At 69.8% G+C, this 115,343-nt stretch carries 106 protein-coding genes, 3 pseudogenes, 1 CRISPR repeat array and 1 riboswitch (1 of these 111 running past the window's edge); of the genes and pseudogenes, 52 read left to right on the top strand and 57 right to left on the bottom strand.

Annotated elements, in window-relative coordinates; all coding sequences use genetic code 11:
- Positions 1-999 carry the 5' portion of a hypothetical protein gene (locus EF879_RS00550; RefSeq protein WP_123553619.1) on the bottom strand. It extends 702 nt beyond the left edge of the window, so only the first 999 of its 1,701 coding nucleotides appear in the window; its start codon is at positions 997-999; its stop codon lies beyond the left edge, outside the window.
- A gap of 883 nt (positions 1,000-1,882) precedes the next feature.
- Between EF879_RS00550 and EF879_RS27865 the strand changes: the two genes are divergently transcribed.
- The 3 genes from EF879_RS27865 to EF879_RS00540 all read left to right on the top strand — a co-directional run bounded on the left by EF879_RS27865 (position 1,883) and on the right by EF879_RS00540 (position 3,172).
- Complete coding sequence (locus tag EF879_RS27865) at positions 1,883-2,224, top strand: hypothetical protein (protein WP_233604140.1); 342 nt, start codon at positions 1,883-1,885, stop codon at positions 2,222-2,224.
- The gene (locus tag EF879_RS27860) at positions 2,221-2,610 is read left to right on the top strand and encodes a hypothetical protein (protein ID WP_233604139.1); all 390 of its coding nucleotides are present in this window, start codon (positions 2,221-2,223) and stop codon (positions 2,608-2,610) included. Before EF879_RS27865 ends, EF879_RS27860 begins: the two co-directional genes overlap by 4 nt.
- 232 nt (positions 2,611-2,842) lie before the next feature.
- Positions 2,843-3,172, top strand: coding sequence for a hypothetical protein (locus EF879_RS00540; protein ID WP_123553617.1), 330 nt, complete (start codon positions 2,843-2,845; stop codon positions 3,170-3,172).
- A gap of 60 nt (positions 3,173-3,232) precedes the next feature.
- Here EF879_RS00540 and EF879_RS00535 read toward each other — a convergent pair whose 3' ends face one another.
- Positions 3,233-4,327, bottom strand: a complete 1,095-nt coding sequence (locus EF879_RS00535) for a serine hydrolase domain-containing protein (RefSeq protein WP_123553615.1) — start codon at positions 4,325-4,327, stop codon at positions 3,233-3,235.
- Between the two features lie 1,215 nt (positions 4,328-5,542).
- On the opposite strand from EF879_RS00535, the gene EF879_RS00530 reads away from it, so the two are divergent.
- The 6 genes from EF879_RS00530 to EF879_RS00505 all read left to right on the top strand — a co-directional run bounded on the left by EF879_RS00530 (position 5,543) and on the right by EF879_RS00505 (position 10,873).
- Entirely contained in the window at positions 5,543-6,667 is a 1,125-nt protein-coding gene (locus EF879_RS00530) for a PLP-dependent cysteine synthase family protein (protein WP_305036029.1), read from the top strand.
- Positions 6,664-7,983 carry an MFS transporter gene (locus EF879_RS00525; RefSeq protein ID WP_123553613.1) on the top strand — a complete coding sequence of 440 codons (1,320 nt, stop codon included), beginning with the start codon at positions 6,664-6,666 and terminating at the stop codon, positions 7,981-7,983. Before EF879_RS00530 ends, EF879_RS00525 begins: the two co-directional genes overlap by 4 nt.
- Positions 7,984-8,542: 559 nt before the next feature.
- Entirely contained in the window at positions 8,543-8,959 is a 417-nt protein-coding gene (locus EF879_RS00520; protein ID WP_148086324.1) for a hypothetical protein, read from the top strand.
- Between the two features lie 33 nt (positions 8,960-8,992).
- On the top strand, positions 8,993-10,165 hold the full coding sequence (locus EF879_RS00515) for a sulfite exporter TauE/SafE family protein (protein WP_233604138.1): 1,173 nt from the start codon (positions 8,993-8,995) through the stop codon (positions 10,163-10,165).
- 16 nt (positions 10,166-10,181) lie between these two features.
- Positions 10,182-10,409 carry a heavy-metal-associated domain-containing protein gene (locus EF879_RS00510; protein WP_123553608.1) on the top strand — a complete coding sequence of 76 codons (228 nt, stop codon included), beginning with the start codon at positions 10,182-10,184 and terminating at the stop codon, positions 10,407-10,409.
- 98 nt (positions 10,410-10,507) lie between these two features.
- Positions 10,508-10,873, top strand: coding sequence for a DUF2752 domain-containing protein (locus EF879_RS00505; protein WP_233604137.1), 366 nt, complete (start codon positions 10,508-10,510; stop codon positions 10,871-10,873).
- A gap of 96 nt (positions 10,874-10,969) precedes the next feature.
- Here EF879_RS00505 and EF879_RS00500 read toward each other — a convergent pair whose 3' ends face one another.
- The 4 genes from EF879_RS00500 to EF879_RS00485 form a co-directional block, all read right to left on the bottom strand.
- Positions 10,970-13,240, bottom strand: coding sequence for a cation-translocating P-type ATPase (locus tag EF879_RS00500; protein ID WP_123553607.1), 2,271 nt, complete (start codon positions 13,238-13,240; stop codon positions 10,970-10,972).
- A 28-nt stretch (positions 13,241-13,268) separates the two neighbouring features.
- Complete coding sequence (locus EF879_RS00495) at positions 13,269-14,240, bottom strand: hypothetical protein (RefSeq protein ID WP_123553605.1); 972 nt, start codon at positions 14,238-14,240, stop codon at positions 13,269-13,271.
- Between the two features lie 29 nt (positions 14,241-14,269).
- A complete protein-coding gene (locus EF879_RS00490) occupies positions 14,270-14,473 on the bottom strand; it encodes a heavy-metal-associated domain-containing protein (RefSeq protein WP_123553603.1) in 204 nt (67 codons plus the stop codon).
- A gap of 183 nt (positions 14,474-14,656) precedes the next feature.
- Positions 14,657-16,831 carry a heavy metal translocating P-type ATPase gene (locus EF879_RS00485; protein WP_123553601.1) on the bottom strand — a complete coding sequence of 725 codons (2,175 nt, stop codon included), beginning with the start codon at positions 16,829-16,831 and terminating at the stop codon, positions 14,657-14,659.
- Positions 16,832-17,026: 195 nt separating this feature from the next.
- On the opposite strand from EF879_RS00485, the gene EF879_RS26900 reads away from it, so the two are divergent.
- Together EF879_RS26900 and EF879_RS00480 are read left to right on the top strand one after the other, a co-directional pair.
- Positions 17,027-17,488 (top strand): DUF6153 family protein, encoded by a 462-nt coding sequence (locus tag EF879_RS26900; RefSeq protein ID WP_148086323.1) that lies wholly within the window; start codon positions 17,027-17,029, stop codon positions 17,486-17,488.
- Positions 17,489-17,580: 92 nt separating this feature from the next.
- Positions 17,581-18,222 carry a DUF305 domain-containing protein gene (locus EF879_RS00480; protein ID WP_123553599.1) on the top strand — a complete coding sequence of 214 codons (642 nt, stop codon included), beginning with the start codon at positions 17,581-17,583 and terminating at the stop codon, positions 18,220-18,222.
- 150 nt (positions 18,223-18,372) lie between these two features.
- On the opposite strand, the gene EF879_RS00475 is transcribed toward EF879_RS00480, so the two are convergent.
- Positions 18,373-18,756, bottom strand: a complete 384-nt coding sequence (locus EF879_RS00475) for an oxidoreductase C-terminal domain-containing protein (RefSeq protein ID WP_199736086.1) — start codon at positions 18,754-18,756, stop codon at positions 18,373-18,375.
- Positions 18,757-19,081: 325 nt separating this feature from the next.
- Between EF879_RS00475 and EF879_RS00470 the strand changes: the two genes are divergently transcribed.
- Positions 19,082-19,291, top strand: a complete 210-nt coding sequence (locus tag EF879_RS00470) for a heavy-metal-associated domain-containing protein (protein WP_123555144.1) — start codon at positions 19,082-19,084, stop codon at positions 19,289-19,291.
- A 191-nt stretch (positions 19,292-19,482) separates the two neighbouring features.
- Here EF879_RS00470 and EF879_RS00465 read toward each other — a convergent pair whose 3' ends face one another.
- A complete protein-coding gene (locus EF879_RS00465; RefSeq protein ID WP_233604136.1) occupies positions 19,483-20,481 on the bottom strand; it encodes a peptidase M23 in 999 nt (332 codons plus the stop codon).
- 206 nt (positions 20,482-20,687) lie between these two features.
- Between EF879_RS00465 and EF879_RS28455 the strand changes: the two genes are divergently transcribed.
- A complete protein-coding gene (locus EF879_RS28455) occupies positions 20,688-21,716 on the top strand; it encodes a zf-HC2 domain-containing protein (RefSeq protein WP_123553595.1) in 1,029 nt (342 codons plus the stop codon).
- A 90-nt stretch (positions 21,717-21,806) separates the two neighbouring features.
- Here EF879_RS28455 and EF879_RS00455 read toward each other — a convergent pair whose 3' ends face one another.
- Positions 21,807-22,937, bottom strand: coding sequence for a D-alanyl-D-alanine carboxypeptidase family protein (locus tag EF879_RS00455; protein WP_370375426.1), 1,131 nt, complete (start codon positions 22,935-22,937; stop codon positions 21,807-21,809).
- A 405-nt stretch (positions 22,938-23,342) separates the two neighbouring features.
- Positions 23,343-23,494: riboswitch (cyclic di-AMP (ydaO/yuaA leader) on the top strand.
- 290 nt (positions 23,495-23,784) lie between these two features.
- Here EF879_RS00455 and EF879_RS00450 point away from each other — a divergent pair.
- Positions 23,785-24,576 (top strand): C39 family peptidase, encoded by a 792-nt coding sequence (locus tag EF879_RS00450; RefSeq protein ID WP_123553591.1) that lies wholly within the window; start codon positions 23,785-23,787, stop codon positions 24,574-24,576.
- A 186-nt stretch (positions 24,577-24,762) separates the two neighbouring features.
- Here the strand turns inward: EF879_RS00450 and EF879_RS00445 are convergent, their stop codons facing one another.
- Genes EF879_RS00445 through EF879_RS00410 form a run of 8 tightly spaced genes read right to left on the bottom strand, consistent with a single transcriptional unit; the run spans position 24,763 to position 33,165 of the window.
- Complete coding sequence (locus EF879_RS00445; RefSeq protein ID WP_123553589.1) at positions 24,763-26,184, bottom strand: NADH-quinone oxidoreductase subunit N; 1,422 nt, start codon at positions 26,182-26,184, stop codon at positions 24,763-24,765.
- Complete coding sequence (locus EF879_RS00440) at positions 26,181-27,689, bottom strand: NuoM family protein (RefSeq protein ID WP_123553587.1); 1,509 nt, start codon at positions 27,687-27,689, stop codon at positions 26,181-26,183. The genes EF879_RS00445 and EF879_RS00440 overlap by 4 nt, the downstream gene beginning before the upstream one ends.
- A gap of 3 nt (positions 27,690-27,692) precedes the next feature.
- A complete protein-coding gene (locus EF879_RS00435; protein ID WP_123553585.1) occupies positions 27,693-29,624 on the bottom strand; it encodes a proton-conducting transporter membrane subunit in 1,932 nt (643 codons plus the stop codon).
- The gene (nuoK, locus tag EF879_RS00430; protein WP_123553583.1) at positions 29,621-29,926 is read right to left on the bottom strand and encodes an NADH-quinone oxidoreductase subunit NuoK; all 306 of its coding nucleotides are present in this window, start codon (positions 29,924-29,926) and stop codon (positions 29,621-29,623) included. The genes EF879_RS00435 and nuoK overlap by 4 nt, the downstream gene beginning before the upstream one ends.
- Complete coding sequence (locus tag EF879_RS00425; protein WP_233604134.1) at positions 29,923-30,465, bottom strand: NADH-quinone oxidoreductase subunit J; 543 nt, start codon at positions 30,463-30,465, stop codon at positions 29,923-29,925. Before EF879_RS00425 ends, nuoK begins: the two co-directional genes overlap by 4 nt.
- Before the next feature lie 30 nt (positions 30,466-30,495).
- Positions 30,496-31,428 (bottom strand): NADH-quinone oxidoreductase subunit H, encoded by a 933-nt coding sequence (locus EF879_RS00420; protein ID WP_123553579.1) that lies wholly within the window; start codon positions 31,426-31,428, stop codon positions 30,496-30,498.
- Positions 31,421-32,833 carry a hypothetical protein gene (locus EF879_RS00415; RefSeq protein WP_123553577.1) on the bottom strand — a complete coding sequence of 471 codons (1,413 nt, stop codon included), beginning with the start codon at positions 32,831-32,833 and terminating at the stop codon, positions 31,421-31,423. Before EF879_RS00415 ends, EF879_RS00420 begins: the two co-directional genes overlap by 8 nt.
- Positions 32,824-33,165 carry an NADH-quinone oxidoreductase subunit A gene (locus tag EF879_RS00410; protein ID WP_233604133.1) on the bottom strand — a complete coding sequence of 114 codons (342 nt, stop codon included), beginning with the start codon at positions 33,163-33,165 and terminating at the stop codon, positions 32,824-32,826. Before EF879_RS00410 ends, EF879_RS00415 begins: the two co-directional genes overlap by 10 nt.
- Positions 33,166-33,890: 725 nt before the next feature.
- Between EF879_RS00410 and EF879_RS00405 the strand changes: the two genes are divergently transcribed.
- From EF879_RS00405 to EF879_RS00395, 3 genes are all read left to right on the top strand, one after another.
- Positions 33,891-34,898, top strand: coding sequence for an NlpC/P60 family protein (locus EF879_RS00405; RefSeq protein ID WP_123555141.1), 1,008 nt, complete (start codon positions 33,891-33,893; stop codon positions 34,896-34,898).
- Between the two features lie 324 nt (positions 34,899-35,222).
- Positions 35,223-36,317, top strand: a complete 1,095-nt coding sequence (locus EF879_RS00400) for an IS630 family transposase (protein ID WP_123553575.1) — start codon at positions 35,223-35,225, stop codon at positions 36,315-36,317.
- A 133-nt stretch (positions 36,318-36,450) separates the two neighbouring features.
- Complete coding sequence (locus EF879_RS00395; RefSeq protein ID WP_123555139.1) at positions 36,451-37,851, top strand: ISNCY family transposase; 1,401 nt, start codon at positions 36,451-36,453, stop codon at positions 37,849-37,851.
- Positions 37,852-37,950: 99 nt separating this feature from the next.
- Here EF879_RS00395 and EF879_RS00390 read toward each other — a convergent pair whose 3' ends face one another.
- The 4 genes and pseudogenes from EF879_RS00390 to EF879_RS00375 all read right to left on the bottom strand — a co-directional run bounded on the left by EF879_RS00390 (position 37,951) and on the right by EF879_RS00375 (position 41,163).
- Positions 37,951-38,499: an IS5 family transposase gene (locus EF879_RS00390; protein WP_123553574.1), complete on the bottom strand. Its 549-nt coding sequence runs from the start codon at positions 38,497-38,499 to the stop codon at positions 37,951-37,953.
- A pseudogene (locus EF879_RS00385) lies at positions 38,496-38,744 on the bottom strand (transposase); the annotation flags it as partial. The gene EF879_RS00390 and the pseudogene EF879_RS00385, both read right to left, overlap by 4 nt.
- 73 nt (positions 38,745-38,817) lie before the next feature.
- Positions 38,818-39,705 carry an AAA family ATPase gene (locus EF879_RS00380; RefSeq protein ID WP_233604131.1) on the bottom strand — a complete coding sequence of 296 codons (888 nt, stop codon included), beginning with the start codon at positions 39,703-39,705 and terminating at the stop codon, positions 38,818-38,820.
- A gap of 3 nt (positions 39,706-39,708) precedes the next feature.
- On the bottom strand, positions 39,709-41,163 hold the full coding sequence (locus EF879_RS00375; protein WP_123553570.1) for a Mu transposase C-terminal domain-containing protein: 1,455 nt from the start codon (positions 41,161-41,163) through the stop codon (positions 39,709-39,711).
- Positions 41,164-41,371: 208 nt separating this feature from the next.
- On the opposite strand from EF879_RS00375, the gene EF879_RS00370 reads away from it, so the two are divergent.
- From EF879_RS00370 to EF879_RS00355, 4 genes are all read left to right on the top strand, one after another.
- On the top strand, positions 41,372-42,040 hold the full coding sequence (locus EF879_RS00370; protein ID WP_123553568.1) for a recombinase family protein: 669 nt from the start codon (positions 41,372-41,374) through the stop codon (positions 42,038-42,040).
- A gap of 247 nt (positions 42,041-42,287) precedes the next feature.
- Complete coding sequence (locus EF879_RS00365; protein ID WP_199736084.1) at positions 42,288-42,497, top strand: SHOCT domain-containing protein; 210 nt, start codon at positions 42,288-42,290, stop codon at positions 42,495-42,497.
- Positions 42,494-43,171 carry a hypothetical protein gene (locus EF879_RS00360; RefSeq protein WP_199736083.1) on the top strand — a complete coding sequence of 226 codons (678 nt, stop codon included), beginning with the start codon at positions 42,494-42,496 and terminating at the stop codon, positions 43,169-43,171. The genes EF879_RS00365 and EF879_RS00360 overlap by 4 nt, the downstream gene beginning before the upstream one ends.
- Positions 43,172-43,236: 65 nt before the next feature.
- A complete protein-coding gene (locus EF879_RS00355; protein WP_123553565.1) occupies positions 43,237-43,725 on the top strand; it encodes a DUF2752 domain-containing protein in 489 nt (162 codons plus the stop codon).
- A gap of 189 nt (positions 43,726-43,914) precedes the next feature.
- On the opposite strand, the gene EF879_RS00350 is transcribed toward EF879_RS00355, so the two are convergent.
- The 4 genes from EF879_RS00350 to EF879_RS00335 all read right to left on the bottom strand — a co-directional run bounded on the left by EF879_RS00350 (position 43,915) and on the right by EF879_RS00335 (position 47,882).
- Positions 43,915-44,748, bottom strand: a complete 834-nt coding sequence (locus EF879_RS00350; RefSeq protein ID WP_123555133.1) for an undecaprenyl-diphosphate phosphatase — start codon at positions 44,746-44,748, stop codon at positions 43,915-43,917.
- A gap of 216 nt (positions 44,749-44,964) precedes the next feature.
- Positions 44,965-45,483: a signal peptidase II gene (locus EF879_RS00345; RefSeq protein ID WP_123553563.1), complete on the bottom strand. Its 519-nt coding sequence runs from the start codon at positions 45,481-45,483 to the stop codon at positions 44,965-44,967.
- 55 nt (positions 45,484-45,538) lie between these two features.
- Complete coding sequence (locus tag EF879_RS00340; RefSeq protein ID WP_123553561.1) at positions 45,539-47,503, bottom strand: cation-translocating P-type ATPase; 1,965 nt, start codon at positions 47,501-47,503, stop codon at positions 45,539-45,541.
- Positions 47,496-47,882, bottom strand: coding sequence for a helix-turn-helix transcriptional regulator (locus tag EF879_RS00335; RefSeq protein ID WP_123553559.1), 387 nt, complete (start codon positions 47,880-47,882; stop codon positions 47,496-47,498). Before EF879_RS00335 ends, EF879_RS00340 begins: the two co-directional genes overlap by 8 nt.
- A gap of 94 nt (positions 47,883-47,976) precedes the next feature.
- Here EF879_RS00335 and EF879_RS00330 point away from each other — a divergent pair, with 94 nt between their 5' ends.
- Positions 47,977-48,609 carry a class I SAM-dependent methyltransferase gene (locus EF879_RS00330; RefSeq protein ID WP_199736082.1) on the top strand — a complete coding sequence of 211 codons (633 nt, stop codon included), beginning with the start codon at positions 47,977-47,979 and terminating at the stop codon, positions 48,607-48,609.
- A complete protein-coding gene (locus EF879_RS00325) occupies positions 48,606-49,976 on the top strand; it encodes a phenylacetate--CoA ligase family protein (RefSeq protein ID WP_123553557.1) in 1,371 nt (456 codons plus the stop codon). The genes EF879_RS00330 and EF879_RS00325 overlap by 4 nt, the downstream gene beginning before the upstream one ends.
- A 130-nt stretch (positions 49,977-50,106) precedes the next feature.
- On the opposite strand, the gene EF879_RS28690 is transcribed toward EF879_RS00325, so the two are convergent.
- Together EF879_RS28690 and EF879_RS27110 are read right to left on the bottom strand one after the other, a co-directional pair.
- The gene (locus EF879_RS28690; protein WP_199736081.1) at positions 50,107-51,468 is read right to left on the bottom strand and encodes a M28 family peptidase; all 1,362 of its coding nucleotides are present in this window, start codon (positions 51,466-51,468) and stop codon (positions 50,107-50,109) included.
- 256 nt (positions 51,469-51,724) lie between these two features.
- Positions 51,725-51,871: a hypothetical protein gene (locus tag EF879_RS27110; protein WP_158624079.1), complete on the bottom strand. Its 147-nt coding sequence runs from the start codon at positions 51,869-51,871 to the stop codon at positions 51,725-51,727.
- An 84-nt stretch (positions 51,872-51,955) separates the two neighbouring features.
- On the opposite strand from EF879_RS27110, the gene EF879_RS00310 reads away from it, so the two are divergent.
- The 4 genes from EF879_RS00310 (at position 51,956) to EF879_RS00295 (ending at position 54,508) form a co-directional block, all read left to right on the top strand.
- Entirely contained in the window at positions 51,956-52,333 is a 378-nt protein-coding gene (locus EF879_RS00310; RefSeq protein WP_123553555.1) for a metalloregulator ArsR/SmtB family transcription factor, read from the top strand.
- Positions 52,334-52,449: 116 nt separating this feature from the next.
- The gene (locus EF879_RS00305; protein ID WP_233604130.1) at positions 52,450-52,755 is read left to right on the top strand and encodes a helix-turn-helix transcriptional regulator; all 306 of its coding nucleotides are present in this window, start codon (positions 52,450-52,452) and stop codon (positions 52,753-52,755) included.
- A complete protein-coding gene (gene arsB, locus EF879_RS00300) occupies positions 52,755-53,852 on the top strand; it encodes an ACR3 family arsenite efflux transporter (protein WP_123555124.1) in 1,098 nt (365 codons plus the stop codon). The genes EF879_RS00305 and arsB overlap by 1 nt, the downstream gene beginning before the upstream one ends.
- Positions 53,853-54,091: 239 nt before the next feature.
- Positions 54,092-54,508 (top strand): arsenate reductase ArsC, encoded by a 417-nt coding sequence (locus EF879_RS00295; protein ID WP_123555122.1) that lies wholly within the window; start codon positions 54,092-54,094, stop codon positions 54,506-54,508.
- Positions 54,509-54,715: 207 nt separating this feature from the next.
- On the opposite strand, the gene EF879_RS00290 is transcribed toward EF879_RS00295, so the two are convergent.
- Complete coding sequence (locus tag EF879_RS00290) at positions 54,716-55,072, bottom strand: helix-turn-helix transcriptional regulator (protein ID WP_123553552.1); 357 nt, start codon at positions 55,070-55,072, stop codon at positions 54,716-54,718.
- A gap of 60 nt (positions 55,073-55,132) precedes the next feature.
- On the opposite strand from EF879_RS00290, the gene EF879_RS00285 reads away from it, so the two are divergent.
- The gene (locus EF879_RS00285; protein WP_123553550.1) at positions 55,133-55,552 is read left to right on the top strand and encodes an NAD(P)-binding domain-containing protein; all 420 of its coding nucleotides are present in this window, start codon (positions 55,133-55,135) and stop codon (positions 55,550-55,552) included.
- Here EF879_RS00285 and EF879_RS00280 read toward each other — a convergent pair.
- The 16 genes from EF879_RS00280 to EF879_RS00205 all read right to left on the bottom strand — a co-directional run bounded on the left by EF879_RS00280 (position 55,514) and on the right by EF879_RS00205 (position 72,175).
- Positions 55,514-57,706, bottom strand: coding sequence for an MMPL family transporter (locus tag EF879_RS00280; RefSeq protein ID WP_233604129.1), 2,193 nt, complete (start codon positions 57,704-57,706; stop codon positions 55,514-55,516). The two genes, EF879_RS00285 and EF879_RS00280, sit on opposite strands and share 39 nt — an antisense overlap.
- 137 nt (positions 57,707-57,843) lie before the next feature.
- On the bottom strand, positions 57,844-58,080 hold the full coding sequence (locus EF879_RS00275; RefSeq protein ID WP_255420894.1) for a helix-turn-helix domain-containing protein: 237 nt from the start codon (positions 58,078-58,080) through the stop codon (positions 57,844-57,846).
- A gap of 90 nt (positions 58,081-58,170) precedes the next feature.
- Positions 58,171-59,142 (bottom strand): c-type cytochrome biogenesis protein CcsB, encoded by a 972-nt coding sequence (gene ccsB / locus EF879_RS00270; RefSeq protein WP_123553545.1) that lies wholly within the window; start codon positions 59,140-59,142, stop codon positions 58,171-58,173.
- Between the two features lie 39 nt (positions 59,143-59,181).
- Complete coding sequence (locus tag EF879_RS00265; RefSeq protein WP_199736158.1) at positions 59,182-59,637, bottom strand: DUF2752 domain-containing protein; 456 nt, start codon at positions 59,635-59,637, stop codon at positions 59,182-59,184.
- Positions 59,634-61,286, bottom strand: a complete 1,653-nt coding sequence (lnt, locus tag EF879_RS00260) for an apolipoprotein N-acyltransferase (RefSeq protein WP_123553541.1) — start codon at positions 61,284-61,286, stop codon at positions 59,634-59,636. The genes EF879_RS00265 and lnt overlap by 4 nt, the downstream gene beginning before the upstream one ends.
- Complete coding sequence (locus tag EF879_RS00255; protein ID WP_123555120.1) at positions 61,283-62,074, bottom strand: cytochrome c biogenesis CcdA family protein; 792 nt, start codon at positions 62,072-62,074, stop codon at positions 61,283-61,285. Before EF879_RS00255 ends, lnt begins: the two co-directional genes overlap by 4 nt.
- Complete coding sequence (locus EF879_RS00250; RefSeq protein WP_370375444.1) at positions 62,067-62,678, bottom strand: TlpA family protein disulfide reductase; 612 nt, start codon at positions 62,676-62,678, stop codon at positions 62,067-62,069. Before EF879_RS00250 ends, EF879_RS00255 begins: the two co-directional genes overlap by 8 nt.
- Positions 62,678-63,028, bottom strand: coding sequence for a helix-turn-helix transcriptional regulator (locus EF879_RS00245; RefSeq protein ID WP_123553539.1), 351 nt, complete (start codon positions 63,026-63,028; stop codon positions 62,678-62,680). Before EF879_RS00245 ends, EF879_RS00250 begins: the two co-directional genes overlap by 1 nt.
- Positions 63,025-64,644 (bottom strand): cytochrome c biogenesis protein ResB, encoded by a 1,620-nt coding sequence (locus EF879_RS00240; protein WP_233604127.1) that lies wholly within the window; start codon positions 64,642-64,644, stop codon positions 63,025-63,027. The genes EF879_RS00245 and EF879_RS00240 overlap by 4 nt, the downstream gene beginning before the upstream one ends.
- 220 nt (positions 64,645-64,864) lie before the next feature.
- Entirely contained in the window at positions 64,865-65,464 is a 600-nt protein-coding gene (locus EF879_RS00235) for a cation transporter (RefSeq protein WP_123553535.1), read from the bottom strand.
- The gene (locus EF879_RS00230; protein ID WP_123553533.1) at positions 65,461-67,431 is read right to left on the bottom strand and encodes a cation-translocating P-type ATPase; all 1,971 of its coding nucleotides are present in this window, start codon (positions 67,429-67,431) and stop codon (positions 65,461-65,463) included. The genes EF879_RS00235 and EF879_RS00230 overlap by 4 nt, the downstream gene beginning before the upstream one ends.
- A gap of 98 nt (positions 67,432-67,529) precedes the next feature.
- The gene (locus tag EF879_RS00225) at positions 67,530-68,741 is read right to left on the bottom strand and encodes a sodium:proton exchanger (RefSeq protein ID WP_123553532.1); all 1,212 of its coding nucleotides are present in this window, start codon (positions 68,739-68,741) and stop codon (positions 67,530-67,532) included.
- Between the two features lie 2 nt (positions 68,742-68,743).
- Positions 68,744-69,247 carry a signal peptidase II gene (locus EF879_RS00220; RefSeq protein ID WP_199736080.1) on the bottom strand — a complete coding sequence of 168 codons (504 nt, stop codon included), beginning with the start codon at positions 69,245-69,247 and terminating at the stop codon, positions 68,744-68,746.
- Between the two features lie 20 nt (positions 69,248-69,267).
- Positions 69,268-69,615, bottom strand: coding sequence for a metalloregulator ArsR/SmtB family transcription factor (locus tag EF879_RS00215; RefSeq protein WP_123553528.1), 348 nt, complete (start codon positions 69,613-69,615; stop codon positions 69,268-69,270).
- Between the two features lie 311 nt (positions 69,616-69,926).
- Complete coding sequence (locus EF879_RS00210) at positions 69,927-70,634, bottom strand: helix-turn-helix transcriptional regulator (RefSeq protein WP_123553526.1); 708 nt, start codon at positions 70,632-70,634, stop codon at positions 69,927-69,929.
- On the bottom strand, positions 70,631-72,175 hold the full coding sequence (locus EF879_RS00205; RefSeq protein WP_123553524.1) for a DHA2 family efflux MFS transporter permease subunit: 1,545 nt from the start codon (positions 72,173-72,175) through the stop codon (positions 70,631-70,633). The genes EF879_RS00210 and EF879_RS00205 overlap by 4 nt, the downstream gene beginning before the upstream one ends.
- Before the next feature lie 87 nt (positions 72,176-72,262).
- On the opposite strand from EF879_RS00205, the gene EF879_RS00200 reads away from it, so the two are divergent.
- From EF879_RS00200 to EF879_RS00185, 3 genes are all read left to right on the top strand, one after another.
- Positions 72,263-72,637: a helix-turn-helix transcriptional regulator gene (locus EF879_RS00200; RefSeq protein WP_123553522.1), complete on the top strand. Its 375-nt coding sequence runs from the start codon at positions 72,263-72,265 to the stop codon at positions 72,635-72,637.
- Positions 72,637-73,281, top strand: a complete 645-nt coding sequence (locus EF879_RS00195; RefSeq protein WP_123553520.1) for a cation transporter — start codon at positions 72,637-72,639, stop codon at positions 73,279-73,281. Before EF879_RS00200 ends, EF879_RS00195 begins: the two co-directional genes overlap by 1 nt.
- Positions 73,282-73,637: 356 nt before the next feature.
- Positions 73,638-74,246: a cadmium resistance transporter gene (locus EF879_RS00185; RefSeq protein ID WP_123553518.1), complete on the top strand. Its 609-nt coding sequence runs from the start codon at positions 73,638-73,640 to the stop codon at positions 74,244-74,246.
- Here the strand turns inward: EF879_RS00185 and EF879_RS00180 are convergent.
- From EF879_RS00180 to EF879_RS00170, 3 genes and pseudogenes are all read right to left on the bottom strand, one after another.
- Positions 74,239-74,931 (bottom strand): hypothetical protein, encoded by a 693-nt coding sequence (locus EF879_RS00180; protein WP_148086322.1) that lies wholly within the window; start codon positions 74,929-74,931, stop codon positions 74,239-74,241. The two genes, EF879_RS00185 and EF879_RS00180, sit on opposite strands and share 8 nt — an antisense overlap.
- Before the next feature lie 92 nt (positions 74,932-75,023).
- Positions 75,024-75,263 (bottom strand): annotated as a pseudogene (locus EF879_RS00175) (Tn3 family transposase); the annotation flags it as partial.
- Between the two features lie 242 nt (positions 75,264-75,505).
- On the bottom strand, positions 75,506-75,907 hold the full coding sequence (locus tag EF879_RS00170) for a MerR family transcriptional regulator (protein WP_123553514.1): 402 nt from the start codon (positions 75,905-75,907) through the stop codon (positions 75,506-75,508).
- 63 nt (positions 75,908-75,970) lie between these two features.
- On the opposite strand from EF879_RS00170, the gene EF879_RS00165 reads away from it, so the two are divergent.
- The 5 genes from EF879_RS00165 (at position 75,971) to EF879_RS00145 (ending at position 81,643) form a co-directional block, all read left to right on the top strand.
- Positions 75,971-76,921, top strand: a complete 951-nt coding sequence (locus tag EF879_RS00165) for an alkylmercury lyase family protein (protein WP_148086321.1) — start codon at positions 75,971-75,973, stop codon at positions 76,919-76,921.
- A 1,060-nt stretch (positions 76,922-77,981) separates the two neighbouring features.
- Complete coding sequence (locus EF879_RS00160) at positions 77,982-78,422, top strand: hypothetical protein (RefSeq protein ID WP_123553511.1); 441 nt, start codon at positions 77,982-77,984, stop codon at positions 78,420-78,422.
- Between the two features lie 263 nt (positions 78,423-78,685).
- Positions 78,686-79,660 (top strand): ABC-three component system protein, encoded by a 975-nt coding sequence (locus tag EF879_RS00155; protein WP_233604125.1) that lies wholly within the window; start codon positions 78,686-78,688, stop codon positions 79,658-79,660.
- The gene (locus tag EF879_RS00150; RefSeq protein ID WP_123553509.1) at positions 79,657-79,926 is read left to right on the top strand and encodes an ABC-three component system middle component 6; all 270 of its coding nucleotides are present in this window, start codon (positions 79,657-79,659) and stop codon (positions 79,924-79,926) included. Before EF879_RS00155 ends, EF879_RS00150 begins: the two co-directional genes overlap by 4 nt.
- Entirely contained in the window at positions 79,901-81,643 is a 1,743-nt protein-coding gene (locus tag EF879_RS00145) for an ABC-three component system protein (RefSeq protein ID WP_123553507.1), read from the top strand. Before EF879_RS00150 ends, EF879_RS00145 begins: the two co-directional genes overlap by 26 nt.
- Positions 81,644-81,733: 90 nt before the next feature.
- Here the strand turns inward: EF879_RS00145 and EF879_RS00140 are convergent, their stop codons facing one another.
- Positions 81,734-83,101: a hypothetical protein gene (locus EF879_RS00140; protein ID WP_148086320.1), complete on the bottom strand. Its 1,368-nt coding sequence runs from the start codon at positions 83,099-83,101 to the stop codon at positions 81,734-81,736.
- 64 nt (positions 83,102-83,165) lie between these two features.
- Positions 83,166-84,977, bottom strand: coding sequence for a hypothetical protein (locus tag EF879_RS00135; protein ID WP_123553503.1), 1,812 nt, complete (start codon positions 84,975-84,977; stop codon positions 83,166-83,168).
- Between the two features lie 329 nt (positions 84,978-85,306).
- Between EF879_RS00135 and EF879_RS00130 the strand changes: the two genes are divergently transcribed.
- Positions 85,307-87,904 carry a DEAD/DEAH box helicase gene (locus EF879_RS00130; RefSeq protein ID WP_148086319.1) on the top strand — a complete coding sequence of 866 codons (2,598 nt, stop codon included), beginning with the start codon at positions 85,307-85,309 and terminating at the stop codon, positions 87,902-87,904.
- A gap of 76 nt (positions 87,905-87,980) precedes the next feature.
- Here the strand turns inward: EF879_RS00130 and EF879_RS00125 are convergent, their stop codons facing one another.
- The gene (locus tag EF879_RS00125) at positions 87,981-88,889 is read right to left on the bottom strand and encodes a hypothetical protein (RefSeq protein WP_123553499.1); all 909 of its coding nucleotides are present in this window, start codon (positions 88,887-88,889) and stop codon (positions 87,981-87,983) included.
- A 1,001-nt stretch (positions 88,890-89,890) separates the two neighbouring features.
- Between EF879_RS00125 and EF879_RS27845 the strand changes: the two genes are divergently transcribed.
- On the top strand, positions 89,891-90,889 hold the full coding sequence (locus tag EF879_RS27845; RefSeq protein ID WP_233604124.1) for a helix-turn-helix transcriptional regulator: 999 nt from the start codon (positions 89,891-89,893) through the stop codon (positions 90,887-90,889).
- 178 nt (positions 90,890-91,067) lie between these two features.
- Positions 91,068-91,802, top strand: coding sequence for a creatininase family protein (locus EF879_RS00110; RefSeq protein ID WP_123555113.1), 735 nt, complete (start codon positions 91,068-91,070; stop codon positions 91,800-91,802).
- A 207-nt stretch (positions 91,803-92,009) separates the two neighbouring features.
- On the opposite strand, the pseudogene EF879_RS27840 reads toward EF879_RS00110, so the two are convergent.
- Positions 92,010-92,183, bottom strand: a pseudogene (locus EF879_RS27840) (DUF296 domain-containing protein); the annotation flags it as partial.
- 89 nt (positions 92,184-92,272) lie between these two features.
- Here EF879_RS27840 and EF879_RS26895 point away from each other — a divergent pair.
- Entirely contained in the window at positions 92,273-92,842 is a 570-nt protein-coding gene (locus EF879_RS26895) for a hypothetical protein (protein WP_148086318.1), read from the top strand.
- Here the strand turns inward: EF879_RS26895 and EF879_RS28685 are convergent.
- Positions 92,808-93,146 (bottom strand): transposase, encoded by a 339-nt coding sequence (locus EF879_RS28685; protein WP_370375443.1) that lies wholly within the window; start codon positions 93,144-93,146, stop codon positions 92,808-92,810. The two genes, EF879_RS26895 and EF879_RS28685, sit on opposite strands and share 35 nt — an antisense overlap.
- Before the next feature lie 483 nt (positions 93,147-93,629).
- Here EF879_RS28685 and EF879_RS00090 point away from each other — a divergent pair, with 483 nt between their 5' ends.
- Genes EF879_RS00090 through EF879_RS00080 form a run of 3 tightly spaced genes read left to right on the top strand, consistent with a single transcriptional unit; the run spans position 93,630 to position 96,309 of the window.
- Entirely contained in the window at positions 93,630-94,502 is an 873-nt protein-coding gene (locus EF879_RS00090; RefSeq protein ID WP_123553495.1) for a CPBP family intramembrane glutamic endopeptidase, read from the top strand.
- Entirely contained in the window at positions 94,499-95,653 is a 1,155-nt protein-coding gene (locus EF879_RS00085) for a sensor histidine kinase (protein WP_123553493.1), read from the top strand. Before EF879_RS00090 ends, EF879_RS00085 begins: the two co-directional genes overlap by 4 nt.
- Positions 95,650-96,309: a response regulator transcription factor gene (locus EF879_RS00080; protein ID WP_123553492.1), complete on the top strand. Its 660-nt coding sequence runs from the start codon at positions 95,650-95,652 to the stop codon at positions 96,307-96,309. Before EF879_RS00085 ends, EF879_RS00080 begins: the two co-directional genes overlap by 4 nt.
- Before the next feature lie 86 nt (positions 96,310-96,395).
- Here EF879_RS00080 and EF879_RS00075 read toward each other — a convergent pair whose 3' ends face one another.
- On the bottom strand, positions 96,396-97,241 hold the full coding sequence (locus EF879_RS00075; protein WP_123553490.1) for an MOSC domain-containing protein: 846 nt from the start codon (positions 97,239-97,241) through the stop codon (positions 96,396-96,398).
- Between the two features lie 297 nt (positions 97,242-97,538).
- Between EF879_RS00075 and EF879_RS00070 the strand changes: the two genes are divergently transcribed.
- On the top strand, positions 97,539-100,316 hold the full coding sequence (locus tag EF879_RS00070; RefSeq protein WP_158624077.1) for a BTAD domain-containing putative transcriptional regulator: 2,778 nt from the start codon (positions 97,539-97,541) through the stop codon (positions 100,314-100,316).
- A gap of 50 nt (positions 100,317-100,366) precedes the next feature.
- Here the strand turns inward: EF879_RS00070 and EF879_RS00065 are convergent, their stop codons facing one another.
- Together EF879_RS00065 and EF879_RS00060 are read right to left on the bottom strand one after the other, a co-directional pair.
- Positions 100,367-100,915, bottom strand: coding sequence for a response regulator transcription factor (locus tag EF879_RS00065; protein WP_123553486.1), 549 nt, complete (start codon positions 100,913-100,915; stop codon positions 100,367-100,369).
- A gap of 59 nt (positions 100,916-100,974) precedes the next feature.
- Positions 100,975-101,682 carry a hypothetical protein gene (locus EF879_RS00060; RefSeq protein ID WP_123553484.1) on the bottom strand — a complete coding sequence of 236 codons (708 nt, stop codon included), beginning with the start codon at positions 101,680-101,682 and terminating at the stop codon, positions 100,975-100,977.
- 208 nt (positions 101,683-101,890) lie between these two features.
- Between EF879_RS00060 and EF879_RS00055 the strand changes: the two genes are divergently transcribed.
- From EF879_RS00055 to EF879_RS00020, 8 genes are all read left to right on the top strand, one after another.
- The gene (locus EF879_RS00055; RefSeq protein ID WP_123553482.1) at positions 101,891-102,187 is read left to right on the top strand and encodes a WXG100 family type VII secretion target; all 297 of its coding nucleotides are present in this window, start codon (positions 101,891-101,893) and stop codon (positions 102,185-102,187) included.
- Positions 102,188-102,283: 96 nt separating this feature from the next.
- On the top strand, positions 102,284-106,648 hold the full coding sequence (locus EF879_RS00050) for an FtsK/SpoIIIE domain-containing protein (protein WP_233604123.1): 4,365 nt from the start codon (positions 102,284-102,286) through the stop codon (positions 106,646-106,648).
- A gap of 13 nt (positions 106,649-106,661) precedes the next feature.
- Positions 106,662-106,943: a hypothetical protein gene (locus EF879_RS00045; RefSeq protein ID WP_123553478.1), complete on the top strand. Its 282-nt coding sequence runs from the start codon at positions 106,662-106,664 to the stop codon at positions 106,941-106,943.
- The gene (locus EF879_RS00040; protein ID WP_123553475.1) at positions 106,940-108,124 is read left to right on the top strand and encodes a hypothetical protein; all 1,185 of its coding nucleotides are present in this window, start codon (positions 106,940-106,942) and stop codon (positions 108,122-108,124) included. Before EF879_RS00045 ends, EF879_RS00040 begins: the two co-directional genes overlap by 4 nt.
- Positions 108,124-108,819 (top strand): hypothetical protein, encoded by a 696-nt coding sequence (locus tag EF879_RS00035; protein WP_123553474.1) that lies wholly within the window; start codon positions 108,124-108,126, stop codon positions 108,817-108,819. The genes EF879_RS00040 and EF879_RS00035 overlap by 1 nt, the downstream gene beginning before the upstream one ends.
- The gene (locus EF879_RS00030; protein ID WP_123553472.1) at positions 108,819-109,463 is read left to right on the top strand and encodes a hypothetical protein; all 645 of its coding nucleotides are present in this window, start codon (positions 108,819-108,821) and stop codon (positions 109,461-109,463) included. The genes EF879_RS00035 and EF879_RS00030 overlap by 1 nt, the downstream gene beginning before the upstream one ends.
- Before the next feature lie 67 nt (positions 109,464-109,530).
- On the top strand, positions 109,531-111,144 hold the full coding sequence (locus EF879_RS00025) for an RICIN domain-containing protein (RefSeq protein ID WP_148086316.1): 1,614 nt from the start codon (positions 109,531-109,533) through the stop codon (positions 111,142-111,144).
- 5 nt (positions 111,145-111,149) lie between these two features.
- Positions 111,150-112,586 carry a S8 family serine peptidase gene (locus tag EF879_RS00020; protein WP_148086315.1) on the top strand — a complete coding sequence of 479 codons (1,437 nt, stop codon included), beginning with the start codon at positions 111,150-111,152 and terminating at the stop codon, positions 112,584-112,586.
- Between the two features lie 478 nt (positions 112,587-113,064).
- Positions 113,065-114,745: direct repeats of the CRISPR family, unit length 29 nt; unit sequence CTGCTCCCCGCGCACGCGGGGGTGATCCC.
- Between the two features lie 155 nt (positions 114,746-114,900).
- On the opposite strand, the gene EF879_RS00010 is transcribed toward EF879_RS00020, so the two are convergent.
- The gene (locus tag EF879_RS00010; RefSeq protein WP_123553464.1) at positions 114,901-115,098 is read right to left on the bottom strand and encodes a DUF397 domain-containing protein; all 198 of its coding nucleotides are present in this window, start codon (positions 115,096-115,098) and stop codon (positions 114,901-114,903) included.
- Positions 115,095-115,343, bottom strand: a 249-nt coding sequence (locus EF879_RS27100; RefSeq protein WP_199736079.1) for a hypothetical protein, incomplete at its 5' end; no start/stop codon positions are given. The genes EF879_RS00010 and EF879_RS27100, both read right to left, overlap by 4 nt.

Genomic DNA, 115,343 nt, shown 5'->3' with positions numbered 1-115,343 from the left:
GAGGGGGATGCCGTCGAGGTGCTCCATGACCAGGGCGGCCTGGCCTCGCCGGTAGTGCAGTGTCGCTGCTGGGACTGGGTAGTGGCGGGCGAGGGCTTGCAGGCCGGAGAACTCGCGTTCGACGCTCGCTCGGTCCCGGCCGAGCTTCACGACTCTCGCCGGCCGGCCGTGGCCCTCGCGGACGGCGAATACCGGGCTGGTGCTGGGGCGGAGCTGCTCGACCCGGCCGTCCGGCGAGCGGTAGACCGGCGCGGGCCGGTGGTAGTCGGGCTCGACCAGGTAATTGGCGGTGACGGCGGCGCGGATGTGGGTGAGCACGGCGTCGACGGCGCTGGTCAGCGGCAGCGGGGTGGGCCGTGCGGCCAGCAGCGCTAGGTCGACCCGGCCGGCGGTGAGGATGCTCCAGCGGCCGTGATCGTCCTGCCCCGCGTAGAGCAGGTCCGCCGTGTCTGGCCCGGTGGGCAGCCACATCGGGTACCAGACACGGCGGGAGTCCGGACCGTCGAGCCTGAGGTGCAGGATCGGACCGATCTTGCGCCAGGCGATGCCGTCGCGGGAGACCGCCGCCGCGATGCCGCGCGAGTTGGCGGCGCCGTAGGCCATGACCAGGGTGCCGTCGGTGGCCTCGACAACAGCTGGGCAATTGACGCCGTCGGCGTCCGCGCTTCCCGGTTCTCCGCGATCCACGGCCACCCCGCGACGCTGCCACGTCCGTCCGTCGACGGAGCGGCCGACGTGCACACCTCGCCCTCGCCTGTCGTGACCGGCGTACCACATCCACCAGCCGTCCGGCCGCCGCAGCACCGAAGGCAACAGCGCCCGATCGCTCCCACCTGCCGGGGTAAGACCGGCAACCGCGGTGGGCAGGGACCAGGCGGCGCTGCTGTCTGCGCTGACCGTGTGATAGATCCGCCAGCGCCCGTCAGCGGTGACCGCGCTGAACCACAAGTGCACGTTCTCACCCTCGCCGGCCAGGCTCGCGCCGAGCACCTCATTCACGCCATGCGGCGACGGTACACACACACCGGTATCGACGGCGCTGGCCGTGGAGGTCGTCAAGGTCATGATCCGTAGCTCGGTCCGGCCGTCCCCGCGACCGGCACAACTACCCCCGTGCGGCGCGTCAACGGCGGCACCGGTGACCGCCAGCAGGATGCGACCACGATGGCGGGCCACGCCCGCCGTGACCGGGCTCCGACCCGCGGCGGCAACTGCTCGCCGATGGCGCCCCACGATGTCGAGGTGCGGCCCTGCGGTTCCCTGGACCGCCAGCTGCCGGTCAGCTACCCCGCCTGCGGCCCCCGGCAGCGACTGCGCCCAACGCCGACCGCCGAGCGGCTCGACAACCATCCCAGACACCCTCCGACCGGGCTGTTCGGCCGAGATCCGAAAGCTTCCTCTCCAGTGCAGCCGCTGGACCGGTTGTCGAACAGGTCCGACAACGGATTCCGACACCGGGGTTATGCGCCGATCTCGACAGGAATCTTCAGCGCGATGGGCCTGAAGGACGAGCCCGATCGCCGTGAACCCGCCCAGCGGACTGGCAGAGCTGCCTAAGGTGAAGGGCGACCCCCCTGGCACACGACGCCGTTTGGGGGATCATGCTGCGTCCGCCGATCGAGCCGATGCGCGCCCGGCCGACACCCCACCTGCGGACCTGAACCGGACCGGCATGGCCGTCGAGCCGAAGTGGGACGGGTGGCGCGCGCGGTAGCGTTCGTCGAGGCAGAGGGCGTCTTCCTGTAGTCCCGCGCCGGCCGCCCGCTCCATCGCTACTTCCCAGACGTGTGCCGACACTGGCCCTCACCCTGCCGTCGGGGACAATTGTCGACGGCGAGCTGGTGGCCTGGGAAACCAGCCGGGCGCGTACCTCGTTCGGACGGTGCAACGGCGTGTCACCGCCGGCCGCCGCCGCCTCCTCGACGAGATCCGGCAGCACCCCGCCCACCTGGTCGTCTTCGACCTGCTCCAAGACGCCGGAATGGAGGTGCTCCGTCTATCGCTGGTGCAGCGACGAGCCCGCTTGGCGCGTCTGCTCACCAATGCACCGCCGGAGCCGCCGCTCTGCCCGCAGACCACCGATTGGAACCTTGCGCTGGCCTGGTACGGCTGCGGCGACGACATCGGTATCGAAGGGCTCGTCGTCAAGGCCCTACCCGGCGCCTACCGGCTGGGCCGGGCCGACTGGCTCAAGGTCAGGAAGCGGACCAGTCCGAAGCGGTGATCGGAGGAGTCATCGGCAACCTGACCGACCCGGTCGCGCTCCTGCTCGGCCGGTTCGACGCCACCGGACGGCTGCGCCACGCCGGACGCACCGTCCCCCTGCTCACGGCACAACGCCAGGAACTCGGCGTCCTGTTACCCGTCGCAGCCTGGAACGGCCCATACCAGCGGCATCTGTGGCCTTATCCGCTCCCGGCCGCGTGGACCGGTCAGTTCGACCGGCCCCAGCCCGTCGACTACATCCCGGTCGAGCCTGTGATCGTCGTCGAGGTGAGCGCGGACGTCGCCTGGGAACACGGCCGATGGCGGCACCCACTGCGCCTGCTCCGCACGCGCCTAGACCTCGAACCCGAAGACGTCAACCTTCCGTCGGCCCCCTTCGCCTAACTGTCTCGGAGCCGGAGAATCTGCGCTGGTTGCATCGGTTCGGTGGAGAGGGGCGTGTGTGGCCACGTCAGGCGTCGACAGGAAGACCTTGCTCGCAAGGTCGAGTAGGACGACTGACGACAGGCGCCCACCTCGTGGTCATGTCGGAGTTGGCCGATGTGGTGCGACAGCTCCTGCGGCACATGTGGTTCGAGCGCGGGCGCACGGTCGTGACGGCTGGCCGCCTGGTTGGATGGTCACGTTTGCGGCTGTGGTCGCTGCGGTGCTCGTGGTTGGGGTCGTGGTCCCGCTGGTCCGGGCAGTGCTGTTCTGGACTGGCGACGCCACCACGGCCTTGGCGGGATGGTTGGACGAGCAGGCGTTGATCCGGGTTGTTCTGGAGTCGGTGCGTCACTACATCGAAGGGCACTGCCGGCCTTCCGGTTCCCGCGGCCATGCCGTGGTAAACGTGGTGCGTTGTTGGCGTTGCGTTGTTGCTGTCGTCCTTCTTCCGCTCGGGGCGCACGGCGGGCTGGGCGCGGTACGGGGCGGCGACGGTGGCCGTGGTCGCCGCGTCGAATAGCGGCAGGTGATGCGCGGGCGCCCGGCGGATGGGTTAGCAGTGAGGGTGGGCCGTCGCCACTCAGTCCTCTCCGACCACGGTGAGGTCGTCGCCGAGGGCTGTGGCGATTTCGGCGGCGCGGGAGTGGTCGTCGAGTCGGCGGGTGAGGTAGGCGCAGGCGTGGTGGTGGTTCAGTGACCACCAGGCGGCCGAGCCGCCGATGCCGCCTTTGGCGATCTTGCCGTGGTCGCGTACGAACCCGAGGGTCCAGGTGATCCTCGTACCGAAGACCTCGTCGTGACCGGTGACCTGCGAGCTGAGTAGTTCGGTATGGAGGCGGGGTCCCAGCAGGGCGTGTAGGGGCCCGCCCTCGCTTGTGACGAAGGAGAAGAACCTCGCCATGGCGGTCGCGGTCGTATGTAGGTTGACCGCCGCGAAGACCGACTGTCGCCAGGCGCGGGAGTTTGCCTGTTGGATGTCCAGGGTGCCGGCGGGTATCTGCAGCCATGGCGCGGCGTGGAGTTTTTGCGGCCAGTCCTCTTTCGCGTACTCCAGGTCGGCGACGCGCCGTAGGTCGTGATCGGGTACACCGAACCAGGCGTCGAGGTCAAGCGCCGGCCGCACGACGTTGTTGAACATCTCGCCGAGCGTGGTTCCGGTGCTGGCGCGGAGGATGCCGTCGATGAGGTGGCCGTAGGTCAGAGCGTGTTCGCCCAGCGATGTTCCTGGGACGTACTCCGGTGTCGCGTGGGCCAGGCTGGCTCGTAGTCCGGCGTCGTCGAGCAGGTCGAGGTTAGCGGCCTCGGTGGGGAACCGGGGTTGGCCGGCCTGGTGGGTGAGTACCTGGCGCAGGCTGGTGTGCTCCTTGCCCCGTACGCCGTACTCGCGCCAGTAGGTGGCGATCGGTTCGTCCAGGTCCAGCGCGCCGTCGCGGACTGCCACCAGGGCGGCGAGCGTGGCGAACGTCTTCGACAGCGAGTACGGCTGTACCAGTGTGTCGTCGCGCCAGGGGTGCTGCCGCCCGGTGTCGGCCCATCCCCCGCTGAGCCGGACCACCTCACGGCCTTCACGCCAGACCGACACACCCGCCCCGGTCTCCCGGCCGTCGTCCAGCAGCCGCTGGAAGACCTGACGTACCGCGTCGTATCCGTCCTCGGCGAATCCCTCGACCTTCACCCTGTCCGCCTTTCTACTTCGCGATCCTCGACTGCCGCTGCCCGTGCGTGTCATTGGAGACCGGTGGTACCAGGGCCAGCGGTCGCTGCGCCCCGTTTCCGGGCGGCCGGACCGACGTTCGTCTTCGGAGTGTCGAAGTGCGGTTGACGGCATGGCGGCTACCCGCCCTCTCTGTGTGAGGCGCACCTCGAGCCACTCAGAGGATACCGGGCGGGGGTATCCGTGAGCAATCGAGAGAGGAAGAAGGTCTGGTCTGGAGGTCCTTGTCCAGACCGCAACCAGGTCGAGTTCGCCGGACCGGCTTCGATCGAAGCCCAGCTCTAGGGTGACCTGCTTGGCGAGATCCCGCCCCTCGGCGAGGGGCTGCCGGGAATCCCATCCGGCCTCGACTGTCGAGCGGACCATGGTCTCGGTCACCGTCAGTCGCTCTTCACGGGAAGGGGTCCGACAAGCTGGTCGCGAGGCAGATCTCCCGTGCAATGAGCATCGCCTGCCTGAGTTGAGAAGACCTCAATAAACGAGGCAAAGATAGTCAAGTGTCAGATAAAGTCACAAGACATGCGGAATGTAGGATAATTCCGTGCTGGGCAGGGTGAAGTGTGTGGTCAGGACTTCATCCAGGCGCCTGTCCGCGCTGAGATTCGCGCTGGCGCTCGCCGTCCTGCTCTGCCCGTCGGCGGCAGATGGACTTCACGAACCCGAAGGCCGATCACATACCGCAGTCGCGGCCAGCAGCGCCCCGCCCGGCTCGGCCGCGCTGGTGCCCTCCACCGTTGACGCGCCGAACCATCGTGTGACGTCGCTGTCGCGTTCGCCGTCGGCCCTGCATGCGACGACGCATGACCATACGTGCGAGCGTTCTTCCACGGTTTCGGGCCTGGCCGGTGGCTGGCCGGCGCCGCCTCCGGCAGCCGCCGGCGGCTGCCCCCGGCCCGATGCCACCAGCGTCGCTGCCGCCGCCTCGGTGATGGCGGGCCGCGCCTTGCTTTTGTTGTGCTGCGTCAGTAGGACGTGATCGGACCTCGGGCCGGCTCATGGCGCAGGCCCGTCCCCGACTTTCACATTTGCCGCCCAACGGGCCGGCCGCCGCGTCCAGTTCGGTCGCGAGTGAGGTCCGTTGCGTGGCGGCTCCGCTTGTCTCCGGCCGTCCGTTGAGCGGCGCCGCTGACGCTGCGCGCCCGGGTTGGCCCCACGTTCGAAACGAAATGGAGTCACATGATGACGCATTCGACCCTGTCGCAGGCGACCTTTCTGCCTGCCCCGAATCAGCTTGTTTCCGGCCCGACCTGCCAGTTCCTCGCCCAACTCGTCGGTAACACGCCGGTGGTGTGGACCCCGGATGTCTATCGGCACTCCGAGCGGGGCTTCTGGGCGAAATTGGAGGGCCACAATCCTGGCGGTATCAAGGACCGCGTTGGCCTTCACCTGGTCCGCCGGGCGCGGGAGCGCGGCCAACTCGCGCCCGGAGCGCCGATCATCGAGTCGACCTCCGGGACGCTCGGGCTCGGGCTGGCGCTGGCGGGTGTCGTCTACGGACATCCGGTCATCCTGGTCACCGACCCCGGCATGGAGCCGGTGATGCGTAATCTGCTGACCGCGTACGGCGCCCGGGTCGTAGTGGTCGAGCGGCCTCATCCCAGCGGCGGCTGGCAGCAGGCACGTCGGGACGAGGTGGCCGCGCTCGCCCACCGGCATCCCGAGGCGTTCTGCCCGGACCAATACCACAACCCCGACACCGTCGAGGCGTACACCGGCCTGGCCCTGGAGCTGGCCGGCCAGCTCGGCCGCGTCGACGTGCTGGTCTGCAGCGTCGGCACCGGGGGACACAGCGCGGGCGTGGCCCGGGGCCTTCGTCAGTTCTTTCCCCGCCTGCGTCTGGTCGGTGTGGACACCGTCGGCTCCACCATCTTCGGGCAGCCCGCACGGCCGCGACTGATGAGAGGACTCGGTAGCAGCATCTACCCCCGTAACGTGGACTACGCGGCGTTCAGCGAGGTGCACTGGGTCGCCGCCGCGGAGGCGGTGTGGGTGTGCCGGCAGCTCGCCGCCGCTCGGTTCATCACCGGCGGCTGGAGTGTCGGCGCGGTTGCCTTGGTCTCGTCGTGGTTGGCACGCACGTTGCCCGACGACAGCCGTATCGTGGCGATCTTCCCGGACGGGCCGCAACGCTACGCCGACACCATCTACAGCGACAGCTACTGCCGGCGGCACGATCTGCTCGGCAGGCCACCCGCCCATGATCCCGACGACCTGGCCGATCCCACCGAGCGCGAGGTGGTCCGGTGGAGTCGCTGCGCCACGATCGTCGACCCCACCGGCAGCTCCGGGGAGTGCTCATGAGATCCACCATGCTCCAGCTCAGGTCGTTCGACCGGCCCGTCCGACTGCTGCTGGTGAACCAGCTGACGATCAACATCGGGTTCTACATGCTGATGCCGTACCTGGCCGGCTATCTGGCCGGCGGCCTCGGCATGGCCGCCTGGATGGTCGGCCTCATCCTCGGGATACGCAATCTCAGCCAGCAGGGCATGTTCCTCATCGGCGGCAGCCTGGCCGACCGGATCGGCTACAAGCCGATGATCCTGGCTGGTCTGGCGCTGCGGGTGGTCGGCTTCGGTCTCCTCGCCGTCGTCGAGTCCCTACCCGCGCTGATTCTGGCCTCCGCCTTGACCGGGCTGGCCGGAGCGTTGTTCAACCCGGCCGTACGCGCCTACCTCGCCGAGCAGGCCGGCGACCGGAACGTCGAGGCGTTTGCCCTGTTCAACCTCTTCTACCAGGCGGGGATCCTCGTCGGCCCACTGCTCGGCCTGGTCCTGATCAGGATCGACTTCCGCTGGGTGTGCCTTGTCGCCGCGCTGCTGTTCCTCGTCCTGTTCGCGCTGCAGGCCCGCGCGTTACCCGAACGCGGCGCCGAGGCTGAGCAGTCCGGGCGGACAATGCTCGGCGACTGGCGCCAAGCGCTGAACAACCGTCCTTTCCTGCTGTTCTCCCTTGCCATGATCGGCTCCTACGTCCTGAACTTCCAGGTCTATCTCGGCCTCCCGATCGAGGTACGGAAAGCGACAGGCGGCGAGGCCGGAGTCACGATCCTCTTCGCCGTGTCGGGCCTGTTGACCATCCTCGGGCAGGTGCGGGTCACCGCCTGGGTCAGATCGCGATGGAGACCGCCTCGCGCCATCACCCACGGGCTGGTGTTGCTGGCCGTAGCGTTCGTACCGCTGGCCATCGCCGCGATCACGCCAGCGCCAACACCGGGGCGGGCGGAGGACTCATACCGGTGGTGGACGTACGTGATCGCGTTGGCGCCGGTGCTCACCAGCACGGTTCTGCTGACCCTCGCCACGATGATCGTCTACCCGTTCGAGATGGCCACGATCGTCGCCCTCGCCGACGGGCGGATGGTCGGCACGTACTACGGCCTCTACAACACCCTGTCCGGGCTTGGCATCGCCGTAGGGAACCTCCTGACCGGCGTCGCCCTCGATGCCGGGGACAACGCCGGGCTTCCCGCTCTGCCCTGGACCGTCCTGACCGGCACCGGGCTTGCCTGCGCAGCCGCGGTCTGGCGGCTCGACCGCCGCGGAAACCTCACCACACCGGAGGAACGAACCACTCCGCCGGTCAGTTCGCCGACAAAGGAAGGCGCCCGACCATGAGAACCGGGCAACAGTCACCATCATCCGCCACCCGCCCGGCTACGGAAGCCCGCGCACAAGGCCACCGCGGCGCAACGCCGGTACTCCGGCACGGTTGGGCGGACCGAGAACCGCGCATTCCTGGCCCAGGCAGCCGGCACAGGCGGGCATTGGTCGACCGGAAACTATACCTGCCTGGGTGTGGTGCGACGCCTCGCCCCCGCCACGAGAACGCCGTGGTCGACGCCCTGCTCCTCGGCGACACGGGCGCTGAGTCACAGCAGGATGTGGCCTACGCCCACGGTGAGAGTCGTGAAGAACGGTTATCCGGTTCCCAGAATCGGCCGGGCGCGTCGTCTCGCCCTAGGCGAGGGTCGCCGTATCCTGGCCACCTGATCACCACCGTCCCGGCCCTCGACCATCACTCATTGATGACCATGGTGGCGCTACTTCTGCCGTTTGTCGGGCCAGGAGAGCCCACTACCAGCGAAGACAGCGAGTCCAGCAGCTACGGCTGGAGTGCCAATTCGGCTCATTGACCCTGGGTTGGGCGACGGACGTTGTGTCGTAGGCTGGCGCGGTGGGCTTCGCCACCCAGGGAGCATCTTCCCGTCGCGTGCTGCGCTGGCTATTGGTCGCCGGCGTGCTGCTGGGTGTGATGTTGCTGCATGGGGTGCAGTGCGGGGCAGGACCGCTGGGCGTGACCGGAACCGCCCATCACATGAGCGAGGGCGGTGACGTCGCACCCATGGCGGCCGCCTCGCTGGACGAGGTGTTGGCGGCGCCTGTCCCGCCGGGCGAACATGATCACGGCGGCGCCAGCGTGGTGGCCGGTGCCTGCCTGTTCCTGTTGTCGGCTGTCGCGGGCGTGATGTTGGCCGGGCTGGCGATTCGACGGCTGCCGGGCACCGCGTCGGGGGACCCGCCCCGGGCGGTGCCGGTGGTGCTCGGCATGGTGGCGCCGGCTCTGTTCCGGTTGTGCGTGCTGCGCTTATAGGAGAAGTCTGTCTTCGATGTTCCAGGCTGGCCGGTGACCCGGTTGGCCTGTCGAGCCTTCGTGGCGGCCGGTGCGCCGCCGTTTGTCGACTTCTTCAATTGCGTAGAAAGCCTTGTGGTGATGAATCTTGTTCCTGTTCTGGTGACCGGTTTGTTCGCTGGCGGTGTCTCGTGTGCGGCGGTTCAGGGGGGTCTGCTGGCCGGGCTGGTGATGCGTCAGCGGGAGTCGACCGCTGCTGGCCGCGGTCCAGCCGAAGGTGGCTCCGCGTCGGGCGGCGTGCCGTGGCAGGTGCGGCTGGCCGACGACCTGGCCCCGGTGGGTTCGTTCCTGGCCGGCAAGTTGGTGTCTCACGTGCTACTCGGTGCCCTGCTGGGTGCGCTCGGCGGAGCCGTGCAGTTGTCCGTCGGGGTCCGGACCATGACGCAGATCGGCGCGGGTGTGCTGGTCGTCGTGTTCGGTCTGGCGCAGTTGGGCGTGCCTGGGCTCCGCGGGTTGGTGATCGAGCCGCCGGCGTCGTGGTCGCGGTTCGTGCGAGGTCGGGCCCGCTCGTCGTCGGCGTTCGCGCCAGCGGTGTTGGGTCTGGTGAGTGTGCTCGTGCCGTGTGGGGTGACGTTGTCGGTGGAGGCGCTGGCGTTGGCGTCCGGGTCGGCGTGGGCGGGTGCGGCGACGATGGCGGTGTTCGTGGTCGGCACTTCGCCGCTGTTCGTCGTCCTGGGTTACCTCGCGCGGCGGGCCGCTGGCGCGTGGCGGGGTCGGCTGGCTACGGCGACCGGGTTGGTGGTGGTGGCGTTGGGGCTGTACACGCTCAACGGGGGTTTGGAGCTGTCCGGGTCGCCGCTTGCCGCGTCCCGGATTGCCGAGGCGGCGGGGTTCGGGCCGGCGCCGGTTACCGCCGCCGCGGCTCCGCACGACGCTCCGCCGGTGTCTGTCGACGCGACGGGTGTGCAGTTGGTTGTCGTCACCGCCGTGACGGGGGAGTACCGGCCGGGCAACATCGCGGTCCGGGCCGGGGTGCCGACCCGGTTGGTGGTGCGTGCCCAGGATGCGCAGGGCTGCGTGCGGGCGTTCGTGATCCCGTCGCTGGGCAGGCAGTGGATTCTGCCGGCCGATGGGGACACGGCCATCGACCTGGGTGTGCTCAAACCGGGTCGGCTGGACTACTCCTGCGGCATGGGCATGTACACCGGCCGGCTCACCATTTCCTGACCGGAGAGGTCTTCTGATGTCTGACGTTACAACGTTCACGTTCCGGGTCAGCGGGATGCACTGCGGAAGCTGCGGAATGTTGATCGACGAGAGAGTCGAGGAACTGCCGGGGGTACGCAGGTCGCAGACGTCGGTGCGGGCGGGTCGCACCGTTGTCGATGTCGACCGGGCTGACGCGGATCCCGAGGTGCTGGCGGCGGCGATCACCGCCGCTGGCTATCCCGCCCGGTTGGAGGCACCGTGACTGCACCACTACCCCCGGAGGCGCCGGCTGTATCGATCCGCCGACCGTGGTCCGGTTGGTGGGCGCCGGTTACCGTCTGGGCCACACTCGCTGGCGCGGTGTCGTACGTGCTGGCGTTCGACCCGACAGACCGGGTCGCGGACCCGACCGGGCCGTGTCTGTGGCACGCCGTCTTCGGCATTGACGGGCCGGGCTGTGGCGGTACCCGTATGGTCTGGTACCTGTTGCACGGCGATCTGGTGCAGGCGGGCCGGCATCACCTGGCCGCGCTGCTCGCGGTGCCGTACGCGCTGTACGCGTTGCTCGCGTGGACGGTTTCCGCCTTCGGCGGGCGGATGCGGGTGTGGCGGGTACCGCAGTGGGTGCTCTGGGGCTACGGCATTGGTTTTCTGGTCTACGCGGTCGTGCTGCGTAACCTGCCGTGGGAGCCGTTCACCTGGTTCTACGTGCCGAATCTGGTCTGACGCACCGGGCACTTGGCCGGCGCGCGGCAGCGTTCGGCAAGGGTTCGGCCGCCGGATCCCGTTTCACGGCGGGGTCCGGCGGCCGATCCAGTGCTGTTACGGCTGGCGGATGGGTTTGAAGCCGCGCAGTCGCAGGCTGTTGGACACGACGAAGACCGACGAGAACGCCATCGCGGCGCCGGCGATCATCGGGTTGAGCATGCCGGCGGCGGCCAACGGGAGGGCGGCGATGTTGTAGGCGAAGGCCCAGAACAGGTTGCCCTTGATGGTGGCCAGGGTGCGTCGGGAGAGTCGTATCGCGTCGACGGCGGCCATCAGGTCGCCTCGGACCAGGGTGAGGTCGGAGGCCTCGATTGCCACGTCGGTACCGGTGCCCATGGCCAGGCCGAGGTCGGCCCGCGCGAGAGCGGCGGCGTCGTTGACGCCGTCGCCGACCATCGCCACGACCTTGCCCTCGGCTTGGAGCCGCTTGACGACGTCGACCTTGTCCGCCGGCAACACCTCCGCGATGACCTCGTCGATGCCCACCTCCGCCGCCACGGCGCGGGCCACGGTGGTGTTGTCGCCGGTAAGCAGGACCGGGGTCAGGCCGAGCGCCCGCAACGCGGCGACGGCCTGCCGGCTGGTCGGTTTGACCGTGTCGGCGACCACGAGCACCGCCCGTACCTGCCCGGCCCAGCCGGCGAGGACCGCCGTGCGTCCCTTCGCCTCGGCGTCGGCGAGCGCCTGGCGCAGCTCTTCGGGCAGGTCCAGCCCGTGTTCGCGCATCAGCCGCTCACGCCCGACCACGATCTGCCGGCCGTCGACAGTGCCGATGACGCCGAGCCCTTCGGTGTTGGCGAACCCGGTCACCTGCGGTAGCGGCCCGACCCTGCTGGTGGCGCCGGCCGTGACGGCCTGGGCGATCGGGTGTTCGGAGCCGGCCTCGACCGCGCCAGCGAGCCGGAGTACCTCGTTGGCGTCCTGTCCGTCGGCGGCGATGGCGTCGAGCAGGCTCATCCGGCCGGTGGTGACGGTGCCGGTCTTGTCCAGGACGACGGTGTCGACGGTCCGGGTGGACTCGAGCACTTCGGGGCCCTTGATGAGGATGCCGAGCTGGGCACCGCGGCCGGTGCCGACCAGCAGGGCGGTCGGGGTGGCCAGGCCGAGGGCGCAGGGGCAGGCGATGATCAGGACCGCGACCGCGGCGGTGAAGGCCGCCGTGAGGCCGTTGCCGGTGCCGATCCAGTAGCCCAGGGTGGCGACGGCGAGGGCGATGACGATCGGTACGAAGACGCCGGAGATCCGGTCGGCGAGGCGCTGCACCTGTGCTTTGCCGGTCTGCGCCTGCTCGACCAGCTTCGCCATCTGCGCGAGTTGGGTGTCGGCGCCGACCCGGGTGGCCCGTACGATCAGTCGGCCGCCAGCGTTGACGGTCGCGCCGACCACTGTGTCTCCGGCGGTGACCTCGACCGGTACGGACTCGCCGGTGAGCATGCTGGCGTCGACCGCGGAGACGCCGTCCTCGATCACGCCGTCGGTGGCGATCTTCTCCCCGGGGCGGACGACGAACCGGTCCCCGACCGCGAGTTGGTCGACCGGGATACGGACCTCGGCGCCGTCGCGCAGCACCGCGACGTCCTTGGCGCCCAGGTGCAGCAGGGCGCGCAGCGCCGCGCTGGCTCGGCGCTTGGCGCGGGCCTCGAAGTACCGGCCGGCCAGGATGAAGAGGGTGACCCCGGAAGCGGCCTCCAGGTAGATGTTGCCGACGCCGTCGCTTCGGCCGATGTCGAGGCTGAACGGGTGGGTCATCCCGGGTTCGCCGGCGGTGCCGAAGAACAGGGCCCACAGCGACCAGCCGAACGCGGCGAGGGTGCCCATCGACACCAGGGTGTCCATGGTCGCGGCACCGTGCCGCAGGTTGACCCAGGCGGCCCGGTGGAACGGCAGGCCGCCGTAGACGACGACGGGGGCGGCGAGGGTGAGCGACAGCCACTGCCAGTTGGTGAACTGCCACGCCGGCACCATGGCCAGGGCGATCACCGGCACGGTCAGCACCAGCGACACCCACAGCCGGATACGCAGCGTGAACAGCTCGTCGGGGGGTTCGCCCCGCACGTCCCGATCGTCGCCGGTCGGCTGTGGCGGCTTGGGTAGCTCGGCGGTGTACCCGGTCTTCTCCACCGTCGCGATCAGATCCTGGGCGGTGACCGCAGGGTCGTCGACGGTGACGCTGGCCTTCTCGGTGGCGTAGTTGACCGTCGCGGTCACCCCGTCGAGACGGTTGAGTTTCTTCTCGATCCGGGCGGCGCAGGAGGCGCAGGTCATGCCACCGATCGCCAGCTCGATCTGGTTTGTGGCCATGGGCAGGGGTCGGCCGGATGTCATCTGGTGCGCTCCTCCGTGCGGGTGTCGCTCAGTTGTGGGTGTGACCGGTGCCGTGCCCACCGGACGGGCTGGGCGTTGGCTGCGGCGACGTGGGCGCCGCGGTGGTGGCCACGTCGCCGGCGTGCGCGGTGAACTCGGCGGTGCGGACGGTCCCGGCGTGCTGGAAGTCCAGGAACAACCGGTAGGCGCCGGCCGAGGGCACCCGCGCGTAGAAGGTGATGTCCGGGCCCGCCGCGGTACGCCCATCGCCCGGCGTTCCTTCGGGGTGCACGTGCAGGTAGGCCAGGTCGCCGTCGCGTAGCGCCACCAGGTGCCCGTACGCGGCGAGGTAGGGCTGCAGGTCGGTGACCGGTCGACCGTCCTTGGACACGCTCAGGGTGAGCTTCGAGTCCGTCCCCGGCACCAGGTCACCGGCGAGGGTGACGGTGTAGCCGTCCACCACCGCGGTACGCGCGGGAGCCGGCAACGGACGCGGCTTGTAGGCACCCGGCGCGGGCACGTCGACACCGAGCGTCAGCGGCTCGGCGCGGGCGGCCGGCTGGAAGTCGGCGAAGATCCGGTACTGTCCAGCCGCTCCGATCGCAAGCGGCGTCGTCCAGGTACCGTCGCCGGCCACCTGCGGGTGCAGGTGCTGGAACCCGGACAGGTCGCGGCGTACCACGATCAGATGCAGGTCCTTGTCGTGGGTCGGGGTGTAGTCGGTGACCGGACGACCGTCCGGTCCGGTCACCCGGAAGGTGAACTCGGATGTGGTGCCGGGGTTCAGGCTGGTGGTGACCGGCACGAGCCGATAGCCGTCCTGGGCCACCTGAAGCCCACCCGGAACCTCCTCGGCGCCGTCCGCCGTGCCGGTGCCCTGGCTGTCGCTGCCGTGTCCGGTGTCGTGACCCTCGGGGGCGGGTCGGCTGTCGGGGCCGACCACCCCGCCGACGCCCAAGGCGGCGACGAAGATCGCCGCCAGCCCCGCCGCGTAGCCACCCACCTTGATCGGCGTTTTCATGCTGTGCCGCCCTGTCCTGTCTTCGAATGTCAGCTGATGAGTTCGTAGCCCGCCTCGTCCACGGCGGCGCGGACCGCCGCCTCGTCCAGCGGGGTATCGCTGGTGACCGTGACGGCGCCGCTGGCCAGGTCGACCCGCACCTCCGTCACGCCGGGGAGTTGGCTCACCTCGGTCTGCACTGAGTTGACGCAGTGGTTGCAGGTCATGCCGGACACGGTGTAGGTCGTCTGCATGGGGATCTCCTCTGGTCTCGTCCCGAGGGCGCGGCAATCGCCACCTCCGGGGGGTAGTCGAGAGCGCCGCTCTGACGCTCACAGGCCCACCATACCCCTACCCCCAGGGGGTATCAAGCTGGCCAGGCCCCTCGGCGCGCTGGTGTGGGCCCGGCCGGAGCGGCCCGACCCACACCCTTTCGGTTACCGCTGCTGCTGTTCCGGGGTGAGGCGTACCCGGCGGAGCAGTTGGGCGTTGAGCGCGACCACGATGGTGGAGGCGGACATGAGCACCGCTCCCACGGCCGGACTCAACGTCAGGCCCGCCCAGGCCAGGACCCCGGCCGCGAGGGGGATCGCGATGATGTTGTAGCCGGCTGCCCAGCCGAGGTTCTGCAGCATCTTGCGGTACGACGCCTTCGACAGCCGGATCACGCCGGTGACTCCCCGGGGGTCGGAGGAGGCGAGGACGACACCGGCCGACTCGATCGCCACGTCGGTGCCGGCGCCGATCGCGATACCGACGTCGGCCCGGGCCAGCGCCGGAGCGTCGTTGACCCCGTCACCGACCATCGCCACCGTCAGGCCCCGGGACTGGAGGTCGGCGACCGCCTTGTCCTTGTCCGCCGGCAGCACCTCCGCGAACACCTCGTCCACCCCGGGGCGGAAGCCGAGATCGGAGGCGACCGCGTCGGCAACACCCCGGGCGTCCCCGGTGATCATCACGATCTTGTCCACTCCCTGCTCGCGTAGTTGCGCGATCGCCTGCCGGGCCTCGGGGCGGATCTCGTCCTCCAGTCCCAGCGCCCCGAGCACCTCGGGACGCCCGTCGGCCAGCCGGAGCAGGTGCAGCACCGCCGCGCCGCGGCGTACCCACGCCCGCGTCGTGGCGGCGATCTCGTCCGGGACCTGGGCGTCGAGTTCGCGCAGCAGGGCCGGCCCGCCGACGGCGTACCGGGTGCCGTCGACGGTGGCCTGCACGCCCCGGCCGGTCAGCGACCGGAAGTCCGTCGCGGCGGCGCGCTCGACGCGGGCGGCAGCGGCCACGATCGCCCTGGCGAGGGGGTGTTCGCTGTCGGCCTCCACCGCGCCGGCCAACCGGAGCACCTCGTCGTCGCTGCTACCGGGTGCGGCGGTGACGCCGGTGACGGTGTGCGCGCCCTTGGTCAGGGTGCCGGTCTTGTCGAACAGCACCGCCCGCACGGTGCGCATCCGTTCCAGCGCGAGCCGGTCCTTGACCAGGATGCCGGCCTTCGCCGCCACCGTGGTCGACAGGGAGATCACCAACGGGATGGCCAGACCGAGCGCGTGCGGGCAGGCGATCACGAGCACCGTCACGGTACGGACCACGGACTGGTCGACGTCGCCGAATGCCCACCAGGCCGCGAAGGTCAGCACGGCGGCGACCATCGCGACGTAGAACAGCAGCGCGGCGAACCGGTCGGCGAGCACCTGCGCCCGACCGCCGGCGGCCTGGGCCTGCGCGACCAGGCGTTGGATGCCGGCCAGCGCGGTGTCCTCGCCCACCGCCTCGACCCGGACCCGGATCGCCGAGTCGGTCGCCACCGTGCCGGCGACCACCCGGTCCCCGACCACCCGGCGTACCGGACGGGACTCACCGGTGATCATCGACTCGTCCAGCTCCGCCTCGCCGTCGACGATCCGCCCATCGGCCGGAACCCGGGCGCCGGACCGGACCAGCACCACATCGCCCACGGTCAGGTCCGCGACCGACACGCGTCGTACCTGACCGTCGTCGGTCAGCCGTTCGGCGTCGTCGGGCAGCAGTGCGGCCAGCGCGGCCAGCGCCCCCCGGGCCTGCCCGATGGCCTTCATCTCCTGCCAGTGGCCGAGCAGCATGATGGTGACCAGGGCGGCCAGTTCCCACCAGAAGTCGAGGTCGAAGGCACCGAGGCTGGTCGCCAGCGAGGCGACGTAGGCGACGGTGATCGCCATCGAGATCAGCAGCATCATCCCGGGCGCGCGGTCGCGTAGCTCCCGTACGCCGCCGGCCAGGAACGGCCATCCGCCGTACCAGAACACCACCGACCCGAGCACCGGGCCGAGCCAGGACATGCCGGGAAAGTCCAGGCGGTAGCCGAACCAGTCCATCACCATGTGGCTGGTGACCACGATCGGCACGGTGAGGGCGAGACTCAGCCAGAACTTGCGGCGGAACAGCTCCGGGTCGTGCCCGGCGTGCTTGTCGTGACCCTGGTGAGCACCGCCGTGACCGGCCGCACCCGCGTGGTCCGCATGGTGCTTGTGATCGCCACCCTGGGACTGATCGACGGCTTGGCTGGAAGTTCCAGCGTCGGCTCTGTCGTCCCGGTGCGCCGCCTCGGTACCCGTTCGCGTCGTGTGCGAGTGTTGTCGCATTCTCAGTCACCTCCTCGTGCGAACTATACCCCTCGGGGGTATATCCGCAAGGTGGGCCGGCCATGTGGCGGATCACGCGGCCGTTCGGCGGAAGGCGCTGCCGGCCGCTTCCGTTACCGCCAGCGGGAGTGGCGGGAGGGCCCTGCTGGCCCAAGCCCGCCTCCCCTGATCTCGCAGGCGGCTACGATGAGGTTGATGACAGGTGCCGCCCGCGACCAGCTCCGCCGATCACGTACGGTGATCCGCGTGCTCGCCATCGTTGCGGGCCTTGTCGGGTTGATCTTCATGCATCAACTCGTCGGCACTCCGGCGACGGGCGAACATCACCATTCACGGGCCGCGACGTCGGCCGAGTCGGCGCATCATCTCCTCGGCGAACTTGATGACCCCAGCGCGGTGACCGCCGGACCAGGTACCGACTGCCCGCCAGGTGACGTCGAGTGCCCGAACCTGCCACACGGGCACCCCGGTCAGGTGTGCCAACTCACCCCGCCCGGCTACGGACCCGTCGCGTCGCCACCGGCTCTCGCGCCGATGCCTGTCGCGCCGCCCCCGTTGGTCATCGTGCTCTCGCCGCAGACGGCGGCGCAGGAGGCGGCAGGCGGCAGCGGCTGCGGCCCACCTTCGCTAACCGAACTGTCTATCTGGCGCGTCTAGGCCGACTCCCGGCCCGCCACCCCGGCCACGGGCGGGTGAACGCGGGCATCTTGCCGTGATTCTTTCAGCGACAAACAGGGAGTCGATAACCCATGCGCATCAACCGACCCATCGTTCGCTCTTCCGCACTGGCGGCAGCCGCCATCGCGACCGTCGCACTCGCCGCGGGTTGCGGCGGCAGCTCACACGGCAGCGGCCACACCGCAGACCAGCCCGCCGCCACCGCGACCAGCGCGCCGGCCGCGACCGCAGACCACAACCAGGCGGACATCACCTTCGCCCAGGGCATGATCCCGCACCACCAGCAGGCCGTCGAGATGGCCGAGCTGGCGGAGAGCCGGGCCAGCGACCCGCAGGTCAAGGACCTCGCCGCCAAGATCAAGGCAGCCCAGCAGCCGGAAATCGACCAGATGACGACGTGGCTGCGGGACTGGGGTGCGGCAACGGCGTCCCCGTCCACTGGTGGGCACGACATGCACGGCGGCGCTCCCGGCGGCGGCATGTCGGGAATGATGAGCGACCAGGACATGGCCACCCTGGAAAAGGCCAGCGGTCCCGAGTTCGACCGCACGTTCCTGGAGATGATGATCCGTCACCACCAGGGCGCGGTGCAGATGGCCACCACCGAACTGGAACAGGGCCAGAACCCGGCCGCGAAGAACCTCGCGGAGAAGGTCAAGGCGGACCAGACCGCCGAGATCGGCCAGATGCAGAACCTGCTCAACAGTAAGTAAGTGAGCCGGCCCGGCGTGCCGTCTCGGCATGCCGGGCCGCCGCTCATCCCACTTTCGTTCGTCGGCCCGGCCTCGGCCGGGCCGACGAACGAACCGACCTGTCTCCGTTACAGAGAACCCGACTGTGGGTGGGCCTCGCCCACCTCTGGCTCACTCGCTGCTATTGCCGGGGCGGGCAGCGGAGAGGCATGGATGGCTCGCCTCCGCCGAGCTGCGTGAGATGATCCCACGCCTGAGCAGGATCAGGTCCTTGGGCGAGTTCACCGCCACCGCGCCGACCAGCACACCAGCCCTGGAGAGACCGACGGCGAAACGATCGTCCTCGAGGGCGCCCGTGACGAGCCTCGCCTCGTCGGCTAGATGCGGCAGGCCGGCGACCTGGATCCGCGCTCCGTGCACATGCGTGGCGAACGACGGTACGTCGGTGAAGGGTTCGGCGTTCTCGGGTCCGGCCAGCAGGTTACGCGCGGCCACCGCGCCCTGATCATTGGCATTCGCCCAGTGCTCGACCCGGATAAGGACATCTCCGAACACCCGGTGTGGCCAGCGCGCGATATCCCGATCCGGTCCAACTGCCTCTCCTCCTGCCAGTAATCTCGCCCGGGCACGACAACCCATATACGCCTACCCTGTACCGGTATAGCTTCAGGTGGGCCCATTCGTGCTGCCGTCGCCGCGGTCGCCTGGCCGGTGACCGCGAACTCGGAGATGTGCAGTGACAACGACTCGGGGAGGGGGCGAACTGCGGACGTTGTCGAGGAAGGTACCCCTAGGGGGTGGGGGTTGTTCGTCGGGTTGTTCTGGCATACGTTACCTGCGTCCAATACCCATCGGGGGTATTAGAAGAATGGGGGCGACCGTGGGCACCAGCACGTACAAGGTCACTGGCATGACCTGCAATGGCTGCGCCGACAAGGTCCGGACCCAGCTGAGCAAGCTGGACGGCGTCAGCGTTGTCGATGTGGAACTCGCAACCGGTCAGGTTACCGTGACGGCAGACGGGCGGGTTACCGACACCGCCATCATCGACATCCTGGAGGAAACCGGCTACGAGGCCGTGCGCCTCTGATCAAAGGAATCGGGTGGGGCCTGAGGGCGGCAGGCCGTTGCCTCGCCAGTCAGGCCCGGCACCTACCGCGAGGTGAACCGTTGACGCCGGCGCGACGCGTGCCGCCGTCACGCGCACCGCACGCGGACGAGGGGTGGTTGGCCGCTCGGCCCGACCACCCCTCGTCCGGGTGTCCGTCTCAGATGGTGGCCTTACGGATCGCGGCGTTGGAGGGCCCGGTACTGCTGGGTTCCGTCGCCGTGAGCTGGGTGGTGCGCAGGGTGACCGCGGCGAGCAGTGCTCCCCGCTGCGGCGAAGGCGGCGGAGAAGCCGCCGGTCAGGGCTGACCGGTCGCCGAGTTGCCACTCATGCTGGGCGTACAGGCCCGGATACGCCGAGACCTGTACCGCCTGGGCGGCGACGGTCAGTGGAAGGTCCTGCCAGCCAGGGATCTTCTGCAACGCGGTCAGGAACTGCCGGGTGGCGAACCTGGGGCTCATCAGGTCCCGCACCGGGCCCCAGCCGGTGCTGGGCCGCTGTTGGAAGAGACCGACCGAGTCGTGGTCCCACCCGATGGCCTGGTGCGGGTAATTCTGTGACTCGGGTAGTACCCCGCTGGCGTAGTTGTAGAGGTTGCTCTCTTGCATGGCGGTGGCCACGGCGATGACCAGCGCCCGGTGCGGCACCCGCATCTCCTGGCCCGTTCGGACGATCGTCACCGCGTTGCCCATCTGGGCCTTGTCCAGCCCGGCTACCGGCGTGATCGGCTTCGGCTTTGACTTCGGTTTCGGCTTGGCTTTTCGAGCCGGCGGCGGGGAGGTGTCCGCCGAGGGCGCCTGGGTGGTCGGGCTGGCGGACCGGGAGGACTTCCCGCGAGAGGCGGCGTCTGGCTCGGCCCGCTGGGCGATCTCCTCCCGCAAGTCGGGTGCAGGGGCATCGCCGGGGGTGCTGCCGATGCCGATCTGCGCCCAGCCTATGAGGCCGAGGGCACATACCGCGCCCGCTGCTGCCACCAGCCGTGTCCGGCCGCTCCGGCCCGAGAAAGGGTTACGAAGAAAGCGGGAGTGGGCAGACCGGATCGTGAGCCCGGAGCGGCGGGCCGGAACCGGCGCGGGGTGGCCGCCATTCTGGTCGGCGGATACCACATCGTCCGAACGGTCAGCTGTGTCATCGAGGGCATGGCGGTCGTTGAGGGGGGCGTCGTCACGCATGCGACGAGGCTAGGTAGGAGGTACCGGGGTTACCCACCGTGATTGTGTGGCCTTCCCCACACCTGTTGCTGAGGAAACCGGAGTGGTGGGGAGACCGTGGTCAGCCTGGGCAGGTCGTTCGCGAGCCGGTCATACCTCCTTATCCTGACCACGGCCGGAGTGACGGGTAGCTACCGCCCGCGCCCGTAGAGCCTCGCTCATGATCAATGGGCTCACGTTTTCGGTCGATGCGTTGCCCTCCGTTCGGCGTCTCCCGATCCTCAAAATGGCACGGCTTCATGTTGGTTCCTCGTTCTGCCGAACCAGCACCGTGTGGGGTCGCGGCCATCAGCGGAAGGCGGTGGCGGTGTGGAAGCCGCCAGCCGGTGCCGACACCGACGGAATTCATGACCGACGGCAGACACTCGCTACTTGGCGCGACGGCTGCGTCCCTCACGCGGGTCGATAGCCTCATCGAGGCCGATCCACAACCCCTTCCCGGTTCCGCGGCCAGAGAACGGTCCGCGGGATCGGCACGCTCGTTAGACGGGTACGGGACGGTCAATTCGCCGGCAGGCTGTCCAACGCATCGAGGACGGCGACAGGACGGTAGGTCGTGCTACGTTCCACGTTTGGACTGTGCAAAGTACCGTGAGCTGATATCCGCGTCGCTGGACGGTGAACTCGAACCCGATCGGGACAACGAGGTGGAGTCGCACCTACAGCAGTGTGCGGCTTGCCGACGCTGGTACGACGAGGCCGCGCACCTCACACGGCTGGCACGCGTGACACCTGTGCTGTCGGCACCGGACCTCGCCGAGCGGATCATCGGCCAGATGCCGCAGACACGGCGACGGCATGGCCGGCTGCTGCGGTGGGGCTTGGCCGTGGTCGGCCTCGCCCAGGGTGGATGGGGAGCGCTGGCGCTGCTCGTGCTCGATCCCGACACGAGCGGCGAACGGGTTCACGGCGCGGCGCTCGGCCACTTGGCGCACGAGAGTGCGGCGTTCAACCTCGCTCTCGGCGTGGCGTTCGTCTGGGCCGCGGCCCGACCGCGAAACGCCGCGGGCCTGCTCCCGGTGCTGGCGACCTTCACCGGGCTGATGCTCGCCGCGAGTCTGGTGGACCTGACACAAGGCCGAGTCCACCCGTCGCGGGAGGTCGCCCATCTGCTGATGGTGCTGGGCCTCGTTCTGGTCGCGGGGCGGGCTCGCGTCGAGTCCGGTAAGGCCGACGCCAGCGTCGCGAGCCGTTGACGCGGACCGCGATGAACCTCAACGCGCCGTCACGGTGGCGGTAGCCGGAGGCGGTCGAACCCACCAGCTCGCGATCGTCTCTCCGATGGCCTAGGACCGTTGACCGTCAATTGCGGCACCGACTCTTCGACGTGCGCGGCTCCACCACCACACAGCCGCCACGATCAGGGCCAGCAGCGGTAGGCCAACGCCGAGACCGATCCACAGCGGGGCTTGCGAGGATGAGTGCTCGTCTGCGGGCGTGACCAGGTGGCCGACGGTCGCCTCGGGAGGGAGAGCGAAGCCCCAGTCGAGTAGGGCTATCGCCTCACCCAGGCTCCCCAGCGGCGCGGTCTCCGCGCCGAGCAGGGTCACCGCGAGGCGTCGGCCGTCGCGTTCGGCCACACCAACGTAGGTCTGCCGGGCAAGCTGCGTGAATCCCGTCTTTCCGCCCAGCATGCCGGGATACCGGTCCAACAGCGTGTTGTCGTTGACGATCTGGAAGGCCGGCTTTCCCGGCTGTGCCGGTACCTCCGCCACCCTGGTCGCCATATACCGCCGGAAGTCCTCGCGGGCGAAGGTTGCCCGCGCGATCAGTGCGAGGTCGTACGCGCTGGTGAACTGGCCGGGGCCGTCGAGCCCTGAGGGCGTGGCGGCGTGGGTCTGGTTCGCGTGCAGCCGACCCGCTTCGTCGTTCATCGCCTGGACCCCGCCCGGCCTGCCGGCGGACCCGCCGCCGATGCGTGCCAGGACGTTGGCCGCGTCGTTGCCCGACTTCAGCAGAAGCCCCAACCACAAGCTCTCGATCGAGTACCGACCGCCCTCGACCACCCCCATCACCGAGCTGGCCGGGTCGAGATCCTCCAGGTCCGCCCGGGTCACCTCGACGGTCTGCGCCGGGTCGAGACGGGGCATGAGAGCCGCCGCCAACAGGAGCTTCTGCACGCTGGCCGGCGTCCGATTCTCGTGTGGGCCGCATCCGCCCAGGACGGAACCACGGTTGAGGTCGGCCACGACCCACGAGGTGGCCGTCACTGCCGGCGCCACCGGTGCACCGGGCGGGATGGCCAGACCCGAGGTCGCCAGTGCCTCCCCGCCGATCGACAGCCGGGCCGGGTCGACCGCCGGCGGCGACGGGGTGGCAGGTCGAGGCGCCGTCGGCTCGACAGATGGGCAGGGCACGAACGGCGCGGCCATCGCCGATGTTTCCGGCAGGATCGCCGCACTCGGCACAACGAGCACAGCGCCTAACGCAACAGCAACCAAACGGAAGGCGGTCACCTGAGAAATCGTAGGCGGAAACGGGGGAAGGGTGGTCGCGGTTGGCCAAGTCTCCCTGGGGGGCGGGCGGATTTCAGGCGCGGAACCTGTGGTACTTCGTGGCGGGAGTCTCCGTCCGGAATCGCCGATCCGAAGACGTTACCCCTGTTGGGCGACTCGAATCGACACGCCTCGCAACAATCCGCCGACAGTTCACGCCCGTCACGTTTCTGAACCGCTGTCCGGTTTCCCCAAGTGAGGGCGCGTCATGCAGCGGAAGTGAATGCAATTGGTCACACCGTCGCTGTCGGCGCTTGGCAACCGAGGAGACGGCTCGTAGCGTCGTCGCGTCCGATTCGGTTGTTAGTCATCTAATCCGATGACGCCGAGTCGGGCTCGCCTAATCGCGACCAGCGAGCCGGGGACCCATCGCACCTCGGGGTGAATCCGTGGACCTACAACCATCAGCCACGGTAGGGCAAACCATCTTTCCCGCCCGAACCCGTCAGCTAACCCGGTCGGCGAAACGGGAAGGAGACATACGCATGCGACGGAGCATGACCCGTTCTCGTCGGTCATTTCGCTTCCTGGACAGATAGAGATACGCCACTGGCCCGAAGTCGCCCCGGTGGCGGCACCTGGCCGGACGCGTGTATCAGACCCCGCACGACCTCCTAGAGGGACAGTCCCTGCGTGCGTCTGTCGCCGAACGGCAGATTGCGCGCCTTCGGGAGTCGTCTTGCGGCCGGGCTCAGGGCCCGGTGACGGCGTCCCGTCCTTTTAAGGGGCGACTGCATCGATCTGCCATCAAACGAACTGAGGTACCGTGATGACTGAAGAACGAACTCGTAATCCGTTTCGACCCGGTGCGCTGCGTAGGGTCCACAAGGTGGGTCTGTTGTCTGCCGCGGTGGCGGTAGCTGCGGCAGCCGCGACTGCTGGTGCTCTGCTGAATCAGCCGGCGGCTCCGGGGGTAGCCCGGGCCACCTCGGAATCGCTCGTCACGGGTGCGATCGCGCCCGACCCGGACACCGAGGCGCCGGCCAGCCCCGACGCCAGCGCGGCGACGCCTGAGGAGAGCCCGTCGCAGCCGGCCACGCCGGACGCTCCGGCCGAGAAGGTCCTCGACGCCTCGTTCGAGTACCAGCCCAACTTCTACTACTGCGGGCCCGCCGCGGTGCGTAACGCCCTGAGCGCTCGCGGCATCGACGTGAGTCAGGATGAGCTCGCCAAGGGGCTGCGGACCACGGTCAACGGCACCGACTCGGCCGAGGACACCACCCGGGTGTTGAATGACATGGTCGGCGCCGACGTGTACCGTACGACGATGATCCCCGGCTCGGATGCGACGCCGGCACAGATGGATCGACTCCAGGCCGATGTCGTGCGGGCGATCAGCAACGGCTATGCCGTCGTGGCGAACAGCGTCGGCGGCGCGGCGGACGCCGACGGCGTGTGGCACGACTTCCCGGGCGGCCACTACATCGCCCTGGTCGGCTACAGCGATGACGGGCGCATGGTGAAGGTGTCGGACTCGTCGGGGTTGTTCGGTCCCGCCACCTACTGGATGAGCACGATCAACATGGCCAACTGGATCGGCACCCGCGGCTACTCCGCCTGAGTACACCAGCCTGCCGCCTTGACCGGCCACGGCAGCCGGACATCGCGGTGGGGTCCAGCGGTCCGGGGAGGCCGGTCCACTCAACCGGCCTCCCCGCAAGCGGCGCGACGGAGCGCGGCGTGTCCAGTCACGCGTACCGGTGAAGGTTCCCATTCCTGTCGACACCGGGTACGGGCCACGGTCCGGTCAGCGAAGTGGCCCGGCCGCCAGCGGCAGGGCGAGTCCGCTGATCAGGCCGAGCACGAGCGCTCCGGCACCGGCCGTGTAGGCGGCCAGCGCTGACCAGGGGCCGGCGGGTGTCAGCGGGTCGGCGAGCCGATCGTCCGGGGCGGGCTGGAACGCGGGGACGAGCCAGCGCAGGTAGTAGAACAGTGAGGCGATGGTGTTGGCGACTGCCAGGGCAGCGAGCCAGCCGTAGCCGCCGTCGATCGCGGCGGTGAAGACTTCGAGCTTGCCGACGAACACCGCGGTCGGCGGGGTGCCGACCAGGCCGAGGAGACAGACGACGAGCACGGCTGCCAGCAGCGGGCGGCGGTGGGCGAGGCCCCGGTAATCGTCGATGCGTGAGGCGTGGGGTAGGTGGGCGACGACGGCGAACGCGCCGAGGTTGGTGACGGTGTAGGCGGCCAGGTAGAACAGCAGGCTCTGCTGGGCCAGGCCGCTGCGCGTGGCCACCGCGACGGCGATGAGCAGGTAGCCGACCTGGCTGATGGTGGAGTAGCCGAGTAGCCGTTTGACGGAGGTTTGGTGGAACGCGGCCAGGTTGCCCAGGGTCATGGACGCCGCCGCGAGCACGGCAGCGAGCAGGGGCCAGTTCACCGGGCTGGCCGGCAGTGCCTGGTGAGCCACGCGGTAGGCGGCGATCAGGCCACCGATCTTCGGCAGCGTGGTCAGGTAGGCGGCGACCGGCGGTGGCGTGCCGTCGACGGCATCGGGCACCCAGAACTGCGCCGGAACGCCTCCGATCTTGAACAGCAGCCCGGCGTACACGCCGAGGATGCCGAGCGCGGCCAGCGGAGTAGGGGCGTCGGCGAGGGCAGGACGTAATTCGCTGTAGCCGGTGGTGTGGCCGGCGGCGTAGAGCAGGGTGACGCCGGCCAGCATGAGTACGCTCAGCAGGGCGCCGATCAGGTAGTACTTGAGGGCCGCCTCGGTGGCGAGGTGGTCTTTGGCGAACCCGACCAGGCCGTAGGTGGGGACGCTGGTGAGCATGTAGCCGGCGAAGAGCATGAGCAGGTCGTTGGCGCCGACCAGGGCGAGGACTCCGGTGGCGGAGAGGGCGAGCAGGACGTAGAACTCGCTCTCCCGCTTGTGCGCGTGGACGGTGTCGATCGACAGGCAGATGACGAGCAGCAGGGCCGCGAACACGATCAGGCGGCCGGCGTTGGTGGCCGCGTCGATGGCGAAGGCGTTCTCGAACACCAGCTCGGGTCGGTCGGCGGCGATGCTGACGGTGGTCGCGGCGAGCCCGATCAGGCACGCTCCGGCGAGCAGTGCGCGGACGGCCCATTGCCGGCGGCGGGGCAGCCACGACCCGGCGACCAGTCCGATCACGGCGGCGGCGGCCAGGGCGGCCTCGGGGATGAGCGCGGCGACGTTCTGGTTCACCTGGCGACCAGGTCGACGAGGGTCCGGCTGGCGGGCTCGATCACGTCGAGGAGGAACCTCGGCGCGACGCCGATGGCCAGGGCCAGGGCCAGCAGCGCGACGATCGCCACCAGTTCCGAGGGGTGCAGGTCGGGAAACGCGGCGGCGGCGCCCGGCGCGTCGGGTATCCGCAGCGGGCCGAGGAAGACCCGCTGCAGCGCCCAGACGAGTAGGGCGGCGGTGATCAGGATGCCGAGCAGGGCGATCCCGGTCGCGACCGGTTGGGTGGCGAGGCTGCCGGTGAGTATCTGGAACTCGGCGATGAACCCACTCAGTCCCGGTATGCCGAGGCTGCCGAACGCGGCCACCGCGGTGACGCCGGCGAACAGAGGTGTCTTGGCGGCGAGGCCGGAGAAGGCACTCATGTCGTAGCGGCGGCGGCGGGCGTAGAGCACGCCGGCCAGCAGGAACAGCGCGCCGGTGAGGAGCCCGTGGCTGACCATCTGAGTGACCGCTCCGGTGACCGCGAGCTGGCGCGCCTGCCCGTCGCTGCCGGCCAGGGTTCCGGCCGCGCCGACGGCCAGCACGACGTAGCCCAGGTGATTAACCGACGTGTAGGCGATCATACGTTTGAAGTCGGTCTGCGCCAGCGCCACGAGGCCGCCGTAGATCACCGAGATCACGCCGACGACCACCAACACGATGGCGTAGCGGCGCCAAGCGCCCGGCAGGATCGGCATCGCGATGCGGACGAAACCGTAGGTGCCCATCTTCAGCAGCACCCCGGCGAGGATCGCGGATCCGGCGGCGGGTGCGTCGGTGTGGGCGGGCGGCAGCCAGGTGTGCACCGGTACGGTCGGGGTTTTGATCGCCAACCCGACGCCGATCGCGAGCAGCACCAGCGCGGCATAGCCGTCGCGGCCGGCGACCGGGTTGGCGTCGGTGAGGGCGACGATGTCGAAGGTGTGCGGCTGGGCGGCCAGGGCCAGGCCGATGAACCCGAGCAGCAGGGCGAGGGAGCCGGTGAACGTGTAGAGGAAGAACTTCAACGCCGCAGCCCGGGCCCTGCGACCATGACCCCATCCGGCGATGACGAAGAACATCGCGACGATCGCGAGGTCGAAGAAGAGGAAGAACAGGATCAGGTCGAGTGCGACGAACACTCCGATGCAGACGGTCTGCAGGAACAGGAACACCGCGACGTAGCTCCTGACCCGCCGGGTCTCGCGCAGCGAGTAGACGGCGACCGCGAGGAACAACACGCAGGTCACCGCGACCAGCGGCAGGGACAGTCCGTCCACGCCGACGTGGTAGCCGACCCCTGCCTGCGGAATCCAAGCCACGGCCTGCTCGAACGCCACCCCGCCGCCAGGGTCGAACACCGTCCACACGACGACCACCAGGGCCAGGTCGACCGTGGCGGTGACGATCCAGATCCAGACGAACAACCGGTCCGCCGCGGAGCGGGACAGGAGCAGCACGGCGGCGGCAACCGCTAGCGGGAGGAAGGTGATGGCGGTGAGCATCGGCTACCCGGTCAGCAGCAGAAGCAGGGCCAGCGCGGCCAGCGCCACGACGAGCTGTGTGTAGTACTGGTGCAGCACTCCGGTCTGCGGCCGGCGGGCTGCCCGGCCGAGCCGGCGGGCCTGGGCGGCGACTGCGGTGACGACCCCGTCGACCCCGCCGTCGTCGACCCGGGCTGCGGTACGGGCGAGCCGTAGCCCGCCGCGGGTCGCTTGGCGCACCGCCCCGTCGACCAACCGATCATCGACCCGGGCTGCGGCACGCGCCAGCCGCACGGCGGCGCGGGTCGCCTGGCGCACCGTATTGTCGATGATCCGGTCATCGAACGCGGCCAGCGCTCGCGCCAACGCCAGGGTGGGACGCACGACCAGAAGGTGGGCGGCGCGTTCCAGATCCAGCCAGCGGGTCAGCCAGCCGGTCACCACTGACGGCACCGGGACCCGGGTGCCGGTCCACCGCCATGCCAGGACAGCGGCGACGATCGCCACCGCCGCGGAGGCGGCTAGTTGCCAACCTCGGGGTGCCGGCTCGCCCAGCACGCCGAGGGTCTGCCGCAACATGCGGGCCGGACCGGGCAGGGCCAGCACACCCAGGACCACCGCTGCCGCGGCGAGCACAACGAGAGCGACGCCGGTGGTGACAGAGACATCACGGCTCCCTACCCGGCGGCCGGCCTCGGCACCCACGCCTGAGCGCAGCAGGTACCAGGCGGCTTTGCCGCTGTAGACGGTGGCGAGCACCGCGGCGGCGAACCCCACCACGTACAGGACGGGCTGCCGGGCGAACGCGGCGGCGAGCACCTCGTCCTTGCCGGCCCACAGCGACAGGGGTGGCAGACCAGCCAAGGTCGCGATCCCCACGGTGAACGTGACACCGACCAGCCGATGCACGCGCGCCGCGCCGCGCAGGTCGGCCAGCACGGAACTGCCCAGGACGGTCAGCCACACCCCAGCGGCCAGGAACAGCAGCGCCTTCGTCGCCGCGTGCGCCACCAACTGGGTGACGCCACCGGCGACGCCACCGGCCCCGGCGGCCAGCACCACGAATCCGACCTGTGCGCAGGTCGAGGCGGCAAGCAACTGCTTGAGATCGGTCTGGGCGATCGCGACCAAGCCGAGCAGCAGCGCGGTGGTCGCACCTGCCCACGCCACCGCAGGCCCAGCCCAACCGGTGGCGGCCAGCAGGGGGTGCAGCCGCAGCAGCAGGTACGCCCCGGCGGCGACCATCGTCGCCGCGTGCAGCAACGCCGAGACCGGACTCGGGCCCTCCATCGCCCTGGACAGCCAGAACGACAGCGGCAGTTGCGCAGACTTGCCGAGCGCGGCGACGACGATCCCTGCGGTCAGCACGGTCAGCCACGGCTCGGCCGTATGCGGCAGGACGTCCAGGCGCAGCGAGGCAGCCCCACCGGCGAGCGCGGCTCCGGCCGCGAGGTACAGGCCCAAATCGGCGGACCGGGTGCTCAGGAACGCGGTGTTCGCCGCCCGAACCCGTCGTGGCTGCCGCCACCAGAAGCCGATCAACGCCCAACTGGTGGCGCTCATGACCTCCCACCCCATGAGCAGCAGCGGCAGGGTGGTGGCGGTGACCGTGATCAGCATCGCGGCGGCGAACAGCAGCATGAGCCCGAAGAACCGGGCGGACACCAGGGCGCTGTCCCCGACGCTGAACACCAGCACAGCGGTGGTCACCGCGGCCACGGTCACGACCATGACCGCGGACAGGCCGTCCACCCGCAGACCGGCGTGGATACCGGTGAACAGCGGTGCCGACGCGGCCGGCCGCGAAACCGCGGAGACACCGGCGAGGGCCAGCGTCACCATCCCGGCCGCCACTCCCACGGCCGGGGCGGCCCGATCGGCCCGACGGCCGGCGGCGACCAGCGCCCCTCCTGCGGCCAGCGGCACCACGACCAGCAGCCAGGCCAGGACCGTCATCCCTTCAACTCCCGCGCCTGGTCGGTCATGTCCACCTCACGGGCCCGGAAGATCGCGGTCGTGACGGCGAACCCCATCGCCATCTCCATCGCCATCGCCACCACGACGACCACGACGATCACCTGACCGGCTGCGGCAGTTGGGGCGAGGAAGTGCCAGAACGCCCCGGCGGCGACGATGACCCCGCCGAGCATCAGCTCCAACCCCATCATGATCATCACGATGGACTGCTGCGACAGGACGCCGTACAAGCCGATCGAGAACAACGCGGCGGCCAGCAGCAGAAACCATTGCAGACTCACCGGCGGCCCACCCCACCGGGAACCGGATCATTCGGGATCCGCCGCTCCAGGTCGTCACCGAACCGGTCGTACCGGCCCCGCCCGGTGGACAACACCGTGGCGGCCACCATCGTCGCGAGCAAGGCAAAACCTAGCGTCATCATGGTGAGCATCTGCCCGCCCATCAGCGACTCGCCCAGTTGTAGCGTCGGATCCGGCGGGCGCGTCGCGGCCGGCGCCGGCAGTGGGACGGCCGCGATGCCGGCGGCGAGGGCGGCAAACACGACCCCACTGATCGCCAAGGCGCCGCGCCGGTTGTGCACCATCGACATCGGCATCAGACCGGCCGGGTTCATCATGTACGCGATCATGAAAACGGCCATGATGACCATCTCCATGACCATCATCAGGATGACGACAACACCGAGGTAGTTCAGCCCGAGCAGGATCAACTCGCCGCCGATGAACAGGAACGAGCCCAGCAGCGCGTAGGTCACCCGGGCCATCGAGCTCAACCGGAAGACCAGGATCCCGCTGGCCACCGCGAGCAGCGCCAGCACCCAGAACACGACAACGTCCACAGCCGGCTCCTAGCCGCGGCCGAGTACGACGAGCGCGGGAACCAGCGCCTGCGCCACAGCTACCGGGATCAGGACGACCCACGCCAGCTCGACATAGCGGTCGGCGCGTATCGTCGGCAACCGCCGCCGCAGGTACACCAGTACGGCCAGCACCGCGACCGTCTTGACCAGCGACCACACCCACGCCGGCAGCAACGGGCCGAGACCCCCGCCGAGGAACAGCGGCACGGCCATCGCCGCCCCGGCGGTCAACAGCAGCCACCTGCCGGCCAGCAGCATCAGCCGGTCCACGCCGCCCGTCTCGGCCAGCACCCCACCGGCGATATCCCGGCCCGCCGGGTAATCGAACGGACCAAGAAAGCTGAACGCCAGTACCCCGGCCAGATACACCAGAAACGCCACCGGCATCCACACCACGAACCACAGCTGCCGTTGCGCGGCCACGATGTCCGCGACCCGCAGCGACTGCGCACCAGTCGCGGCGGTGATCAACGCGAGCATGAACGGCAACTGGTAGGCCAAGCCCTGCGCCACGAACCGGTACCCACCGACCAGCGGAAACAACGCGTTCGGCCCCCACCCGACCAGCCACACCGCCGCCCACGTCACCACCTCCATCGCGTTGAACCACACCACCCCCACGTCGAGATCAACCACCACCCGGTCCCCGAGCGGCACCACCGCCACCGCCAAGACCGCCGCTACCGCCACGCCCGCCACGCCCAACCGCAACAGCAGCCGGTCCGGGGCCACCGTGGTGCGTGGCGGGGCGACGAGTAACCGCGCCGCCTCGGCCAGCGGCGTCACCGCCATGCCGACGGCGAACCGGCGACCGGCCGCGCGGCCGGCCAGCAGTGCGTCTCCCGTCACGGCGGCCACCGCCAACCCGGCCAGCGCCGCCGGGGCGAGCAGCACCGACCACAGCGGCGCCGGGTTAACCACCTGCCGACCCGATAGGTTGCGGGATGAGTTCATCCACGTCCGGGTCGAGGCTGGCCACGATGAGCCGGGCCCCGGCGAGTTCGGCACCGGCCAGCAACCCCGGCAGCACGTCGACCAGGGCAGCCGACGGTGGCCGTCGTCCGTCGAGGCGCCCGCGCGGGCCCTCGGCACTGGTCGGGTCAAGCGGCGATCCGTCGTCGAGACCGGCGACATCCTCGATGACGTCGGCCAGCCACTGCCGGTACCGGTCCGTCACGTCACCGCCGGCCCGCCACGCCGGCCCGGTCACCCCCGCGCCGGCGGCCGTATCGGCGTCCAGCCTGCCCAGTCCTCGGGTCAGCCACCGCAGTGTCCACGAACGTCCCACGCGATGGGCGAACCGGCCGACCCGTCGGCGCATCACCTCTTGCGGCGTGCCGGCGATCAGGTCGTCGCGAAGCCACCGCGCCGTGGTGGCCGCGTCAGCCCAGCCCGCCACGGCCAAGAATCGACCCAGGCTGTCCAGTTGGGCAGCGGCACGCCGCCGGACCGCCTCGCCGACGGTGACCGGTTCACCCGACCGGGCCCGCGACCACGGCACCGTCCACCACGACCCGCCCTCCCCGCCGCAGCCGGTCACCGTCTCCACGTCCGCCCGCTGGACGACGTCACCCTGCACGGTCAGCCGCAGCAGCAATCCCGCCGGCCAGTCAGCGAGGATGGGGCCCAACGGCAGCCGCAGCCGGTCCAACCGCAGCCCGTCGCGATCCTCGCCCCGCCGGGCCATCGGCAATCCCGCCGGCATCCCCATACCGCCCATGCCGTGCATGCCGTGACCATCGTGACCACCGCGCTGCGCGGGCGGCCGGGCGTGGCCGTGCGCCGTACCGCCGTGCTGCGCGTGCACGTGGTGGCCGGCGTCCTCCGCTGGCTGATTCTGGTCGCCGCCCTGCTCAGGGTCGTGCGCGCCGCGCTCACCGTGCCCCTGGTGAGGCTCGCCGTGTGGCCGGTCCTGCCCGCCGGTGGCGCCGGACCCACCCGCCGGCTGTACGCCGCGATCCTGAGGGCCGCCGCGCCGCGCATCGGCGCGGGCATGCGCGGCGCTGCGCTGGACATCCAGGTTCGCCAGGTGCCGACGGGCCTCGTCGAGCGCTTCGACCGCCTCACCCGGCCGGCGGGCCCGCACACAGCACGCCGGTGGGACCATGCCCCGCTCCGCCTCGTCCAACAACTCGGCGAAACCTGGCACCTCCTCGCCCGCCACGAGCAACACTCCAGCCTCGGCCGGCACTGCCGCGGTCGGCCAGCCGCGCCGACGCAACTCACCCTCCACGGCCAAGCGGACCGCAGTCGCGCCCGGCATCGGCACGACCAGGACACGAGGGCGTGTCGCGGCCAGCCGCAGCAGCCCGCCGATCAGGCCCACCGCAACCCGCCCTCACGCCACGCATACGCCACCCCGGCGAGTAACACCGCCAGAAACGTGAACATCTCCACCACCGCACTCACGCCCATGATCGAGATGACCCGAGTCCACGGATACATGAAGACCATTTCCATGTCGAAGGCGAGGAACAGCATCGCCACCGGATACCAACGCACATGGAAGCGGCTGACCGCATGCTCGACCGGCGCAATACCGCCGGTGAACGACGTCGCGGTCAGCGCACGGGGAGCCAACGCCACCAACCGCGTCGCACCGTAGGCACCGCCCACCACCAGCATTACCAGCGCCAGCAGCGCGAGCAGCGCCGTCACCACACATCCCCCGATACGCCGCGGCAGCCGAGACCCGACCGCACCCGTTGCGGCGACGAACACGGCCGGCCGCGATGCTTGCCACCGACGACCTGATCGGGGTCGCCGTCTGTGCCGGGTGGCCCGGCAACCGACCAGGCTCCACACACCGCAGGCGACGAGCCCGTGCCGGCGTCCCCGGGTCGAATCCCCCTTTCACACACAACTCGCAGTCAATCACCCAGACCAGACTAAAATGTTGAAAAGGGAGATTGTGTCCGCACGTGAATCCCGCTTGGCAGCGGAGAGCGGTGCGGCCGGACGCTTGCGCCGCTCTCCACCTCGTCGATCGGCTCGGCGGGCCGGGCCGCACCGCGAGGTGAAGGCGCGCGACCGTTACCGAACACCACCCTGGTGGCCTGGATGGTCAGACCCTGCTCGCTGGTCATGATGGGCCCTCGCAAAGCCATGGGCGTGACGGGGGTTGAAGGAATGCAGGGCCACGATCGTGGCCACCTCGAACGGGTAGGCGATCATCCTTACCGGGGTCAGCGGGACCGTACTGCCGAGAATCGGCACAGCGCCACTTTCTGCGCCGTCCAGGGGATCCAAGGCTGGCTTGCCCCACGCAGGGGGATTCCCTATGGTGGGGCATCGACCCTGAGGTCCGTCGGTCTTCGCCGTCCTCTCGTTGCGAAGCGGCCCAGGGGTCGACCACAAAGGAGTCGGTGCCGGTGGTGGCGGATGTGACAGCCCAGCCCTCTTCACCACGCCAAACGCATCCTCACCGTCGCAGTTCGGGTCGCCGGACGCTACGTGGGGTCATCCTCGTGGCGGTCGCGATATGTGTCGGCCTCACGCCTGCGGTCCAGGCACATGCGACTCCCTCGCCCGAGGAGATCGAAGCCCAGCTCGATAAGCAGTGGGAACAGCTTGAGCCCGTTATCGAGCAGTACAACAAGGTACACAACGGGCTCGTCAAGAACCGCAAGAAGGCGGCCGAGCTGGAACGCAAGATCAAGCCGCTTGCCCAGCAGGTCGATGGTGCGCTCGACCGGATCGGTGGGCTAGCTGCCAAGAACTACAAGCTCGGTCCGGTAGCGGAAGCCGCCGCATTGGTCAGCGGCGACGACCGTGCAACGCTGACTGAACGTCTCACCATGCTCAACTATCTGGCGGGACAGGAGCACGAGCAGATCGCGGACGTATTCGCGGTCAAGAGCAAATACGACGAGGAGAAGGCGAAGCTTGACACCCTGATCAGCCAGCAGGCGCGTCAGGACGCCGAACTCGCAGGCAAGAAGAAAAAGATTGACAGTGAGATTAAGCGCCTGGAGAGGCTGAGGGAGACCGCCGGAGGGACGTTCACCATCGACGTGGGAGAATGTCCGCCGGTCACGGTGACCGGCAAGGCCGCCATCGCCGTGCGTACGGCTTGCGAGCAGTTGGGTGACCCGTACGTGTGGGGAGCTGTGGGGCCGAACTCGTTCGACTGCTCCGGACTCACCCAGTACGCCTGGAAAGCCGCGGGGATCCATCTCACCCATTTCACCGGCGACCAGTGGAAGGAGACGAGATCGGTCAGCCGAGCTGAGGCGCGAGCTGGAGACTTGGTCTTCTTCTTCGAAGACCTGCACCACGTCGGAATTTACCTCGGCAACGGCAAGCTGGTGCACGCTTCCCGGGCTGGTCAGCCGGTGAAGGTTGCGAGCATCGAATACATGCCCCTCGCGGGCTTCAGGCGAGTGGCCTGACCGCAGAACGAACGCGTCGCCATGCGGCCGTCCGATAACCAGGTCAAACCCCGACTTCAACCGGCACACCACGAACTTTCCGAACCATCGGCCGGACCTACGTTCCCGACCGAGACGGGGCGATCCGATGCCCCGCATCCTGAGACCCTCAGGACCTGAGATGGCTTCCACTGCGGCCGGCATCCTGTCAACGCCGGCTCAACCCTTCGAGCTACAATAGCGGCTCTATGGCGCTACTTCGGGTTGTAGCCCTGTCGGGGCGGCCTGCCTAGTGTCTCGTGATGCTGTTGTCTTTACGTGATGTGGTTGTGGTTCGCTGTCTTTGTGGAGTTGACATCGGACGAGCGGGTCGAGCTTCGGGCGCTGGTCAACAGTGGTGAGGTGTCGGCGGCGGTCGGGACGCGGGCGCGGATCGTGTTGTGGCACGCCGAAGGCCGGCTGAAGAAGGACATCGCGGCCTTGGCTGGGGTGTCGCGTCCGACGGTGGACCTGTGGCTGGGCCGGTACGCCGCCGACGGCGCCGCTGGCCTGTTCAGCCGGCGGCCCGGCGGGCCGCGGGAACAGGTCCCGGCCCGGATCAGGGCGCGGGTTCTGGCGTTGACCCGGATGAGTCCGCCGACCGATACCGGCCTGTCGCACTGGTCCAGCCGTGAGATGGCCGCCTACATCACCCGGACCGAGCGGGTGCCGGTCTCGCACCACTGGGTGGCCAACCTGTGGCGCGAACACGGTCTCAAACCGCACCGGTCCGGCACGTTCAAGCTGTCCAAGGATCCGGCGTTCGCGGCCAAGGTCACCGATATCGTCGGGCTCTACCTGGACCCGCCCGGCGGCGCGGTCGTTCTCAGCCTTGACGAGAAAACCCAGATCCAGGCGTTGGACCGGACCCAGCCGCTGCTGCCGATCGAGTTCGCCGCCACCGAGAAACGCACCCACGACTACGTCCGGCACGGGACCACGAACCTGTTCGCCGCCCTGAACGTCGCTACCGGCGAGATCATCGGCGAATGCCGCCCGTCCCGCAACGGCGCGGCGTTCCTGGCCTTCCTCAAGAAGGCCGTGGCCCCGCACCGCGGCCATGACGTTCACGTGGTGCTGGACAATCTGTGCACCCACACGACCCCCGACGTGCTGGCCTGGCTGGACAAGAACCCGCACGTGCACTTCCACTTCACCCCGACCGGCTCCAGTTGGATGAACCAGATCGAGACCTGGTTCGGCATCATCACCCAGCAGGCGATCCGCCGCGGCACGTTTTCCTCTGTGCAGGTCCTGATCCGGTCCATCCGCGACTACATCACCACCTGGAACGCCAACCCCCGCCCGTTCCAATGGACCGCCACCGCAGAGGAGATCTTGGCCAAAGTCCAACTTGTACAGACCACCGTCAAGCAACTCGTCGACAACAACGCCAAGTAAACCCATCAGAATCACGGGACACTAGCTACTTCGACCTGAAAAAGTAGATCGATGGGGCTGGTTGCGGCGTCGCTGACCAGCCTCATCGTCGTTGGTCAGTATGAGGAGTTGGTGCGCCGCAAGGGGATCCGTGATGCTTCGTACCCGGAACGTTCAGCCGTCGCTGTGGGAGTCGGTGCTGCCGGAGGTCTGTCTGCGGCTGCCGGCCGAGTTGGAGCGGGTGGACGCCTGGTTGGACGACGAGCGGTTCTTCGCCCCGTTCGTGCCGTTCTTCGACGCGCGGATCGGCCGGCCAAGCCTGCCGGTGGAGACGTACCTGCGGTTGATGTTCCTCAAGCACCGCTATCGGCTGGGATACGAGTCGTTGTGTGCTGAGGTGTCGGACTCGATCTCGTGGCGGCGGTTCTGCCAGATCGACGTCGATGCCCGGTTGCCGCACCCGACCACGCTGATGAAGATCACGACCCGGTGCGGTGAGCAGGCGATCGCCGCGCTCAACGAAGAGATGCTTGCCAAGGCGTGCGAGGCGAGGTTGGTGAAGACGGGAAAAGTGCGGGCCGACACCACCGTGGTGTCGGCCAACGTTGACTACCCCACCGACACCGGGCTGCTGGCCCGCGCGGTGGGCCGGATGTCCCGCCTCGTCGTACGGATCAGGGCCGTCGGCGGCGCGACGCGGACACCGTTTCGCCAGCGCACACGGGCGGCCGGGCGGCGGGTCCGCTCGATCGCGGCGCATCTGCGGCTACGTGGCGCGCAGGCCCAGAAGGAGGCGCAGGCCACGGTGGCCCGGATAACCGGAGAACTGGCCAGCCTGGCCCGACAGACCTGCACCGACGCGCAGGCGGTGCTGCGTAACGCCCGCCGCGCCCTGAACCGGGTAACCGGCCGGGCGAGGGGGCGGCTGCGCCGGGCCGTCAACGAACTCGCTGTCACGATCGAACGCACCAACCAGGTGATCACCCAGACCCGGATCCGTCTGGCCGGCGGCAAGCCCGACTCCGCCACGCGCCTCGTGAGCCTGCATGACCCCGACGCCCGCCCGATCGCCAAGGGACGCCTCAGTAAACCGATCGAGTTCGGCTACAAGGCGCAGATCGTCGACAACGTCGACGGCGTCGTGCTCGACCACACGGTCGAGAAGGGCAACCCGCCCGACGCCCCGCAGTTGGCACCCGCGATCGAACGGATCACCGCCCGGACCGGCCAACCACCACGCGCGGTGGCCGCGGACCGCGGCTACGGCGAAGCCGGCGTCGAAGACGACCTACACGATGCCGGCGTGAGAACCGTTGCCATACCCCGCAAAGGCAGACCCGGCAGCGCCCGCCAAACTCACGAACGACACCCCGGCTTCCGCCGCCTCGTCAAATGGCGAACCGGCTGCGAAGGACGCATTAGCCACCTCAAGCACCGCTTCGACTGGGACCGCACCCGACTCGACGGGCTGACCGGCGCCCGGACCTGGTGCGGATACGGCGTCCTGGCCCACAACCTCACCAAAATCACCGCCCTCGCCGCCGCCAACGCCTGAACTCCGGGCCCGGCAACCGATCCCTGCACCACTCTGGCCTGCACCACACACGATCGACCACGGCCCGAACCCACTTCTTCAGGTCGAAGTAGCTAGCGACTAGGTTCTGTCTCGCGGATCTTGGTTGTCGGGGACGGCGCGTAGCCAGTCGAGGGTTTCGACCAGGTCGAGGGTGGCCTGGAAGTTGGCGGCGAGTTTGTCGTAGCGGGTGGCGAGTCCTCGCCAGTGTTTGCGCCGGCTGAAGCCACGTTCGACCTGGTTGCGGCGCCGGTAGGCGACCGGGTCGAACGTCGGTGGCCGGCCGCCACGTCGTCCCCGCCGCTTCCGGTTGGCGATCTGGTCGTTGGGCTCGGGGATGACCGTGGTGATGCCGTTGTCCCGCAGTGCGGTCCGGTTCGCGCGAGAGGAGTACGCCTTGTCGCCGGTGAGCGAGTCGGGCCGCTTACGCGGGCGGCCCACACCGCCGGGGCGGGGCACCCGGATCTGCTCCAGCAGGGGGATCAACTGGCGGGTGTCGGCTGCCTGACCAGGGGTGATCCGGGTGGCCAGGGAACGGCCACGCCCGTCGGCCAGAGTGTGGATCTTCGTGGTGAGACCACCCCGGGAGCGGCCGATGGCCTGTGCTGCCCGTGACTGCTCGCGGGTCAGCCCCCTTTACGGGCACCGGCGGCGTGCTGGTGGGTCCGCACGATGGTGGCGTCGACCTGGGCGTTCCAGTCGATGCCGTCATCGAGTTCGGCGAGAGCGATGACGTGGGCCTTCAACCGGGCCCACGTCCCGTCCGCCGCCCACCGGCTGAACCGCCCGTGAGCGGTCTTCCATGACCCGTACCGTTCGGGCAGGTCCCGCCACGGCGAGCCGGTGCGTTTCACCCAGCAGATCGCGTTGATGACCTGCCGATGATGTGACCTTCAGGGCTTGATGGCCGGAGATCTTCGCCGGTAGATGGCCGTACCGCTCGCAGGGCTAGGTGCCGATGACCAGGGATTCGCGGGCGGTGTCGACGACTTCTTTGGTCACGGTGTTGAGCTGGTTGATGTCGAGGATGCGCTGGATCTGCGCGACGAGCCGGTAGGTAAGGCGGAAGTTGCCGCTGGTGATGCGGGTGATGGCGGCGAGGGCTTCGGTGGTGGTGAAGTCGTCGGGGTCGGTCAGGCCCAGCTCGGGCCAGTGTTTGTTGAGGACGAACGCTTGCTCGTCGGCGGACATGGTGCGGTAGTGGTGGACGAAGCCGACGCGGGAGTACAGCTGCGGGTAGCGGGCGAGGCGCTTTTCGATGCCTGGCATGCCGATGAGGACCACGCCGACGCGGGTGCGGTCGTAGAAGTCGCGGAGCACTTCCAGGGCGGTGGTCTTGAGCCGGTCGGCTTCGTCGACGATGACCAGCTCGGCGTACTGCGGCTGGTCGTGGCGTACATCGGCGTCGGGTTCGGTGTGGTGCTGCACGGACAGGCTCAGCGCGTTGGTGAGGTCGCGGACGTGTTCGCCGACCACTTTGGGGGTTGTGGTGACGCCGGGGGTGTAGACGACGGTGCGTCGGTCCAGCAGTTCGGGCGGTGGGATCTTGGTGTGCCAGTACCGGTCGTGGTCGAGGTAGTGACCGACGACGTCCCAGGCCGCGTACTGGCGTCCGGATTCGGTTTTGCCGACGCCAGGCGGGCCGTAGCACATGCCGATGTAGGCGTGGCGACGTACCGCGTCGCAGAATTCGACGAACCTTCGGTGTTCCTTGGTGACCACGAACGGCGTGATCTCCGGCCGGCATGCCGGGGGTAGCGGCTCGTCCTCGGTGACGGGGTCATCGAGGGCTGCCTCCTGTCGTCGGCGCCGTTCATCGTCTTCGTCTGTGTCCACGGCCTACTCCTCCCGGTACCGCTTGAGCCGTGGTCCGGCCGGTGGCTCGGGTGCGGGATCGGCCGGTGGAACCGGTGCGGGCGCGGGCTGGTGCACCGCGACGAGCCGATCGACCACCGACGCGCGGTCCTTCAGCTGGTGGGCCAGGTCGCGGCGGCGGGCGTTGCGGGCCGCGGTGAGTTCCTTGAGGCTGACGGTCCGGTCGGCCAGGTCTGGGCAAACGGCCCGGCACAGGTACCGGTCGCGGTGGTAGACGCGGATCTCGGCGAGGTCGCGCGGGTCGTAGCGGATGACGACCGGCTCACCCACGTACGCGGCCAGCGTCGTCGTGTCGAGGTAGCGCAGGCCCTGGAAGTGCACCCCGTCCGGGTGGACCTTCCGAGGCTTGGCAACGGTGAGCAGCAACAGATCAAGCTGTTCGGCCGACTCGGGCATGTGCGGAAGGAACCCGCCGGCCTCCCACCGTGCTTGCGGTGGCTGCCGGGTCTCGGAGTGCACCCGCTGCTGGTACACCTCGATCAGGAAGGTGCCGATCGCCGCGTCCAGCTCGGCCAGCGACAGCCGAGCTTGCCCGGCGCGGTCTTTGGTGCCGCGTGGCGCGTAGCCGGGAAGCGTGGGTAGGCACATCTGCTGGACGGTTTTGATCGCGCGTTCGATCTTCCCGCGGCCGCGTGGCTGACCGGGCAATGAGAAGACCAGCCGGATCTTCAGATCGGCCGCGACCTGCTCCAAGTGCCGAGAGGTGAAGTCCGAACCGTGGTCGGTGTAGAAGACGGCGGGGATGCCGCACACGTGCCAGCCCGGTTCGGTCTTACGCCAGATCGCCTGCCGCAGCGCGAGCGCGGTCTGCAACGCCGAAGGTGCTCCGAGGTTGACCGCGTACCCGCACACCGCACGGGAGTAGTCGTCCTCGATGAGCGTCAGCCACGGCCGGGCCGGCTTCCCGGACGGCGTGACCACCCACAGATCCAGGTGGGTGTGGTCGGCCTGCCACACCTCATTCGGGCCGGTCGCCTCCCGCCGGTACACCAGGTCGAACACCTCCCGGTACCGCTTGACTCCGTCGTGAGCGAGCGTGACCAGCGCTGGGTCGATTCCGCGGACGATCGCGTACACCGTGGCGTACGACGGCACCGGCCAGCCGTGCCGTTGCGCGACGTCGACGACCTGGCGGTGCACATGTGCGACGGATGGCGCCGGCCGGCGCAACGCCAGACCCTCAACCAAAGCGGCAAGGTCGGCCGGCAGCCGCCGCCGACCACGATCAGCCCGGATCGGGCAAGCCAGCCCGACCAAGCCCGCGGCCCGGTACCGGGCGAGCCACCGCCGGGCCGTACGTTCCGGCACCCCCGCGGTCGTTGCGGCGGCGGTCAGCGGTACGCCGTCCTCGACGACCGGCCGCAGCACGCGCCACCGGCGCAGCGCTTCATCGCGCTGCGCCTCGGTCAGGTCAGCCAAACCTTCGGCGGGTGGGCGGAGGGCCACGCCTGGATCAACGACAACCCACGCCGGGCGGCGCACCTCACGGCCGGCCTTCAACAAACGATCGTTTCTTGAAGGCCACCCTGGCGAACCTCGACGGCAACCGGATCGGCTTCAAAAACTCCTTCAACAACCGGTGTGTTCAACAACCACACTGGGGCCGTTTTCTGAGAACATCACGGCCGTGACCGCCACGCTGGAACCGTCCGAACTGCTCGCCCCCTCGCCGGCGGTGGCGACCGATATCCGAATCGGGTACGCCCGCGTCTCCACCGACGGGCAGAACCTCGAACGTCAGATCGACGCTCTGCGCGCTGCGGGCTGTCGGCGGATCTTCGCCGAGAAGCAGTCAGGCCGGGACACCGACCGACCCGAGCTCGCGGCGTGCCTGGAGTTCATGCAGGCCGGTGACACCCTCGTGGTCCCGGCGCTGGACCGGCTCTCCCGGTCGCTTCAGGATCTGATCAACACGGTCGCCGACCTACGCACCCGTGGCGTCGGGTTCACCTCGCTGCACGAGAACCTCGACACCACCACCCCCGGCGGCAGGTTGGTGTTCCACGTGTTCGCCGCCCTGGCCGAGTTCATCCGCGAGCTCATCGTCTCCGGCACCCGTGAGGGTCTGGCCGCTGCCCGCGCCCGCGGCCGCGTCGGCGGACGCCCCACCGTCGTCACACCCGAGGTCATCCGCGCGGCCCGCGACATGCTGCCCAACCCCGAGGCCAGCATCACCGCCATCGCCCGACTGCTCGGTGTCAGCCCCGGCACCCTGTACAACCACATCCCCGACCTGCGCGAGTTGCGCGCCACTGGCCGGGCACGGCACCAGCTGCCCGCCGCTTCGACCACGTAGGTGCTGGGCTGATACGCAGTTGGTCCGAAATTAGGCGTACGGCCTGTTCGGTCGTGTCCGGTGGCGTCCCCTGGTGGCTACATCACCGGCGGCCGGGTCGAGCGTGGCGTGATGATGGATGGGAGAACCCGAGGTCACCCAGGGGCTTTGGATACTTCGCCCAGGGTGGCCACGCCTGAGGGGAGGGTTCGTCATGATGCCCGGATGTGGCTGGGGCATGTGGGGTATGGGTGCCGGTTGGCTACTGATGACCCTGTTTTGGATCGCGCTGATCGCCCTGATCGTGTGGGCGGTGTGGCGGTTGACCGGCGAGCGGGGTGAGCGATGGTTACGCCGGCAACGCGGAGACAGCGCGTTGGATGTCCTCGACCAGCGGTTCGCCCGCGGAGAGATGGATGCTGATGCCTACCGGCAGGCGCGGGCGACCCTGACCCAGGAGGCGCGGGGGCCGAGATGAATCGCGGGTCCGGTGGCCGGCGGGTGCCGCTGATCGTGTTGGTGCTCGCGGTGATCGCGCTCCTCTCGTCGGTTACGTGGGCGTTCGCCGCCGCCGGGACCGGCAGTACGACGGTGCCGCCGGGCCGGGCGGGCGGCTACCACATGCCGATGGGTCCTGGCGGGATGATGCCTGGCGCGTCGGGGGCAAGGCCGGTACGCGACATGAACGGTGCCCGGCGGGCGGCGCAGCGGTTCGCCGACGGCTGGGGGCGGGGGCTGCGTGTGGGTGAGGTGATGCAGTTCAGCAACGGCTTCTACGCGGTGCTGCTCGACCCGTCTGGCGAGGGCGCCACCGAGGTTCTCGTTGACCCGGCCAGCGGCGCGGTGCAGTTGGAGCACGGGCCGGCGATGATGTGGAACACCAGCTACGGGATGATGCCCGACCGCCAGCAGCAGGCCGCACCCGCGGTCAGTGCGGAGCGGGCGCAGGTCGTCGCCGACCGGTGGCTGAAGCAGAACCGCGCAGGTCTAAAGGCCGCGGACCCTGTCGCGTTCCCCGGCTACTACACCTTCCACACCCTGCGCGGCGACCAGGTCGTCGGCATGATGTCGGTCAACGCCTACAACGGTGCGGTGTGGTATCACACCTGGCACGGTACGTTCCTGCGGATGCAGGAGCCCCGCCACAGCTGACCGTATCCCCGCTCGGCCGGGCCTGGCGTACGGGGTGGTGGCTACGAACCTTTGGAGAGTGAGCGATGACCACCGCCCCGGCGCCGCACGTCACGTCTCGGTACACCGGTGCCTGGGGCTGGTGCCGGCGCCTCGCTTCGTTGAGCGTGTGGGCGGTGCTGGCCGGCGCGATCGCGTTCGTGCTGCGGTTCAACCCCACCGACCGCGTCGCGGACCCGACCGGTCCATGCGCGTGGCACGCCGCCTTCGGTATCGACGGGCCGGGCTGTGGTGGCACCCGGATGGTCTGGTACGCCCTGCATGGTGACCTTCTTCAGGCTGCCCAGCACCATTTGCCGGCGCTGGTCGGGGCGCCGGTGGCTTTGTATGGGCTGGTGTGGTGGACGGCTGCGACGGCGTTCGGGCGGCGGTTGCCAGTGCTGCGGCTTCCCTGGTGGGTGTGGGTGGGTTATGGCGTCTTCTTCCTCGTGTACACGACGGTGCTGCGTAACCTGCCCTGGCCGCCATTCAACGCGTTGTATGTTCCTGACCTCACCGGCGTCGGCATGAACTGACGGCGACCACCAAGGGCAGTTCCGGTCGGGAAGCGCATCAGTGATGGTGGTGTGCTTCCGGCCAGGCTTCGCGGCCGGAGTGGGCGGCCAAGCGCGGCGACGGCGAGAGCGACTGCGGGGTCGGCCCACCACCAGCCGAGTGCAGCGTTGAGGCCCAGGCCGGCGAGCACGAGTCCTTGGGATGGGTGGTCAGGTGGCGCTTATCAGGCCGCTGGTGAGGGCAGCGGTGAGTAGTACGCCCGCGCCGATGCGGTACCAGATGAACACGCTGATCTTGTGATGGGTGACGAACTTGAGCAGCCAGGCGATGGAGGCGTAGGCGGTGGCAAACGCGACGGTCGTGGCGATGGTGGTGGCGGTCCACCCCACGCTGTGGCTGATCGCGCTGGCGGCGTCGATGGCTTCGAAGCCGCCGGCGGCGGTCATGGCCGGGATGGCGAGGAAGAACGACAGGCGGGTGGCGGTGACGCGGTCGAGGTCGCGCATGAGCCCGGCGCTGATGGTGGCCCCGGAGCGGGAGACGCCGGGGATGAGCGCGGCGCATTGGGCGATGCCGATCCAGAGCACGTCAGGCAGCCGCATGTCGGCCTCGCCGCGGCGGTGGGTTGCGCGGTGTTCCGCGAACGCCATCACCGCGCTCCATCCGATCAGGGCAGCGGCGACGAACCACAGGCTGCGGGCTGCTTCGACGAGGTGCTTGCCGGCGAGCCCGACCACCCCGATCGGGATGGACCCGGCGATGATGTACCAGCCGAACCGCCACTCCTGTTTGCTACGGGCGGCAGGCGTGCCCAGGCCACGACACCAGCCGGTGACCAGCCGGGCGATATCGGAGTGGAAGTAGACGAACACGGCGGCGATCGCGCCGACCTGGATGATCGCGGTGAACGCGGTGACGCCGGCGTCATCGACACGCAGGCCGAGCAGCTTTTCGGTGATGGTCAGGTGCCCGGTGGAGGAGACGGGCAGGAACTCGGTGAGGCCCTCCACGACCCCGAGGATGACGGCCTGGACGATGTTCACGATGACGTGCTCCAAGACTGATGCGACGTGGTGGCGGGACCGACCTACCGGAACCGTTCCGGATGCCGGGTGTGGGGCGCAGGCGCGGGTGTGGCCGATGCCGGGAACGAAGCGGCCGACACGGGCCAGGTAGTGGGTGTTGTCGGGTGCGCACGGCGACGGCGGGGACGAAGGCCGCGAACAGCAGCAGGGCGGCGGTAGCCATCGAGCCTCACCTCATGTATCGACCCGAGGCCGTTGCTGGCCTTGTTCGGAAACCGCTTCCGCTTGCCGGTGTACGGGCCGTGACGATGCCCGCCAGGTGGTGAGCAGGAGCAGCGCGACGCCGCAGACGATGAAGACGTCGGCGAGGTTGAAGGTGGGCCACCAGCCAGTGTGGAGGTAGTCGGTGACCGCGCCGTAGGTGGCGCGGTCGATGACGTTGCCGGCGGCGCCGCCGAGCACGGCGGCGCCGGCCAGCCGCTGTCCCCGGTTGGCGGTGGGCGCGGCGCGCCACCCGTACGCGGCCATGGCCACGGTGATGATGCCGGTGGCGGCGAGGACGGTGCCGGTGGGTAACGCGTCGCCGAGGCTGAACGCCGCGCCGGTGTTGTACGCCAGCCTCAGTTGCAGGATGTGCAGGTCGACCGGTTCGGTGAGCGCGTGTCGGGCACCGGCTTTGAGGGCGAGGTCGATCACCGCCAGCGCCCACGCGGTAGTGAACAGCGCGAGGCGCCGGGCGCGGGCGGCTTTCACGACACCTCCGGCTGCCGGGTGGCGGGGTTGGTCGCGGTGTGGTGTGGGTGCATGGTCAAACCCCCACAGTGGCGGCGGCCGGTTGACGTGCCGGTGCTTCGGCGGGAAGCGCCGGCAGTGGGCGGGCGCGTCCGGCGCGGACGCCGTTGCCGATGACGACGATCTCGGCGAGTTCGTGCACGAGGACCACCGCGGCGAGCCCCAGCACGCCGAAGGTGGCGAGCGGGATGAGGATGGTGATCAGGCCGAGGGACAGGCCGACGTTTTGCAGCATGATGGCGCGACAGCGGCGGGCGTGCGCGAGGGTTTGCGGTAGGTGGCGCAGGTCTTCGCCCATCAACGCGACGTCGGCGGTCTCGATCGCTACGTCGGTGCCCATGGCGCCCATGGCGATGCCGACGTCGGCGGTGGCCAGGGCTGGGGCGTCGTTGACGCCGTCGCCGACCATCGCGGTCGGCAGCGCTTCGCGGAGTCGGGTGATGATGGTGGACTTGTCTTCGGGGCGGAGGTCGGCGTGGACGTCGGTGATACCGGCCTGAGTAGCCAGCGCGTGGGCGGTGCGTGGGTTGTCACCGGTGAGCATCGCCACCGCATACCCGGCGCCTTGTAGGTGGGCGACGACCTCAGTGGCCTCGGGTCGTAGTTCGTCGCGGACGGCGATGGCGCCCAGCAGGGTGCCGTCGCGCTCGACGAGTACCGCGGTGGCGCCGGCGGCCTGCATGGTGGCGACCCGCTGTTCCAGCGGGCCGGCGTCGATCCAGCCGGGCCTGCCGAGCCGCGCCGGGTAGCTGTCGACGGTGCCGGTCAGCCCGGCGCCGGTGACGGCGTCCACGTCAGCGGCCGGGGTGTGGTCGGGGGCGGCGGCCAGGATCGCCCGCGCGAGAGGGTGTTCGCTGCGCGCCTCCAACGCGGCGGCGACCCGCAGCACCTGCTCCCGGCTGGTGCCGTCAGTGGTCGCGACGTCGACGACGGTGGGCTGGTTGCGGGTCAGGGTGCCGGTCTTGTCCAGCGCGACCGCGCGGATCCGGCCGAGTGCTTCCAGCGCGGCGCCGCCCTTGACCAGGGCGCCGATACGGCTGGCAGCGCCGATAGCGGCGACCACCGTCACCGGCACGGAGATCGCCAGCGCGCACGGCGACGCGGCCACGAGCACCACGAGGGCCCGTTCGATCCAGGTCCGCGGGTCGCCAGCCACGCTACCGATGACGGCGATGGCGGCGGCGAGGATCATGATGCCGGGCACGAGAGGTTTGGCGATGCGGTCCGCGAGCCGCTGCGCGGCGCCTTTGCGGGACTGCTCGGCTTCGACGATCGCGACGATCCGGGCGAGGGAGTTATCCGCGGCGGTCGCCGTCGCTTCCACCTCAAGCGCGCCGGTGCCGTTGATCGACCCCGCATACACCGCATCGCCGGGGCCGGCTTCCACGGGAACCGACTCACCGGTCAGCGCGGACACGTCCAGCGAGGTGCGGCCGGTTCGGATCACCCCGTCGGTGGCCAGCCGCTCCCCGGGCCGCACCAGCAGCAGGTCACCCACCCGCAGCTGCGCCGGGTCGACGGTGACGCTGCTGCCCTCGCGGAGCACGGTCGCCTCCGCAGGCACCAGATTCAGGAGTGCACGCAGGCCGCGGCGGGTGCGGGCCAGGGAGTACTCCTCCAGCCCTTCGCTGATGGAGTACAGGAACGCCAACATCGCCGCCTCGGCGACCTCGCCGAGGATGACGGCGCCGACCGCGGCGATCGTCATCAACGTCCCGACGCCAATCTTGCCCTTGGCGAGGCGACGCACCGTGCCCGGCACGAACGTCCACGCACCGACCAGCAGAGCCACCGCGTTCAGACCGATCTCCACCGGGCGGGGTGCGTCCACCAGCCCAGCGACGAACCCGGCGAGCAGAAACACCCCGGCAACGGCCGCCGCACGGAGTTCGCTGACCTGCCACAACCGCTCCGGCTCCCGCTCCTCGGCGTCGTTCGCGCCTTCGGGCTTGTCGTCGCCGCAGCCACACGCGTCACTCATCGCCTGACCCCTCCTTGTTCCGCGACGCGTCTTTCGCGTCGGTGGTGCCATACGTCGGGCACAGCGCCACCGCCTGCCCGGTCGCCGCCAGCAGCGTCTCGGCCGCGGCGAGCAGGTCCATCAACTCCATACGGGTCAGCGAGTAGAACGACTGCCGCCCCTGCGCCCGGAACTCGACCAGCCCGCAGTCCCGCAGACACGCCAGGTGCGCCGACACCGTCGACTGCGCCAACCCCAGCTCCTTCACGAGATCGACCACCCGGGCCTCGCCATCGGCGAGCCGCCGCACGATCGCCAACCGCACCGGGTCAGCCAGCCCACGGAACAGCGCCACCGCCGGCCCCAACGTCTCCCGATCCACCTCTTGCATCATCGCCATGCCCCGATGATAACGTGACCCATGGATAGATCGTCAAACATGGGTGCCATCGATCAAATCCGATGGTTGCTGGCTGGTGAGAAAGGTATGGCAGATGTTGATGAACCGGGCGGAGACCCTCGCGATCGACAACCCGGCACGTCGGGCGTTGCAACGCTGGTACGAGGCCCCGACGCTGCGGCGGCTCGGCGGACCGCTGCCGGCCGGGGCGCGGGTGGCGGAGATCGGCTGCGGTGCCGGCTACGGCACGAAGCTGATCTGCGACTACTTCGGCGCCGCTCAGGTCGACGCCGTTGATCTTGATCCGGCGATGATCACCAAAGCCGGGCGGCGGTTGGCCCGCTACGGCGACCGGGTCCGGCTCGCGGTCGGAGACGCGACCGACCTGCGGGCCGCGTTCGGCGCCGGCGACGGCAGCTACGACGCGGTGTTCGACTTCGCGATCATCCACCACATCCCCGACTGGCGGGACGCGGTCGCGGAGGTGGCCAGAGTGCTGAAACCTGGCGGGGTCTTCTACTTCGAGGAAGTCACCGCTCACGCCCTCGCGCGGCCCACCTATCGGCGGCTGTTCGAGCACCCCGAACACGACCGGTTCACCGCCGACCAGTTCTGCGACGAGCTGCCCCGCCACGGGCTGACCGTGCTGGGTTCGGTCACCCGCATCAGTGGTGACTACCTGCTCGGCGCCGCCCACCGTCCGATCGGCACCGGGGAGCACGCATGAGCAGCCTGCTTGGTCTGTTGTGGGACGCTCGCCGAGCGAGGCGCGGCGGCCCGGACGCCATCACACGCCGGCAACGGGACCGGCTGGCCGCGATCGTCGACCATGCCCGCACCAACTCGCGGTTCTACCGTCGCCTCTACCGCGACCTGCCCGACCAGGTGACCGATCCGGCCGTGCTGCCGGTGGTCGACAAGAAGACCCTGATGGCCCAGTTCGACGACTGGATCTGCGCCCCCGACCTCACCCTCGCGGACATCCGCCGGTTCGTCGACGACCCCACCCGGGTCGGGCAACACCTGCACGGCCGGTACACCGTCACCACCACCTCCGGGACCACCGGCACCCACGGCATCTTCATCCAGGACCACCACACCATGGCCATCACCGCCGCCATGGCCGCCCGCATGTTCGGCTCCTGGCTCACCACCCGCACCATCGCCAAGATCCTCACCGGAGGCCGGCGCATGGCCCTCATAGCCCCGACCGGAGGGCACTTCGCCACAGCCACCGCCGCCGCCCGACTATCGGCCGGCCGCCGCGGGAAGACCACCCGCGTGTTCTCCGTCCACGACCCGATACCCCAACTCGTCGACGGCCTCAACCAGTTCCGCCCCGCCATCCTCCTCCCCTACGCCACCGTCGGGGCGATGCTCGCCAGCGAAGCCCAAGCCGGCCGGCTCCACATCGACCCGGCGCTGGTGGTGTTGTCCGCCGAAGGGCTCCCACCATCCGAGTGTGACCGGATCGCCGCCGCGTTCGGCGCCACGGTTGGCCATACCTACGCCGCCAACGAAGTCCCGTTCCTGTCCTACAGCTGCCGCTACCACTGGCTGCACGTCAACGCCGACTGGGTCACCGTGGAACCGGTCGACGCCGACCACCAGCCCGTCCCACCCGGCGAACCATCCCACACCGTGCTGGTCACCAACCTCGCCAACCGCATCCAGCCGATCCTGCGCTACAACCTCGGCGACTCGATCCTCATGCGGCCCGACCCCTGCGAATGCGGCAACCCGCTCCCCGCCATCCGGGTCCAAGGCCGCGCCGCCGACCTGCTCACCTTCACCACATCAGCCGGCCAGCCCGTCACCATCGCCCCCCTCGCGCTGGCGACCCTGGTCGAACGCATCCCCGGCGTCGAGCTGTTTCAGATCCAGCAGGCCACCCCCACCACACTGCGCGTCCGCCTGCTACCCGCCACCGGCGCCGACCCCGACAACCTGTGGCACCGCGTGCACGACGACATCACCAACCTGCTCGCCAGCCACAGCCTCGGCCACGTCGACGTCGAACGCGCCAACGAGCCACCGCAACAAACCACCGGTGGGAAGTACCGCCAGATCATCCCGCTCACCCAACCCCGCTGACCTGTACAACGGGTGCGCCACCGCAACGGCCCCGTCCCGGAACTCGCCGCCGGCCCGCACCACCACAGGCACCAAACCAGTCCATAACCCGCCCCACCAGTGCCACCAAGCCCTGAAGGATCAATGCCATTTACCGCTGAAAGTCACAGCCGATGATCGCGCCACTGCCCACCCCGAACGGGCTGTGCCGGCAGTAGTGGTGCCAGCACAGCCCACTCGTGGTTCGTGAGATCACCTCGCGCCATACCAGGCTCAACGAGCGAGACTCATGATCCGCAGGACAGAACCTAGGCAGGACACTGCACCGCAGGGCCGCACCTGGCGGCTCTCGGCCCGGAACTGCGGGGCTGTGGTAGCCGGCCATGCCGGCCCCGATCCCGAGCGCCGTGAACCCGGCGCTGGCGTAGCGGCGGTTGTCCGAGGCGACCGGCCCCGCGACCAGGGGTACACCGGTGTGCCGACCGGCCTGGTCAAGGAGGGCGAGCAGGCCGTGCGCCGGTCCGCCCGCCTCCACGGCGGCGGCCTGGCGAAGGTGACCAGCTCCATCGACGTTGATCACAAGCGGTGCGGCACCGGTCTCGGCCAGCCGGGTGGCATGGTGGGCGGAGCCGAGCGCACCGACCTCCTCGGCGTCGAGCAGAGCCACCGACAGGCCGGCACCATCGGGCAGGGTGGCGGAGAGGATCCGGGCGGCTTCAACGACGACCGCGACGCCGCTGCCGTTGTCGGCCGCGCCCGGCTGCCGCAGGCCGGGGTGGTCGCCGACGCCGTCGAAATGCGCGGTCAGCAGCACATCGGGCTGCCCCGGCCCCGGCTGCCGGAGCCGGCCGTACAGGTTCGTGGCGGTGACGTCGACGCGACGGATCGGGGCGTCGGCGGCGAAACAGGCGGCGCCGACCCATGCCGCCTTGCTGACGGCGTCGTGGATCTCGCTGGACAGGGTCAGGACCGGCACGGGGCCGGGGTTCGGGCCAGCCAGCATCGTGAACTGCCACCCGTGGGCGTCGACGTGACGCGGAAGCAGGAGACCGGCCGCCCCCTCGGCGTGGCCATACGCGTCGAACAGGCTCATCCCGGCCGGCACCAGCAGCCAGCGACCGGCGGGATCGCCCGCGCCCGCGACGCCCAGTGGCCCGCGCCGGGGTGTGGGAAGGTCAGCGGAGGCGAGGTGTGGTGCGACATCACGGCCGAACGACAGGTCCGCAGTCGTGGTCCCGTCGTCCCACCGCGCGGTCGGCGCGGTGTAGATGTCTGGCACCGCCCGTACCGGGAATGCCTCCGTCGCGACGGCGGCGCCGAGGTCGGAAAGCCGTCCGGCGAGCCAGGCCCGGGCGGCGATGTTGCCCGGCGTGCCGACCCGGCGTCCGGTAAAGGCGTCGCCGGCCAGAGTGGCGACCGTCGCGGCCAGCTGGTCGGCCGACAGAGCGCCCAGCGCCGCGTCAAGGTCGGCGACGGTGGCCGGCCGCACGGTCGGGCTGGGTCGGGCGCTCATCCGCAGCACCCCGTTCCAGTCGCGACGGCCTCGGCCTTGGCCTCCGGGCGCAGCAGGAGTTCGCGGCGACGGCCGCCGCCGGGGTGCCACAGCAGGTGCCGCCCGTGGGGTTGGCGGGGTCGGGCAGGGTGATGTTCGTCGACTGGGCGGGGTTGCCGCAGCAGCCGGTGGAACCGGCGACATTCAGTGCGGCGGCCGGGTCTCCAGCGAAACCCCCGGTGCTCTCGTTTCCGGTCATGGTGGGACTCCTCATGTGTCAGCGGGGCAGGATCAGCGGGTAGAGGTCGGTGTGATCACGGTCGTAGCGGCGGCGGACGCGCTGTTCGGCGGTGGTGACCTCGGCGCAGCCGTCGCAGAACCGCACCCCCGCGACGGGGGACCGGCGGCGGAACAGTCGGAGCATCGCTTCCTCTCCACGTCGGGGTTGTCTCGACGTTCTTCGAATCAGAGAGTTGCATGCTGATTCGAGACCTGTCAACCTAGACGCATGTCGAAGCAGTCGCCGGTGCTCAGCCTGACCGACCTCAACGCCGGAACGCCCTGCTGCGCCCCAATGAGCGAGCAGCGGATCCCGGCGCAGACCGCCGCCGTGCTCGCCCCGGCCTTCAAGGCCCTCGGGGACCCGGTGCGTCTCCAGTTGATGTCGATGATCGCCTCAGCACCAGCCGGGGAGATCTGCGTCTGCGATCTCACCCCGGCGTTCGACCTGTCCGGGCCGACGATCTCCCACCACCTCAAGACTCTGCGGGAGACCGGCCTCGTTGACGCCGAACGCCGAGGCACCTGGGTCTACTACCGGGCGCGGCCGGGGATCATGCGGCAACTCGCAAGTCTGCTCCAAATCGGGATGCCGGCGAGCGCGTGACGGGCGAGCCCCGGGCCGCGCTGCCGGCTCGTCGGATCGCGTTCCGGTGGCCCGTACATCTGATGTTCACTCCGGCCAACTGGACGGTTGGCAACTGCGCATGCTTGCATCAGGCCGTGCTGATATCAGACACACCTGATGTGATCAGGTTGTTGGCCGACCCGCTCCGGGCCCAGATCGTCGACCTCCTCGCCCAGGGGCCGGCGTGCACCTGCCACCTGGTCGCCGACACCGGCGCGAAGCAGCCCAACGTCTCCGGGCACCTGCGGCAACTCCGTGACGCCGGTCTGGTCGTCGCCGAACCACGCGGCCGGTTCACCTACTACCGGCTGCTGCCCGACGCCCTGGAAGCCGCCGCCGCCCACCTCGCCGACCTGGCCGCCCAGGCCCGCGCCAACGCCGAAGCCCGCCGGGAGTGCTGATGACCACCACCGCCCCCACCACGGACACGGCACCTGCGGTCGTTGCCCGACTCTCTCGCCTGGACCGGTTCCTGCCGCTGTGGATCGGCCTGGCGATGGTCGCCGGGCTGCTGCTCGGCCGGGCCATCCCCGGCCTGAACACCGCCCTGGAAGCGGTCAAGGTCGGCGGAATCTCGCTGCCTATCGCGGTCGGGCTGCTGGTCATGATGTATCCGGTGCTGGCGAAGGTCCGCTACGACCGGCTCGACACCGTCACCGGCGACCGCCGCCTGCTCATCTCGTCGCTGGTGCTGAACTGGCTGATCGGCCCGGCGGTCATGTTCGCCCTGGCCTGGATCTTCCTGGCCGACCACGCCGAGTACCGCACCGGCCTGATCATCGTCGGCCTGGCCCGCTGCATCGCCATGGTGATCATCTGGAACGACCTCGCCTGCGGCGACCGGGAGGCCGCCGCCGTCCTGGTCGCTCTCAACTCCGTCTTCCAGGTCCTCGCCTTCGGCGTCCTCGGCTGGTTCTACCTGTCAGTCCTACCGGACTGGCTCGGCCTGTCCGGGCAGGCGTTGCAGGTCTCCGGCTGGGACATCGCCGGCAACGTACTGATCTTCCTCGGCATCCCACTGCTCGCCGGCTACCTCACCCGACGCCTCGGCGAGCGCGGAAAGGGCCGCGTCTGGTACGAGGACACGTTCCTGCCGAAGATCGGCCCGGTCGCCCTGTACGGACTTTTGTTCACCATCGTCATCCTCTTCGCCCTGCAAGGTGATGCGATCACCAATCGGCCGTGGGACGTCGCGCTGATCGCGGTGCCGTTGCTGGCCTACTTCGCGATCATGTGGGCCGGCTCCTACGCCCTCGGCCGGACGATCGGGCTCGGCTATGAACGGACGACCACCCTCGCCTTCACCGCGGCCGGGAACAACTTCGAGCTGGCCATCGCCGTGGCGATCGGCACCTTCGGAGTCACCAGCGGCCAGGCCCTCGCCGGCGTCGTCGGACCACTCATCGAGGTACCCGTCCTCGTCGCCCTGGTCTACGTCAGCCTCGCCCTACGCCGACGCCTGTTCCCGACGACAGTCCCCGCCCGGAACTCCCCATGACACCCGGGCGGCGCGGGACGAGCGGGACGGGTACCGGCGGGCCGACGACGCCCGGCGGTTCGACCACCGGGCCGATCGACGGTCACGTCAACAAGCCCTACCAGCCCCGCTTCCGCAACGCCCGGCTCGACCAGCGGCTAGCCGGGAAACCCACACGCCGCGACATCACCCCGGCCGAGCCAACCCTCGACGCGCCTGCGAGCCGCCGGCCGTACCACCTGACCGCGAAGGAACCGATCATGCCCGACAAACCCAGCGTCCTGTTCGTCTGCGTGCACAACGCCGGCCGTTCCCAGATGGCTGCCGGCTGGCTCCGCCATCTCGGCGGCGACAGCGTCGAGGTCCGCTCCGCCGGCTCCGCACCCGCTACCCAGATCAACCCTGCCGCTGTCGAGGTGATGCGCGAGGTCGGCATCGACATCACCGACCAGACCCCGAAACTCCTGGAATGGGAGACGGCCGAGTCCTCCGATGTGATCGTCACCATGGGATGCGGCGACGCCTGCCCCGTCTTCCCCGGCAAGCGCTACGAGGACTGGCAACTCGACGACCCCGCCGGTCAGGGCGTTGACGCGGTGCGCCCGATCCGCGACGAGATCCGCGCTCGCGTGGAGAAGCTGCTGACCGAGCTGTCCGCGGGCCAGGTCGCTGGCTGAGCACTGCCGGCCTGACGCCGGCCATGACTGGGAGCAGGCCCTGACGTGGCGCGGGGCACGAACCCGCCAGTGAAGCCGGCGTCTCGCCGCCGAGGGGATGTCGACCCTCTCGCCACCCGACGGGCCCGGCGCCGGCACGCACCGGCGCCAACGCCCGGATGCTTGCGTACCTACGCAGCCGATACCCCGCACTTGCGCGGCTACGGTTCAGCAGCAGGTGAGCAGGTAGGCCCGGAGGTTGTCCAGCACGTCCAGGACGCTGTCACGATCCGCACGGTAGAGCACGATCTTGCCCTCGCGGCGGGAGGTGAGGATGCCGCCGCGACGCAGCAGCGTCAGCTGCTCCGACGCGGTCGACTGTCCGATGCCGGCTTGTGCGGCGACCTCGTTGACCGACAGTTCGGCGCCCTGGGAGAACAGCATCATGATCCGCTGACGTGACGTACTGGCCAGGGCCTTGAGGAACTCGTGGGTCTTCTCCGACAGCTCCGCCGGCCCCGAGTCCTGGGGGCCACGACGAACGGACGGGGCGGATCCCTCGTCGCCATCGGCTAGTGCACGCATGTCCCTAGCCTAGGACAACCATCATATCGTCGTCTCGCGAAATGACGATATAATGGCTGCATGAGCAATGAATCACTGCCCGTGGTCATCGTCGGAGCGGGCCAGTCGGGGCTGGCAGCCGCCCGCGCGGCACAGCGCGCCGGACTGCGCCCCCTGATCCTCGAAGCAGGTGACCGGATCACCGGCTCCTGGTCCGGCTACTACGACAGCCTGACCCTGTTCTCCCCCGCCCGGTACAGCGGCATGCCGGACATGCCGTTTCCCGGCGACCCTGACCGCTACCCGGGGCGGGACGAGGTGATCGCCTACCTCCAGCGGTACGCCGCCACGCTGGGCGTGGAGATCCGCACGGGCATGCGGGTCGAACGTCTTTCTGCTCTGGCAGCTCGTCAGCGCTTGACGGCACGTGCTTTCGCTGACACTCCGCTTTTGTGGGCGGAGTCAGTGCCTGAGCCCGAGTCTTGTCTGAAGGCGGCGTAGTGGTTCGGGTGCCCACCAGTTGGCTGGTCCGGTGAGGCGCATGAGGGCGGGTAGTAGCAGGGTGCGGATGATGAAGGCGTCGACGAGAACGGCGATGGTGAGGCCGACGCCGAGCATTTTGAGGTAGGTGATGCCGGAGGTGGCCAGGGCGCCGAGGACGATGGCGATGAGGATGGCAGCGGCGGTGATGAGGCGGCCGGTGCGTTGCAGGCCGACGGCGACGGCGTGGCTGTTGTCGCCGCTGGCGTCGTGTTCCTCCTTGATGCGGGAGATGAGGAACATTTCGTAGTCCATGGCGAGGCCGTAGGCGACGCAGAACATCAGGATCGGGGCGGTGATGTCGATCCAGCCGGTGGGGGTGAAGTCGCCGAGCAGGTTGCGGAGGTTGCCGTCCTGGAAGACATAGACGAGGGTGCCGAACGTCGCGGTGAGGCTGAGGGTGGATAGCAGGATGGCTTGGGCGGGGATCAGCAGCGAGCCGGTGAGGGCGAACAGCAGCAACGCGGTGGTGGCCAGGACAATGATTAGGGCCCATGGCAGCCGGTCGACGATCGTGTCGCGGGTGTCGACGAGCGTGGCGGCAGCTCCGGCGATCAGGACGGGTGCGGGCGCTGGTAGCTGCCGGATGTCGTTGACCAGGCCAATGCCGTCGGCGGAGATCGGTTCGATGTCCGTGCTGACTGACAGCCAGGTGGAGCCGTCGTCGGTGCGGAACCGGCCTGACTGCTCGGCGGTGTCGGTGACGTGCTGGCCGTCGATGTGGCTGCCGAGCGCGGTGTCGACGCGGGTGACGTGCGGCAGCCGTGACACCGCGTCGGCGTAGCTCCCGAGATCCTGGACGGTGACGGGTCCGTCCAGGATGACCGTGGTGCCGGTGGTCAGCCCGGCGGCGAACCGGGTACGGAGTTGTTCGGCAGCCACGTGACCGGGTGCGTCGTCGGGCAGGACGCGGTGGTCGTTGATGCCGAACTCAGCGCGGGTGAACGGAGCGGCGAGAGCGCCGAGCGCGGCGACGGTGACCAGGGACACCAGGACGGGCCGGCGCATCACCGCCATGGCGAGCCGATGCCAGCCACCTCCCCTACCGGCCCGGGTGGTGGTGCCGGTGCGGCCGAACAGTCGTCGCAGGTTGAGGGCGTTGATGCGGTGCCCGGTGATGGCGAGCAGGGCGGGTAGGACGAGCAGTGTCGCGGCGGCGGTCAGCAGGGACACCGCGATGCCGGCGTAGGCGAACGAGCGGAGGAAGTAGCCGGGGAAGACCAGCAGCGCTGACAACGCCAGGGCAACCGTGACCGCGGAGTACAGGATCGTCCGGCCGGCGGTGTGCATCGCGGCGGCGATGGCGTCGACGACGGTGTGACCAGTGGCGAGTTCTTCCCGGTAGCGGGTGATGAGGAACAGGCTGTAGTCGATCGCCAGGCCGAGGCCGAGCGCGGTGGTCAGATTGAGAGAGAACACCGACACGTCCGTGATCGCGGTGATCGCTGCCAGGACGGCGAGAGTGGTGGTGATGGCGAAGACCCCGATGAGTAGGGGAAGTCCGGCCGCGACCACGCTGCCGAAGACGAGGACGAGGACGAGGAGCGTCAGCGGCGCGGTGAGCAGTTCGGCGCGGGTGAGGTCGGCGTCGGCTTGCGCGTCGATCTCCCGGTCCAGTTGCGCGGGCCCGGTCGCGCGCACGCGCAGGACCCCGTCGTCGGTGACTTGCTCCATCACCTGGGCGGTCACAAGTTCGGCGGCGTCCTCGTCGCCGTGCATACGAATCAGCAGGAGTCCGACCCGCCCGTCCTTGGACCGCAGTGCTGGTGGGTTGCCCGGCGACCAGTACGAGTCGACCGCCCGCACCCCCGGAGTGCGGTGGACCCGCTGCGTCAGGTCGGTACCGGCGACGACCGCGGCGGGGTCGTCGACCGAGTGCGGCGCTTCGGCGAGGAGCACGAGGTGCGGATCGCCTGCGTCGAACCGGTCGGCGAGCAGGGTAGCGGCCCGCGCTGATGGGGCGTTCGGGTCGGTGAGCCCTCCGGAGCCCATCCGGTCGGCGGCGCCCGCGCCGACCACGGCGGCCAGGACCGCCGCGGCCAACGCCAGAGCGAGCACGAGGCGGCGGTGGCGGGCCGAGAAACGTCCCAGCCTGGCCAGAACACCGTCCGGCACGGGCGCCGTTCTTGTCGCCTGCTCCTCCCTAACATGGCCTGGAGCGTGGCGAGTGTGTGGTGCCGTCGGTGGCTGGTTCGTGGACATGCCGTTGAGCGTCCACCGGGGGCGGCCGACGGGCTTGAACGGATCCGCTGCTACCGCCGCCGTCTGATCGCGGCCAGCGCCTCGCTCGGGGTGATGCCGAACATGGCCCGGAAAATGCGGGACAGGTGAGCGCTGTCGGCGAAACCCGCGTCGTGCGCGGCCTGAGTGAGACTGGCGCCGGCTCGCACCGCCTGGACGGCCTTCAGCAGCCGCCTCCAGCGGCGCCACGCCGGGTAGGAGAAGCCGAGCCGGCCGGCGAACAGGTGCCCGCGCCGACTGGCAGACAGATTCAGTTATCAGGCGGAGCCGACAGACACACCGAGCACGTCGAGCTGCACCGCGAGAAGGGACGTTGCCCCGGCTTTGATGGGCAGGGGTCAGTCGGTGCCGGCGTAGGAGTGCAGGCCGGCGATGACGAGGTTGACGGCGAATAGGTTGAACATCATCGTGGCCCAGCCGAGGACGGCCAGCCACGCGGTGAGGGGGCGTTTGACGCTGGGGGTGGCGCGGGCGTGGAGGTATCCGGCGTAGGCGACCCAGGAGATGAATGCCCAGGTTTCTTTGGGGTCCCAGCCCCAGTAGCGGCCCCAGGCGGCTTCGGCCCAGATGGCGCCCGCGACGACGGCGAAGGTCCAGATGGGAAATGCGATGGCGTGTAGCTGGAACGACTGCCGTTCGAGGGCGTCGGTGGTTGGTAGGTGCCGGCCGAGTGAGGCCACGAATCCCGGTGAGCGGCCGGTAGTGGTGGCCCGGTCGTGTGCGAGTCGGATCAGGTAGGCGCTGGCGGCGACGAATCCGAGGAGGAAGATTCCGGTGGCGATCGCGGCCGTGCTGACGTGGATTTTCAGCCAGTACGAGTTCAACGCGGGGACGAGGGGGCCGGCGGGGGTGTACAGGCGCATGCCGGCGAGTCCGAGCAGGATGACGGTGGCGAGGGTGACGTACAGCCCGACCGGCCGGACGGCGGGGCGGCGGGTGAGCAGGGTGAGCCAGGCGAGGATGCCGACCAGGGTGACCGCGAGGACGAACTCGTACATGTTTCCCCACGGGACCCGGTCGGCCGCTAGTCCGCGGGTGACGAGGCACACCGCTTGGGTGGCGGCGCCGAGCGTGGTGGCGGCGGTGGCGAGCCATCCGGCCCATCGCCCTCGGGTGGGCGGCTGGGTGCTGCTGTCTGGCTCGGGTGGCAGCGACTGGGGTGTGGGTGCGCCCGCCATGGCCGGGATCCGGGCGCGGGTTGGGGTCGCGGTGGCGGTGCGGCGGGCGGCGTGTTCGGCGGCGTAGCCCACCATCGCGGCAAGGTAGGCCAGCAGGGTGGCGATGAGGAACTGGTCGGACAGCGCTGCCATGGGAAATTCCTTCTCGGGGCGAGAGCCTGGGGTTGGTGGTTACTGGATGTCGGTCAGGTGCAGCCCGGTGAACGGCGGCCAGGGCAGATTCCGCGCCACCGCGAACACCAGCCAGGATGCGGCGTAGGTGATCAGCAGCCAGCGGGGTGCCGGCGGGGTGGGTAGGTGTCGCCCGGCGGCCTGGGCGGTCCACCGCGCCCAGGCGTAGATGACGACCGGCACGGCGAGCAGGGCGGGCAGGTGGTGGCGGGCGGCCTGCACGAGGTCGCCGTGCAGCAGGTACCACATCATCCGGGTGCCGCCGCAGGTTGGTCCTTGGGTTCCGGTCAGCGCGGTCCAGAGGCAGGCGCCGCCGGGATCGGGTATCGCATCGGTGGGGTCGTGAGTGAGCACCCATGCGATGGCGGCGGCGAACAGACCGGCCGCGCCGAGTGGAGCGAGCAGAGTGGGTCGGGGTGCGGCGGCTGGGGGACGGCTGGGCGGTACGGCGGTCACGGATCCTCCCGGGCGGCAACGGGGCCGGTCGGTTGCATGGTCGGCCTGGTCGGCCGTCTGTTTGCGCGCCGCAGGTGGCTGGCGGCGATCAACGCTGCGATGACGGCCGCTACGAGCACCCATTCGGGGGCGGCGCCGAGTCGCGTGGCGAGGGTGCGGGTAGCGGCGAGGCGTAGTTCGCGGACGAGAACGGCCTGGGTGTTCATGCTGGTGGCCTGGTGGACGCTGCCGTCGGGGTCGACGAACGCGGAGACCCCTACGGTCGAGGCCATCAACGCGGGACGGCCGTGTTCGACGGCTCGCAGCCGCACCATGGCCAACTGCTGGGTGGCCTCGGCGTAGTTGAAGGTGGCGTTGTTGGTTTGGACGGCCAGGAGCTGGGCGCCGCCGGTGATCGTGTCGCGGACCAGGCTGTCGTAGGCGACCTCGAAGCAGATGACGTCGCCGACGGGGGTTCCGGCGATGGTGAGCACGCCGGGGCGGGTACCGGCGATGAAGTCGGCGCGGACCCGGTCGACCAGGTGGGTGATCCTGCGCACCAGTGTTCGCATCGGTATGTACTCGGCGAACGGCACGGGGTGGCGTTTGACGTAGGTGTCGGCCGGCCCGTCCTGTGGGGTCCACACCAGGCCGGCGTTGCGGACCTTGCCCGGTCCTGGGCCTTGCAGGACGGCGCCGACCAGGATGGGTACGCCGATGGCCCGCGCGGCGGTGTTGATCCGTTCGGCGGCGTCCGGGTTGGTCAGCGGGTCGATGTCGGAGGAGTTTTCCGGCCACACCACCAGGTCGGGGCGTGGCTCGCGCTGCTCGTTCACGGCGTGCGCGAGATTGAGTGTCGCCGTGACGTGGTTGTCGAGCACGGCCCGGCGTTGGGCGTTGAAGTCCAAACCCATGCGGGGCACGTTGCCCTGCACGACGGCTACGACCACGGTTCGGCCGTCGGCGGCGGGCGTGGGCACCAGGGCGCCGAGCCCGATCACCACAACGGCGGCTGCGGTGAGCAGGCTGGCTTGGCTGGCGCGGTGGCGTACCGGGATGTCGATCCGCACGGTGAGCCGCCATATCGCGGTGGCGAGCAGGCCGCCGGCGACGGCGACCGCGAAGGTGACCAGGGGGGCGCCGCCGAACGAGGCCAGTCGCAGCGTCGGAGCGTCGGCTTGGGCGAACGCGAGCCGTCCCCACGGGAAACCACCGAAAGGCGTACGTGAACGCAGTGCTTCCTGCCCGACCCACAGCAGCCCGGTCAGGGGCGGCCACATCCACCACGCGCGGTCGACGAGCGCGCTTGCGTAGGCTGCGGCGGCGCCTTGCAGAGCCAGGTACAGCGCCTGGAGCGCGGCCAGCAGCAGCCATGGCCACCAGCCGACCTGCAGCCCGGTGAAGGACAGCAGCGGGGTGAAGAACACCAGTCCGGTCATCGCGCCTAGCCCGGCGCCTGCCCGGGTGGTGCGGCGGTGCACCGCCACCGCCAGCAGCGCCACCGCGGCGGGGGCAGCCCACCACCAGTTGTAGGGCGGGAACGACATCACCAACGCCAGCCCGGCGAGACCGGCGGCGGCCACGGCCTCGACAGGCGAGAGCCGCCGCCGGAGTACCCACCGGGTCACCGGATCGGGGTTGGCCGGGGGTTGCCGCACCCGCACGTTCATATTCCGACCTGACCGGGGCCGATGGTGGCGCGCAGCCAGATGGTGAACGCCGACCACCACCCGGTCATCAAGGCGACTCCGACCAGGATGAGCAGCAGCCCGCCGGCGCGGGTGATGGCGCGGCTGTGCCGGCGGGCGACGGTGAGGGCGCCGAGTACCCGACGCAGGCCCAGACCGAACAACACGAACGGGGCGCCGAGACCCACGCAGTAGGCGACGGCGAGGACGATCGCCCGGCCGGTGGTGGCGTCAACCGCGGACAGGGCGAGCACCGCGCCCAGTGTGGGGCTCACGCAGGGCACCCATCCGATGCCGAACACCAACCCGAGTATCGGAGCGCCAGCCAGGCCCGGCGCGGGTAGCCGGCGCAGGCGCCGCTCGTACTGGCCCATCGGCACCAGGCCGAGGAAGCTGAGTCCGAGTACGACCGTCAGCGCGCCGGCGACGATTTCCACGGTGCGGGCGTGTACCAGCAGCAGCCTGCCGGCGCCGGCTACCGCGACGGCGGTCAGGATGAACACGACGGTGAACCCGGCGACGAACAGCAGGGTACCGGCGAGCACACGACCCCGGCCTGTTCGACGGGCGGTGAGGACCGGCGCGCTCGCCACCGGGTTGGTGTGGCGGGTCACGTCGTCGCCGGCCATGCCGGTGATGTAGGAGACGTAGCCGGGCACCAGCGGCAGCACGCAGGGGGACAGGAAGCTGACCAACCCGGCCAGGGTGGCTACCCCGACAGCGAGGATCAGCGGCCCGGAGGTCGCCACCTCGGCGAACACGTCACCCACCACTTGTCGGTTCCTCGGCGATCTGGCGTACCAGCGGTTCCAGCTCTCGTTGGGTGACCGCCTTGCGCAGCACCACCGCCACGCGCCCCTGCCGGTCGATGATCAGTGTGGCCGGAATCGTGTTGGGTGACACGTCGGTGAACCCCAACGCGATCTTCCCGGCCGGGTCGAACAGGCTCGGGTACACCTCTCGGCCCTCGACGAACGCGCGGGCCTGGTCCCGCCCGTCGCGGATGTTCACCCCCACGAACCGCACCCCGAGCTTCTCTGTGGCAGCGTGGGTGGCGTTCAGCTCGCCGGCCTCGGCCCGGCACGGCGCGCACCACGATGCCCAGAAGTTCACCACGACGACCTGTCCATCCAGCGTGGTGGTGTCGAGTTGGACCCCGTCGAGCAGCTCACCGGCCAACGTGGGGGCCGGTGCCCGGTCCGCGGCGGCATAGACGACACTCGCGCCCGGCTCTACCCGGCCGGCATCTGCGGCTGACACCACGCCGCTGCCGGACAGGCCGGCGTCGCGGGGCGGCCCGCCGGCGCAGCCGGCTACCGCCACACCCATCGCCGCCAACACTGCCACCCCGCCGAACCACCGGTGTCGGATGATCACAGGTACTGGCTCCCCTGTTCGGCGCACAACGTGACGGGATGCCCGCCGTCGGCGAGCAGTTCCTCCGCGGCGCGCAGCAGGGTGTGCAGGCTGGTCGAGGCCAGCCGGTACCGCACCGAACGGCCCGGACCCGGGCTGCTGGTAACCAGGCCGCAGCTACGCAGACACGCCAGATGCCCGGACACCCCCGACTGGCTGGCCCCGACTGCCCGCACCAGTTCAGTGACGGTGCGCTCCCCGTCGAGCAGGACTGTCAGCAGGGCCAGGCGGGTCGGCTCCGCCAGCCCGTGGAACAGCCGCGCAGCCACCTGCACGTCGGCCCGCGATGCCACCACCGGGATCGTCATGACCGGATGTTATCAGCGAGCGACGATGCTGGTTCGGTGGCCACCTCTTCGACGGTGCTAACAGCTGGCGGTGTGATGTCGGTGGCGTCTCGGGCGGCGGAGGTGATGGTGGTGAATTCGGTACCGAAGGCGGGATGGTCGCTACGCGGCAGGCCGGCGGCGGTGATCTGACACCCGCCCGCGGTGGGGGTGAGCCGGAACCAGAGCCGCCGTCGGCGGACCGTCAGCATCGCGACCAGCCCGGCCATCATGACGATCACGGTGGCCAACACGATCGGCCCGCCTGGGTCGTGGCGGACGGTGATCGCGATCCACCGGCGGGTGCCGACGAACTCGACGGTGCTGCCGTCGTCGAGGGTCCACCGCTCGCCGGGGCGAAGCATCTTCGCCGAGCCAGGCAGCTGCTTGAGCCGGCCATCGTCGAGGGCCCGGCGGGGCACCTCGTACACCGACTGCGGTATGCCGGTCTCCAAACCGAGGTTGCCGCGGTAGGCGGTCAGCAACAGACCCGGCGCGCGTTCGGTGGGATGGGCGGACAGGGCCGGCGGGCCGGAGGCGGGCACCGTCGGTACATAGACTCCGGAGAACGCGGCCTGCGCGTCGGTGGAGCGTTGCCCGGAGCGGGTGTCGGCGTTGGCGTCGGGGTACAGGGCGGCGCCCTCGCTGGTCATCATGCCGTCGATGGGCAGGAACGGGGACACCGAGGTTTGCGCCCGCCCGGCCCGGTCGGTGTAGCGCAGGATCGGCGCGTAACCGTGCCCCAGCAGGTACACGTTCGCCCCGTCCAGCCGCAGCGGTGTGTTCACCTCCAGCAGGTGTCGCCCGTCCTCACCTTGTGGGGTGGACCAGGTGACATCGGCGCGGAAGACGGTGGGCTGCCCATCGTCGAGGAACTCGGCGTCGAAGCGGGCCAGTTCCAGACAGAACCGGGGCAGGTCCGCGGGCTGCAGCCGCGGTCCGAGGCCGTACTCGTCGAACTGCTGCAGGTTCGTGCAGAAGCCGCTGTCCGGGCCGGTGACGAGGATCCGGTTGCCGTACCAGCCCCAGCCGTAGCCGAACGCCACCGCGGCGAGCATCGCCAGCAGCGAGGTGTGGAACAGCAGATTGCCCGTCTCCTTCAGGTAGCCCTTCTCGGCGCAGACCGTCACCTCGCCGCGTTCACCGGTCCGCACCGCAATCCGGTAGCGACGCGACCGCAACAGCGTCCGCAGCCGCTGGGCGGCGTCGTCGGCCGTCGACGCCGAGTCACCGAGTTCGGCGTGGACCGACAATCGGGCGAAGTGCCGAGGCGCCGCCGGTGGACGCCGCCGCAGGGCCGCCACATGCTCCCGCAACCGGGGCAGTACACACCCGACCAGGGAGGTGAACAGCAGCAGGTAGATCGCGGCGAACCAGGGAGACGAGTACACGTCGAAGAAGCCGAACCGGTCCAGCCACCGACTCAGCTGCGGGTTCTCGGCCTGATAGACGTCAACCTGCTCGGTGGCGACGTTGCGCTGCGGCAGCACCGATCCGGGCACGGCCGCGATCGCCAGCAGGAACAACAGCAGCAGCGCCGTGCGCATGCTGGTCAACTGTCGCCACCAACCGCGGGCCGTCGCGGTCAGAAACCTCACACCGCGTCCTGTCACCTGGCCCCTTCCACCGGCGCATTCATCGCTGCTCAGCGACGATAACAGCCGACGACGATGCCAAGTTACGCCGCCCCTGCCGCTCGGCCGGCGGGTTGCAACCTGATGCGAGGTATGGACTCACCCGGCCAGAGCCGCCCGGGCCCAGGCCGAACGTCCACACCGGTTCGTGTGCCGTGGCGAGGACAGGCCCCGGATGACTCGGCTACCGGCCCGATCCGTTGCTGTCGCGCCAGGCGTCGACGCCGGCCTTGCCGGCGACGGCGGCGACGACGAGGGCGGCGGCGGGGTCGGCCCACCACCAGCCGAAGGCGGCGTTGAGGCCGAGCCCAGCGAGTAGGCTGACGGACAGGTAGTTCGACACCCAGGTCTCCTTGGCCTGGGCGAGCACCGCCTCGTTACCGAGTTGCCTGCCAGCGCGGCGCTGCGCCACGGCGACGGGGATCATGACGGCGAGGGCGACCACGTTGAGTCCAATCCCGACCGGGGAGGCGTCTGGCCGTTCCCCACCGATCAGGTCGGAGATGGACCGGTAGGTGACGTAGACGGTCAGGGCGAGGAAGCTGACGGCGATCAGCCGCAGCGCGGGGCGCTGGCGGGCGTGCGGGCCGGCGCGTAGCTGCCAGACGATGACGGCAGCGGCGAAGACCTCGATGACGGAGTCGATGCCGAAGCTGAGCAGGGCGATCGAGCCGGCGGCCAGCCCGGCGGTGACCGCGACCGCTCCCTCGATGACGTCCCAGATGATGATGAGCCAGGCCAGGCGCCGCGCCCGCTGGCGCGGCGCCTGGTCCGGTTCGCTCATCCGACGCCCACGGGGGCGGGTGTCGGGGTATGCGTGGTGGCCGGGGTGGGCAGGGGTTTCAGGGCGCGGGCACGGCCGGCGCGGACCCCGTTGGCGATGATGACCACCTCGGCGACCTCGTGGACGGCGACGACGGCGGCCAGTCCGAGCACGCCGAGCAGAGCCAGCGGCATCAGCCCGATGATGATCGCCAGGGAGAGCCCGACGTTCTGCAGCATGATCGCTCTGGCGCGGCGGGCGTGGCCGAGGGCCTGGGGCAAGTGGCGCAGGTCCTCGCCCATGAGGGCGACGTCGGCGGTCTCGATGGCCACGTCGGTGCCCATGGCGCCCATGGCGATGCCGAGGTCGGCGGTGGCCAGGGCGGGGGCGTCGTTGACCCCGTCGCCGACCATCGCCGTGCGCCGGCGGGCACGCAAGGCGTCGATGATACGGGCTTTGTCCTCGGGGCGCAGGTCGGCGTGCACGTCGGTGATGCCGGCCTGGGCGGCGAGGGCGGTGGCGGTGGCGGGGTTGTCGCCGGTGAGCATGGACAGGTGGTAGCCGTCGCGGCGGAGCCGGTCGACGACCTCGGCGGCTTCCGGACGTAGTTCGTCGCGTACGGCGATCGCGCCGATGACGGTGCCGTCGTCCTCGACCAGCACGGCGGTGGCGCCGGCGTGCTGCATCCGCTGCACGGTGTCGGCCAGGTCGCCCGGGTGCAGCCAGCCGGGTCGGCCGAGCCGGACGCTGCGACCGTCGACGGTGCCGGTGAGTCCGGCGCCGGTGACGGCTTCGACATCGCTGGCCGGTTGGGGGGTGTCGACGGCGGCGAGGATGGCCCGGGCGAGGGGGTGTTCGCTGCGGGCCTCCAGCGCCGCCGCGACGTAGAGAACCTGCTCGCGGGTGGCGCCGGCGGTGGTGGCGACGTCGATGACGACGGGCTGGTTGCGGGTCAGGGTGCCGGTCTTGTCCAACGCGACGCCGCGGATGGTGCCGAGGGCTTCCAGGGCGGCGCCGCCCTTGACCAGTACGCCGAGGCGGCTGGCGGCGCCGACCGCGGCGACCACGGTGACCGGCACGGAGATCGCCAGCGCGCATGGGGAGGCCGCGACCAGCACCACCAGCGCGCGTTCGATCCATGTGCCCGGGTCGCCGAACATGCTGCCGATCGCGGCGATCAGCGCGGCGGCGATCATGATGCCCGGTACGAGGGGTTTGGCGATCCGGTCGGCGATCCGCTGGCTGGCGCCCTTGCGAGCCTGTTCGGCCTCGACGATGCGCACGATCCGGGCCAGCGAGTTGTCCTCGGCGGTGCTGGTGACCTCGACGTCGAGCACACCGGTGCCGTTGATGGATCCGGCGTAGACGGTGCTGCCGGGCTGCGCCTCGACCGGCATCGACTCGCCGGTGATGGCCGAGACGTCCAGGGCGGTGCGACCGGTGCGGATGATCCCGTCGGTGGCGATCCGCTCACCCGGACGCACGATCATGACGTCGCCGACGCGAAGTTGCGCGGGGGCGATGCTGCGTTCGACACCGTCGCGGCGAACGGTCGCCTCTGCCGGCACCAGGGCGAGCAGGGCGCGCAAGCCGCGGCGGGTCCTCGCCAGGGAGTACTCCTCCAGACCTTCGCTGATCGAGTACAGGAAGGCGAGCATGGCGGCCTCGCCGACCTCGCCGAGGACGACGGCGCCGGCGGCAGCGATCGTCATCAGCGTCCCGACGCCGATCTTGCCTCGACGCAGACGGCGCAGGGTGGAGGGCACGAACGTCCACGCCCCGACCGCCAGGGCCACCGCCTGCAGGCCGAGTTCGACGTATCGGGGGGCGTCCAGCCAGCCGGCGATCAGGCCGGCCACCAGCAGCACACCGGCGACGGCGGCGGCACGCAGCTCGCTGACCTCCCAGAGCCGTTCCGGCTCGTGTTCCTCTTCTTCGCCGTCGGCGGGGGTGGGCTTGTCGTCGTCGCAGCCGCAGGCGTCGCTCATCGGGCACCTGCCAGATGCCGCGACACACCGGTGTGTCCAGATGCCGCCGCCTGGCGACGGCGATGAGGGCTGTGCACGATGTCGGTCTCCGTTCCGTGTTAAAGGGCTTTGATCAGGTCGGGCAGGTGCCGGCGCTGCCGGACGAGCAGCACGATGGCCAGAACGGTGTAGGCCACGGCGATCATGTAGCGGATGTTCTCGGCGGGCAGGGCGAACTGCGCGGCGAACAGGCCGAACAGCAGGGCGGCCTCACCGCCGGTCAGACGCAGGTCGGCCAGCACGGCGACGCCGAGCAGCGTCTGCGCGGTGGTCAGTACCAGTTCCTCGGTTTGCCGGGCGTCCAGCGGCAGCCCGGCGAACTCGCCGCCGCCGAGGTAGAAGGCCAGCGGTAGGCAGGCGATCAGGAGGGTCCACTGGTTGAGTTTCGCGGCGAGCAGGGCGCCCATGCCGTCATCGGCCCGCCCGCGCAGCGCGAAGGTGACCGCGACGATCACCTCGGGGGCTTCGGAGGCGATCGGGGCCAGCCACTGCACCAGCAGGAACTCGTCGATTCCCAGGTCGGCGCCGGCGCGTACGAGGGAGTCGCCGAACGGCTCCGCGGCGGCGAGGACGACGATGCCGGCAGCGGCGAACAGCGCCACGACGAGGCCGCGGCGACGGCGGGTGGGTTGCGCGGCGACAGTGGCGGCGACCCCGGTCAGTTCCTCCTCGCTCTCCTCCCCACCGCGGATGCGCCACAAATAGAGGCCGAACAGCCCGCCCAGCACCAGACTGTCGTACCAGGCCAGCCGGCCGGTCAGCGGGATGACCAGGGCATAGACGGTCGCCGCGGCCAGGAAGACGATCTCGGTGCGTCGGTGCGGTGCTAGAGCCACGGCGCTACGGTCACCGCGCAGCCTGCGGCGCCGGACCGCGTAGATCGCGAAGGCGACCAGCAGCGGCCAGGCCACACCGATCAGCAGCCGGTTCGCGCCGGTCATGTTCGCGGTGGCGTAGGCGGCGTAGTGCGGGTTGTGTCCGGCGGTGTAGGCGAAGTAGATGTCGACCGCGTACTCGGGCAGGATCGCCACCAAAGCGAGGATGGCCAGGGCCAGGCTGCCGGAGATGTCGACCCGGGCCGCCTCGGCGGCCCACATCAGCAACGCCACGGCGGCCAGCACCGCCACGCCGAACACCAGCATGGCCGCCACCGGCGCCGACTCGACGCCGGCCAGCCGCGCCGCCACGGCGGGGGCCGCGACCACGCCCGCAATCGCGATACGGGCCGCCGCGCCGCGGCCGGTGACCGTGGTCTCGATCCGCCCAGTCACGGCTACCCCCGCTGCCCCATACCCGCGTCGGTCGCCTCAACCCCACTGGGCGGTGCCGCCACGACGGGCACATTGCGCAGACTCAGCACGACCGCGATCGCGACCCCACACACCAGCGCACTGTCGGCCAAGTTGAACGTCGGCCACCAGGTCAGGTGCAGGAAATCCACCACGTGGCCACGTCCAGGTCCGGGGGAGCGAAACAGCCGGTCGACCAGGTTTCCGGCCGCGCCTCCAGCGATCAATCCCAACCCGATCGCCCAACCCCGGTGAGTGACCCGACGCCCGTACCAGCCGATCCCGGCAACCACCGCCACCGCGAGCACGGTGAACACCGCCGTGAAGTCGGTGCCGATCGAGAAGGCCGCACCCGGATTCCGAGTCAGCCGCAGCGTCATCCCACCAACGAGATCAACCGACCTGCCGGGCAGCCACGCCACCGCCGCCGACTTCGACGCCACATCCACCAGCAGCGCGACGCCGGCCGCCCCGACAAGCCACCCCACCCGCCGACTCGGCGTGCCGGTCACTGACCGGTCTCGCCGTAGACGGGGCACAACGCCACCTGGTCACCGGCAGCCGCCAGCACACCCTCAGCGGCGGCGAGCAGGTCCAACAGCTCCATCCGGCTCAGGAAATAGAACGACTGCCGACCCACCGCCCGGTAGTCGACCAGGCCACAGTCACGCAGGCAGGCCAGATGCGCCGACACCGTCGACTGCGCCCACCCCAACTCCCGCACCAGATCCACCACCCGGGCCTCGCCTGCCGCCAACCGGCGCAGGATCGCCAACCGCGTCGGGTCAGCCAACCCCCGGAACAGCGCCGCCGCCGGCGCCAGCGCCGCCCGGTCCATCTCATGCGTCATCGCCATAACGCGATGATACCGCACCTCCCAATTTGAATCGCTTGATCCCGATCACATCCGGTCAAAGCGATGTAGTCAGGGCTGCTTGGCGCTCACCTGGAGGTTGTGATGACGCGCTCGCCCGACCCGCGTCGATGGGCTGCCCTCGCGGCGCTCGTCTTCGCCGTGATCGTCCCGTACCGACCTGTCCGGCGCCCTGCTGTCCACCGCCGGCCTGGTCGCCCTCGTCTACGGCATCATCGAGGGACCCGGCCGGGGATGGGCCAATCCGCTGGTGCTCGCGGCCCTGGGTCGGTGTGCCTTGAACGGATTCGCTGCTAGGGCCGCCACCCGGCGGCGTGGAGCGCTTCGGTGGGGGTGATGCCGAACATTGCTCGGAAGGTGCGGGACAGGTGGGCGCTGTCGGCGAAGCCGGCGTCGTGGGCGGCCTGGGTGAGGGTGGCGCCGGCACGCACGGCCTGGATGGCGTCCAGCAGGCGGGTCCAGCGACGCCAGGACGGATAGGTGAGGCCGAGTTGGCCGGCGAACAGGTGTCCGAGCCGGCTGGCGGAGATTCCGACTTGGGCGGCGACGTCCGTCAACCCGGCACGCCCCGCGTGCGTGCCGGGTCGCAGGGCGCGGGCCAAGCCGGGGTGCAACGGAGCGGGGTGCGGCGCGGGTGCCGGTCTGGTGGCCGCGATCCAGGTCCGGACCTGTCGCGGGTCGGTCCCGACGTGCGTAACGCGGGCGGCGGCAGCCCGGCCCGCCGGCCCGGCCGGGTCCAGCAGGGCGAGTAGGCCGGTTGTACCGGGTTCGGCGAGGACCTCGTGACGGGTCTGGGTAGGGATGATCGCTGCGCGTACGCGCTGTTCCTCGCCCTGATCGTCACGGAGGATCACCTCGCCGGTGGTGATGATGAGCAGTTGGAGACAGGTGTGCCGGTGCGGCGCGGCGGATCCGATCTCGCCGGTGAACGCGAGCCGTCCGGGAGCGATGTCCACCGTGCCCGACCACCGCGCCGTCGTCGGTGTGACGGTGTGGGTCACCGGCTGCCGTCCGGGGCGAGCTGTTCCGGCCGGGAGACCTCGTCGTTGTTGGTGGTCGCTTGGGCCGGTCGGCCGGGCAGGAGCAGGGCGGTGAGGACGGCGCTGGCCAGGGCGAGGCCGGCGGTGGCGACGAGGACGAGAGTCATGCCGTGCAGGTAGGCGGTCTTCGCGGCGTCGGCCAGGGCCGGGTTCGCGAGTTGGCCGGCAACGGCCAACGCCCCGGCGATCGAATCCTGGGCGGTGTCGGCGGCGGGTGCGGGCAGGCCGGTGGTGTCGAGGCGGTCGGTGTAGCCCTGGGCGAGGAGACTGCCCAGCAGCGCGACGCCGAGCGCCCCGCCGACCTGCCGCAGCGTCATGGTGATCGCGGTGCCGGAGCCGGAACGCTCAGGCGGCAGGGCACCGAGGACGGCGTCCATCGCCGGGGACAGGGCCATGCCGATCCCCAGGCCGACCGCCGCGAGCCAGCCGGCCACGAACCCGTACCCGCTGCCGGCGTTTGTGGTGGCACCGGCGGCGAGGCCGGCGGCGAGGATCAGCAGCCCGAGCGCGACCGGGCCGCGGTAGCCGGTCCGAGCGGCGAAGCGTTCCCCGACCGGTGCGCCGACGACCAGGCCGCCGATCAGCGGCAGCAGCCGCAGACCGGTGCCGAACGCGTCGTAGCCGACCACGAGTTGCAGGTACTGCGGGACGACGAACAGCATGCCGAGCAGCCCGAACGTGACCAGCACCCCGGCGACACTGCCCCACAGGAACTGCGGCCGGGCGAACAACCGCAGATCGATCATCGGCTGCGCGGCACGTAGTTCCCACCAGACGAACCCCGCCAACAGCACGGCCGCGCCGCCGAGCACACCGAGCACGACAGGGTCACTCCACCCTCTACCGGGAGCCTCGATCAACCCGTAGACCAGCATGCCAAGGCCCCCGATTGACAAGGCACTACCGGGCAGGTCCGGACGTGGCGGCTTGGGGTCGCGGGACTCTGGCAGGAGCAGCCCGATGGCGGCCAACGCGATCACGACCATCGGGACGTTGATCAGGAAGATCGAGCCCCACCAGAAGTGTTCGAGCAGGTACCCGCCGATCAGCGGCCCCAGCGGGATCCCCACACCGGTGCCGACGACCACCACCGCGACAGCCTTGGGCCGCTCAGCAGGCGGGAACAGTGCCGGCAGGACCGCGAACGCGACCGGCATGATGATCGCCCCACCCACACCCATCACCGCACGGGCGGCGATCACCAGCCCGGCCGTGTCGGCCCAGGTCGCCGCCGCCGAGGCGACACCGAACAGCAGCAGACCGATCAGCAGCAGCCGCTTACGCCCGTACCGGTCACCCAACGCGCCGCAGGTGAGCATCAACCCGGCCAACACCAGCACGTAGGCGTTCACCATCCACTGCAACCCGTCGGTACCGACGGACAACTCGCCGGCGATTGTCGGTAGCGCCACGTTCATGATCGTGATGTCGAAACCGAGTGTCAGTGCGGCGAGCACGAGCGCGGACAGGGCCCACCAGCGCCGGCCGTCTACCTCCGTCATGGCCATCCTCCATTCCCTCGAATCAACGTCGCCAGTCGCTATCAACGACGATTGGCGATGATAGGAAGGTGACGCTATCATCGCCGCATGGCGATGAGAAGTAGTGCGGTGCCGGCCCGGCCCGGCGAAGAGTTGATGCCGGCGGCGGCCCTGTTCCGAGGACTGGCCGACCCGACCCGGTTGGCGATCGTGCGCCGCCTCGCCAACGGGGAGGCCCGGGTCGTGGACCTCACCGGCGAACTCGGCCTGGCGCAGTCGACCATCTCCGCGCACCTGGCCTGCCTGCGAGACTGTGGCCTGATCATCGGCCGCCCCGAAGGCCGGCAGATGTTCTACGCCCTGGCCCGTCCTGAACTGCTCGACCTGCTCACCGCCGCCGAAGGACTCCTGGCCGCCACCGGGCAGCAGGTCGCTCTCTGCCCCACCTACGGCACCGCAGCCGGCTGCGAGGGCACCTGCTGATGAGCGCCACCGCCCTGCCAGACGTCACCGGCCGTCCCGCCCGCCGCGCCGTCCGCTACGCCCGGTTCACCATCGGCTACAACCTCATCGAAGGCGTCATCGCCGTCGCCTCCGGCCTGGCCGCGTCCGCGATCTCCCTGGTCGGCTTCGGTATCGACTCCGGCATCGAAGTCGCCGCCGCCGCGGTCGTGCTCACCCGACTCACCGCCGAAATCCGCGGCGGTGAGCCCGACGAGGCCAAGGAACGCCGGGCGTTGAAGTTCATCGCCCTGACCTTCTTCGCCCTCGCAACCTATGTCACCGTCGAAGGCATCCGCGACCTGATCATCGGCGAAGCCCCCGACACCAGCGTCGTCGGTATCGTCCTCACCGGCGCTTCCATCATCATCATGCCGTGGCTGGCGCACGCCAAACGCAAAGCTGGCCAGCAGATGGGCTCCCGGCTCGTCATCGCCGACGCCGCGGAAACCAAACTCTGCGCCTGGCTGTCCGTCTCCACCTTCGCCGGCCTGCTCGCCTTCGCCCTGCTCGGCTGGACCTGGCTCGACCCCATCGCCGGCTTCATCATCGCCGGCTTCGCCATCTGGGAAGGCAAAGAAGCCTGGGAAGGCGAACTCGTCGAAGACGATGACGATGACGATTGAGCGCGTCGAGTCAACCTGCCTGCCGGTGGGGCCGTCCGTAGTTTCCGGACCAAGAACAACGGTAAGGATCAGCGGCGTCGACGGCGGTTCGTGTCGTCGTTCTCGGTGGTGATCCGGGCGGCGGTGTCCTCGCCGAGGTGGACGTAGAGGCGAGGGTGGCGAGGTGCCGGCGGCGGGACTTGACCTGGAGTTCTGCGGCGGTGCGGCCGTGGCCGGCGAGGTGGGTTAGTTCGAGGGCGACGGATCAGGATGTGTGCGAGCAGTCTGCGCGTGGAGATGCGCCGGCCGGCGCGGCCGACGGCAGATGCCCGCTGGGGTGATCGGGGTTGGGGGCGAGGACCGTACAGTGCGCAACCGTGGGAGATCTTCTCGGCACGCTCGCGGCTGCGGCCGTGGTGTTCGCCGGCACGAACGTTGACGACCTCATCGTGCTGACCGTGCTGTTCCTGTCCGCGCGGGCCGCCGGCAAGCCACGGCAGTGGCAGGTCTGGGCTGGGCAGTACGCCGGGATCGCCGTGCTGGTGGCCGTCTCCGCGCTGGCCGCGATCGGCCTGACGATCGTGCCGGATGCGTGGGTAGGGCTACTCGGGCTGGTCCCGTTCGCGCTCGGCGTCCGAGGGCTGATCACCGCGATCCGGGCCCGCGGCGACGACGAGCCGCCCGCCCCCGCGGCGGCGGCCGGGCTGCTGTCGGTGGCCGGGGTGACGATCGCCAACGGCGCCGACAACATCTCCGTCTACACGCCGCTGTTCCGTACGATCGGCCCCGCCGACAGCCTCATCACCATCGCCGTGTTCACCGCCGGCGTGGCGGTGTGGTGTCTGGCCGGTTCCTGGCTCGGCTCCCACCGCTCGGTCATCGCCGTCGTGCAGCGCTTCGGGCACTGGATCGTGCCTGCAGTGTTCATGCTGATCGGCGCCGTCATCGTCATCGAGTCCGGAGTCGCGCACCGACTGCTCAGCTGACCTGGCCGACGTCGCGGCCCGCTTCTGGTGTTTGCGCCGGGCGGGCTTCACGCGCTCCGGGAGGCCGTCGAGGGTGAGCGCGCCGGCGCGGCAGCGCACGATTGCGCACCAGCGCCCACCAGGTCACGGGCGCGCCGACGGCGGTCGGCAGGAACCAGAACGCCAGCGGTGGCAGCCGATCCCATACCGGTAGCTGCGGACCGTTGTCGATGTAGAAGCCAGTCAACAGAGCGATGAAGGCGCCACTCATCGCCACGCCGTGCCACAACCGCCACCGCCGCCCGCGCCGCCGCCGCGCCCGCCAACCCACCGCCACGAGTACCGCGGTGAGCGTGGCGACCGCCAGCAGGTGCCAGTTCTCCCGCCAGCGAACAGCCGCCATAACCGCCGCGGTGACCACGATGACGGCGACCGCGACGGCGAACACGACACCCGCCCGTGGGTGCCGACCCCGCCGCTTCGGCGCCAGCGCCGCCACGGTGCCCGCGACCACAGCCACCACACCCGCCGGGATGTGCACGGTCAGAGCGGCCAGGAACACCGGCCCAGCATCAGGTACCTCGATGCCGAACACCGTCAGCGCGACCGCCTGCTCGCTCACGCCCCCCATCCGACGCTCACACCGGTCGAACGTCAATCCCCACGGGCTGCCAACCGCGCCCGAGCGGCACTGGCTCATGATCAACCGCCAACCGCCAACCGCCAACCGCCAACCGGCACGCCGAAGTCCTCCCTGAACCGACCCGGTGGTTCAGTCGGCGGCGGGTCCGGCCGTGGGCGCAGGGGCCGGTAGCCGCCGGCGTCGAGCTGGGCGAGTTCGCCGTCGATGTCGACCGTATGGGTGCCGTAGAAATGCACGGTCTCGTGGTGGGCCGGCCAGATGTGCGCCAACACCTCGTCATCGACCTGGCGGCCGTCCCGGCGTAGCGCCCCGATTGCGAGGCCGTGGTACTCCGTCGACCAGCACACGATCGCGTTCGTCGCCAGGATCAGGCAGCACATCTGCGAACAGCGCTGGCCGTCCCAACCCCATCGCCCTCGCCGGCCTAGCCGCCGCGATTATCGGCGTCCAACTCCAAGTCCGCCGGATCGAAGAGCCCTACCTCCGCCGCACACACGGCGATGGCTACCACCGCTACGCCGCCCGGGTCGGCCGGTTCATACCCGGACTCGGCAAGCTGCCGACCCGCGCGGGGCGCACCTGGTCACGATGACTTCCGCCTAGCTACGGACTCGCGCGCAGGAAGAGCCCAGGTTGATCAGCTCGCAGATGCCGGGAGTACTTCGGCCAGCAATGGACACCGTCGGTCCGGGCGCGGGCGTTGGCAGGTGCCGACGAGCTGCCCGAGGGCGGCGCGCATCGCCGTGAGGTAGGCGATCTTCTGGCTGATCTGGTCGATCTTCGCTTCGGCAAGGTCGCGCACGGCGTCGCAGTCGTCCGGGCCACCCGCCGCCAAGTGCAGCATCCCGTCAATGTCGTCGAGGCTGAAGCCGAGTTGCTGGACATGCCTGATGAACCGGACCACCGCCACCGCCTCGAGCGGGTAATCGCGGTAGCCGCCCGACGTCCTCGCCGGCGTGGGCAGCAATCCTCGACGCTCGTAGAAGCGCAGCGCCTCGACAGTAACTCCGGTGGCTTCTGCCACCTGCCCGATCCGCATACCCCCAGCATCCCCGCCCCGGGCCTTGACCCTGAAGCCAGATACAGGGTTCACACTGGTCTAGTGACAGTCGAGCTTCGTTCCGTACCTGATTGTCCGAACCTCGGCCCGGTCCGGCAGGCGCTGTACGCGGCGCTGGCCGACGTCGGACTACCTCCGGTGGTCACCGAACACGTCGGGGACTACCCCTCCCCGACGGTCCTGATCAACGGCGTGGACGTGATGGGCGGCACTGGCGACGGCCCGGCCGCGTGCCGACTGGACCTCCCCACCAGCGAACAGATCCGCGACGCCCTACGCCGCGCGATCACCGTCGAACCCGTCACCAATACCGCGACCCGGCTCGACCTTGTCGACTGCTGCGCTCCACCGGGCAACGCCATACGGACCGACCGGCCCCGCCACGCTCAGCACCTCCCTCCAGGATTGCGGCAGGTACACCAGGCGATCCTGCGGCACTTTGCCGCCACCGGGACCGCCCCCACCTACGCCGACCTCCGCCCCGTCGCCGACGCGGCCGGCATGAAGACCGCGGAGACACTGCGGGAACTCGCCCGCCACGACCTGATCGCCGCCAATCAGGCTGGACGACTGGTCGCGGCCTACCCGTTCTCCCCGACACCGACCCCCCACCGGGTGTCACTCGGAAACGTCGACACGTACGCGATGTGCGCCATCGACGCGCTGGGCATGCCGTTCATGTTGCGCACCAACGCGGTGATCACCTCCACCGATCCGCACACCGGGCAACCGGTCCACGTCACCATCGCCAACAGTGCCGCCACCTGGCAGCCAACCGAGGCAGTGGTCGTGTACGCGGCCATCAGCGCCGCCGGCCGATCCGTGGACACCTGCTGCTCCACCATCAACTTCTTCACCAACGCCTCCGCCGCCCGCGCGTGGATCAGCGCCCACCCCAGCCTGGCCGCCACCATCCTCAACCAGGACCAGGCCGTCACGCTCGGCCGCGACATCTTCGAACCGCTGCTTCTCGGGGCACAACCACCCGAGTGATACGGACGGCCAAAGATCCGAACCTCCGAGACTCTGACGATGATCGACTCGTTCCGGCAGTAACCGGCTGAAACCGTCGGCCCTCCCGCCACAGGAACCCGCGCAGTTCGAATTTGCGCTCCTGCCAGTCACAGGCGGGCCGGTGGGGTACCGAGTCCCGATGGTGGTGGGTCCAGTCAGGATCTGGCGTGATCGATCTGGCCAGACATGCTGTCAGCCAGCCTGGCGCAGATCCGATCCAGGCTCGGGTAATGCCGGTCGGCGTGGTCGTTGCGGGCACGCCACCACGCCCGGTCGATACTCAGCCCTCGGTCTTGAACGCTCCCGGGCCGGTAGCCAGGCGCTGATCGGCGGTGTGGAGCGAATAGGTGCTCTCCGTGGGTGAGCTTGATCCACACCAGGGCAGAAGCGGTGTTGCGTTTGCGGTCGCCGTAGTCAGCGCGGTCGGCTCCCACCCCACCAGCGGCACCGAGCCCAGGTTCCTCACCGGCGACACCATATCGGACCCGCACCTCCGCCACGCGGCCGTCCACCGCCTAGACCAGCCCGCCTCCAACAGCAATTGGCTCTGTGGGCCGTCGAGATCTGGACCATCCACACACAGGTGGAAGACACTGCACGACGACGACAGCACTCTCGCCGCAGCCGGCAAGGCTGCGCGAGAGATCCTCACCGGTCTATCAGACATGTCAGGCCCATCGCGCGATCGTGAGCATCACACACATCCAGGCCACCCGCCCTGTCGCCGCATGTGGCCAACTAACCCTCGCACCAATGGCCAATGGACCGCTGCAGATCAGGACGCTGCTACCGGTCAACGCACCGGGGCTGGCCAACTAACGGTCGCCGTCACAGCCGTGACCAGGTAGGACACCGCAGAATGCCAGGTTCGCCCCCCGTGCGGCCAGGTGTCTCGTTTGGCGGGTCGCACGGCCGGTCCGTCGTTCATTTCCGGAGGTCGTCTACCTTGCGCGCTGACGTAGGTGCCCGCAGCCCGGCCGAGTTTGTCCAGTCGTGTCATTCGGCGAGGTGAGCCGGATGTACGGGAAGGATTTGACGCATGCTCCGTTCGATGCTCGCCTACGGCCTTGATCTTGGTGGGCCTGGCGACTGGCGCCTCCAGGGCTTCAACCCGGGCGATCAGCTACGTACCGACTGGTACGACGAGCTGGATCCGCTCCACGACTTCCTGACCGCCGCCACCGCGCGGTTCGTCGGTGAGGTCAGGGACCGGCGCGAGCGGGATCTGGCCGAGGAGCGACTGCCGTACATGATTGAGGAGCAGCACCTCACCGTGGACCTGGACAGGTTCACCAGCCCTCGGTACGTGCTCGTGATCAACGACTCCGCCGCAGACCTGACCGACCCCGAGGAACCCGTCCCCGACGCCGCCGTCGACAGCGACTGGGACACCATGCTCCACGCCGCCCTGGCCGAACTCGGCCTCCAAGCACGGGACCGACCCCGCTGGATGGATTACCGAGGCGGAACCATCGAGTAGCACACCCGCCCGCCTGCCGTGGGAGGACGGAGCCGCCATCGTCATTCGGTCCGCCGTGATCCATGAGGTATGCGGTCGACGATGACACCGCGGGGACCAGGATCCGGACGCGAGACGACGACTTCACCGGCCAAGCAGACCACATCGTGCCCGCTGAAGTCGATCATGCTCTCGCCCAACGCAACAGACCGCTTGGAAGCCATGGCCGTTCTGGTCATTTACCCATCCGCACTGACCGGATACGTTCGGTGCTCGCTGTCTGTGTGGAGGTGTTCGTGGAGGTCCTCAGCTTCACGGAACGCATGTTCGTAAAGACCATGTTCCGCGATCGGATGGCGGACCTGACCGGATCAGCGTTCGAGGACTTCTTCATCCGCATCATGACCGCCCGCTACACCGACTTCGTCGAGGTTAGGACCCACGGGAACATCGGCGATCTCTCGTCGGACGGCCTGCGCCTTCACGACGGTAGGTTGTACGCCTGCTACGCACCAGAGACCTTCGACGCGGACAGCGCCCGCGACGTGAAGAAGAAGTTCACCGGTGACCTGACCGGCGCGCTGGCCAAACGAGCGGGCGAGTTCCAGACGTTCGTTTTTGTCTACAACGACCCGCGGCGCGGGCTGCACCCCGAGATCACCCAACTGCTGGCGCAAGCGCGGCGCGGTCATGCCCCGTTGGCGTTCGAGACCCTAGGGCCACGTCAGCTGCTTGGCGAGCTATTTCGGCTGGTGAAGTATCAGATCGAAGAGGTCTTCGGCGCCCCCATCCCGGTAGAGGACGTCGTCTACGGCGTGGGCTTAGAGGACCTCAAGCCCCTTCTGGACCATCTCGTCGAACGCCGGCGACAAACCAGCGGACAGCAGTCGCTGCGGGAAGTATCTGCGCTGAAAATGGACTACAACCAGCTCGACGAGGATGATCGAGAGATGCTCCGCCGCGGGATGCTCCACACCCACCTCGTCGAGGAGTACTACCAGGGCCTCACGGACGTCACCGAGCGAGACGAGGTGGCAGCCGACTTCAACGCCTACTACCGTGAAATCGCGACGGTCTACTCGACAGCCGCCGACGTCATCTACGAGCTTGAAAAGTACGTAGCGGGCAACCGCCACCTCGACCGCGCGAGTGCGAGAGCCCTGTCCGTCGTCTTGGCCTACTTCTTCGAGACCTGCGACATCCTCGCGGAGCCGCCAACGGGTTGGACCCCGCCAGCCCGGGAACCTGCGCTGACATGATCATCCCGACCAAGGGCATCACGCCACAGCGTTCGCTCATCGCCGTGGGCGCTCAGATCCTGGAGATCATGGACGGGCCGCTCACGGTGAGCCAGGCATGGGCGAGACTGCGGCAATGGCGTCGCAAGCATGATCACCACGCCCCGGTACCTTTCTGGTGGTTTGTGCTAGCTCTTGACCTATTGTATGCCCTCGGAGTTGTCGAGCTGGACAACGAACTCCTGGTCAGGAGGAGGGCAGATGCTGCGGCACTTGAGCGCCGATGATCCACGCTTCAAGGCCCTGACATTCCATCCTGGCCTCAACATCCTGGTCGCGGATACCACCGGTGCTTCGGCCGAGACCGACAGCCGGAACAGTGCCGGCAAGTCCAGCATGATCGAACTTCTGCACTTCCTGCTGGGCAGCAGCGCGGACAAGAACTCGTTGCCGGCTCACCCGAAGCTTCGGCAGACAACGTTCGCCTTGAACCTGGACTGGCCCGGCCTGCCCGAAGGGCTCACCGTCGAGCGCACGGGAGCAAGCGCTGGTGCCGTCCGCCTACGGCCTCTGCCTGCAGGAGTTGGCTCAGACCAACTTGACCTCGGCGACGGCCAGGTCACGCTGCCCGAGTGGCAGACACTGATCGAACGGGAGCTTTTCAACCTTCCAGCCGAACACCCGGGCATCACCGGCCGTAGCCTCTTTAGCTTTCTCATGCGAAGAGTCGGTTCGCACGCCTTCAACGAGGCCACCCGCAGCTTCGCCCGCCAGGCGAACGCTGAAGCGGCCACGTCGCTGGCGTACCTACTCGGGCTGGACTGGCGGCTTGCCGATCGCTACCGCGAGCTACAGGCCCGCGAAGCCGTCAGCAAGCAGCTACGTAAAGCCGCCTCCGATCCGGTTCTTGGACGAATCATCGGTCAGACCGCGGAGCTCCGAGGTCAGATCGCCATTGCGGAACACCGTGTCGCGGAGATCCAACGACGGATCGAGAACTTCAGGGTGGTCCCGGAGTACGACAACCTCCGCGCCCAAGCCGACCAGACTGACCAGCGAATCCGCCAGCTCCGTAACGATGACGTCATCGACCGGCGCAACCTCGCCGACCTGGAACGGGCCGTCGACGAAACCGTAGATCCCGACCTCGCCTACCTCGAAAGGGCCTACGCAGAACTCGGCGTGGTGCTCGGCGACCAGGTGCGTCGAAGTTTCGACGATGTACGGGCGTTCCACGGATCCGTTGTCCGCAACCGGCGCCAGTACCTGGACGAAGAGGCTTCGGCGATCAGATCACGTCTCCAGGAACGCGAGGCCGAGCGAGAACAACTCGGTGACCGACTCGCTGCAACCTTGCGCACCCTCAACGAAGGTGGCGCACTCGACGCGCTGACCACCCTTCAACAGATCCTGGCCCAGGAGCAGGCACAACTCGGAGCTCTCCGGCACCGCTTCGACGCCGCACAGGCGCTCGAATCAAACCGTCGTGAGATTAAGCAACAGCGCGTCGGTCTCCAACAGGAGATGGAGACCGACATCGAAGAGCGGCGGCCCATCGTCAACGATGCGGTCGTCCTGTTCGCCCAGTACGCCCAAGCCCTCTATGGCGCCAGCCGCGAGGCATACCTCCGTATCGGTCCAGGTGAGACCAGCCTGAAGATCGAGACGCACATCGCGAGCGACAATAGCGGCGGCATCGGCAACATGGTCATCTTCTGCTTCGACCTGACCGTCGCCGTCCTAGCGCACAGAAGCGGGCGAGCACCGGACTTCTTCGTCCACGACAGTCACCTCTATGACGGCGTCGACGAACGCCAGCTCGCCCGCGCTCTCACTCTCGCAGCCGAGGTGAGTCGTCAGGAGGGGCTCCAGTACATCGTCACGCTGAACTCCGATGAACTTGACAAAGCCGTTCGCCGCGGCTTCGACCCGGCTGGCCATGTCCTCGAACAAAGACTCACCGACAGCTTTGATGAAGGTGGACTTTTCGGCTTCCGGTTCTGAAACAAAATCGTAGCCGCAAGGAGGAGATGGCGGGCGTCGAGCTTGTAGGTGCTATACATGTCATCCCTCCCGGCTGACCGCCCCGCCGGATCAGAAGATCGCCTCCGAAACGCGGTAGGCGCGGTTCGGGCGGTCGAACTCCCGGCGCGGCGTCTTCCTGGCGAAAACGACTTCCCGCGTCTGGGCTCGCTGGGCGGCCACCTCCCGGACAGCTCCGGTTCCCGCCCTGGTGGTGCCCGCGAACCCCCGGCGTACGAGGGCGACGAAGACCTCTCGGGGAAGGTTTCGGGTGTTGCCCCAGGTGACCTCAAATCCGGTGCGGGGGCCGGTGCGCAGGCTTCCGTCGGCGATCGCACGTTGAAGGTAGTCGGCCGGTACGTACATGCCCTTGAGGACGAAGGGGTCGCCGGGGGTGAAGTCCTGGTCACGGACGAACTTGAACCAGAACGGGCTGGGCACCATGCGCCAGTCACGCGAATTGACCGGCTCGTTCAACCCGATGTCCATCCGCTGCAGTTGTTCCTCAAGGTCCGCCTGGCCCGTGTACGCCCACCGCTCCATGTCACTGTTCCGGCCGACAACGCGCTGGGTCATGCGCTTGTATTGCACGAGCGTGAAGATCTGTTCGATTTCGTCGTAGTAAATGAGGTCGACGCCCAGGGCTTTCTCCAGTGGCTTGCGGTTGACGTTGGTGATGGTGAGCGTGAAATTGTCGTCGGTAAAGCGGGCGATGCTAGAGCTTTGCATCTGCAGTTGACCGTGAGGGTCGAAGCGGCGTAGGTCCTCGGCAAGCAGGTCGTCCTCGTTGTCCGCCACGAACAGCGGGTTGTCCATGAGGTACAGCGGATTGACCGTGGCGCCGAACGGCTCCCCGGGGTTGAGCCCGTCGCCCAGGGTGTACAACAGGTCGTCGGGTGCCGACACGCCGGAGATGTCGATCGCCAATGAGACGGCGTCACGCTCCTCACGCAACCGAGCGGCGTGCGGCCCGACCAGCGGCTCGTCGGCCTCACGCAGCGCGGCGATCCACTGCCCGACAGCGGGCGAGAGCCGCTGCAGCGCGGCGACCACCGCGGCACCGCCCTGCGGGGGCAGCCGTGTCGGCGCAAGGGGATATGGCATCCGGCTCATCAGATCGAGGCGTCGCTCCACGTCCTGCGGTAGCGCCGCCTGCAGGCGCTTGACCGGCACCGGCATGGGAAGACGGAACACCGGCGTGACCGAGGTACGGTCCTTACCGGTCGCAACCTGTTGCGAGCGACGGGCAACGCCGACCAACACCACCGCGCCAGGATCACCGGTGTCGTCACCGACGGCGCCGATGCCGAGCATGAGAGAATCGGGCTTTGGCCGGCTGTCCCGGTAGAACACGTCCGTGACCCGGGTCGAGACGCGCCGCTGATCCTCGTCGGTCATGACCTCGTCGAGTGCCCATAAGATCACATCGCGTGCCGGCATGCGGATAGCCTGCCAGCTATCTCTGCCCTACACAGCCTTGCGCGGTCATCAAGGTCTCGGCAGTTCAGGCGTCATCCTCGGGTTCGAGGAAGCCGAAGCCCTCGGCCATGTGCCGCAGCGCGTCGCCGATGAGGTCGTCAAGGGGCCCCGGCGGCTCCGGGGCAGAGGTGACGGCGATCGACATTTGGGGAAGCGAGTCTCGGGTGGGCTCGCCGAGCATGCTCAGGTCGATCAGTTCCTGCAGGTCACGGGCGTGGCCGCCGGCCGGTGTGTTGGCATGCTCGGCATGCAGATGCAGTTCCGTGATGGTCGGTCCGGCGGGAGCCTGGTCCTGCGGGTTCAGGGTCACGGCCAGCGGAAGATCATGGTGTGCCGTGGTCCAAGCCGCCGTGAAGAACTCGCGTAGATCGTCGAGATCCAGGCGGAGGACTGTCTCGCGTGGTGTCCCGCCCGGTCCGGGCAATGCGGTGGCGTCGATCCGCAGGTCAACGAGGGCCACGATGGTCGGCTGCAGACCGTCGGGTAGTTGGAACCGCGCCCACAGCCCCAGGGCAGTGCGTCCGGACTCGCCGCTAATGAGGAGGCGGTAGCTGGCGAAGCGCTGGTCGTTGTAGCCCTCGTCGGCAGGAGTCCGCTCCCAACTCGCAACGTCAACGGCCAGGCCCATGCGCCGGGCCAAAGCCGTCACGAGCTCGGGCAACGGGCCCGCGGCCAACGCCGCACGCAGACGCTTACGGCCTGCCCCGTCGATGGCCCGCTCGCTGTGCTGCCAGAGCAGTCGTGCCGCGCACCGCAGCCGCAGGTCCATGCGGTCGCCAGTAGAGGTCCACTTGTCCCGCTCGCGCGTCTCGAAGCTGAAGCGCAGCCGCGGTTGCCAGTGCCAAGACCTATCAGCCCGGCGCACGAGTTCGCCGGGCTCCCACAGGCCCCCATCCAGCTTGACTACCTCAGAGGTGCTGTCGATGAGCGGGGGCGACGCGGACCGGACCGGGTAGCCAACGTCGGCGAGCTGCCCCGGACTGGTCACCTTCAGCGCGTCCCAGATGACGGCGTGCATGGCAACCGGGTCGTGCCCGTCCCGTGCGCAGATTACGGCCTCAGGCTGGCCGGGCCCGCCGTGGAAGTGCTGCACCCAGCCGGGACCGTGGTCGTAGACCTCGCTGGTGGGTTTCCCGAGAATCTGCTCGCCGCCGGCTGCCCGGTGGGCTGCTTGGAATGCCCGCTCGTTGCTCGGCGATCCTTGACCGACCTGGATGGTGGGTGGTTGAAGGGCGTCGTCGATGCGGCCCAACGTGGTGAAGGTCTTCGCGAGCACGTCTGCCGCCGAGATGAGGTGGGAGAAGCTCTGCCGTACCCCGGGGTGAAGATCTAGGTACGTCGACAGCGTGTTGGCATCCCACAGGGCGAAGTCCTTGAGGCCGAGCCGATCGGCGTAACCGCGCAGCAGCGTGATCACGCGGTCGATGCCACCGGTGGAAGGCACGCCGGACAGCCGTACGTTCGTGGCGAAGATCAGATATTCGGGCCGCCGACCCCCGGTCACCCGTCGGAGGCTGGGGTCGAGCCACGCATCGCACTCACGTGTGACCTGCTGGCAGAGCCAATCGGCGTCCTTGCTGCCGAGCCCGACACGGCGATACTTCGCCTGCAACACTGCGTAGCCGTTCCACGGACCGTCCGCCCCGACGTAGTCGAGTGGTCCCTCGAAGGTTGCCTCCCGCCCTCCATCGGGACCGTCGCCGAACGACTGGATACCGACTCCAAGGACTCGGGCGGCCAGCGCCCGGCACAGGTCCTCGAAGGGACGCTCGCCCAGATGGTTCAACTCGTGCATCCGGACCATCATCGGTCCCAGGCGATCCGTGAGCCGCAGCACCCTGCCGAGTGGATCGGCCTTCTTTGTGGGCGGATCGCTCGCCCGCAACAGGCGGCAGGTGAACCACACCCGCGATGGAGAGCCCGGCGCGGACTCGGGCCTTGGGGGAGTCGCCGTTGAGGTGTCGGCGAGCCGAGTTGGCGCACGAACTCAAGTGGACGGTGGTCGCCCAGCGATCGAGTCAGCGGCGGTGTCACCAGCCTCGGGGTTTGGTCGGCGGGTGGGGGTAACCGGGGTTGCCGGAGGTCGGGGGATGGCTGATACGGTCGGCTCCTCACTTTTCGAGTTCGGGTGAATCCATTTAGTGATCATGTTTGGGGTGGGCCCTCGTGGCGTTCAAGAAGGCACATGACGCCGGCGAGGTACCAGCCTCACCACTGGAGCTGTTCGCGGATCTTCCCCGGATGGGAGATGCGGTCCCGAACCTGTGGGGCCACCAGACTGGCGTGTTGAGCGAGTACGTCGATGCGCACGTGAGCACGCCGGATCTGGCGATTGAGCTGCCCACTGGAACGGGTAAGACCGTGCCCGGTCTACTCCTCGCCGATTGGCGGCGGCGCAAGCTGGTCGAGCAGGTTGTTTACGCGTGCCCAACAGTGCAACTGGCACACCAGGCGGCCCGGGTCGCGCGTCGGGAGGGCATCCCGGCCGTCACGCTCGTCGGCAGCCACGCTTCGTGGCCGCTGGCTGAGGTGACTCGCTACGACGGAGCTGAGGCTATCGCCATCACCAACTACAGCTCCGTGTTCAACGCATCGCCGAAACTCGGACGGCCGGGCAGCTTGTTCTTCGACGATGCGCACGCTGCGGAGCAGTTCGTGGCCGAGGCGTGGAGCGTGGACATCTCCCGGTTCGACGACCCAGAGGTGTATGCCGCCGTGGTCGACGCCATGCGGCCGGCGCTCGACGGCATGTTTTACCAGCGGCTGAACGAAGATAATCCTGACCCGCTTACCCGGCCCGACGTGCGGCTGGTGGTGCCGGTGCGGCGTGGGTTGGTCGCCGAGTTGGACAAGGCGCTGTCTGCGACGAAGGGCAACCTGGGGTGGCGCTTCACCATGGCTCGGGCGGGTCTGGCGTCCTGTCTCGTGTATGTGTCGTGGGGCCGTGTGCTGGTCCGGCCGTTCGTGCCGCCGACGTTCGAGAACGATCCATTCACTGCCGCCCGGCAACGGGTGTACCTGTCGGCCACTCTCGGCCGGGGTGGTGAGTTGGAGCGAGCCTTCGGGCGGGCGTCGATCACTCGACTGGAGTTGCCACCCGAGGCCGGTACCCCTCGTAACGGCCGCCGGTTCTTCATCTTCGCCGGCCTCGCCAGCGACGGCACCGACGACGGCGAAGACCTCACCCGCGCCCTGGTTCAAGAGGCAGGCAAGGCGCTGGTCCTCGCGCCGACCGTGGAGACGGCCGTCGAAACCGCCAACGCACTCAGCCCGGCTGGGTGGCCGGTGATGGACAAGGACGCTGTGGCAACCAGCCTTGAGCCGTTCACCACGGCCAGGCACGCGATGCTCGCCCTAGCCCGCTACGACGGCATGGACCTGCCGGGCGCGACCTGTCGGCTGGTGATCCTCGATGGCAAGCCAGACGCCGCGCACCTTCAGGAGCGGTACCTCGCCGATCAACTCAGGGCACGGATCACCTTGGAGGAGCGGATTCGAACCCGAGTCGTCCAGGGCGCGGGCCGTTGCACCCGGGGGCCGGCCGACCACGCCGTGGTGGTGATCCTCGGCGACACCTTGACCCGATACCTGTCGGAGACCGGTGTACGCAACGCGCTCACTGCCGACCTGCAGGCCGAGGTCGCATTCGGCCGGGACAACTCCCGTGCCCCGGCGGCGGAAGTCGTCGCGAACGTGAAGACCTTCCTCGCGCAGGGCGACGAATGGCGCGACAACGCCGAGCCCGAGATCGCAAAGCTACGGCGAACCGCAAGCACCTCACCGTTGGCCGGTACCGAGTACCTCGGCAAGTCGGTCTCGTACGAAATTGAGGCGTGCCGGCTAGCGTGGCGCGGCTCGTGGTCGGACGCGGCGGGTTACGCCGAGAAGGCCGCCAACGCACTCAGCGGTAGCAATGAAGTGCGGCACTACCGGGCGCTCTGGCTGTATCTCGCGGCCGTGTGGTTCCACGCCGCCGCCGACGAAGGCAACCCGACGGCACGTGCCGCAGCCGAGGCGCTCGTCGTCCGAGCCACCAACGCCTCGCGCGGCACCACGTGGCTGCGTGAAGTCGAGCCGGCGGACAACCAGGTCGTCCAGACCGGCGCCGACGACACACCAGCCGTACAGAAGGTCGCCGACCTGCTGACCAAGGGCGTGAAGCGCGCCAGCCACGAAGCGCTGCTGACCTCGATCAACGACGGTCTGGCCGCGACCGAGGCTGCGAAGTTCGAGCCCGCTCTGTCCAACCTCGGCGTACTGCTCGGCGCAGAAGCCTACAAGCCGCAGGGCAGTGGCCGCTGCGACTCCGCGTGGTGCTGGGGCGAGCGCGTCTGGTTGGCCATCGAGGCCAAGAGCGGCCAGGACCCCACGAAACCCGTCGCGCTCCGCGACGTACGGCAGGCCAACACGCAACTCCGGCAACTCGCTGCGGACCGCGGCGCCGCCGCGCCCCCGGACGGCAGCGCCTCGATCATCGTGTCTCCGCGTGGTGCTGTCGCTCCAGAAGCCGTGGACGGGGCCGAGCACCACGTGCACCTCGCGGAGCCCGCACAGCTACTGGCTATCGCCGCCGATGCCGCCGCTGCCTGGGAGGAGCTGATCAGCCAGGCACCCGGCCAGCGCGCCGATGACCTTCAGCGGCTCATTCGCAACGTACTCGGCAAAAATCGGGTGCTCCCGACCCACGTCGTGTCGCGCCTCACCGCCACCCCACTCAATGGGGCGGTAGTCGCCACTGGATCGAAAGACGACGATCTGGCGTAGTCGTGGTCAGGGCGCTGCATGGACGGAGCGGCAGCGCTGGCGAGGCGCCGCTCCGTCCGTGACCGCTGTACTGCCGTCAGGCGGTTGTCGCGTACGGACGCGCGGGCATGTTGTCGAACCGTTCGAACAGGCTGACAACCTCCTTGGCGGGCAACTTGCCCCGGTAGGCCAACAGCCCGGCGTAGTCGTTGTCCTGGAAGAGGGACTCCAGGATGCCCTCCCAGTCGTAGTCGGCCGCCGACTCGGGCAGCCGCTCCAGTTCGTCGTCGAAGACACCGGTCTCGAGTTCGACGTTGGCGCGGTCGGTCATCAGGTGTAGGGCGATCTCCTCGGCGTTCGTCCGTGGGTGGGGTTCGACTCCGTGGGCGAGGTCGGTGGCCAGTGCGAGGAACGCGGTGCGGAATTGGGCGAGCGTAACCGGGGATAGCTGCTTGACGAACGGCGGAAAGCCCCACATGTCGAGGTCTCCCATAATGCCGCTGAGCTGGTCGCTGAGGAGTTCCGCTGCGACGTACAACAGCCGCGCAGTTCGGGGCGTGATCACTGGTGCGATACAGGTTTCACACTCGCCGCTGTCGCAGGCCGGGCAGTCGAGGCAACCGCCGCCGCAGGTCGTGCAGGTACCACATCCTCCCGCTGGGCAGCCGTTGACGGGGAAGCTAGCGATCCCGGCTGTAGCCCGGCGTTGCAGTTGGACGGCTAGGAGGTACCGACTGGGGCGGATGGCATCCAGCATCGAGGTGACCGACGCGCGGACCGGGCCCGGCTCGGCCTCCAGCGCGGCCAGCAACCGGTCGCGCGTCAGTTCCGGCGGGTGCCCTGCGGTAAGCAGGTTCAGCAGGTCCGCGATGGTATCGGCCCGCTCTGCGGTGGGAAAGGTGGCGAGGGCCTCCACCGTCTCGCCGGCACCGTGGTCGACGACGGCGAACACGCGGTGGGTGCCGGCCGTGTGCTGGGGCAAGAAGGCGTGGTAGGTCATCTTCATATGGAAGTCCTTGGTGACGAGCGGGCACCCGACTGGCGTGTGCCCGGCGACCGGGAGGGAGCAGGTCGGGCTGCACGCCGCGGTGCATCCACGTCGCCGTTGCCCAAAGATTCGAGGCTGCCTGCCAGGGTTCGACCCCAGCCGCGTAGCTGGCTCCTAAATATCAGAGTTGTTTCCCTCAAGGCAAGTCCATGCTCGTTTTGACCACGATGGCACCCACCACGGTCGTCGAAGTGGGTGCCGCTGGAGGAAAGGTGAGGGACGCGGTGCCGGCCGTGTGCATACTCGGCGTCCCAGTAACTGGGACCAACAGAAGGTCGAGGTCCCCGCCACCAGCGCGAGGTCAAGGTCTCCTGTCCCAGGTCAGCCTCGCGATTGGGCGGTAAGGAAGGGGGCCGATGGGCGCTCGTGGGGTGCTCCGGGGGTGCTCGGACGTCGGGGAACTGATTAATACACACCGGGACGCAGCCGGATTGCCGGCCTCATATGACGTGGTACGGCCTATCTATTGCCTTGGATGTCTCGGGATGCAGGCCCCGGACCTGCGCGGACGGGGCGGGACTCGTCGGGACTGAAGGGGTTGCGGTCGGACGGATTTTCTGTAGAGTGCATAGTGGAGGGGACTGGCAATCCACTTCGGACTACGGATCAGAAGGTTAGGGGTTCGAATCCCTTCGGGCGCGCAAGATCGCTAGGCGCCTGACCTGCGGAAACGCGGGTCAGGCGCCTTCGTGTTTCATCCCATGTGGATGGTAGGGTGCTCGGTGGGTGCTCGTGCGACGGACATCCCTCACGTCCTGACTGGTCCGGCGGCGTTTGGTCGGATCCGAAGACGTTTCGCCGTTGCTGCGCGACGCGAGCAGAGATGCCCGAATGTTGGGACTGCGGTCGCTTGCGGTGTGGTAGGTCTCGCGCGGTTGCGCTGGAGTCGTTTACGGTGGCTTCGCTCTGCGTCGATTGGCTATCGGCCCGTTGGTGGGGTTGTGGAAGGTCGGGGCTTCGTGATCGATCCGCAGCAAGTTCAAGTTGTCAAGAGGGCACTTGGTGCGAAGCTCGCGCACTGGCGGAAAATTCGTGACTTGACGCAGGCCGATGTAGCCGAGCGGGTGTATAGCACTCGGAGCACCATCGCGGGAGTTGAGCGGGGCCAGCAGGTTGCTGATCGGATCTTCTGGCAGCGCTGCGAGACGCTTCTGAGCGCAGGTGGGGAGCTGCTTGCCGCGTACGACGACTACCGGAGCCTCAAGCAGCGTCATGATCAAGAGAAAATCGAGGCTAGGCAACGTGCGCGGTGGGGTGAGGCCGAAGGCGATTCGGAGCCCGCCGTGCATGGCGTCCTGGCTGTGGCGGGTCGGGTTCCGCTCCCTGGTGTTCAGATTGGAGGGGCGCCGACAACGTTGGGCGGCGCGGTGGAGACAGCCGAAGTGACCGACGAATCAACGCGCTGCAGTTGGCCAGGGCTGGGGCAGGCTTCGGTAGGTGTTGATCCCGCGTTGGCCTTGCATTGGAGTGAGATGCTGCGGCTTCTTGCCGCCTCCCACAACATTTTCGGTTCCCGGCAAGTCTACGATGCGGTTTGCCGTGAGCTGGCCGTTATCCGCCGCTATCGGCATGAGGCCATGGACGACCTGAAGCCGCGGTTGCTGGCGGTGGAGGCGCGATGGGCGGAATTCGCGTCCTGGGCAGCTGACAATCTGGGGGATGCCACCGCCGCGGCGCACTGGCTTGACCAGGCACTCGGGCTGGCACACAGTGCGGGTGACAAAAGGATGACCGCCTACGTGTTTATGCGCCAAGCGCAGCAGGCCGCTGACCGCCTCGACGGCACCAAGGCTGCGGCACTCGCCAGGACCGCCGAGACCATCGTGGCACTCGCAGACCGTGACCGTGCCTTGTGTCTGATTCGCCAGGCTTGGACGGCTGGCCCGTCGACTACCGACAGGACGAGGCGCTGGCACGAGCCTGGCTTGCCCTGTCCTACGCTGATGCCGGCCAACTGACCGAGGCGGGCGCTGAAGGTAGCCGGGCTTTGTCTTTGGCCGCCGCAACCTCCTCCGCACGCGCGATGCGTACTCTGGGCCAGTTGAAAGCCCGCATCTCGGACAAGACGGCATCTACCGAGGTGGTCGGATTCAGGAATGCCTTTTCCCTCGTTGCGTCGGCGGCCAGACTATGATCATGGATTTGGTCACTACCGCTACGACGACGGAGGAGGCCAGTCGCGCTGCGGACGTCGCGGTGTTGCCGGTGGGTAGTTTCGAGCAACATGGCGATCATCTGCCCCTGCTGACGGACACGATCGTCGCCTGCGCGATCGCGAAGGCCGTTGCCACCACCTACGACTTGATGCTCCTGCCTCCCGTGACGATCAGCTGCTCGCAGGAACATGCTGGCTGGCCGGGGTCCGTGAGTATCCGCTCGTCCACCCTGATCAGCATCATCAGCGACGTGGCGGAGTCGCTGCGCCGGTCTGGTGTCGACCGCCTGGTTGTAGTCAATGGTCACGGCGGGAACTACGTGTTGTCCAACATCGTGCAGGAAGCCAACGTCGACGGGCGGCGGATGGCCCTGTATCCGCGTCGGCAGGACTGGGAGACTGCCCGTCAGCAGGCCGGGCTGGCCAGCAGCAGCCACGACGACATGCACGCCGGGGAGATTGAAACCTCCCTGCTGCTGCACCTGTGTCCCGAACTCGTCCGAAACGGCTATCGGCGTGCTGACCACATCACGGAACGCCCGGACTTGTTGGTCCTGGGTATGCGTGGCTACACCGACAGCGGCGTCATCGGCCAGCCGTCTTTGGCCACCGCCGGCAAAGGGAAAGCCGTGTTGGACAGCCTGACCACCTCGTTCGCGGCCATTCTTGCCGTGCTGCGCGGCGAAGTTGAGCCGCCTACACGGCGAGACGCCTAAGGAGTCCGGCAACTTCTTCGACCGACTGGTCACAGCCGGATGAGCATCATCACTTGTCGGATCAGGCTGTTAGCCGGTGGCCGGCCGTGCTGAGGCCAGCGATGAGGACGGGGAAGTGATCCTGCTTGATGGTGTGGGTGTGGCAGGCGTCGGTGAGGGCGGTGTAGAAGTCGTCGCCGCGGTCGAAGACGACGCAGAGGGCTGGCTGAAGTGCAGTTGTGGTACGTCGTACAGGTCGGGGTTCGGTAGGCGGTGCATCGTCGGCGAGGTGATCTCGATGATGAGCATCTCGGTGAGGAACTGCACGGTGGCGTCCAGCAGGTGGCTGGTGTGGGCGGTGGCGCTGTTTTCCTTCAGGCCGACGGTGATGTGGATGTGCGGCCCCCGATACGGCCCTGCGGTGGGCGGCTGCAATCTGCGGATTTCCGCTGGATGACCGTGCGTTCGACTCGTTGCCATCGGCTGGCCTGGTGCTGCCGTTGTTGGCGGATCCCTGGCCGACAGAACCGTTGCCTGCGGTGCGGGCTGCCATCGACGCGGTGGATGAGCAGCGACTGGTTGATTCGGTCTTGGGCCTGGCCCGGCGGATGGTCGTCGACGACGGTTTGAATTCTTACCCGGAAGTGGTTGATGCGCTACGTGCCGTGGCGGAAGACGACTGGGATCGGCCAGTGGTGATCGACAGTCTGCCCGTCGGTCGAGTGTTGCGGGAGTTGGCGGCGCAGGACTATGCGATGCAGACGGCGCTCGGTGACCCTCGGGGCCTGTGGTTCGTATCTGAGCAGGACCGCTCGGCGGCGAGACGGCGAGCGCAGACCGGACGGATTCTCCATGCCGTGCTGACCGGAGATTGGCGGACGGTCGCTGCTGCGCTCGTCAACGGATTGTTGAGTGGCGATCAGCGGAAGGAATTTCTCGCCCAGTTGGGTATCAGCGATCCGGCGCCGAAGCCGACCGGCGCCAACCATGTCCAGCTTATGGTTGGGCCTACACCTCCCCATGGTCCTATCCGAGCCGACCGTTTCGACAGGGACATGTGACGCCGTTGTTGGGTGGCCGCTGGCGGGTGATGCGGCGTGTCATGCCGGCGATGGCGGCCCAGCGGATGAGGGCTTCGGAGACGGCGGGGTGGCGTTCGTCGTCGCGGTTCTGCCAGGATGCGGCGAGCACGCTCCCGGTGACCAGCAGGCCCAGAGTGTCGGTGATGATGAACCGCTTTCGGCCGTTGATCGTCTTGCCCGCGTCGTAGCCCCGGGCTGTCCCGGCCGACGGTGTCCGCGCCTTGACCGTCGGGGAGTCGGTGATCCATCGCCGATGGCTCCGGCCGGCGGCCCTGCCGCACACCCGGGCCTTGACCCGGCGTGTGGCCGGCAGTCTCCGCGTCACCCCCGGCTTTCTCGCACCGGGGTGACGTACCAGTACACCGTCTACCGGGATGGACAGGTCCCGGCAGGTACCGCCACGGGCACCCGGACCGCATCACGTACCGGATCGCGTTGACGATCTCCCCGCCGCGGGTGCTTCTCTCGGCCGGCTGTCCGGGTTCGGCTCCGGGAGCCGGCCGGATTTCCCCCGCTGCTCGTACGGTCAGTGGCGGGGACACCGTGCGGGTGTTGGACTGACGCGCCGGTCCGCGCGGACGTGACCGTGCGTCAACACCGACGACCGGCACCGACGCTGGGGCCGGCGCGTCGCCGTCGACGGGTGCTTGTCCCCCGGGCGAGCTACCCACAGTGTCCACCGCGTGGTGACGATTTGCGGCCGGCGAGTCCATAGCGTTCAGCGCAGGCGCGGCGGACCGGCCGCGATCGCGTTGAAGGAGTCACCATGCGTCTGTTGAAGCAGCTCCTGGTCGTTGCGGCGATCGCCTTCGTGGGCGGCCAGGTTGTCGGTGTGGTACGGGGCAACCCCTGGCTCACCCTGGCCATCGGCGTCGGGACGGCGGTGCTCGCGATCCTCGGCTACGCGTGGGTGGTGCGGCGTACCGAGCGCCGTCCCGTCACGGAGGTCGCCCGCGCCGGCGCCGCCGGCCGGCTCATCCGGGGCACGGTGATCGGTGTCGGGATGTTCGTGGCGGTCATCGTCAACCTCGTCTTCCTCGGCTACTACGAGATCAACGGCCTCGGCTCGGTGCCCGGCGCGGTGGCCCTGCTCGGGTTCATGGCCGCCGCCGCCGTGACCGAGGAACTGCTCTTTCGCGGCGTGTTGTTCCGCATCGTCGAGGAACGCACCGGGACCTGGCTCGCGTTGCTGCTGACCGGCGTGGTGTTCGGTCTGGTGCACCTCGTCAATCCGGACGCCACGCTGTGGGGCGCGACCGCGATCGCGATCGAGGCCGGCTTCATGCTCGCCGCCTGCTACGCCGCCACCCGCAACCTGTGGGTGCCGATCGGACTGCACTTCGGCTGGAACTTCGCCGCCGGTGGCATCTTCAGCACGGTGGTCTCCGGCAACGGTGAGTCGGCCGGGCTGTTGGACGCCACGATGTCCGGCCCGGCCCTGATCACCGGCGGCGACTTCGGTCCGGAGGGAAGCCCGTACGCGGTGGGCGCCGGCCTGGTGCTGACCCTGGTGTTCATGTGGCTGGCCCACCGCCGCGGTCACCTCGTCCCGTGTCGCCGCCGCCGGGCCACCGCTGGATCGCCCGTCGGATCGGCCGGTGAGCCGGCCGCCGGCTCGACCGCTACAGTCTCCCGGTGATCGATCTCCGGAGTGCCCCGGACCGGTGGCGGCGGTGGAACGTCACGGTCCGGGATCTCCCGCTCGCGCTGTTGCTCGCCGTCATGTCGCTGATGCCGGCCCTGCAGAACTGGGGGACCCGGCTCGGCAACCTGCCGGACCGCCCGCTGGACGCACTGGCCGTCGGGGTAGCCGCCCTGCAGGCGCTTCCGTTGGCCGTACGCCGACGGTGGCCGGCCGGTTGCCTCGCCCTGGTGTCGCTCGGCTTCGCGATCGACCAGCTCCGGGGCTACCACATGGTCGCGGGCACCGCACTGCCCATCGCGCTGCTGAGCGCCGGCGCCCACCTGGAGCGCCACCGGCGGGTCACCATGCTGCTCGCCACCGCGGCATACGTGCCCCTGGCTGTCGCGCTGGAGCGGCGTGGGGCGGCCGAGGGGCTGACCGGGTACGTCATGTTCTATCTGGCGCTGACCCTCGCCTGGGGCATCGGGGCCTGGCTGCGGCAGACCCGCGCCGCCGAGGCGGAACGCCGGCAGCGGGTCGCCGAGGCCACCCGGGTCGCCGAACGCACCCGGATCGCCCGCGAGCTCCACGACGTGGTGACCCACCACGTGACGGCGATGGTGGTGCAGGCCGAGTCGGCGCGCTACCTGACCGCCGCGCCGGAACGCCTCGAACAGACCCTGACCGCCATCACCGAGACCGGGCGGCGGGCCATCACGGACCTTCGACACCTGCTCGACGTGCTCAACCCGGATCATGGCGCCGAGCCGCGTACGCCGAGCATCGGCGAGCTGTCCGCGCTGGTGGAGCAGACCCGGCGGGCCGGGCAGCCGGTCGAGTTCACCGAGGAGGGCCGGTCGGCGGACGTGACCGGCACCGCCGAGGCCGTCGCCTACCGGGTCGTGCAGGAGGCGCTGACAAACGCACTCAAGTACGCGCACGGCAGTCGTACCGTCGTGTACGTGCGCCACGGCAACCAGGAGACCACAGTGGAGGTCAGCACCGACGGTCCCGGCACGTCCGGTGGATCGCCTGGCGGCAGTGGGCGCGGGCTCGCCGGGCTCCGGGAACGGGTCCGCGTGCTCGGCGGTGAGTTCAGCGCGGGCCGGCAGCCGGACGGCAGCTTCGTGGTGCGGGCCCGCATCCCCACCGGGAGCCCGTCATGACCGCGCCGATCCGGGTGCTGGTCTGCGACGACCAGGCGTTGATTCGCACCGGGTTCACGACGATCATCGACGCCCAGCCGGACATGGAAGTGGTGGGCGAGTGCGGGGACGGCCGGACCGCGGTGGACCTCGCCGGCCGGCTGCGCCCCGACGTGGTGGTGATGGACGTACGGATGCCGGTGCTCAACGGCATCGAGGCGACCCGACTGCTGGCCGGTGTCGGGGTGGCCGACCCGGTCAAGGTGCTCGTGGTGACGACGTTCAACCTGGACGAGTACGTCTATGACGCGCTGCGCGCCGGGGCCAGCGGGTTCCTGCTCAAGGACGCCCCACCGGCGCAGCTACTGCACGGTATCCGGACCGTCGCGACCGGTGCCGCGCTGCTGGCACCCGAGGTGACCCGGCAACTCGTCGGCCGGTACGCGGCGCGGATCCGCCCGGCCGAACGCGAGCCGGCGGACGTGGCGTTGACTCCCCGGGAGCTGGAGGTGCTGCGGCTCATCGCCAACGGGCTGTCCAACAGTGAGATCGCCGCGACGTTGGTGCTCAGCCAGGAGACCATCAAGACGTACGTGTCGCGCATCCTCACCAAGCTCGATCTGCGGGACCGCGTGCAGGCGGTGATCTACGCCTACCGCCGAGGGCTGGTGACCTGAGCGCGATCCGCCCACGGCCGGTTGGGCGGGATGCGTGGCCAGCGCCGACGTTGGCCGCGAGTGAGCCGGGCACGGTGTGCAACCGGTCAGTCCAGCACCTCCACGGCGTCACCGACGCTGACCGTACGAGGCTCGGCCGACGGCGCGCCCGGCTCGGACCGTACCGTCATCTGGAGGCCGAAGAGGAGCTTGCGCCCGATGTTCCGCCGTGCGGCGAGCATCCACAGCGGCTCTCGCCCGCGCTCTCCGGTCTCCTGGTCGATCGTCGAGACCAGACAGCGGCCGCATTCGGCGGCACCGTGGAACACCGCCCCGCCGATCCTGATGCGCCGGCCGACCCATTCACCCTCGGCCCACGGCGCGACCCCGCTGACCACCAGGTTGGGGCGGAACCGGCTCATCGGCAGCGGCCCCTCGGGACTGCCCGACTCCCGCAGCCAGCCGTTGAGCGCGTCCAGCGACGCGGTGGTGGCCAGCAACAGCGGAGTACCGTCCGCGAAACTCACCTCGGCGCCGGAGCCGTCCGGCACCGACCAGGGCACGAGGTTGCGGGCGGGGTCGCCGAGCCAGACCAGCCGAACGGGGCGCCCCAGCAGCCGGGTGAGCCAGCGGTCCGCCTCGGGGCCGGCGGCGCGTACCGGCGAGGGTGGCCGGCCCCGAAACACCCGGACCTGGATCTCCTCGCCCGTGGTCGGCTCGGCCAGGTCGAGCGGGGCCAGCCCCGGCGCGTCCAGGGTCAGCCCGCCCGGCCGGGACACCGCCCGGAGCGTCACCAGGTTTCGGTGCTGGCGCTGGGTCAGGCCGATCCCGTGCTCGTCCACGATCAGCCACCGCCGGTCGCCGTCGAGCCCCCACGGCTCGACCCGGGCCGTCTCGCGCTCCATCCGGTGGCAACCCTTCACCGGGTACGTATAGATCGCGGTTACACGCATCCGGTCAGGATGACACGACGTGGCGGGATGCCGGCACCCCTCGTTTCGCCAGTCATCCGTCGCCAGGCGGGCCCGGCGCGGGATGGCAAAGGACAATGCCGGGTCGAGGCATTCCGGGCACGCGGCACCACCGTGAGAACCGCGCGACATCGTGGCCGGCCCGACAGTCACGCGGTGGGAAGAGCGGATGTCCATAGTGTCCGCTGCGCTATCGTTAGCGCCGCACTGTCCATCCAGCGCCGGCGTGACGGACCCGAGGACGAGGCCGGCCCGCGTGTAACCGCGAGGAGTGCACTGGTGGCAGCGAGTACGGTCAATGGCCCGTTGCGGGTCGAGGGCCTGGGCACCCTCCGCGCATTCGTCGGCGACAACGAAATCGAACTCGGGCCGCCCAAGCAACGCGCGGTCTTCGCCATCCTGGCCCTGTGCGCCGGCGAGACCGTATCCCGGGGCCAACTCATCGACCGGGTCTGGGGCGAGTCGGCGCCCGCCACCGCCGCCGGAAGTCTGCACACCTATCTCTCCGGACTGCGCCGCGTCCTGGGGCCGGCACAGGAGCGGCTGGTCAGCAGCCGGGCCGGCTACCGCCTCCGGCTGGAGCGGGAGGTGTTCGACGTCGCCGTGGCCGAGGACCTGGCCGAACGGGCGCGGGTTCGCGGCACCCTCGACGCGTACGAGCAGGCGCTCCGGCTGTGGCCGGCCGGTACGCCGTTCGCCGGCGTACCCGGGCCGTTCGTCGCGCAGGCCCGGGTCCGGCTGGCCGGACTGCGGTTGCACCTGCTCATCGAGCACGCCGAACGGGCCCGTACCGACATGCTTCCGGAGGTGATCGGCCGGCTGCTCGCCGAGGTTCCGGCCCATCCCTTCGACGAGCGGCTACGCGGCACGCTGATGACCGCGCTGCACCGCGCCGGACGTACCGCCGACGCCCTGGCCCAGTACGAGGACCTGCGCCGAGGGCTCGCCGCCGAGCTGGGCATCAGCCCGTCGCCGGAGACCCGGGACCGCCACGCCGCGATCCTCGCCGACGACAGCCGCCACCGCTCCCGGCCGGCCGCCGGGGTCCTCCGGCCGGCCCAGTTGCCGCACGACACCGACGCCTTCGTCGGGCGGGCCGCCGAACTGCTCGCCCTGGTGGAGAGCTCGGGCGGTGGGGCGACGCCGCGCCGGCGGATCGTCATGATCGTGGGGGCCGGTGGGATCGGGAAGAGCACGCTCGCCGTACACGCCGGGCACCTGCTGCGCGACGGATACCCCGACGGGCAGCTCTACATCAATCTGCGCGGGTTCGACCCGTCGCACACCGCGCTGACCCCCGAGGCCGCCCTGCACCACCTGCTGACCTCCGTCGGCGCCCGGAACATTCCGACCGGTCGCGCGGAGCGGGCGGCGCTGTGGCGCAGCATGCTGGCCGACAAGCGGGTGCTGCTGATTATCGACAACGCCGCGTCCAGCGAACAGGTCGAGGACCTGCTGCCCGGTGGCAGCAGTTGCTTCGTCATCGTGACCAGCCGTAGCCGCCTCTCCGGGCTGGCCGTCCGGCACGGCGCCCGTCGGATCACGCTCGGGGCGCTGACCGACGAGGAATCGTTGCGGCTGCTCACCACGTTGATCGGCGAGGACCGGGTACGGGCCGAGCTGTCCTCCGCCCGCCGGCTCACCACGCTGTGTGACCGGTCGCCGCTGGCGTTGCAGATCGCCGCCGAGAAGGTGGTGTCGACCGTGGGCGTCGGCATCGGTGATCTCGTCGCGCAGCTCGAGAACATCCAGCATCGGCTGGACGAGCTGCAACTGGCCGACGACGCGCTCTGCTCCGTACGCGGTGTCCTGTCCTGGTCCTTCGCGGCGCTCGACCAGGACGCGTCCCGGGCGTTCCGGCTCCTCGGGCTCTTCCCCGGGCCGAGCGTGACCCGGCACACCGCGGCGGCGCTGTTCGGGGTCGGGCTGGAGCGGGCCGCGGTGCTGCTGGACCGGCTGTGCGCGCTCTGCCTGCTGGAGCAGGACGGCAACCGGTTCACCATGCACGATCTCGTCCGGGCGTACGCCGCGGAGCTCTCGGCCGAGCTCCCGCCCGGCGAGCGGCGGGACGCCCTGTCCCGGGTCCTCTCCTGGTACCGCGTGACGCTCTCCCGGATCGGAGACGACAAGGTCGGCCGGGACCTGCCGTTCGAGCCGCCGCACAGCGACGTACCCCCGGTCCGCTTCGACGGGCAGCGCGACTACGTGCGCTGGTGCGGCACCGAGTGGCAGAACATCACCGCGGTGGTCCGCCGGGCCGCCCGGGACGGGCAGCACGGGCCGGCGATACACCTCACCTATCTGTTGTTCCACTACTTCTATGTCGCGGCACGGCCGCTGGAGTGGTTGGACCTGCTGCAGGTGGCGATGCGCGCCGCCGAGAGCCTGGGCAGCCGGGTGGCCCAGGCCGTCCTGCTGAACCACTCCAGCGTCGCCTACTCCCGCCTGGGCCGGAACGACACCGCGGTCGCCCAGCTCCATCGCGGGTTGGAGCTGCTCGTCGAGCCGGAGGACTGGCAGCACCGGATCAGCCTGCTCGCCAACCTGGCGTCCACGTTGCGTGAGGCCAAGGAGTACGACGCGGCCCGCGCGCCGGCCATGGAGGCGCTGGAGCTCGCGCGCCGGGAGGGGCGCGACTACTACCTGGCCTCGGCGTACGACACCGTCTGCGAGCTCGCCGCCGAGACCGGGCGGTGGGCGGAGGCGATGCGCCACGGGCTGCCGGGGCTGGAGTACGCCCGTCGGTCCCGCAGCCAGATCCTCGAGGCGAACCTCCTGATCAACCTTGGCCTGGCCCGGCACGGCCTGGGGCAGCAGGAGGCGGCCGAGGCGACGTTCGGTGAGGCGCTACGGATCAGCGAGGACGCCGGTGACCGCTACCACGAGGGGCTGGCCCTGTTCGGGTTGGCGCGGGTGCGGGCGGGCGACGCACAGGCGGTCGCCCTCGCCCGTCGGGCTCTCGCCCGCTTCGAGGAGCTGGACGCCGAGGAGGCGGCCGAGGTGAGCGCCTTTCTGGCGGGTCTGGTCGACTACGCCGGCGCGGGGCACGATCACTAGACGGCGGCGGCGATCGCTTCACGGAGGCGGTCACTCGACGGCGGCGGCGATCACCGGGCGGAAGCGGCCCGGTAGCGCTGCCAGATCAGCACCGCCTCCACCCGGTTGCGGGCGCCCAGCTTGCCGAAGATGCGGTTCACGTGGTTCTTCACGGTCTTCAGCTCGACGCGCAGCATGGCGGCGATGTCCGCGTTCCGCATCCCGCGGCTGATCCCGTCCATCACCTGGGCCTCGCGGGGGGACAGGGGGCGGCGCCGGTCCGACCGCGGCGGGTCGGCGGCATGACCCGGTAGTCGTCCGGCCGCGCGGGTCGGGCGGTGGTGGGGGACCAGCGCCAGGCGGTATCGGGCGGTGGCCGGATCCCGGTTCCGGCTGCGCGGGCCGGCGAGTCCACTGAGAACGTCGGCGAGGGCACCGGTGGCGGGCGCGGCGCCGGCACCCGGTGTCACGACCACGTCGACCGCGGGCAGACCGTCGATCCGCACATCCAGGCCCTTGCTGGCGAACTCGTGCCGGATGTGGGCGATGATCTCGGGGCTGGAGATCGCAATACGTATCCGGCCGCCGGTGGCACCCGGCGGGGCAGGATCCGTGATCATAGCCGTGAGTCTGGTACGGCCGGTCCCGCGGACCCTTCACAAACGCTTCATACGGCCCGTCACAGGCGCATATGTACCGGCTCCGCCAGCAGTCCGGTGTCGACGGTGCCGTCCACCCCCACGACGAACCGCCAGGTCGGGTCCGGCACGCCGACCGCCACCACCGACCAGCGCCGCGCCGGGTCGCCGAGCAGCTGGTTGACCAGATGAACGTCGTATCCCAGCGGCGGGTCGGCGAAGAACACGACCCCGCCCGCCGGATTGTCCAGGACGGGCGTCCCCGCCAGCCGGGCCACATCCCACCCCGCGGCGTCATTGTCCGGCGGGAAGCCGACCCGCACCACGCGTATCCCGGCCGCCCAGGGACTGGCGGCAAGCCGGCGCGCCCACGCCCGGACCAGGTTCCGGGCGAGTTCGGGGTCTCCCTCGACGCCGACCAGGCCCTCCGCGGCGACGAGGTTGAGCAGCAACCGGCCGCTGTCGATCACCCCGACCGAGACGAGCATCGGGTACGGCGCCGGGATCCGCTCGTCAACCTCCGCCCCCCGCACCCAGGCGAGAGACGACCGCCAGGCGCGGCCGTCGTCCTCCACCGTCCAGCCCGGCGGCGGTGCCTCCTCGGGGGTGGTCAGCCGCAACAGGACCGACTCCGGGCCCAGGACCAGGGCTCCGACCTCCGGGACGGGCCGGCGCGACACGGCGCATCCGGTGGCGAGGACGCGTAACGCGTAGTCCACGGTCCACGCGCCGGACCGCTCGTAGCTCATCGTCCACCCTTCGACACACCCCGCCAGCGGCCACCCGAGATCGTCAGCGGACCTGGTGCCGACTGTCAACGAGGACCGTGGGCCCTAGGGCCCACGGTCGCGGTCGTCGATCTGGACCGGAGTTGGAAACCGTTCTTAGGTTTGTCCGCGTTGCCAACCGCCGGGCCGGGCGTGCAGCGCGGCTCGCACCACGTGGAGGGACGATCCGATGGCGAATCTCAACATCACCTATTCGGAGATGTCGGACAGCGCGACCCGGATGCGCAACAACAAGAACGAGATCGACGCGCGGCTGACCGAGTGCAAGTCCATTGTCGACAACCTCACCACCTCCGGGTTCGTCACCGACCAGGCGTCCGGCAGGTTCGAGGAGGTCCACACCGAGTTCGTGAACGCCGCGAACGAGCTCATGGAAAACCTCTCCCTGCTCTCCGAGTGGCTCGACAAGGCGGTCGACGCGCTGCGGGAAATGGACAGCCAGCTCGCCGGCTCGCTGAACAAGTAAGGGGTTCGCCGACTCGCGAAAACCCTGAGCCGGCTCACCGACCGGGTGGAGCCGGCTCGCCGGGCACGTGGACATGCGAAGAGGTACGCCGTGCGTATGCTGATCACCCTGGCGTCGCCGCAGGCGTGGTCGGCCGACGTGGTCGTGGACGCCGATCCCGCCACCCCGCTGCGGGACATCGTCAAGAACCTGCTGGACAGCCTCGATCCCGCCGCGCACGGCCGGCTCGCCGGACCGGTCTACCTCGACGACCGCCCGCTCGACCTCGACCTCCCGCTGTCCGCCAGTGGTGTGCACGAGGGCTCGGTGCTCTGGGTCGGCGGGCCGGGTCCGGCGCCGTACGAGACGCGGGGCCTGGTCACCATCCGGGCCGTGACCCGGGCCGGCGCCGGTCGGATCTGGTCCCTCGGCCCGGGCGAGCACCGGATCGGCTCGGCCGCCACCTGCGCCGTCCGGCTGGCCGACGACGTGCCCGCGGTGGCCGCCGTCGTCCGGGTCACCTTCGACGCCGAGGTCCACGTCCGGGCCGTCGACGGTGGCCTGCTGCTGGACCGGGAGGAACTCGGCACCGGCGAGGTGGTCTGGCGGGAGACCGCGCAGTTGATCGTGGGTGGCACCGCGCTGGAGGCGCACCCGGTCCGCTGCCCAGACGCGGTGATCGAGCCCTCGGCGGAGAGCGAGTACCTCGACTACAACCGTCCGCCGCGGTTGTTGCCGCCGGTCCGCCCGGACACGTTCAAGATTCCGGCCGAGCCGAAGGCGCCGACGCCGAACGCCCTGCCCTGGCTGGCCGCCGCGCTGCCGGCCGCGTTCGGCGGCATCATGGCCCTCGTCCTGCGCAACCCGATCTACCTGATGTTCGCGGCGATGTCGCCGGTGATGGTGGTCGCCAACTGGTGGTCCAGCCGCCGGCAGGGCAGCCGCAGCCACCGCAGCCGGCTCGCCGAGCACCGGGCGCGGGTGGCCGCGATCGAGGAGGACATCGCCGAGGCGATCGTCCTGGAGCGCCACGACCGCCGGGTCGCCACCCCGGACCCGGCCGAGCTGCTGATCGTGGCGACCGGTCCGCGTGCCCGGTTGTGGGAGCGCCGCCGTACCGACCCCGACCATCTCGTGGTCCGGGTCGGTATCGCGGATCTGCCCAGCCGGATCAAGGTGGAGGTGGCCGACCAGATCCGGCGCACCGAGCGGCGCCTGTACGACGTACCGGTCGCCTTCTCCATCGTCCAGGCGGGCGTGGTCGGGGTCGCCGGGCGGGGCGAGTGGCCACGCCGCCTGGCCCGCTGGATGGTCGGACAGCTCGCCGTCGCACAGAGCCCCCGGGACCTGCAGATCTATGTGCTCACCGACCCGGGCGGCGGCGCGCTGTGGGAGTGGGCCGCCTGGCTGCCGCACACCCGCCCGCTGCTGGGGCAGCAGACCCTGACGCTGCTCGGCACGGACGCCGAGACGATCGCCCGCCGGATCGCCGAGCTGATCGAACTGATCGAAGCCCGGCGGCAGGCCCGGCTGAACGCCGGCTCCGGCGTGGTGACGAGCGACCCCGACGTGGTCGTCGTGCTGGACGGCGCCCGGCGGCTGCGTGCCCTGCCCGGCGTGGTCTCCATCCTGCTGGGCGGCCCGGCCGTCGGCGTCTACTTCATCTGCGTCGACAGTGACGAGCGCACCCTCCCGGAGGAGTGCACGACCGTGGTCCTCGGCGGCGACGGGTTGCCGACCACCCTGCGTCAGCAGCGCGCCGAGACGATCGAGAACATCCAGGCCGACGAGGTCATCGACGACTGGTTCCCGACGGTGGCGCGGCGGCTCGCACCGGTGCGCGACGTCAGCGACACCCACAGCGACGCCGCACTGCCGACCTCCGCGCGCCTGCTGGAGGTGCTGGGCCTGGAGGACCCGACGCCGGCCGCGATCAGCGCCCGGTGGACCTCCTCGCCCCGCAGCACCCGGGCGCTGGTCGGGTACAGCCTGGACGGCCCGTTCGCGCTGGACCTGGTGCAGCACGGGCCGCACGGCCTGGTCGCGGGCACCACCGGTGCGGGCAAGTCGGAGTTCCTGCAGACGTTGGTGGCGTCGCTCGCGGTGGCGAACCGCCCCGACGCGATGAACTTCGTGCTCGTGGACTACAAGGGCGGCGCCGCGTTCAAGGACTGCGTCGACCTGCCGCACACCGTCGGCATGGTCACCGACCTCGACACGTTCCTGGTGGAGCGTGCCCTCACCTCGCTCAGCGCCGAGCTGACGCACCGGGAGCACCTGCTCGCCGCGGTCGGCGCGAAGGATCTCGAGGACTACCTCGACTACGCCACCCGGCGCCCGGTGCCGGAGCCGATTCCGAGGCTGCTGATCATCATCGACGAGTTCGCCTCGATGGTCCGGGAACTGCCGGACTTCGTCACCGGTCTGGTCAACATCGCCCAGCGGGGCCGCTCGCTCGGCATCCACCTGATCCTGGCCACCCAGCGTCCCAACGGGGTGGTGAACGCGGAGATCCGCGCCAACACCAACCTGCGGGTGGCATTGCGGGTGACCGACGCCGGGGAGAGCGCCGACGTCATCGACGCCCGGGACGCGGCGAGCATCTCGGCCGCGACCCCGGGACGGGCGTACGCCCGGCTCGGGCACAGCTCGCTCATCCCGTTCCAGACCGGCCGGGTCGGCGGCCGTCGGCCGCAGCGGAACCGGTCCAGTGCCGTCGCCACGCCGTTCCTGCACCCGGTGGGCTGGCTCGACCTGGGTCGGCCGGTGCCGCAGCGGCCCCGGAGCGCCGCCGAGACCGACGAGGCGACGGACCTGTCGGTGCTGGTGTCGGCGATCCGCCAGGCCAGCGACATGCTGGGCCTGCCCGCGCAGCGCCGGCCCTGGCTGCCGCCGTTGCCGACCGTGTCGGTGGTCGACCTGCCCGACGAACCGGTTCGGCACGGCCGGGGCGAGCCGTCGTTCGCCTGGGGGACGCAGGACCTGCCGAAAACGCAGCAGCAGGTGCCGCTGACGATCGACCTGGCCACCTTCGGGCACCTGCACATCGTCGGCGCCCCCCGGTCGGGTCGGTCGCAGGCGCTGCGGACGATCGCCACCGCGGCGGCCTGCGCGGCGAGCGTCGCCGACCTCCACCTGTACGGGCTGGACTGCGGCAACGGCGCCCTGCTGCCGCTCACCCGCTTTCCGCACTGCGGCGCGGTCGTGCAGCGCACCGACGTGGAGCGCGCCAGCCGCCTGCTGCACCGCCTACGCGACGAGGTGCAGCGCCGCCAGAAGGTGCTCGGCGAGGGCGGGTTCGCCGACCTGACCGAGCAGCGGGCGGCCGCCCCCGTCGACGAGCGACTGCCGCACATCCTGCTGCTGCTCGACCGCTGGGAGGGGTTCATGGGAACCCTCAGCGAGCACGACGGCGGGGCGCTGACCGACATCCTGTACGTCCTGATGCGGGAGGGTGCCAGCGCCGGCGTCCATGTGATCGTCGCGGGCGACCACAGCCTGCTCAGTGGCCGGATCAGTTCCCTCTGCGAGGAGAAACTGGTGCTGCGGCTCTCGGACCGCGCCGACGCCAGCATGGCCGGGCTGAACCCTCGGAAGATCCCGGAGAACCTGCCGCCCGGCCGTGGCTACCGGGCGATCAGCGCGGTCGAGGTGCAGGTCGCCCTGCTGGCCGCGGACCCGAGCGGTCCGGCACAGGTCGCCGCGATGCACACCGTGGCGGCCCGGCTGACCGAGCGCGAGGCGGGCGTCCCCCGGAAGCAGCGCCCCAGCACGATCGCCGCGATGCCCAGCCAGTTGACCTTCGACCAGGCCTGGGCGTCCGTCGGCACGCCGCGACCCGGCTGGGCGTTGCTCGGCGTCGGGGGCGACGAGCTGGAGCCGATCGGCATGGATCTGCTCGGCGACCAGCCGACCTTCCTGATCGCCGGGCCGTCCCGGTCCGGCCGCAGCACCGCGCTGCGCGTGATGGCGGAGTCGCTGCTCCGCTCCGGTACCGAGCTGGTCATCGGCGCCCCGGGGCGGACACCGCTGAGCGACCTCACGGGCCGTACCGGGGTGCGGGGGTTCGTCACCGGGGAGAACCCGACCGAGGAGGAGTTCGCGGCCCTGGTCGATCCCGGGGACGGCCCGGTCGCGCTGCTGATCGACGACGCCGAGGCGTGGCGCGACGTACCGTGCCGGGACTGGCTGCGCCAGTTGGTCCGGGGCGCGTCCGGGCGGCGGCGGGCCGTCGTCATCGCCGGCGAGGTCTCCTCGGTGGCGATGGGTTTCACCGGCTGGCAGGTGGAGATCAAGAAGAACCGGCGCGGCGCGCTGCTCTCCCCGCCGACCCTGAGCGCCGGGGATCTGGTCGGCGTCCGGCTGTCCCGGGCCCACCTGGCCGAGCGGGTGGTGCCCGGCGTCGCCCGGGTGCACCTGGGCGACGGCACCCTGCAGACCGTGCAGATCCCGCTGCTGGCCGGCGACGAACAACGACAGTGAAGGCGGTGGTGTGATGGCCGACATCGTGGTCAAGGACCTGGCCGACCTGGCCCGTGACCTCAGCGAGCTGATCAGCCAGTTCGAGGGTGCGCTGGATTTCCAGAACGAGTACAAGGGCCACTGGGGCCAGCTCAACGCGAACCTGTCGATGGGCGACTTCGCCGACAACTGGACCGGCAGCCGCGACAAGATGGTCGAGTCGATGAAGAAGTTCCGTGAGTCGGTGGAGGGCGCTGACCAGGCCTGGAGCGAAGCGGAGCGGCAGATGCTGGACAGCCTCGAGGAGAAGAAGTGAGCGACGACCGGCTCGCCACCCTCAGGGCCGCCGACCTGACCCAGATCGAGGCCGCGCGGAAGCGCTACGAGCACATCTCGGCGACCATCGACGACGCGGTGACCAGGCTTCAGAAGATCGTCGACGCTGGCGAGGAGGGCCTGCGGGGTCAGTGGGTCGTGCCGCTCAAGAAGGACGCCGAGGACCTCAAGGACAAGCTCAGCAAGGCCGCGGTGCGCTATCGGGACGTCGCCACCGAGATCAAGAAGTACGAGCCGGAGCTGGCGCACGCGATCGACGAGGTGAACGCGGCCACCCGGGACGAGGAGGAGGGCAACGCCTCCCTGACCCGGGCGAACGCCATGCCGGACCCGCAGCCGGGCCCGGACGGCACGATCCCGCCGGAGGAGGAGCAGAAGGGCGACGACAAACGGCGGGCGCAGGACGCCGCGAACGCGCAGATCACCGCGGCGAAGAACCGGCTGACGCGCGCGCTGGACGCCTTGGACGTGGCCGGCAAGCGGTTCGGCGACGCGGTGAACTGCAAGAGGTACGACGACGGGCTGACCGACAAGATCAACTGGCGGGTCATGGCCGTCTTCAAGAAGATCAGCGAGGCATTCGGGATCATCGCCATGGTCCTGACCGCGCTGGCCTTCCTGATTCCCGGGCTGAACGTCCTCGCGATAGCCGGCGCCGTCGCCGGGGCCGTCCTGCTGATAGCCGACAGTGTGTTGCTGGCCGGCGGTGACGGCAGCGTGCTCAGCGTCGTACTCGACGCCGTCGGACTCGGCTTCGCCGGACTGGGTGCGGCCTTCGGTGCCTTCGGCAAGCAGATCAACGCGTTCACCAAACTCCTGAAGACGTTCCCCCACCTCAAGATCAACCCGGACTTCCGGCCGGGCGGGCAGGTCATCGAGCTGTTCGACCTCAGCCGGCCGCCGGCGATCGGCGCGCCCCGGCCCGGCTTCTTCGACGTGGGGAAGAGCTGGTTCAGTCAGCTCTTCGGCACGAACGTCTTCAAGGACCTGGGCTTCCTGAGCGGCATCTCCGCCCTCGGCAACTTCTTCGGCCACACGGCGAGCGGTCTGAGGTGGATATTCGCCTCGTGGGGCGGGCTGAACCAACTGTTCAACCTCGGCGCCGGGTTGATCATCGCGGGTATGCAGGCGACCCAGCACGAGGCACTCGAGGGCGTCTGATGAGGACCGACCTCGAGGTGGCCTGGTACTGGGACTGGGTACCGGCGGCCGGAAGCGACGCCGCGGAGCGGAGCGCCTGGGCCGGATCCGTGGCGGAGCGGCTGGACGCCTGGGTGGGCGACAAGGTGGCCGCCGCCCGCGCCGCCTGGCCCGCCGACGCCGCGGAGGAGTTCCCATTCAGCACCGGCGAGATGGGCGCGGCGGTGGCGCGTGACCTGCTGGAGCGCGCCGACAGCCTGCCCCGGAACTGCCGCCTGATCTGGGGCGCCGGCTTCCTCGGCGACGAGGCGCGCTGGCTTCCGCTGCTGGTCCTGGCCGAGTTCCGCGAGGCCCGTCCCGGCGACTCGGCCTACCTGATGGACCTGGTCGGCGCGGAGGGCTTCCCCGACGACGTACGGGAGCCGCACGTCGAGTACGTCACCACGGACCACGGTGACGGCGTGTGGGTGCTCGCGCTGGCCCAGTCGGAGGGCGAGGGCCTGCACGGCCGGGTCACCGCCGCGCTGCGCCTGGAGGCACCGACGGGTGACGTCGACGTCCTGCTGACGACGCGCGTCACCGGTGTGGACCAGCTGGCGGTGATCGGCCCCGGAGTCGAGGCGGTGATGCACATGATCGCCAACCAGTTCGGTGCCGAGCCGGGGGGCGACCTGGCACCCCTACGGTTCGTACCGGCGGCCAGGCAGGAATCCTGATGATCGATTTCGGGCTCATCATCCCCGACGGCTGGGTACACATCCCCACCACGCCCGAGTTCCGCCGGGTCCGCGAACGAACCATCGACGCGATCGTCCGGCACGCCCTGCCGGACACGCTGCCCCGGGACAAGGCCGGACCGTGGCGGCGGATGCTGCGTCGGGAACTCACCGAGGCGACCGACGAGGCCGAACAGCAGGGTGCCCGGGCGGTGGTGCTGCCGGTGCGGGAGATGCACGGGATGCGACTGCCCGGCACGCTCCTGCTGTCGGTGATCGAGGACGTCGACTCGCCCCAGGACCCGAAGCTCGTGCTGGACGCGCTCCTCGCCGACGCCGGCCCCGACGGGATGGCACTGGAGATCGGCGGCTGCCCGGCCGTCCGGATCCGCCAGGTCGTCGACAGCCGCCCGATCAAGCGCACGGCGCCGGCCGTACGGGTCAACTACTACGTGGCGGCGCCGGACGCGCCCGGCGTCTGGGGAGTGTTGACCTTCACCGTGCTGAGCGACGGCGATGTCGACGCCGAGCCGGTGCAGGCCATCGTCCTGCTCTTCGACGCGGTCGTCAGCACCCTGCGCTGGACCGACAACGTGGACATCCCGACCGAGGACGAGCTGCTCGGGCAGCTCTCCGGCAACTGACGGAAGGAACACGGCCGTGCTCACCCGCGGCGAGAAACAGAGTGCCACCGAGCGGAAGGGGTTCCGTGTGCCGCGACCGCGACCGGCCCGTCCGGTGGCGTTGGGGGTCGTGCTGGCGCTCGCCATCCTGAGCGGTGCCGGCGGCCTGGTGGCCCGGCGGGCGGCCAGCGCCGCCGAGCCGCTGGAGGGCGACCGGATCCCCGCGTCGGACGTGCGGACCCTCGTCAGCGCGGCGTCCTCCTGCCCCGCGCTCACCCCGGCCCGGCTCGCCGGCCAGATCATGGTCGCGTCGGGGTTCGGCAACCAGCCGGTCCCCGAGATGCGTGAGAACGGCGCGGTCGGGGTGGCCGCGCTGACCCCCGCGCAGTGGCAGGACAACGTGCCGTGGCCCGGTGCCCAGCCGACCGACCGCAGGGCCGCCATCACCGCCCTCGCGCGGCTGATGTGCCGGCTCGTCGGGCAGGCGCGGGCCGTGCACCTCGACGAGGACCCGTGGCGCATCGCGCTGGCGGCGTACCGGCGGGACATGCGCCAGGTGATCATGGCCGGCGGGGTTCCCGGCGACGTTCAGGACTATGTCAACACCGTGGAGCGGTACGCGAGCTGGTACGCCCTCCAGCCGGCGTTCGCCAGCGGCCCGACGTCGTCGGCACCCGCCGCCACGCCCTCGCCCGCTGGCGCCGTGGTGCCGGTGCCCACCCCGTACGTGAAAGCGGTCGTCGCCGCCGGGAAGATCTGTGCCGACATGCCGCCCGCCCGGGTCGCGGCGCAGATCATGGTGACCTCCGGGTTCGACCCGGACCGGCTCGGGCCCGCCGGCGAGCAGGGCATCGCCCAGTTCACCCCGGCGGTATGGTCGGCCCACGCGACGTCGGCCGCCACCAAGTCGCCGTGGGACCCCGCCGTGGCGATCCCGGAACTCGGCCGCACCATGTGCAAGCTGATCAAGCAGGCCGGCGGCCAGTACGGCCCGGCCCTAGCCGCCTTCGCCCGCGGTGACGAGGCGGCCCCGGTGACCGCGCTCGCCGAGGCGGTGACCCGGGCGGAAGCCGAGTACAGCAAGGACCCCCGGCTGCAGGCACCGGTGCTCACCCCGCCCACCACCTCCCCCTCGTCCTCCTCGCCGAAGTCGAGGCAGACGACCTCGAAGCCCAAGACCCGGGACAACCAGCCCGCGATCAAGGGGGCTGACCGCTCCGCCGACCGCTACGGGCCGTACTTCATCGTCAACCTGGTCACCAAGATGTGTGTCGACGTGCCCGGCCACGGGGCGGGCGACCGGGACGGCCCGGTGAACCAGTTCCCGTGCGCGAAGAACATCGAGGACAACCAGGAGTGGTGGTTCGAGCCGCGCGCCGTCGACGGAACCGGCAACCAGCTCTACTGGATCCGCAACATCGACGACAAGTTCTGCATCGACCCGCCCGGCCTCGAGGCGGTGGCGGCGGGCACCGGGCTCAACGAGACGGGCTGCTTCGACCGGGACAACCAGTACTTCCGGCTGGAGCCGAAGAAGAGCTCCAAGGGCCTCCAGTACTACTGGCTGCGCAACACGGCGTCCAACATGTGCCTCGACGTGCCGGGCCGGGGCGACGGCGGCCGCGACGCCCGACTCGCGCTCGCCCCCTGCCAGGCCAACGACGACCACGAGTGGGCCCTCGTCGAGAAGTCCGAGTGGTGAGGGCGATGCGGAGGATGACCCTGCGCGGCGCGGTGCTCGCGGCGGTGCTGGCGGCCACGGTGACCGTCGGATCGCCGCTCCCCGTCCGGGCCGCGCCACCCGCGGATGGCGCGGTGAACCAGTTGTATTACACGGTGGCCGACTCCTACCAGGGCAAGCCGGAGAACCTGTGGGAGATCGCGGCCCGCTTCCTGGGCGACCCGGGCCGGGCCGGCGAGATCTTCGAACTCAACTCGGGGCGGGTCCAGCCCGACGGCGGCCGGCTGTCGGACCCGACCCGGCTGCGCGCGGGCTGGCACCTCGTCCTGCCGTGGGACGCGGTCGGCGCCGAGGTGCGCCACGGCCCGCTGCCGGCGAGTGGCACGACGGCGTCGACCTGCGAGCGTCAGCCCGGCGGCCCGGAGGCGTTCTGGGGGCAGGCGCTCCTGACGCCGAGCCGGGCCTGGACGGTGGCGAACGGGTCAGGAGTCAAGGTCGGGATCGTCGGCTCCGGCGTGGACGGCGCGACTCCCGAACTCGCCGGCCGGGTCGCGGTCGGCGTCGACCTGGTCCGCGGTTCCGGCCGTGGCGACACCGGCTGCGGCGGCTCCGGAACCGCGCTGGCCGGCATCGTCGCCGGTGACGACGGCGCCGGGGGTGAGAGCTTCGGGGTGGCACCCGGGGCCCGGGTCGTACCCGTCAAGGCCGGCTCCGGCAGGCTCTCGTCTCGCCTCGCGGCGACCGGCATCGATGTCGCCGTCGCGTCCGGCGTCCAGGTCATCCTGGTCGGTGCCGACGTCGACGCCGAGAACCCGGCGGTGCGGGCCGCGGTCAGCGCCGCGCTCGGGCACGACGTGATCGTGGTGTTGCCCGCGTCGGCCGGGGCTGCTCGGGCGGACGGCCTGCTCCGCGTCGGCGCGATCGGGCCGGACCGGCAGCCGGCCGAAAACCACCCGGGCGACGCGGTGGACCTGCTGGCTCCCGGCGTCGGCGTGGCGAGCATCGGTCGACCCGGCAGCGGTGCCGAGTACGCGGCCGCGTTCGTGGCCGGCACGGTCGCCCTGCTCCGGTCGGCCCATCCCGAACTACGCGCCGCCGAGGTGACCCGGCAGGTGCTCGCGACGGTCAGGGACGGCACCGTCGACCCGGTCGCCGCGGTCACCACGCCGCTGCCCGCGGGGGTCGGGGTGGACGCTGCCGCCGTGGCACCGGCCAACCGTCTCGGGACGCTCAGCCAGGTGCTGCTCGGAATCGCGGTCGCTCTGGCGGTGCTCCTGGTCGCGCCGTACCTGCTCCGCCGCCCGGCCCGTGTCCTGGCCGACTCCGTCGCCCGCCGCCAGCTCAGTAGGCAGGCGCGGCGGGCCCGCGCCCGGGTGGCCGACGACGACCCGTTCTGGGATGCGCCGGTGAGCGCGTCCGGCCGACCGGTGTCGAAGTCGGGGGCGCATCCGCCGGGCCGGTGAGCGGGCGGGAAGCCGACCGAGATCCTGCTGACCGCGGGCGGGTCGTCTTTCCGGACCGGGTTGCCGTCCTGAATCGGCTCCGGCTGAGCCGTTCGGTGCGCGTCGTCTGCTCCGGTGGGACCGTCGGCTACGACCACGGTCCCGCCGCGACGGCGGCGCCGCTCTCCGCCGAGCCAGGTCCGTCGCCGCCCACTACACAGCCGGCGCCTACCAGATCTGGCTCCGAGACCACCACCAGGCACACCACCTCGCCACCGCACCCACCCTCCCGGCCGCCCTGACCGTCCTCGGTCTCTGACCAGCACCCCAGCCACATCGACGCCCTGACGGGGGTCGGGTCCTCTTGCGCCTGCACAGGCATGCCTGCCAGGGTGAACCCCGGGCATCGGTCCTCATCCGACGGTCGAGGAGAGTGATCTTGAGGCGGCAAGTGAAGGAAAACCGGCGAGTTGATCTTTAACGCCGCAGGTCAAGAAGTCTGCTCCCCGCGCACGCGGGGGTGATCCCGGCGCGGCCTCCTCGGCGATCTGTCGCAGGGTCTGCTCCCCGCGCACGCGGGGGTGATCCTATCCGCTGTAGCCTCACCCATTCGTCTCGGGTCTGCTCCCCGCGCACGCGGGGGTGATCCCGACAACACCGTCCGCGACGAGCGGGCGCGCCGCTGCTCCCCGCGCACGCGGGGGTGATCCTTTCCGACAACTGACACCCTGGTTGCTGAGCTGCTGCTCCCCGCGCACGCGGGGGTGATCCCGGGTTGCAACGCCCGAGATGCGCATCATTGAGCTGCTCCCCGCGCACGCGGGGGTGATCCCCACTGGCTCATCGGGTCACCGCCTCGGTGTGCTCTGCTCCCCGCGCACGCGGGGGTGATCCCGATTTCGCCGACGACAACATCGACGAGATCCTCTGCTCCCCGCGCACGCGGGGGTGATCCCGCGGCGTTGGCGATGAGGGTGACCGGCGGCAACTGCTCCCCGCGCACGCGGGGGTGATCCCCTTGCGCCAGTAGGATTCCGAGGAACTGTTAGCTGCTCCCCGCGCACGCGGGGGTGATCCGCATGCTCCCGTCGCGAAAAAATTTGATGTAGTCTGCTCCCCGCGCACGCGGGGGTGATCCCGTCGGCGTGTCGTCGCTGACCTCGGTCAGTTCCTGCTCCCCGCGCACGCGGGGGTGATCCCCGGCTCCGGCCAGCCCACCGGCATCTTCACGGCTGCTCCCCGCGCACGCGGGGGTGATCCTTCAGCTCGGCGTTGACAAGCAGATCGAGTTCCCTGCTCCCCGCGCACGCGGGGGTGATCCCGTGTACCATGCCTGCCCATGGCCCATCTGACCCTGCTCCCCGCGCACGCGGGGGTGATCCCTACGCGCTGCGGAAGAATGGCCAGCAGGAGATCTGCTCCCCGCGCACGCGGGGGTGATCCCCTGGCCCGCAGCCAGACGCCGGTGTCTGCGTCCTGCTCCCCGCGCACGCGGGGGTGATCCCTACGAGCATCCGCGCTGGCGCGACCGGGGCCTCTGCTCCCCGCGCACGCGGGGGTGATCCCCCACACCGCCACGGTCTCTGATTTGGCGGGTACTGCTCCCCGCGCACGCGGGGGTGATCCCGCGGTGGCGTCCAGGGCGGTCCTGTCCAACGCCTGCTCCCCGCGCACGCGGGGGTGATCCCTTTCGCCAGTCTGACTCTGGCGTCGGGAGACACTGCTCCCCGCGCACGCGGGGGTGATCCCCAACCGCCGCGAACGTCTCAGCCAGCCTTAAGCTGCTCCCCGCGCACGCGGGGGTGATCCCGCGTGTGCACGCGCGCGCCTTTGGGCGCGCGACTGCTCCCCGCGCACGCGGGGGTGATCCGCCGTCGAGCTCGGCGGTCGCGGCGGCCAGGGCCCTGCTCCCCGCGCACGCGGGGGTGATCCCAACAACGCCCCGTCCGGGACTCCCCGGGCGGGCTGCTCCCCGCGCACGCGGGGGTGATCCCTGCTGCCCTGAGCGGAAAGCAGCAGAGTCGATCTGCTCCCCGCGCACGCGGGGGTGATCCCGGGACCGCGCTCGCCCACATCCTGCAAGCGCAGACTGCTCCCCGCGCACGCGGGGGTGATCCCCGACCCCGAAGAGCCCAAGCCGAACCAGCCCAACTGCTCCCCGCGCACGCGGGGGTGATCCGCCGCCGACGGAATCCCGGCGGTTCGCTGGGCCATCTCGTGGGACCTGTTCAACGTCCTGCCCAACGCGGCCGGCGGTGATGTGGCGGGGTGGCCAGGTCCCCCTTCCCCCGCTGCTAGAGCAGGGTCCTCGTGGTCTTCGCGTTCAACCGACCGCTCAGCGGTCGGCCCGAAGGGAGGCGATGAACTCCGACCATGCCTGGCTGGTGAAGTCCAGGACCGGCCCGCCGCGGTCCTTTGAGTCGCGTACGGCCACAGCCTCGCCCATAAACCGCACCTCGACGCAGGCAGCGTTGTTGGAGCTGCGGCTCGACTTGAACCAGTCCCGCTCAGGGGTGCGCTCGTTGGGGGTCACGTCATCTCCTTGGCGATCTGCTGGATCAACTCCAGTGATTCGTCCGAGCCTAACGCGCGTTCCAGCGTCTCCTCAAAGGTGATGACGTAGTCGGCCACCCGGCTCGACTGGTCGATGATGTCGCACTCGCGATCCCCGAGCCACAGCACGCGTTCGTCGATCCGGCGCTTCGGGTTGACCTCCAGGCCGGCCGGGTAGCCGAGCGCGGCACGTTCCGCGTCGGCGCCGGTCAGCAGATCGTCGCT

Source organism: Micromonospora sp. HM5-17 (assembly GCF_003762835.1).
Lineage (GTDB): Bacteria > Actinomycetota > Actinomycetes > Mycobacteriales > Micromonosporaceae > Plantactinospora.
The sequence above is the reverse complement of the archived record's forward strand: the minus strand, read 5'-3'. Positions and strand labels throughout refer to the sequence as shown.

Coding starts and splice junctions, on each gene's coding strand:
- EF879_RS00540 (WP_123553617.1), top strand. CDS start 2,843: ATGGTCACGTTTGCGGCTGTGGTCGCTGCGGTGCTCGTGGTTGGGGTC.
- EF879_RS00530 (WP_305036029.1), top strand. CDS start 5,543: ATGATGACGCATTCGACCCTGTCGCAGGCGACCTTTCTGCCTGCCCCG.
- EF879_RS00525 (WP_123553613.1), top strand. CDS start 6,664: ATGAGATCCACCATGCTCCAGCTCAGGTCGTTCGACCGGCCCGTCCGA.
- EF879_RS00510 (WP_123553608.1), top strand. CDS start 10,182: ATGTCTGACGTTACAACGTTCACGTTCCGGGTCAGCGGGATGCACTGC.
- EF879_RS00500 (WP_123553607.1), bottom strand. CDS start 13,240: ATGACATCCGGCCGACCCCTGCCCATGGCCACAAACCAGATCGAGCTG.
- EF879_RS00495 (WP_123553605.1), bottom strand. CDS start 14,240: ATGAAAACGCCGATCAAGGTGGGTGGCTACGCGGCGGGGCTGGCGGCG.
- EF879_RS00490 (WP_123553603.1), bottom strand. CDS start 14,473: ATGCAGACGACCTACACCGTGTCCGGCATGACCTGCAACCACTGCGTC.
- EF879_RS00485 (WP_123553601.1), bottom strand. CDS start 16,831: ATGCGACAACACTCGCACACGACGCGAACGGGTACCGAGGCGGCGCAC.
- EF879_RS26900 (WP_148086323.1), top strand. CDS start 17,027: ATGACAGGTGCCGCCCGCGACCAGCTCCGCCGATCACGTACGGTGATC.
- EF879_RS00480 (WP_123553599.1), top strand. CDS start 17,581: ATGCGCATCAACCGACCCATCGTTCGCTCTTCCGCACTGGCGGCAGCC.
- EF879_RS00465 (WP_233604136.1), bottom strand. CDS start 20,481: ATGCGTGACGACGCCCCCCTCAACGACCGCCATGCCCTCGATGACACA.
- EF879_RS28455 (WP_123553595.1), top strand. CDS start 20,688: ATGGGCTCACGTTTTCGGTCGATGCGTTGCCCTCCGTTCGGCGTCTCC.
- EF879_RS00450 (WP_123553591.1), top strand. CDS start 23,785: ATGACTGAAGAACGAACTCGTAATCCGTTTCGACCCGGTGCGCTGCGT.
- EF879_RS00440 (WP_123553587.1), bottom strand. CDS start 27,689: ATGCTCACCGCCATCACCTTCCTCCCGCTAGCGGTTGCCGCCGCCGTG.
- EF879_RS00435 (WP_123553585.1), bottom strand. CDS start 29,624: ATGACGGTCCTGGCCTGGCTGCTGGTCGTGGTGCCGCTGGCCGCAGGA.
- EF879_RS00395 (WP_123555139.1), top strand. CDS start 36,451: ATGCTTCGTACCCGGAACGTTCAGCCGTCGCTGTGGGAGTCGGTGCTG.
- EF879_RS00365 (WP_199736084.1), top strand. CDS start 42,288: ATGACCCTGTTTTGGATCGCGCTGATCGCCCTGATCGTGTGGGCGGTG.
- EF879_RS00360 (WP_199736083.1), top strand. CDS start 42,494: ATGAATCGCGGGTCCGGTGGCCGGCGGGTGCCGCTGATCGTGTTGGTG.
- EF879_RS00355 (WP_123553565.1), top strand. CDS start 43,237: ATGACCACCGCCCCGGCGCCGCACGTCACGTCTCGGTACACCGGTGCC.
- EF879_RS00340 (WP_123553561.1), bottom strand. CDS start 47,503: ATGAGTGACGCGTGTGGCTGCGGCGACGACAAGCCCGAAGGCGCGAAC.
- EF879_RS00335 (WP_123553559.1), bottom strand. CDS start 47,882: ATGGCGATGATGCAAGAGGTGGATCGGGAGACGTTGGGGCCGGCGGTG.
- EF879_RS00330 (WP_199736082.1), top strand. CDS start 47,977: ATGTTGATGAACCGGGCGGAGACCCTCGCGATCGACAACCCGGCACGT.
- EF879_RS00325 (WP_123553557.1), top strand. CDS start 48,606: ATGAGCAGCCTGCTTGGTCTGTTGTGGGACGCTCGCCGAGCGAGGCGC.
- EF879_RS28690 (WP_199736081.1), bottom strand. CDS start 51,468: ATGAGCGCCCGACCCAGCCCGACCGTGCGGCCGGCCACCGTCGCCGAC.
- EF879_RS27110 (WP_158624079.1), bottom strand. CDS start 51,871: ATGCTCCGACTGTTCCGCCGCCGGTCCCCCGTCGCGGGGGTGCGGTTC.
- EF879_RS00310 (WP_123553555.1), top strand. CDS start 51,956: ATGTCGAAGCAGTCGCCGGTGCTCAGCCTGACCGACCTCAACGCCGGA.
- arsB (WP_123555124.1), top strand. CDS start 52,755: ATGACCACCACCGCCCCCACCACGGACACGGCACCTGCGGTCGTTGCC.
- EF879_RS00295 (WP_123555122.1), top strand. CDS start 54,092: ATGCCCGACAAACCCAGCGTCCTGTTCGTCTGCGTGCACAACGCCGGC.
- EF879_RS00290 (WP_123553552.1), bottom strand. CDS start 55,072: ATGCGTGCACTAGCCGATGGCGACGAGGGATCCGCCCCGTCCGTTCGT.
- EF879_RS00285 (WP_123553550.1), top strand. CDS start 55,133: ATGAGCAATGAATCACTGCCCGTGGTCATCGTCGGAGCGGGCCAGTCG.
- ccsB (WP_123553545.1), bottom strand. CDS start 59,142: ATGGCAGCGCTGTCCGACCAGTTCCTCATCGCCACCCTGCTGGCCTAC.
- lnt (WP_123553541.1), bottom strand. CDS start 61,286: ATGAACGTGCGGGTGCGGCAACCCCCGGCCAACCCCGATCCGGTGACC.
- EF879_RS00245 (WP_123553539.1), bottom strand. CDS start 63,028: ATGACGATCCCGGTGGTGGCATCGCGGGCCGACGTGCAGGTGGCTGCG.
- EF879_RS00235 (WP_123553535.1), bottom strand. CDS start 65,464: ATGAGCGAACCGGACCAGGCGCCGCGCCAGCGGGCGCGGCGCCTGGCC.
- EF879_RS00230 (WP_123553533.1), bottom strand. CDS start 67,431: ATGAGCGACGCCTGCGGCTGCGACGACGACAAGCCCACCCCCGCCGAC.
- EF879_RS00215 (WP_123553528.1), bottom strand. CDS start 69,615: ATGGCGATGACGCATGAGATGGACCGGGCGGCGCTGGCGCCGGCGGCG.
- EF879_RS00205 (WP_123553524.1), bottom strand. CDS start 72,175: ATGACGGAGGTAGACGGCCGGCGCTGGTGGGCCCTGTCCGCGCTCGTG.
- EF879_RS00200 (WP_123553522.1), top strand. CDS start 72,263: ATGGCGATGAGAAGTAGTGCGGTGCCGGCCCGGCCCGGCGAAGAGTTG.
- EF879_RS00195 (WP_123553520.1), top strand. CDS start 72,637: ATGAGCGCCACCGCCCTGCCAGACGTCACCGGCCGTCCCGCCCGCCGC.
- EF879_RS00170 (WP_123553514.1), bottom strand. CDS start 75,907: ATGCGGATCGGGCAGGTGGCAGAAGCCACCGGAGTTACTGTCGAGGCG.
- EF879_RS00160 (WP_123553511.1), top strand. CDS start 77,982: ATGCTCCGTTCGATGCTCGCCTACGGCCTTGATCTTGGTGGGCCTGGC.
- EF879_RS00150 (WP_123553509.1), top strand. CDS start 79,657: ATGATCATCCCGACCAAGGGCATCACGCCACAGCGTTCGCTCATCGCC.
- EF879_RS00145 (WP_123553507.1), top strand. CDS start 79,901: ATGCTGCGGCACTTGAGCGCCGATGATCCACGCTTCAAGGCCCTGACA.
- EF879_RS00140 (WP_148086320.1), bottom strand. CDS start 83,101: ATGCCGGCACGCGATGTGATCTTATGGGCACTCGACGAGGTCATGACC.
- EF879_RS00125 (WP_123553499.1), bottom strand. CDS start 88,889: ATGAAGATGACCTACCACGCCTTCTTGCCCCAGCACACGGCCGGCACC.
- EF879_RS00110 (WP_123555113.1), top strand. CDS start 91,068: ATGGATTTGGTCACTACCGCTACGACGACGGAGGAGGCCAGTCGCGCT.
- EF879_RS00090 (WP_123553495.1), top strand. CDS start 93,630: ATGCGTCTGTTGAAGCAGCTCCTGGTCGTTGCGGCGATCGCCTTCGTG.
- EF879_RS00080 (WP_123553492.1), top strand. CDS start 95,650: ATGACCGCGCCGATCCGGGTGCTGGTCTGCGACGACCAGGCGTTGATT.
- EF879_RS00075 (WP_123553490.1), bottom strand. CDS start 97,241: ATGCGTGTAACCGCGATCTATACGTACCCGGTGAAGGGTTGCCACCGG.
- EF879_RS00065 (WP_123553486.1), bottom strand. CDS start 100,915: ATGATCACGGATCCTGCCCCGCCGGGTGCCACCGGCGGCCGGATACGT.
- EF879_RS00060 (WP_123553484.1), bottom strand. CDS start 101,682: ATGAGCTACGAGCGGTCCGGCGCGTGGACCGTGGACTACGCGTTACGC.
- EF879_RS00055 (WP_123553482.1), top strand. CDS start 101,891: ATGGCGAATCTCAACATCACCTATTCGGAGATGTCGGACAGCGCGACC.
- EF879_RS00050 (WP_233604123.1), top strand. CDS start 102,284: ATGCTGATCACCCTGGCGTCGCCGCAGGCGTGGTCGGCCGACGTGGTC.
- EF879_RS00045 (WP_123553478.1), top strand. CDS start 106,662: ATGGCCGACATCGTGGTCAAGGACCTGGCCGACCTGGCCCGTGACCTC.
- EF879_RS00035 (WP_123553474.1), top strand. CDS start 108,124: ATGAGGACCGACCTCGAGGTGGCCTGGTACTGGGACTGGGTACCGGCG.
- EF879_RS00030 (WP_123553472.1), top strand. CDS start 108,819: ATGATCGATTTCGGGCTCATCATCCCCGACGGCTGGGTACACATCCCC.
- EF879_RS00020 (WP_148086315.1), top strand. CDS start 111,150: ATGCGGAGGATGACCCTGCGCGGCGCGGTGCTCGCGGCGGTGCTGGCG.